The following is a 115,006-nucleotide window of genomic DNA, read 5'->3' as shown; positions in this document are numbered from 1 at the left end:
CCTGCGCGGTGCGGGCTTCACCCGGGTCCGGCTGGGCCGCGAGTACGGAGGCATCGGGGCGAGCCTGCCCCAGTTCGCCGATCTGCTGGTGGACCTGGCCGCCGCGGACCCCAACCTGCCGCAGGCCCTGCACGGGCACTTCATGTTCACCGAGCAACACGAGAACGAGTCCCAGGGCGCCGTCTCCGAGTGGTGGCTGGCCGAGGTGGCCGCGGGCTCGATCTTCGGCAACGCCCTCGTGGAGCTGCCGCCGTCCACGGGCCGGCGCCCCGTGCAATGGATCGACGCCGATCAGGACACCGTGCAGGCGGCCGCCGCCACCGGCACCACGGAGGTCGCCCGGCTCACCGGGGACAAGTTCTACTCCACCGGGGCGATCTTCGCCGACTACCTGTTGGTCTCCTCCGTGCGGCCCGGACAGGACACAGACCAGGAAGAGGCAGGGCCGATCTTCGCGATCGTCGACGCCCGGGATCCCGGCGTGCAGCGGATCGACGACTGGAACGGCTTCGGTCAACGGCTCACCGCCTCCGGCACCACCACGTTCGACCACGTCCCCGTACGTGCCCAGCGCACCCAGGAGTTCAACGTGCCCACCGGCGTCCTGGCGTACACGGTGCTGTGGATCGTGCTGACAGCCACCCAGGCCGGCATCGGGACCACCGCCGTGGGGGAGATCACCGCCTTCGTGAGGGGTCGGCGTCGGACCTATGACCATGCGACGGCCGAGACACCCGCGGTGGACCCGCTGGTGCACCAGGTCGTCGGCTCCGTCTCCGCCAAGGTCTCCGCCGCCCGGCAGATCGTGCGCGGCGCGGCGGCCGTGGTGGAGGAGTCCTACCGCCAGGTCCGCGGGCACACCGACCTGGAGGACCCCGTGGTCGTCCAGGCCCACACCCGCGCCAACATCGCCCTGTCCGAGGCCTCGCTCGTCGTGTCCGAGCTGATCCTGGACGCCACCAACCAGATCTTCGAGACCGGCGGGGCCTCGGCCACGGACGCCTCGAAGCAGCTGCACCAGCACTGGCTCAACGCCCGCACCGTCGCCAGCCACACCCCGTTGATCTACCGCACCCAGGCCATCGGCGCCTTCCGTCTCAACGGGACCATCCCGCCGTTCCACTCCACCGCCCGCAACTCGACTGCAACCACCCCAGGAGCATGATGACTGCCACCACCCTGACCACCCGGACCACCGACGCCGGCACCTCCCGCGGCACCGGCTGGGGCTCCGCCGCCTACCGGGCCGCCCGGGAACGCCTCGCCCCGGTATTCGCCGAGATCGCGGCCAGCGCCGCCCCACGCGAGGCGGACCGCCTCATCGACCGGGGCGCCGTCCGGGCCCTGGCAGCGGCCGGGTTCACCGCCCTGCGGGTCCCGGTGGAGTACGGGGGAGCCGGGCTCACCTTCGCCGAGCAGGCACCGCTGATCCTTCAGCTGGCCGCGGCGGACTCGAACCTCGTCCAGGCGCTGCGGGCGCACCTGATCAACCAGGAGAACGTGCTGGGTCACCCGGACCCGGCCCTGAAGGAGAGGTGGCTGCGCCGCCTCGGCGAGGGGGCCGTCGTCGGGAATGCCGTCACGGAGATCAACAACGCCGTGGGCCAGGGGACCACCACCCTGGTCCAGGATGGGGACGGGACCTGGCGGCTGAACGGGACCAAGTACTACTCCACGGGCACCCTGTACGCGGACTGGATCATCGTGGCCGCGGTGGACGCCGCGGGCGAGGAGATCGCCGCCACGGTGCCCGTGGACGCGGCGGGGGTGACCCTGCTGGACGACTGGGACGGCTTCGGACAGCAGCTGACCGCCTCCGGCACCACGGTGTTCGAGGACACCCCGGTGGCGGCCGAGGAGGTCTACGCCGGGGGACTGGATGACGGCACCCGCGTGGCCACCGGCCAGGCCAGCTGGCAGTTCCTGCACCTGGCGGCCCTGACCGGCATCGGCGAGGCGATCGTGCGGGACGGGGCGGACTACGTGCGCGGTCGGCGCCGCTCCTTCAGCCACGGTGCCGCCGAGCTGCCGCGCGAGGACGCCCAGGTGCTGCAGGTGGTGGGGGAGCTCTCCGCCGCCGCCTTCGGCGCGCGGGCCGCGTTCGACTCCGTCGTCACCGCCCTCGGCGGCATCCTCGAGCGGGAGGCCGCGCTGACGGCGGGCGCACAGCTGCCGGAGCAGGACGTGGACGAGCTGTACGTCCGCGTCTACCAGGCCCAGCAGGTCATCGCGAAGACCGTGCTGGCCGCCGCCACCCAGCTGTTCGAGGTGGGCGGGGCCTCCGCCCTGAGCCAGACGAAACGGCTGGACCGGCACTGGCGCAATGCCCGGGTGCTGGCCAACCACAACCCGCTGATCTACCGGGCCCGGCTGCTCGGTGACTGGGAGGTCAACGGCACCGGGCCGGAGCGCTCCTACCGTGTGGGCTCCGCCCCCGCCGCGTCCTAGAACCACCCGGATCACCGGATCGCCCGGATCACCGAATCACCAAGACTTCCAGGAGAGACCATGAGCACCCATCACAGCCCCCAGCCCCTGCACTTCAACGCCTTCGTCATGAACACCACCAGCCACATCCACCACGGCCAGTGGCGCCGCCCGGATGCCGGCCAGACCGAGTTCACGGACGTCAACACGTGGATCAACCTGGCCCAGACCCTCGAGGCCGCGAAGTTCGACGCCATGTTCTTCGCGGACGTGGTGGGCCACTACGGGGACGCGGACGCGGATTACTCCGTCTACGTCAACGAAGGACTGCAGATCCCCTCCAACGACCCGACCGTGTTGCTCGGCGCGCTGGCCGTGTCCACCGAGCACATCGGCCTGGCGACCACCTCGAACGTGTTCCAGTCCCACCCGTTCCAGTTCGCCCGGCAGCTGTCCACGCTGGATCACATCTCGGGCGGCCGCATCGCCTGGAACATCGTGACCGGTACCCAGGACAACGGCTCGCGCAACTTCGGCCTGCCCCGGCTGACGGACCACGCCGAGCGCTACGCCTGGGCGGCGGAGTACGTGGATGTCACGTACAAGCTCTGGGAGGGCTCCTGGGACGAGGACGCGGTGGTCAAGGACCGGGACGGCTCCCGGTACTCGGACCCGGCCAAGGTCCACAAGATCAACCACGTGGGCCAGCGCTACTCGGTGGAAGGCCCGCACCTGCCGCCCCCGTCCCCGCAGCGCACCCCGCTGCTGTACCAGGCCGGGTCCTCTGCCTCGGGCCGGGACTTCGCCGCCCGCAACGCGGAGGCGGTGTTCATCATCGCCGCGAATCCGGAGATCGCCCGCCAACAGATCGAGGACACCCGGCGCCGCGCGGTGGAGGCCGGCCGCGCCCCGGAGGACATCAAATTCTTCCAGGGCCTGAGCTTCGTCATCGGTGAGACGGAGGAGGAGGCGCAGCGCAAGCTGGCCGAGTACGAGCAGTACGCCTCCGTGGACGGCTACCTCGCCCATGCCGCGCTGGTGGATCCGGAGGGCCGCGTCTACCCGCCGGAGACCCCGTTGAAGGACCTCGAGACCAACACCCAGCGCGGCTTCTCGGAGTGGGTGTCCAAGGCCATCACGGACCGCGAGCCGGTGGTGGCGGACATCGCCTGGCGCAGCCACCGCAACAACCGCATCGTCGGCACCCCCGAGCAGATCGCCGACCACCTTCAGGAGTGGCAGGCGGCCGGTGTGGACGGCATCAACGTCATCAACTGGGTCATCCCGGGTTCCTTCGAGGAGTTCGCGGACCAGGTCCTGCCGGTGCTGCGTGAGCGCGGCCTGGCCCAGACCGAATACACCCTGGGCACCCTGCGTCAGAAGCTCTTCGGCCGGGACCGGCTGCCTCACACCCACCCGGCGGCCCAGTACCGCGGGGCCTTCGCCGACCTCGAGGAATCCGTCCCCGCCGGGGTCTGAACCCACCCCACCCGGGCACAGGGTGACCCAGCCGCCTCGCAACAGCGGGGGTGAGGTCACGCTGTGCCCGGGGTGAAAGGAACCACCATGAGCACCCCACCCTCCCCGAGCGCGCCCGAAGACAGGGCACGACGCCGGCCCGGCACCGTGGTCTCCGGCCTCGCCCTGGCCGCGGCGTCGGCACTGGCCCTGACCGCCTGCTCGGGCACCCCCGCAGCAGAACCCGCCGCCCTGACCGGCGCAGCCGGGTCCTCCGCCGGTCCCGTCCGGGGCGGGGTGATCGAGTACGGCCACCTGCAGGAGCCCAACTGCATCTTCGGTGGGTGGATCCAGGAGAACTTCACGGCCCGCCAGGTGCTGGACAACCTGGTCTCCGCCACGGAGGACGGCTCGGTGGTTCCCTGGATCGCGACCGGCTGGGAGGTCTCGGCGGACCAGAAGGTCTGGACGCTGGAGCTGCGGGACGACGTCACGTTCACGGACGGCACGCCCCTGGACGCGGAAGCCGTGGCCTACAACTTCGACTACTGGTTGGACGGCGGCAACGGCACGGCGGCGGCTCACCTGGGCGGGTTCTACGACCACTCCGAGGCGGTGGACGGGCAGACCGTCCGGATCCACCTCTCCGCCCCGTTCGCCCCGTTCCTCTCGACCCTCTCCCAGTCCTACTTCGGCCTGCAGTCACCCACAGCCCTTCAGACCCGGACAGCCGAGGAGAACTGCACCGAACCCATCGGCTCCGGTCCCTTCACGGTCAAGGACTGGCGGCGCGGGGAGTACATCGAGTTCCAGCGCAACGAGGACTACGACTGGGCGCCTCAGAACGCACGGCACCAGGGCCCGGCCCACGTGGCCGGCGTCCGGTGGAACATCGTCCCGGACAACACCTCGCGCTACGGCTCGCTGCTCTCCGGTGAGATGGATGCGATCGGGGAGGTGCCCGCCGTGAACATCGCCCAGGCCCGGCAGGAGTTCGACTTCACGCAGTACATCACCCCGGGCCGCCCCGTGGTGGTGAACCTGAACACCCAGCAGGGCATCTTCACGGACCAGGCGGTCCGCCAGGCGCTGAGCCTCGCCACGGACCGCCAGGCCAACGTGGAGTCGGCGTTCCTGGGCACGGTCCCGTTCGAGCCCAGCGGCTACCTGTCCCAATCGACCCCTGACTATGACGAGGACGCCGCCACCGAGTACCCCTTCGACCTGGACCGGGCCAACGCCCTGCTGGACGAGGCCGGGTGGACGGGCCGGGACGCGGACGGCACGCGCACCCGGGACGGCCAGCGGCTGACCGCGAAGGTGGTCTACGGGCTGAACAGCATCATCACCCCGGACGGCAACACCGTGATCCAGAACCTCCAGGAGCAGGCCCGGTCCGCCGGCTTCGACCTCGTGCTGCGCCCGGGCACACCCTCCGAGTTCTTCGGGGGCGCCTTCTCCACGCCGGACAGCTATGACGCCCAGGTCGGCTACTGGACGAGCCCGCACGCCGGGATCCTGAACATCAACTTCCGGCCCTCCACCGACGAATCCCCCAACGGGGCCAACACGACCTTCCTCAACGACCCGCAGGTGTTCGAGACCATCCAGTCCGCCCTGCAGGTGCCGACCCCCGAGCTGGTCACCGAGCGGTTCTCGGCGGCGCAGTACCGGCTCAGCGAGCTGGCCCCGGCGATCGGGCTCTACGCCCAGACCAACACCCTGGCGGTGTCCGGGGACGTCACCGGGATCTGGCTCGAACCCGCCCAGGGTGGACCGGTCTTCCACGACGCCGCCTTCACCTCGGAGGCCGCCCGGGACGCCTCGGAGGGCTTCCCCACCTTCCCCACAGAGAACGAGGAGTGAACCGTGCTGCAACGAACGCTCAAGACCATCCTCGGAGCCGTGATCGTGGTGTGGGCCGCCGCCACCATCACGTTCCTCATCCAGACCCTGCTGCCCGGGGACCGCGCCACGCTCCTGCTGAACCAGCAGACCGGCCAGGTCCAGGAGCGCACGCCGGAGGAGCTGGCGCCGATCAACGCGATGTTCGGCTTCGAGGACCCCCTGGCGATCCAGTACCTGGACTTCCTCGGCGGGCTGCTGCGCGGGGACCTGGGGATCTCCTACACCCTGTACCAGCCGGTGACCACGGTGATCGGGGACCAGATCGCCCCCACCGTCATCCTGACCTTCACGGCCCTGGCCGTCGCCTGGGCCCTGGCCCTGGTGCTGCTGGTGCTCACGGCCCGGCGCACGCCCTGGGTCTCCCGGCTCTTCTCGGGTCTGGAGGCCGCCGCGGCCGCCCTGCCGCAGTACTGGCTGGGCATCATCCTGCTGGTGGTCTTCGCCCTGTGGCTCGGGATCTTCCCCGTAGTCTCCGGCAGCGGGCCGGCCGGACTGGTCCTGCCCGCGCTGACCCTGGGCATCCCGCTGGCCGGCTTCCTGGCCCAGGTGATGCGTACCGAGTTCGAGCGGGCCCTGGACGAACCCTTCGTCCTCACCGCCCGGGCCCGGGGCCTCTCCGATTCCGGGGTGCGGATCCGCCACGTGCTGCGCCACTCGCTGCTACCGGGTCTGTCCCTGACGGGCTGGGCCGTGGGCGCCCAGTTCTCCGCCGCCGTGATCGCCGAGAACGTCTTCGCCCGCCCCGGCCTCGGCCGGGTCCTCGTCACCGCCGTCAACGGCCGGGACCTGCCGGTGGTCTGCGGGGTGGTGATGCTCGTGGCCGTGATCTACGTGATCACCAACCTCGTGGTGGACACCGCCTACACCCTCGTCGACCCCCGCCTGAAGGAGCCAGCATGAGCACGTCAACGGCCCCCACCCACGACGCCGGCCGCGTCGCCTTCCCCCGGGCCGTGCCCCTCCCGGAGACCGGCACCTTTCCGGAGGACCCGGCCGGGCCGCCGTCGGGCCCCACCCGCCGTGCCGCAGCGTTGCGCGGCGTTCCCGTCACGGTCTGGCTCGCGGGGGTGTTCGCGGTCCTGCTGCTCATCGCGTCCCTCGCCCCCTCCCTGCTGGCCACCGCCGACCCGCGGACCATCAACCTGGACGCGCCCCTGGCCCCGCCGAGCCCTCAGCACTGGTTCGGCACGGACCAGTCCGGCCGGGACCTGTACTCGCGGATCGTGCACGGCACCGGTCAGTCCCTGCTGATCGGCCTCGGGGCCACCGGCGTCGGGGTGGGGCTGGCCGTGGTGTTCGGCTCCTGGGCGGCCCTCGGGGGGCGCTGGGCGGACGCCGTGATCGGCCGGGCGATCGAGGTGCTCTTCGCCTTCCCGATCCTGCTGCTGGCCATGGTGTTCATCGCCGTCTACGGGCCGTCCGTGCCGACGCTGGTGTTCGCCGTCGGGCTGGGGATCGCCCCCGGCTATGCCCGCATGGTCCGGGCCCAGGTGATGTCCGTGCACCGTTCCGGCTACGTGCAGGCGGCCCGTGCCCTGGGCCAGCACCCGGGGCGGATCCTCACCCGGCACGTGCTGCCCAACGCCCTGAGGCCGCTGCTGGCGGTGCTGGCCCTGGGCATCGGGCAGTCGATCGTCTGGGCCTCCGGGCTGGCCTTTCTCGGCTTCGGCGTGGCCCCGCCCGCCCCGGAATGGGGCGCGCTGCTGGAGGCGGGCCGTCCCTACATCACCGCCGCTTGGTGGTTGGAGATCATCCCGGGGCTCGCCGTGCTGGCCACCGCCCTGACCGCCACCTCGCTGGGAAAGTACGTGGAGTCCACCCTTGAAGGAGACCGCTGATGAACACCCTGACCACCACTCTCGACACTGTTGCCCCTGCTGCCCCTGTCGACCCTGCAGCCCCTGCCGCCACGGCGCCCGTCACGCCGGCCCCGGCCTCCGGTCCCCAGCCACTGGCCCGGCTGGAACACCTCGACGTCTGGTTCTCCGACGCCCACGGTCGGCGCAGCCAGGTGGTGCACGACGTCTCGCTGGACATCCACCCGGGCGAGTGCGTGGCCGTGATCGGCGAGTCCGGCTCCGGAAAATCAGTCACGGCCCGCACCCTGATCGGCCTCACCGGGCCGAACTCCCACGTTCAGGCCACCACCGCCACCGTCTTCGGCCGTGACGTCGGCTCGCTGCGGGACCGCGAGTGGAGCCGGATCCGCGGCACGCAGATCGGCTTCATCCTCCAGGACGCCCTCGTCTCCCTCGACCCGCTGCGTCCGGTGGGCGCCGAGATCGGCGAGTCCCTGCGGGTGCACGGCGTGCGGGACCGCGCTGAGAGGACCGCACGGGTGGAGCGGCTGCTGGCGGAGGTCGGCGTCCCGGAGCCGGGGCTGGTGGCCGGCCAGCGGCCCGACCAGCTCTCCGGCGGGCTGCGACAGCGCGCCCTGATCGCCTCGGCCATCGCCAACCACCCGCCGCTCGTGGTCGCCGACGAGCCCACCACCGCCTTGGACGTCACCGTGCAGGCCCAGGTGCTGGACCTGCTGGCCCAGCGCAAGGCGGACGGCACCGCGATCCTGCTGATCAGCCACGACTTCTCCGTGGTGGGCCGCCTGGCCGACCGCGTGCTCGTGATGCAGGGCGGCCGGATCGTGGAATCGGGCACCGTTGCAGCCGTGCTGCAGGACCCGCAGCACCCCTACACCCGCCAGCTCTTGGATGCCGTGCCGTCGGGGCACACCCGGGGCGAATACCTGACCGAGGACGGCCGGGCCCGGGCGGCGGCGCGGGCTGCAGACACCCCGGGCACGACGTCGACCGGGACGTCCCAGCGGCAGGTTCCGGCCGTCGTCGGGCCTCGGGTCCACCGGCCCGCGGTGCTCTCCGCGCGCGGGCTGACGAAGTCCTACCGGGGGCCGGACGGCCGGGACCGCGCGGTGGTGCGGGAGGTGTCCTTCGACGTGTACGCGGGCCGGACGCTGGGGATCGTGGGGGAGTCCGGTTCGGGCAAGTCGACCACGGCGTCGATGGCGCTGGGTCTCATCGCCCCGGACGCCGGCACCGTACTGCTGGACGGGGCGCCGTGGAGCGCGCTGTCCGTGGCCGGGCGGCGGGACCGGCGGCGCGAGGTCACCGTGGTCTACCAGGACCCGCTGAGCTCCTTCGACCCGCGCTGGACCGGCGAGCGGATCCTCACGGACGCCCTGGACGGCGGTGCCGGCACCGTGCCGGGGCTGTTCGCCTCGGCGCGGGCGTGGCGGGCCCACCGGGCGGAACAGACCGAGCGGGCCGCGGGGCTGGCGCGGGTGGTCGGGCTGGCGCCGGAGCATCTGGCCAAACATCCGTTGCGCCTGTCCGGCGGGCAGCGGCAGCGGCTCTCGATCGCCCGGGCGCTGGCGCCCGAGCCGAAGGTGGTGGTGCTGGACGAGGCCGTCTCGGCCCTGGACGTCTCGGTGCAGGCCCAGGTGCTGGATCTGCTGGCGGAACTGCAGGAGACCCTGGGGACCACCTACCTGTTCATCTCCCACGACCTCGGCGTCATCCACCACCTCAGCCACGAGATCCTGGTGATGAAGGACGGGGCGGCCGTGGAGTACGGGGACGCCGATCGCGTCTTCGAGGCCCCGGAGCACGAGTACACGAAGACCCTGCTGGCCTCCCTGTCCTCCCTCCACGCCCACTCCACCCCGACAGGCGCACAGTGAGCTCACCCCCGGGCGCACAGTGACCTCACCCCCACCGTGGTGACGTGGTCTGGTCACGTCGCGCCCGGGCACGGAAAATCTGCCCACCCTCATCCTGCCGGGCCACAAGGATTATCCCGGTGGCCGGGCAGGATGACTGTGGCTGCAGCTGGGGTTGTGACGGCGCCGGAAACGCCGCGGGGACTCAGTCGATCCGGGCGGAGACGTTCCAGATGTCGATGGAGGACACCTCACCCGACTTCTTGCCGGTGATCTCATCGATCCGGGCCAGTTCCTCGTCGCTGAACGGGGCGGACCCCAAGGCGCCGAGGTTCTCGTCCAGCTGGGCCGTCGAGGAGGCCCCCATCAGCACGGACGTCACACCGCCCGGCCGCAGCAACCAGGAGACGGCCAGCTGCGCCAGGGTCTGGCCGCGGTCGCCGGCCACCTCGTTCAGGGCCCGGGCCTTGGCCAGATTCTCGTCCGTGAGATGACCGGACAGGGAGGTGCGGCCGCCGGAGGGGGAGGCGCCGTCGTCGTACAGGTACTTGTCCGTCAGCAGGCCCTGGGCCAGCGGGGTGAAGGCGATCGACCCCATCCCCTGCTCGTTCAGGGTCTGCAACAGGCCGTCCTCCACCCAGCGGTTCAGCATCGAGTATGCGGGCTGGTGGATGGTCAGCGGGGTGCCCAGCTCGCGGGCGATCTGCTGGGCTTGGACGGTGCGCTCGGGGGAGTAGGAGGACAGCCCCACATGGAGGGCCTTGCCCTGCTGGACGAGGGTGTGCAGGGCGCCGATGGTCTCCTCGAGCGGGGTGTCCGCGTCCGCCCGGTGGGAGTAGAAGATGTCCACATAGTCCAGGCCCATCCGCTGCAGGGACGCCTCGGCGGAGGCCAGGATGTACTTGCGTGAGCCGAGGTTGCCGTACGGCCCGGGCCACATGTTCCAGCCGGCCTTCGAGGAGATGATCAGCTCGTCCCGGTAGCGGCCCAGGTCCTTGACCAGGACGCGGCCGAAGTTCTCCTCGGCGGAGCCGGCGGGCGGGCCGTAGTTGTTGGCCAGGTCGAAGTGGGTGATGCCGTGGTCGAAGGCATGCCGCAGGATCTCCCGCTGCGTGTCGAAGGGGCGGTTGTCCCCGAAGTTCCACCACATCCCCAAGCTGATGGGCGGCAGGGCGAGCCCGGTGGAGCCCACCCGGCGGTAGACGGTGGACTCGTAGCGGTCTGCCGCCGCCGCATAGGGGGCGTGGTGTTCGGGCGTGGGGGCGGGGTGGATCTCGCCGGTGGTCATGCTGCTCCTCGGTGGTCGGGCCTCTACCGTGGAGTACTTTACGCGCTGGTGGCGGGCCGTGGCAGGCGGTGACAGGCGGCAGCCGGCGGTGACAGGCTGGCGCTGCAACCGGGAACAGGCCCAGACACCACGGACAAGGTGGAACTGCGTCTCACTTGACCTGCGATTCAGTTCCACGGCATAGTGGTGTGCGTCACCCCGTGATGCCATCACCTCCGTCACCCACCGGCCCCCGTGGCCGCGACAAGGAGCCAGGAATGACCACCTCGACCGAGAGCCATGAGCTGACAGCCGCCTCGGAGCCCCTGTCTCCACTGGGGTTCCTGGGCCGCTCAGCTGCGGTGTTCCCCGAACGTGAGGCCGTGGTCTACGGCAGCCGCCGGTCCACCTACCGCGAGTTCGCCCAGGAGGTCCAGCAGCTGGCCAAGGCGCTCACCGCGCGCATCACCCCGGGACAGACCGTCACCGTGATCGCCCCGAACATCCCGGAGACGCTGATGGCGCACTTCGCGGTGCCGCTCGCCGGCGGCAAGCTCAGTGCCCTCAACCCGCGCCTGACCTCACGCGAGGTGGAGTACATCCTGGGCCATTCGGAGGCGGCCGTGGTGTTCGCCGACGGGGATGTGGCCGATTCCGTGCGGGGTATTGCCGCCGGGCTGGAGAACCCGCCGCTGGTGGTGGAGATCGTGGACGCTGAAGCCGGCCACACGGGCCCTGCCACCGCCGGGGACCTCACGTATCAGGACTTCCTGGCCCAGGCGCCGGCGGGCCCCGACCTGCCGTGGCGGGTCGAGGACGAGGAGACGCCCATCACCCTGAACTACACCTCCGGGACCACGGGGCCGCCCAAGGGTGTCATCTACACGCACCGCGGCGCCTACCTCGCCGCCCAGGGTCAGGTGTTCCACAACGGGTATACCGGCTCCACCCGGTACCTGTGGACGCTGCCGATGTTCCACTGCAACGGCTGGTGCATGCCCTGGGCCGTGACCTCGGCGGCCGGCACCCACGTGTGCCTGCGGGCCGTGCGGCAGGACGCGTTGTGGGAGGCCATGGACACCGAGGGCATCACGCACCTGTCGGGCGCCCCGATCGTCTGCTCCATGCTCGTGGAGGCCGAACGCGCGCACGAGCTGGACCGGGAGGTGCGGATGACCACGGCCGGGGCCGCCCCGCCGCCCTCGGTCATCGAAGGCCTCGAATCCCTGAACATCACCCCGGTGCACGTTTACGGGCTGACCGAGTGCTACGGGCCGTTCACCATCTGCGAGCCGCAGGAGGCCTGGAAGGAACTCTCCCGCAGCGAACGGGCCCGGCTGATGGCCCGGCAGGGCGTGGCGATGGTCCACGCGGCCGGCGTGGAGATCATGGACCCGGAGCTGAACATCCTGCCGGCTGACGGGGAGTCGATGGGGGAGGTGGTGCTGCGGGGCAACGGTGTCATGGCCGAGTACTACAAGAACCCCGAGGCCACCGAGGAGGCCTTCCGCGGCGGTTGGTACCACACCGGGGATCTGGGGGTGAAGCACCCGGACGGCTACATCCAGTTGCGTGACCGCCTCAAGGACATCATCATCTCCGGCGGCGAGAACATCTCCTCGATCGAGGTCGAGGGTGTGCTGCACGGCCATCCCCAGGTCGCCGACGCCGCCGTGGTCGGTATCCAGGACGACAAGTGGGGCGAGCGGCCCATCGCCTATGTGGTCGTTGAAACCGGTGCCGACGCATCCGGCCGGGTGACCGCCGAGGAGTTGCGCGCGCTGTGCAAGGAGAACCTGGCCGGGTTCAAGGTGCCCGATCGGATCGAGTTCGTGGAGGAACTGCCCCGCACCGCCACCGGCAAGATCCGCAAGAACGCCCTGCGGACCCTGCACGAGAAGAACAGCTGACGTCAGGGCCTCGGGGCGTAGTAGCGGCCCAGCACCTCGTCCTTGAGCTCGTAGAACGTCCCGTCCTGGATGGACGCGCGGATCCGGTCCACCAGGCGCACGGTGAACCGCTCGTTGTGGATGGAGATCAGGGTGTGCGCCACCATCTCCTTGGCCTTGATGAGGTGGTGGATGTACGCCCGCGTGTAGTGCGCGCAGGTGTAGCAGTCGCAGCCGTCCTCCAGGGCGCCGAAGTCGCGCTTGTACCGGGCCCCGGGCAGGTTGAACCGCCCGTCCGCGGTGTAGAAGGCACCCGTGCGGGCCACCCGGGTGGGGGAGACACAGTCGAAGGTGTCCGCGCCGTTCTCCACCGAGGTGAACAGGTCGTCCGGCTCGGAGATGCCCAGCAGGTGCCGCGGTCTGTCCTCGGGCAGCACGTCGGCGCACCAGCCGACGATCGTGCCCAGGTTCTCCTTCTCCAGCGCCCCGCCGATCCCATAGCCGTCGAATCCGTGCTCCACCACGGCACCGGGCACGACGCCGGCCGGGTCGCCTGCCGCGGTACCTGACCCGCCGCCGTCGGGCATCTGAAAGGCAGTGCGCATGGCCGCCAGATCCCCGCAGGCCTTGCGCCGCAGGTCCTCGAACTGGGCGCCCTGGATGACACCGAACAGGGCCTGGTAGGGCTTGCCCGCGCGCTCGGCGGTCAGGCGCGCGTGCTCATCCAGGCAGCGCTGGGCCCAGCGGCGGGTGCGCTCGAGGGCCTCCTCCTGGTAGCCGCGGGAGTTGTGCAGGGTGGTCAGCTCGTCGAAGGCGAACATGATGTCCGCGCCGAGCTGGTGCTGGATGCCCACGGAGACCTCGGGCGTGAAGCGGTGCCGGTCCCCGTTGAGGTGGGACTTGAACCAGACCCCGTCCTCGTCCACATTGGCCAGGCGCTCCTTGCCGGGGGCCACCGCGTCATCGGCGCCCTGGCCGGAGGGGGCCTTGGGCCCGTTCATGTCGATGACCTTCTTGAAGCCCGAGCCCAGGCTCATCACCTGGAAGCCACCCGAGTCCGTGAACGTGGGCCCCGGCCAGTTCATGAACCGGCCCAGCCCGCCCGCCTCGTCCAGCAGATCCGCCCCCGGCTGCAGGTACAGGTGGTAGGCGTTGGCCAGAAGCGCCTGGGCGCCGAGTTCCGCCATCGCCTCCGGCAGCACCGCCTTGACGGAGGCCTGCGTGGCCACCGGGATGAACGCCGGGGTCTGGATGGTCCCGTGCGGGGTGGTGATGGTCCCGGTGCGCCCGTGGCGCGGCGTCCCGTCCGGTCCGGTCAGGCGGTGTCCGACGGCGAAGGAGAAGTCCCGCGGGGACGCGGCGGTGGGTGCCGTGGTGGCGGCATCCCTAGAGGCTCGTTGGATAGGCGGCGCTGAGGATTGGTCTTGGGTCATGGTCGCTTTCGTTGAGTCCGCCGGGTATCTCGGTAAACGGTTGGTGCCGAGTGAGGGAGCTCGCTGAGCCTCCGAGCAGTCACAAAGAACTCGTTGATGAAGCGCTCGATCTGATGCGGCGCTTCGATGTCATACCACGCAAGAATGTGGTCGCGATCCCTCCGAGCCGAGGGAGTGAGGCGAACGTCGTACGTCACGCGACGCGACGGCGAGAGCGAACCTGTCGCTCATCTTCATCCAAGGTGACGTTCTCGCCCGGCGCCGTATCAGCTTCCGCGATTCGTTGATCGATGACTGCGGCAACGTCCGGATGTACATAGCCGTCATCCAGGGAATCGTCGATGGCTGCTCGCAACTCGCGGCGGGCGGAATCGTCCAGTCGGAGTACCTGGGCCATGAGCGTGCGATCAACCATGTCCCTATGATACGCGGGCGTCCACCGTCGACCTCACCGTCCAGGATGAGCGTTGTGTCCTTGTTGACCCACGTCAGCTCGAGCCATGCCACTCTTTCGTGTTCATCACAGTTGGTGGTCTGTTTGGTCACGACTAGCCGGAACCAAGCCGTGACCACCACACTTTCAATGGTAAGTAACAACAGGGACATATTTATTCAGCGGAGACAGAGGGGGAGGATGGCGGTGGGCAGCGGCGTTTCAGGGGACCAACGGAGGACCCGGCTCGCGGACCTCAACCCCATCCCCGCGCTCTTCACCATGGCGCCGGCCCACCGGGACCACGAGGTGGCCATCCGCTGCGGCATCACGGTGCTGGTGCCGCTGCTGACCCTGCTGTTGATCGGCCGGATCGACCTGGCGATCTTCGCCTCCTTCGGTGCCTTCACGGCGATCTACGGCCGCAACCTCCAGCACGGCCCGCGGCTTCAGATGCAGGCGCGGGCCGGTGCCCTGATGTTCGTGGTGCTGCTGCTGGCCACCCTGGCCGGTCGCAACGGCATGTCCGAATCGGAGAACCCCTGGGCGCTGGTGGGGCTGACCACGGCGGTGGCCGGGGCCTGTGCCGTGGTGGCCGCCTACTGGAACCTGCGCCCCTCCGGATCCCTGTTCCACATCTTCGCCTTCGCGGCCGTCTCGTCCGTGCCCTATCAGCCACCCCTGGGCGAGGCGTTGCTGACGGCGGCGTCGGTCATCGCCTTCGCGCTGCTGGTCGGGATCTCCTCCAGGGTGCTGCCCCGGAACCGGCACCGGATCCGGCGGCCGGCGGGTGAGGCCCTGACCGGACCCCGTCACCGTCTGGTCTGGTCCGAGGCCGCCTGGTACGTGGTGGCGGCCGGGGTGTCCGGCTCGCTGGCCACCGCCCTGGGACCCGTGCTGGGGATCGAGCACAACTACTGGGCGATGGTGGCCGCCGTGGTGCCGCTCGTGGGCCACTCCACCCGCTACCGCGTGAACCGTGGCCTGCAGCGCATCATCGGCACCTTCATCGGCCTGCTCGTGCTGGCCGCGGTGCTGTGGGCGCACCCGCCGCTGTGGTTGATCGTGCTGATCATCGCCGTGCTGCAGTGCACCGCGGAGCTGTTCATCGCCCGGCAGTACGTGCTGGCACAGATCGCCGTCACCCCGCTGGCCCTGCTGTCCACCGTGCTGGCGATGAGTGCCTCCACCGCGCAGGTCGACACCTCAGGACTGGTCTATGACCGGTTCATCGAGACGGTGATCGGCGCGGTCGTCGGCATGGCCTGCGTCGCCACCCCCTGGGCCTGGCGCCGCTGGGTGTTGCATTCGGCCACCCCGGCCCGTGCCCGCATCCAGCGCCCCTGACCTCATCACCAGGGACGGGGCTCAGTCGTTCCCGCCGGCCTCCGCGATCCGGTCCGCCAGGGCGCGCAGGTCCGCCACCTCGCGGCGTACGCGGCGGTCCAGTTCCTCCTCGCCGAAGGTCTCCGAGCCACCTCGGGCCCGCAGGTACATCAGCGTGGCCAGCCGCGCCTCGCGCCACTGACGTTCGCCGGCCAGGTCTGCGGCGGTCTCGGCCCGCAGCACCTCCCGGTCGTAGAGGTTCGGCTCGTTCAGCTGACGCTGCCGGATCTCGGCGGTCCGCTGGGCGCGGATCGGGTCCGTCTCGGCCTCGTCCGGTTCGGTCAGCCGGGCCGCGGCGGCCCGGCCCTCGACCTCCTCGCCACGGTAGAAGTGGATGGTGGCGGCCAGGGCCAGCGCGGACTCGATCGACTTCCACCGCCCCATGGCCCCGTCATAGGGCAACTGGGTCAGCAGGGTGGTCAGCGTCAGGGCACCGTCAGAATCATCCAGGTCGATGAACAGGTGGTGCGCCAGCGTGTCGATGTCCTCGAGCTGGGAGCCGGAGCGCAGGTTGATCCCACGGGAGAGCTTCGAGGCCACCGCCAGCACATGCTGGTTGTCCGGGTGCAACTGGGCCACCTGGACCACCGTGGCCTCCGGCGAGCCCTCCTCCGCGGGGTACAGGTCCGTCCTGACATCCAGCGCCGGCGCGGGCCGCCGGGTCCGCACGCGGATGGTGGACCCGAAGGCGATCCGCACCTCGCGGCCGTCCGCCAGCGTGGCCACCACGAGGGCGGGGGTGCCGAAGTCGTCGCGGGAGGTGCGCACCTGCGTCACCGGGGACGAGGGATCCCCCTGGCGCTTCAGGAAGCGGTCGCCCGCCCCGACCTGCTGGGCCTTGACCGAGCGCAGGTAGTCTCCTCCGGCGTCGTGCTGTCCGATGTTCTGGGGAGTCGGGGTGGTCATGGTCAGCGCCCCCAGCCCACGTGCGCCAGGGCCTGGCGGACCAGGTTCCCGCGTCCGCCGATGAACTCGGACTGGACCTCCTCGCTGAGCGCCTCATCGGGCGTCAGCCAGGACAGCTCCAGCGCGTCCCCACGGGGCTCGCACTCACCGGTGACCGGCACGAGGTACGCCAGGGCCACGGCGTGCTGGCGGTCATCCGTCAGGCCCGTCTCGGAAGGGCTCGGGAAGTACTCGGCCACGGTGAACGGGATGACCGAGGGCGGCAGCTGCGGCAGCGCGAGCGGGCCCAGGTCCTTCTCCAGATGGCGCATCAGGGCGGCACGGACGGTCTCGCGGTACATCACCCGGCCGGAGACCAGGGTGCGGCGCAGGTAGCCCTCGGCGTCCGCCATGTACAGCAGGCCGATCTCCGAGACGTACCCCAGAGCGTCCAGGCGCACCGGCAGGGCCTCCACATAGACCATGGGCAGGCGGCGGCGGGCCTCGTAGAGATCCTCTTCCGACAGCCACCCGGGATTCGGATCAGGTGTACGTACGCTCATGGCTTCAGTTCTACCCGAGTCGGCCCCGTCGGTCACGCCGACGGCCCGTACAGCGGCCAGACCGTGCGGTCTTCAGCCGCGGGCGTAGCGCCGCCGGAAGTTCGCCAGCACCTTCCGCGGCTCGCTGACCGTGGCGGTGCGGACCCGCGCGAAGAGTTCCTCAGCCTCGGCCGGGTCGTAGTAGCCGTGGTCCGCGTAGATCTCCAGCCGGTACAGCAGCCCGTCCACATCGAGCTCGGGGTGGAACTGGGTGGCGTACTGGTGGGCGCCGATCCGGAACATCTGCACCGGGCACGCCTCGCCCGCCACCAGCACCACGGCGTCCTCCGGCAGGGTGCGGATGGCCTCCTTGTGCCCCACAAAGGCCGTGAACCAGGGCGCGACGCCGGCCAGCAGCGGGTCCTGCCGGCCCGCCTCGGTCACGTGCAGGGTGACGGCCCCCGCCGGCTCCCCGTAGGTCGAGTCCACCCGGGCGCCCTGGTGCAGCCCCAAGGTACCGATCCCGTAGCAGGCACCGAGGAAGGGCACATCCCGGGCCATCACCACGTCCAGCAGTCGCCCCAGCTCGGCCTCCACGGCCAGCTGCAGCCCGGACTTGGACTCCTCAGGGTCGGAGGAGTTGAACGGGCTGCCGCCCACGATCACCCCGGAGTGTCCGGCCAGGACCGCCGCCCAGTCCGGCGCCGGCCCGCCGGCCGCGAGGGCCCGGTCCAGCCGCAGGGTGGTCAGTTCCCCGGGAGCGAAGCCGCCGAGCTCGGTGGTGGAGCGGAGCTCGTCGGCGGCGACGGGGTCGTCCGCGCGGGTCTGGATCAGCAGGAAGGGCAGCACCCGGTCAGATTAGCCCGCTGGACCCCCTCAGCTCGTCCGACGGCGCACCCGGTAGCGCAGGTGAAGCACCCGGTTGCCCTGGATCACCACGTCCGGGTCCTCCATCAGGTGCTGGGCGTGAACCGACCCGAAGTAACGCTTGCCGGAGCCGAACACGACCGGCACGACGTCCATGCGCACCTCGTCGACCAGGCCCGCGGCCAGCACCTGACCACCGACGTCTCCGGCGGCGACCTCGACGACGCGGTCACCCGCGAGGCCCTGTGCCGTGGTCACGGCTGCCTCGACACCGTCGACGAAGTGGAAGGGCGCCTCGGGGTCCCAACCCTCGGGCGGCGGCCGGTGCGTCACGACGACCACGTGGTCGACCCCGCTCGGCGGCACCCCGTCCCAGCCGTCCGTCAGGTCGAAGACGTGGCGGCCGACGATGGTCACCCCGATCTGGTCCCAGTACGCTCGGGTGTAGTCGTAGGACGACCGCGACACCATCAGCTCGCCGCTCTCGTCCAAGGGGACGTCACCGCTGGTCAACCAGGCGAAGAGCGGTCCGGGTTGGTCCTTCTCGTCCGCGACGAAGCCGTCCACCGAGACCGAGCCGTACATGATCACCGTGCCCACGGGGGCCTCCCTTGTGTTGGGAGGCACCATGGTAGTCCTCTGGGGACGGGCCCGGACTGATCAGCGTGCGGCGCCGGCGCCCACGGGCTCGGCGGGGGCCTGCTGGCGCACGGGCGTGGAGGTCCGGCCCCAGGAGCCACGGTGGTAGGCCGGGGCCGTGAGCTCCCGGTACCGCTCGTCCCCGAGCGACTCGGCGGCCTCCACGGGCCAGTTCGGGTGCACGAGGGCAGCCCGGCCGATGTCGACCGCATCCGCCCGGCCCTCGGTGAGCACGGACTCGGCCAGCTCGGGGTCGGTGATGGCGCCGACGGCCGAGACGAACAGCCGGCGCGCGCCGGCGTCGTGCCCGGTGTCCTCCTGCATCCCCTGGCCGGGGTCCAGGACGAGGTCCGCGGTCCCGGCGCGCACCGCTGCGGCCAGTGGGACCTGGTAGGCCGGACCCGCAGGCCCCTGGTAGGTGTCCCCGATGCCGCCGGAGGACACGTCCACCCAGTCCAGGCCGAGCCCGGACAGTTCACGCACGAGGTGCACGGTGTCCTGCTCGCTCCAGCTGCCCTCGAGCCAGTCCGAGCCGGAGACGCGGATGCCCAGGACCTTCTCGGCGGGCCAGACGGCCCGCACGGCCTCGATGACGCGGCGGACGAACCGCGTGCGGTTCTCGAACGACCCGCCCCACTCATCGGTCCGCTGGTTGGTGACGGGGGAGAGGAACTGGTGGATGAGGTAGCCGTGGGCGCCGTGGATCTGGACGGCGTCGAAGCCGGCCTCGTCCGCCCGGCGGGCCGCCTCGGCGAAGGCCGTGATGGTGTCCTCGATCTCGGCGGCGCTCAGCTGGCGGGTGGGGCCCACGGCGCTGACGGCCGGCACGCCCGAGGGGGACAGGGTCTCCCAGCCGCCGGCCTCGAACGGGATGCCGGCGGCGGGGTAGCCGGGATGGCCGGGCCAGGTCGAGGCCTTGGAGCCGGCATGGGCGAGCTGGATGGCCGGGACGGCGCCCCGGGAGCGGATGAAGGCGGCGATGGGGGCCCACGCATCACGCTGGGTGTCATTCCACAGGCCCGTGTCCTGGTCCGAGATGCGGCCCTCCGGGACCACGGCGCTGGCCTCGGCCACCACCATCCCGAAACCGCCGGCGGCGCGCGCCCCCAGGTGGGTCAGATGCCAGGGGCCGGGCACGCCGTCCTTGGCGGTCACCACGTACTGGCACATCGGGGGAAGGATGACGCGGTTGCGCAGGGTGGTGTCGGATACGGTCACGGGGTCGAAGAGAACACTCATGTCCGGCACAACCCCGCAGCCGCCCCGGCCTATTCCTGAACGGGCTCCCTAGAATGGGCCGATGCCCTCCTTCCGTGTCCGCCTGCCCATCGGTGACCTGCTGCCCGGCCACGCCCCCGAGGAGGTCATGGACACCGCGGAGGCCGTGCTCGGCTCCATCTACCGGGTGGAGGCCAAGGACCTGGAGGTGGTCGCGCGGATACCACGCATCGTGCTGCGCTTCACCGTGCCCGAGTCCTCCTGGGATGCGGAGCGTGCTGCGGCCGTCACGGCCGCCGGACAGATGCGCGACGCCGTCCGGCAGGTCGCGCAGACCGGTCGCCTCGATGTGCTGCGCCGGGTCCGCGGACGCTGGGTGCCGGAGGTCTGACGCCTGCAGCCGGCCGTCGGCAGCTGGCAGGCGGCAGGCGGCAGGCGGCAGCCCGGACGTTACGCGGCCAGGGCCGTGACGAAGCCGGTGACGTCGGCCGCGAACCGGGAGGGGTCCTCCATCCGGGGTACATGACCCACCCCCGGGTAGACGCGCAGCTCGGCCTGCGGGATGGCTGAGGTGAGCGCCTCCTGTTCCAGCAGGCCCACCCGCCGGTCGGCATCGCCCCAGAGCAGCAGGGTCGGCGCCTGGATCCGGTCCAGTTCTCCGGCGGCGTCATACTCCACGAGCCCGCCGAACGTCCCCTGCCACACCCGGGCCGGGACCTTCAGGAGTTGCTCCACGTGGATCTCGAGCACGGCGGGATCCAGGGTGCGGGGGGCCGTGCCGGACAAGAAGGTGCGGATGAAACCGGGGCTGATGGGGTCGCTCAGGTTGGAGACGGCCGTGGCCACGAAGCCCTCCATCTCCGGGTTGCGGTACAGGCTCAGCGGGGAGGCCTCGAGGACGAGCCCGGCCACCCGTTCGGGACTCTCGGCCGCGACCCGGCGGACCACCAGGCAGGAGGCCGAGTGTCCCGCCAGGACCACCCGCTGCAGTCCGAGCGCCGTGAGGAACGGGACCACATCTGAGGCGTAGTCCGGGACGGTGTACCCGGTCTCCGGCTTGTCCGAGTCACCATGGCCCCGGGTCGAGACGGCCACGGCGTGGACCGAGGGCGGGAAGTGGTCCAGGACGTCGGCGTAGGAACGCCACGAATCCGTGGGCCCGGGGAAGAACACGACCGTCGGGCCGGAGGGGTCACCCTGTGTCGCGTAGGCGAGGTGGAGGCCGGGACGGACCTCGACCCTGGCCTGCTGGCGCTTCATGAGACCACGGTAGGCCGCGGCCGGGCGCCGGCCTAGAACTCGTCGACCTCGTGGCCCAGCGCCGCCCGGTGCTCGGCATGGTTGATCCGGTAGCGCCGGTTCTCGGTGGCCAGCAGCACCATGAACAGCCCCATGGCGGCCACGATGGCCACCCACACGGACGTCATGGACCCCACCAGGCGCGGGGCCAGGATGGCGGCGAGTCCCCAGGACAGGCCGAGGGCGATGCCGATGCGGCCTCGTTCGGTCATCGCCAGGAAGGCCGCGCCCCAGACCACCACCACCAGGGTCAGGACCGCCCAGACCGGACCGGGGATCCAGAGCAGGTTGATGCCCAGGGACTGCAGCCAGATCGAGGCGTTGGTGGCGGCGAAGATCAGCGCCCAGCCGGTGAACAGCCCGATCGTCCCGTCCGTGATGGCCCGTTCCACGCCGTTACGGGCGGTGTAGAGGTTCAGCTGGTGGATGCTGTCCACGAGCAGATAGCCCAGGGCCAGCCAGACGAACAGCTCCACGCCGAGCAGCACCCCCGTCCGGGCGATGACGAACCACGCCACGGCGGCCACCATGGCGGCCGCCACGCGCCAGCCGGTGGCTCGTTGCCGGTCCGCGGCGGCCTGGGAGGGTCGCCACTGGTGCACCGTGTAGATGCCTAAGGCCACCCAGAGCAGGGGCCAGGCGAACTGGTGCCAGGGTGCCATGGACAGCATGGAGAATCCGCCCCGGTAGCGGCCCTCATGCAGTTCCTGCAGCCAGGGCCCGGTGCCATCCTCGCCCAGGAAGCCGAGTCCGTAGACCCCACCGATCAGGAACACCACGTAGGCCGCGGTCACGGCCAGCCGGCGGAGCAGGTCCGTGGCCACCGGGGCCGGGTCCGGCTCCAGGGAGGGCAGGTTGTAGGGCGGGATGTAACCGGTCGGGGCCGGCTCCCATCCCCGGTCCAGGGCGGCCACGGTCGGACGGGAGCGCCGGACCGTGGCGGCCTCGATGGCCTGGGCCTTCTCCACGATGCGGTCCCGGTGACGCCACTCCGGCAGGGAGGCCCGGGCGCGGTCCAGCAACTCGGTGTCCGTGAGGTTCTCCCCGCGCTCCTCGAGCAGGGCGCGGCGGTCTGCGGGCGGGACCCAGTCGGTGCCGTCCGATTCCCGGGCCGCCGTCTGCAGGGCCCAGGTCTCGCGCTCACGCTGGCGGGCCAGCCACTCCTCGTACTCCTGGCGTTCCATCTCCAGGCGCAGGGCCTCTTCCTCGGCGCGCTGGATTTCGAGCAACCGCTCGTGCTCCTGCCGGGCCTCTTCCTCCGCCTGGCGCCGGGCCTCAAGCTCGGCCTCCTCGATGGCACGCCGCTCGGCCTCGATCCGGTCGCGCTCGGCGCGCCGCTCGGCCTCCACCCGGTCCCGCTCGGCCTGCTCGGCGGCCCGCTGCCGTTCGAGCTCGGCCAGCCGTTCGGCCTCGATCCGGTCCCGTTCGGCCTGTTCCTCGGCGAGGCGCTGCTCCTCGGCCTTGCGCTCCCGTTCGGCCTCGCGGTGCGCCTTCTGCCGTTCGTAGGCGGCCTTCACGGTGGCCGGGGAGTCGTAGATGGACTGGGACACCCGGTCCCAGTCCGGTTCGCCCAGACCGTCGAGCCAGTCGTTGAAGGATTCCAGCGGGCCCTGGGTCTCGTGGGTGTTCGCGTGGCGCAGGCGCTGTGCGGCCGGGGGCTGTGCCGCACCCTCTGCCTGCTCAACACGCTCAGGCCGCTCAACACGCTCGGCCTGCTCAACACGCTCAGTCTGCTCAACACGCTCAGGCTGCGCAGCACTCTCAGCCCGCTCCGGCTGTGCGGTGGTCCGGTTCTTCTCCGCGGCGGCCTTCATGCGCTCCAGCGCGGCAGAGGAGGACGAGGATGTGTCGTCGAGCACTGTTCACCCCTCCCTGGAACGTCGTCGGATGGCGATGACCGCCGCCATGATCAACCCTGCAAGGGTACCCAATCCCATGCCCACCAAGGCGCTCGCCCAGAACGGCAGGCCTGTCGCGCCGCCGGTGAACCACCCCAGCCCCACCATGTACACGGACCACACGGCAGAACCCGTTCCTGACAGGGCCAGGAAGGGACGCCAACGGATTCCCGCGATCCCCGCCGCCGCCATGGACGCCGTCCGGCCACCCGACACGAAGCGCAACACGAACAGGGAGGCATACCCGGGGGCGGGACCGGCCTTGTCCAGCAACGTCAGGATCCCCCGGTGGATCCGCTGCCCCCAGGAGGCGCGGTCGAGCAGGCCGGTCAGGCGGTACCGGAACAGGGCGTAGAGCCCCGCGTCCCCGGCCCAGCATCCCAGCCAGGTGGCCAGCAGGGAGGGGACCAGGCCCACGGTGCCCAGTTGGGCCAGGGCGCCTGAGCCGATGACGAGCAGCTCGCTGGGCACCGGCGGGATGGGCGCGTCCAGTGCCACCAGCAGTGCGGTCAGCGGGTGGAACCACCAACCCAGGGACTCCACCCAGAGCACATCGAGCCCCGCATCCGCGCCCATCCCGCTCACGCACCGGCCTCCGGCCTCTCGCGCAGCTGGAGCCGGGAGGAGAACCGCCGCTCGGTCCCCGTGAGCGGGTCCGTGAAGCCGATCGTGTGGGCCAGCAGCTGCAGCGGGCGCTCGTAGTCGTCCGGGGCCACGTCCTGCAGTATCGGATAGAACGGGTCGTTGAGGATGCCCAGCCCCAACGCGGCCAGGTGCACGCGCAGCTGATGGGTGCGTCCCGTGCGCGGGAACAGGCGGAGGTGCCCGACGCCGGCCCCGGCCCAGGTGCCCGCGGAGACTCCCGTGCCGATCAGCTCGATGCGGGTCTCCGCGTTGGCCCCGGTGGTGGGACGGTTCGTCTTGCGGCCGGGACGGGCCGGCGCGCCGGGGGAGCGGCCCGACTCCTGGGTCCCGTAGTCCAGCAGACGGGCGGTGAGCACGCCCTTCACCTTGTCCATCCGGTTGCGGTAGGTGAGGGGGAACCGGCCGGCCGTGCCGGCCAGGGCAGAGACGGCCTCGTAGACCTTCCACACCTGCCGCCGCTCGAAGAGCACCTGGTAGGGGCCGCGGGTGTCCGGATTCGTGGAGAACAACAGGACGCCGGCGGTCGCGCGGTCGAGGCGGTGGATGGGGACGAGGTGGTCCAGCCCGAGCTGGTTGCGCAGCCGGACCAGGGCCGACTCCTGGACGAAGCGGCCGCCGGGGGTGGTGGGCAGGAAGTGTGGCTTGTCCACCGCGACGAGGTGCTCGTCCTGATGCAGCACCGTGACCTCGAAGGGGATCGGGTCCTCGTGCGGGAGGGATCGGTAGTACCAGACGAAGTCGTGCGCGGTCAGCGGGGTGGACTCGGTGACCACCGTGCCGTCGGCGGCGCGTACCTCGCCGGTGCGGAACCGCGCCACGATGCCGTCCGGGTCCACGTGCCCCCAGCGGTGCAGCACGTAGTCGAGGACCGTGTCCCAGCCGGAAGCCGGCACCGCGAGGCGGGTCGCGTTGACGCCGTCGCGGACGGGCAGGGGCGGGAGCTGGGGCACGGGACCAGTGTTCCAGACCGCGTGAGGGGTGAAGGCTACTGTCATCGCACCCCTACTAGTGCGTATTGTGTCTTGGGTCACTATGCTGCGATTCTTGGGGGTGGAAGTTTGTGAATTATTTGTGACGAATTCACCTTTCCATGAATGACCCTTCGGTAACCAGCTGTCTGCCCACGTCACGAGCCAGAACCCCGCGATGTCGCGGAAGTGGCGGTTCGTCACATATCGGAATTCCCGCCGGGGCACCCTAGGCTCAGCCGTATCCGGACCGATGCACAGGAGCCCACACATGTCTCAGCCCGCCATGCTGAATAGCCACGGACGATTGATCTTCCCTTCTAATTTCATTCCCGAATTGGATCTTTCCGCGCTGGACAGCCTGGACGACCTGGAGGCGGTGATCCGGCGCGATTTCGAGGACAAGTCGCCCAGCGGCACGGACATCCTGGCCCGCATCGAGCAGGGCTCCTATGCCACCAAGGCGGAGCTGCTGCGGGACATGGCCATGAACCTGTTCTGGACCAACCGGTATGCCATCACCATGTATGACAAGGTGCTGGTGCGCTGGAGCGACGTGCCGCGCCAGCGGGAGGACCACTACCTGCCGTTGCTCACGCCCTGGGAGGACGGGGACCGCAAGGTGGCTGCCGTGCGGGAGGCCTTCCCGGCCCTACCGGCACAGTGGGATGCCGCCGTGGAGGACAGCATCTACGATCAGGTCTTCGACGTCTTCGCCCACCGCAAGTTCCACGCCACGGAGCTCTCGGCGATCAAGCCGACCGTGGCCGAGATGATTCAGGACCCGGCCAACCTGATGGTCCGGGTCACCGGCTACGACCCGAACTACCCGGTCTACAGCGAAGAGGACATCTTCGACGCCCACGAGGAGGTCGCGGAGCTCGAGAGCCTGCGGCGCTGGGGCATGGTGTTGCACAACCAGTACCCCTGGGACCGCACGAAGACCGAGCTGGTCCGGGTGGATGAGCTGCGCGATGACGACTTCGTGGTGGTCTTCCGCCCCCGCGACCGCGAGGTGCAGCGCTTCCTCCGCCGGGTCGCCACCGGCCGTGCCCGTCCGGTGGCCCCCTCGGTGCCGCCCGCCGAGTCCGCCCAGCCCTCCCGCCCCTACCGACCCCTCGACGTCCGGGCCATGGCGGTCCAGCCGAGGATCCTGTCCCTGTCCGTGGAGCCCGGGGAGATGGTCTGCAGCAACGACGACCTGGTGCGGAACACCGCGTACAACTGGTCGCCCATGAGCGCCGCCTCGATCGTGCAGAAGACCGGGATCGAACAGCGTCTGTACAGCATGTCCCGGATCGAGGACCTGGCCCTGAAGGCCGCCCGCTCGGCCCTGGACCATGCCGGGGTGGGGCCGGCCGACGTCGGCGCCGTGATCGTGGCCACCTGCACGAACGACCGGCTGATGCCCTCGATCGCCACGTACCTCTCCGGTGAGCTGGGCATCTACCAGTCGCATGCCTCCTTCGACCTGATCGCGGCGTGCGCCGGGATGCCCTATGCCATGGCTGAGGCGACCCGTCTGCTCCAGGAGGTGGAGCGGCCGGTGCTGGTGGTCTGCGTGGAGAAGTTCTCGGACAAGATCGGCAACGTCCGGCCCTCGCGGATGATCTTCGGTGACGGCGCGGCCGCGATCCTGGTCGGCCCCACGGAGGCCGGCGGCACCACGGACATCGAATACCTGGACACCTACGCCAGCGGTCCCGCGAGCCAGGTCAACTCGATCATCTGGCCGAACCCGGAGTTCGACAACAACCTCACCGTGTACGGGCCGGAGGTCAAGGACCTGGCCGGCCGCTACCTGGCCCAGATGCTGGATGACCTCAAGAACCTGCCGGATCCGGACGGGGAGGCGGCCACCCTGTTGGACAGCATCGAGCTGATCGTGCCGCACCAGGCCAACAAGACGATGGTCACCGACCTGGCCCTCAAGGCCGGCCTGACCCCGGAGCAGCTGTACTTCAACATCGACAGGGTCGGCAACACGTCCTCGGCCAGCATCCCCCTGGCGATCTACGATGCGGTCCAGGACGGCCTCATCACCCGCCCGACGCGCGTCTTCGCCCCCGGTTTCGGGGCCGGTGCGGTGGCCGGTTATGCCGTGATGCGGATCGATCCGGCCGTGATGGCCCCTCGGGTGGACAGCGCTGCCGCCACCCACGCGGATCATCCGGAGGCCCCGGCGGAGCCCTCGGCCGCCACCACGGTGGACAACATGGCCGCGGCCTTCGCCTGAGCCGGCGCCCCGCCCCCACCTCACCAGACTTCACAGCCCGACCCAGAGTACGGAGACAGACCTGATGTTCGAACGGATTGCAGTGGTCAACCGCGGCGAGGCCGCTGTGCGCCTCATCCGCGCGGTGCGCGAGATGAACGCCGAACACCGCTACGGCATACGCACGATCGCCCTCCACACCGAGGCCGAGCGGCGGGCGATGTTCGTCCGGCAGGCGGACGAGGCCATCGCCCTGCGCAGTGACGGCACCGGATCCCCCTACCTGAACTACACCGAGCTCGAGCGCGTGCTGCGGCTCTCCCGTGCGGACGCCGTGTGGGTGGGCTGGGGCTTCGTGGCGGAGGATCCCACCTTCGCCGAACTGGTGGCCTCCCTGGGGATCACCCTGATCGGCCCCTCCGCCGAGTCGATGCGCCGGCTCGGTGACAAGGTCACCGCGAAGCTGCTCGCCGAGGACGTCGGCGTGCCGGTGGCCGCGTGGAGCCGCGGGCCGGTGGAATCACTGGCGGATGCGCGGCGGCACGCGCAGAACATCGGCTACCCGCTGATCATCAAGGCCCGCAGCGGCGGCGGGGGCCGCGGCATCCGCAAGGTCTACTCCGAGGACGAGCTCGAGTCGGCGTTCGAGCGCACCCAGGGCGAGGCACAGCGTGCCTTCGGAGACCCCATCGTGTTCATGGAGCGTCTGGTCACCGAGGCCCGGCACGTGGAGGTCCAGGTCATCGCGGACAACCACGGCAATGTCTGGGCTCCCGGCGTCCGCGACTGCTCCATCCAGCGGCGCAACCAGAAGGTCATCGAGGAATCGTCCTCACCGCTGCTGACCGAGGAGCAGTCGCAGCACCTGCGCGAGGTATCCGGCAGCCTCGTGCTCGCGGCCGGATACCGGGGCGCCGGCACGGTGGAGTACCTCTACCAGCCCGATCAGCAGCTCTTCACCTTCCTGGAGGTCAACACCCGCCTGCAGGTCGAGCACCCGATCACCGAGGCCACCACCGGCCTGGACCTGGTCAAGCTGCAGATCCTCGTGGCGGCCGGCGAGCCGCTGACCGGCGATTCCCCGGCGGAGTTCGGCCATGCCATCGAGGCGCGTCTCAACGCCGAGGACGCGGACAACGAGTTCGCCGCCGCCCCGGGGACCGTGCGGCTCCTGGACCTGCCTCTGGGCCCCGGGATCCGGGTGGACACCGGCATCGGCCAGGGAGACGTCATCCCGCCGGACTTCGACTCGATGGTCGCCAAGATCATCGCCTGGGGGCCCACCCGGTCCGTGGCCCTGGCCCGGCTGCGCACCGCCTTGCGTGAGACCACAGTGGTGATCGAGGGCGGTACCACCACCAAGTCCTTCCTGCTGGACCTGCTGGACCGCGAGGAGCTCGTGACGGCCTCGGCGGACACCGGCTGGCTGGACCGCGCCGGTGCCGGCACCGTCAAGGTGACCAGTGTCCAGGCGGATGTGGCCCTGCTGACGGCCGCCGTGGAGGTCTATGAGGACGAGGAGTCCCTGGAACGGACGCGCTTCCTCGCCGCCGCCTACGGTGGCCGGCCGCGGGCCGACGAGACCGTGGGGCGTCGGGTCGAGCTGTCCTACCAGTCCAACCCCTACTCCTTCACCGTCAGCAAGGTCGGCCCGCACCGCTACCGGGTGGGCACGGCACAGGACGGCGCGGGCGGCCGGGTGGTCGCCCAGGTGGACATCGAGCGCCTGGCCGAGTACGAGCGTCGCGTGGTGACCGGCAAGGGCACCTTCCAGGTGGTCTCCGTCGCCGGGGCCGGCGGGCACCTGATCGAGGTGGACGGCATCTCCCACCGCATCAGCCGCGACGAGGCCGGACTGGTGCGCGCCCCCTCTCCGGCCGTGGTGATGGCCGTGCCGGTCAGGGTGGGGGACGAGGTCCAGGCCGGGGACATCCTCGTGGTGCTGGAGTCCATGAAGATGGAGACCGCGGTGCGGGCCACCGCGGCCGGTCAGGTCCGGGAGGTCCTGGCCACCGTCAACACCCAGGTCGATGCCGGCGCCTCCCTGGTGCGGGTGGAGGCGGCCGACGAACAGGCCGCCGACTCCTCGGCACCGTTGGTCACCTTCGGCGAGGACGTCTCGGTCGCCCCGGCCGACCAGCACGCCGGCGCCCGGTCCCTGCTGGACACGTTCCGCGCCATGATCACCGGGTTCGATGTCTCGGTCCAGCGCGCCCGGGCCCTGCTGTCCTCCTATGAGGAGGCCTGTGCCCGCAGCGAGGAGGGCCAGGGCGGAGAATCCCTCGTGGATGCGGAGCTGGCGGTCCTGACCACGTTCGCCGACCTGTGCGAGCTGGCCCGCAACCGGCCGGCCCTGGGCGAAGACGAGATCGAGACCAGGGTGCACAGCCCCCGGGAGTACTTCCACCGGTACCTGCACTCCCTGGACCCGGAGCGTGAAGGCCTGCCCCAGGCCTTCCAGGACCGGCTGGCCAATGCGCTGCGGCACTACGACGTGGACGGGCTGGAACACACGGAGGAGCTGGAGCAGGCCGTCTTCCGGATCTTCCTGGCCCAGCAGCGGATCGAGAACCAGCTGCCGGTCGTCTCCGGGCTGCTGAGCCGCTGGACCGAGGACCGGGAGCCGTCCGCTCCCACCCCGGAAGGTTTCGAGGAGGTCCTGGACCGGCTCGTGGTGGCCACCCAGTCGCGCTACCCGGTGATCGGGGATGTGGCCCGGAGCCTGCGCTACCGGTTCTTCGACGAGCCCCGCATCTCGGCCGCCCGCGAGAAGGTCTATGACCGGGCCCGCGGCTCCGTGGCCTACCTGGCCGCCACCCCGGACGCCGCGGACCGCGCGGCGCGCCTCGACGAGCTGGTGGCCGGTCCGGAACCCCTGCTGGATCCGCTGGCAGACGCCATCAACGGCGACGGCACGGGGGCCCGCGAGTTCCTCGAGGTGGTCTCCCGCCGTTACTACAAGATCCGCGACCTGCAGCAGGTGGAGTCCTTCACCGCGGGGACCCGGCCGGTGGTCACCGGGACCTTCGAGTTGCGCGGTGACCAGCTGGACCTGATCTCCTCGGTGGGGTCCGTCGAGTCCCTGGCCACGGTCCTGGCGGACCTGCAGACGGTGGCCGAGGGCAAGTCCGGGCAGATCGTCCTGGACCTGTACCTGTCCTGGCCCGGGCGCCCGGCGGATCCGGAGGCGATGTCCGAGCAGCTGCGGCTGGCGCTCGAGCAGGCCTCGTGGTTGCTGGGTGTCCGCCGGGTCACCATCACGATGTGCGGGGAGACGGTGGACTCGCACCACCGCTTCACCTTCCGGCCGGCCGATGGCGGGCTGGCGGAGGAGCTGGTGGTGCGGGACATGCACCCGCTGACCGGTCAGCGCGTGGAGCTGTGGCGTCTGAAGAACTTCCACGGCACCCGGCTGCCCGCCGAGATCGACACCTACCTGCTGCACCTGGTGGCGAAGGACAACCCCGCCGACGAGCGGCTGGTGGCCCTGGCCGAGATCCGGGACCTCACCCCGGAATACGACGAGGACGGCAACGTCCTCGGCCTGCCGATGGCCGAGCGCACCGTGGCCGCCTGCCTGAACGGCATCCGCCGGGCCCAGTCCCAGCGCGGCAGCCGCAAGCGCCTCACCGCGAACCGCGTGGTGCTCTATGCCTGGCCGGTGTTCGAGCTGGACGTGCAGGACGTCAAGGACGTGGTGGCCCAGAACCTGAGCTCCCTGGCGATGGGCCTCGGGCTGGAGGAGATCACGCTGATCGTCCGGGTGCGCTCCGCCGCCCAGGCCGAGCCGCGCGAGGTGGCCCTGCGGTACGTGTTCGAGGCCGGCGGTGGCATCACCACGCAGCTGACGGAGCCCATCACGGATCCGCTCGAGCCGATGGACGACTACGAGCAGAAGGTCCGCAAGGCCCGCTCCCGCGGCACCGTCTACCCGTACGAGATGGTCCCGGTGCTCACGGGGAAGAAGGGCACCTTCACCGAGCACGACCTCGATGGTGAGGGCCGCCTGGTCCCGGTGGACCGGCCCTATGGCCAGAACACGGCGGGGATCATCGCCGGGGTGGTGACCACCCCCACCCCGCTGTACCCGGAGGGGATGACCCGCGTGGTGCTGTTCGGGGATCCGACCCGGGCCCTGGGCTCGCTGGCCGAGCCGGAGTGCGCCCGCGTGGTGGCGGCCATCGACCTGGCCGAACAGATGAGCGTCCCGGTGGAGTGGTTCGCCCTCTCCGCCGGTGCGGAGATCTCCATGGAGCGCGGCACGGAGAACATGGACTGGGTCTCCCGGGCCCTGCGCCGGATCGTCACCTTCACCCAGGGCGGCGGTGAGATCAACATCGTGGTCGCCGGGATCAACGTGGGCGCCCAGCCGTACTGGAACGCCGAGGCCACCATGCTGATGCACACCAAGGGCATCCTGGTGATGACCCCGGACAGCGCCATGGTGCTCACCGGAAAGCACTCGCTGGACTACGCCGGCGGTGTCTCGGCGGAGGACAACTTCGGGATCGGCGGTTATGACCGGGTGATGGGCCCCAACGGCCAGGCCCAGTACTGGGCACCGAACCTGGCGGCGGCCGTGGACGTGCTGTTCGCGCACTACGACCATGCCTACCTGGCCCCGGGGGAGCGCTTCCCACGCCAGGCGCCGACCTCCGATCCGGTGGAGCGGGACGTGCGCAGCTTCCCGCACACCCACCCGTCCAGCGACTTCACCACGGTGGGGGACATCTTCTCCGCCGAGGCGAACCCGGACCGGAAGAAGCCCTATGACATCCGCACGGTGATGCGCGCCGTGGTGGACCAGGACCACCGGGTTCTGGAGCGCTGGGCGGACATGGCCGACGCCGACACCTCCGTGGTCTTCGACGCCCACCTGGGCGGATTCCCGGTGAGCCTGATCGGCATCGAGTCCCGCGCGGTCCCCCGCACGGGGCAGTACCCGACGGACGGCCCGGACCAGTGGACCGCCGGCACGCTGTTCCCGCGCTCGTCCAAGAAGACGGCCCGGGCCATCAACGCGGCCAGCGGCAACCGTCCGCTGGTGGTGCTGGCCAACCTCTCCGGCTTCGACGGCTCGCCGGAGTCCATGCGTCAGTGGCAGCTGGAGTTCGGTGCCGAGATCGGCAGGGCCGTGGTCAACTTCGACGGCCCGATCGTCTTCTGCGTGATCACCCGGTACCACGGTGGTGCCTTCGTGGTGTTCTCGGGCCAGCTGAACGAGAACATGGAGGTCGCCGCGATCGAGGGCGCCTACGCCTCGGTGCTGGGCGGGGCCTCGGCCGCAGCGGTGGTCTTCACCCGGGACGTCAACCGGCGCACGGAGGCCGATCTCCGGATCAGTGAGCTGGAGGCGGCCATCGCCGAGGCCTCGGATGCGGATCGGAACCGCCTGCGCGTCCAGCTGGGCGAGCTGCGCTCCACCGTGCGCTCGGAGAAGCTCACCGAGGTGGGCCAGGAGTTCGACGGCATCCACAACATCGAGCGCGCCCGTGAGGTCGGCTCGGTGGACGTCATCGTGCCGGCCGAGCGGATCCGCCCCTACCTGGTGGATGCCGTGGAACGGGGCGTGGAGCGGGTCACCGGGCAGCTCTCCGGAGAACTGACCGGGCAGGTGGCCGGCCGGTAGCGGCCGGTTGCGGGACCTGACGCCGGCCGGCGTCAGGTTCCGGTGGTCTCATCCGGGCTCTGTGGTCCGCGGTCCGCCGGCACCAGGACGGTGATGTTGCCGGGGCCGGGCCTCGTCCGGCCGGACGGTCCGTCCGGGACGTGCGCGCCGACGTCGGCGATCACGGACTCCAGCACGGCCCCGGACGGGACCACACAGTCCCCGAGGAGGATGGATCGCGACACCCGCGCCCCCGCCTCGATGACCACCCCGGGTCCCACGACGCTGTGCTCGACCTCGCCCAGGATGCGGCAGCCGGGGGCCACGAAGGAGGCCGAGACGGAGGCCCGGGTGTCGATCCAGGCCGGCGGGGCGGGCTCCGGGTTGGAGACCAGGGGCCAGCCGGGCCGGCCCAGGTCCAGGCCGGTGCCGTCCAACAGCTCCATGTGGGCCTTGAAGTAGGCGTCCGTGGTGCCGATGTCACGCCAGTAGCCGTCCAGGCGGTAGGACTCCGTCCGCCGGTGCTCCACGAAGTGCGGGACGATCGTCTCGCCGTAGTCGCCCAGCGAGTCGCCCTCCGGGTCGTCCGACTCCGCCGTGAGGTGCCGCGTCACCTCGGCCAGGGCGGACAGGTCATAGATGAAGATCTCCGAGGCCACGAGGTTCCCCTGCGGGTGCTCCGGCTTGTAGTCATAGCCGGTGACCACGCCCTGCCCGGCCACCTGGACCACGCCGAACCGGGAGGGGTCCTCGTCCGTCTCGGTGGTCACCACGGTCAGTTCCGCCGGCCCGGACCGGTGCTGCTCGAGGGCCGGCCGCAGGTCGAACTGGTAGAGCTGGTCCGCGCTGAGCACCACCACCGTCTCCGCGCCGAAGGACTCCAGCAGCGGGATCTGCTGGAACAGGGCATGGCCGTTGCCGGCGGCGAACCCCTCCTCAGCGCGCCCCTCGGCGGGGGGCAGCAGACGCAGTCCGTGGCGGGTGCCGTCCAGGTCCCAGGGACGGCCCCCGGCCAGGTGCTGGTTGAGGGTGAACGGCCGGTACTGCTCCACGATCCAGACGTCGCGGAGCCCGGAGTTGGCCAGGTTGGACAGCACCACGTCGATCAGCCGGTACTGGCCGGCCACCGGGACGGCGGGCTTGGACCGGGCATCGGTCAACGGGGACAGGCGGCCGCCCCGGCCGCCGGCCAGCACCAGAGCCACCGTGGAGTGGGCCCGGTCCTGGGGAAAGGGATCTGCCATCTCAACGTCCTCTCGCAGGTGGTCCCACGGCGGTCAGTGCTGGCAGTGCCTGCACCAGTACAGGATACGGTCCGAGCCGCCCGCCTCGCCCAGGTCCTCCACGGTCACCGGACCGCCACAGCGCAGGCAGCCCTCCCGCCGCCGGCCGTAGACCCAGTGCCTCGGCTCCCGGCTCCGGCCCGCGCCGCGCCGCGCGGGCGGCACCGAGCTGAGGACCCGGACCCCGTAGGGGGCCTCGGGATCCCGGGTCACACCGGTGGTGCGCCGCGGGGCCGGTAGGCCAGGCTCCGCCGCCACCGTGTTGACGGCCATCAGGTCCCGGGCCAGGACGATCAGCCCGGGCAGGTCCGGCACGGAGGATACGGGCCGGTGCGGGTCCAGTCCAGCCAGCAACAGGACCTCGCAGCGATAGATGTTCCCGATCCCGGAGACCAGCCGCTGGTCCAGCAGGGCCACGCCGAGGGGCCGTGCGGGCTCGGACTGCAGCCGCCGTACGGCCTCGTCCCGGAGCACCGGTGCCCGGTCCGGATCCACCCAGACCGGGTCCAGGAGGTCGGGTCCGAGGTAGTGCAGGCGCCGGGCTGCCTCCGAGGTGGGCAACACCTCCAGCAATCCCAGTTGGAACCCGACGACCTGGTGCCTGTGCGTGTCCAGCACGCAGCGCGCCTGCCATGCGGGATGACGCCAGCGTGGCCGGAGCCGCTGGCCGGCGGCATCCACGAGGGGATAGGCCTCCCACCGGCCCTCCATCTTCAGATGGGACAGCACCGTCAGGCCCCCGGCGTCGGTGCCGGCGCCGGTGCCTCCGGGCCCCTCGGTTCCGCAGAGTTCCATCAGCAGGTACTTCGCCCGTGGCCGGACCGCCCGTACCGTCCGGCCGGACAGGTCGAGGGTGGCCAGCTGGGGCACCCTGAAATCGGTGCGCACCAGGTCCCGCCCCTCCAGCACGGGGCGCAGGCGGTCGGCCAGCCGAACCAGCGAGTCACCCTCGGGCATGGATCCCGTTCCGGGGCCGGCGGGACGGCCGGGGCCGACGGGGTCGACACGGTCCTAGAGAGCCTGGGCTCTGCCGGAGGTGGCGCGCCAGTCGGTTCAGGCGCAGTTGAGCTGCCATGTGAGGCCCCACCGGTCGGCCACCCAGGCGAAACGGCGGGAGAAACCGTAGCCGTCGGCCGGCATCATGGCATGACCACCCTGCGCGGACAGCGCGTCGGCCAGGGCATCGACCGCATCCAGCTCGGACTGCGAGTCCGGGCCGCCGGAGGGCAGCTCCACGAAGATGCTGATCGAAGGGGTGAAGGTGAAATCGTGCCCCGGCGGGGAGTCGAAGACGCGGAACGGCGTGCCGGCCACGGTGAACTCCCCGGCGGCCACGGTGCCGACCAGGTCGGGGTGGTCCGTGGTCTCGGGGGACTCGGTGGTCCTGCGCTCCAGGTAGGTCACCTCGGTTCCGGGGAGATAGGGCGCCAGGGTCTGCACGTAGTAGGCCACGGCATCACCGGCCTGGCCCTCGAACATCAGGAACGGGGTGGCCCTCGGGGTGGTGGGTGACGCGGGGGTGCGGGCCTGTGGTGTTTCGCTCATGACCTAAACCTAAGCCCGGAGGGCGAGGAATAGAATCCCGCCTCCAGCAGGGCGGCGGCCAGGGGCGTGCCCGTCAGGGGCAGCCCGTTGACCTTCTCCAGAGACATCTTCTCCACCCGTGCCGTCTGCAGCGCCCAGCCCAGTGCGGAGGCCAGGGGCGCCAGCGCGGACTGCTGTTCACTGAACAGCAGCAGGGTCCGGCCGCCGCGCTCCACGTAGAGCGCCAGCTCACCGGCCACGAGGACCACCACGGCGCCCGCCTTCCGGCCGGGCCGTTGCCCCGTCGGCCGCACGCCGTCGGCCCCGGCGGGGATTTCCGGCCACGGCAGGGCGGCCCCGTAGGGGTTGGCCGGATCGGTGGCGGCCAGCGCCACGGCCGGCGGAGGCGGGGCGGACGCCGGTGCCTGCCACGAGGAGGCGGCGGTGGAATCCGAGGTGCGCGAGCTGTCCGTCAGGTCCTGCCGGGCGAATCCCCGCAGCCGGTCCACGGTGGCACCGGTGGAGAACTGGGCGGCGCCGAGGTGTTCGATGTAGTAGCCGCGGCGCACCTGGCCGGCCTCCTCCATCCGGGACAGCAGCCGGTACTGGGTGGCGAAGCCGCCGGGGATCTCCTCGGCCATCACGGAGCCGCGGGTGATCACGCCGTAGCGGTCCAGCAGGTACTCGGCCGTGGCATGGGCCCGGACGGTCGGGTCGTGGATCGGTGCGGGCACCAGGGACCAGCGTCCTGCGGCCCGGGCCGCATCGGCCGGTCCGAGGTCACCCATCAGGCCGGCGGCGGTCGCGCCGTCGACCTGTCCCGAGCCGGCCCCGATCCCGCCGGTGGCCTCCTCGAGCCGCCGCAACCGGGAGAGCCGGGCCCCGCGGCCCGGCCGGGCCGGACGCGCCCGGGGCGAGCGGGACCGGGCCTTGTGCGCGGTGCGACCCTGGCCCAGTAGTCCGCGCACCGGGGCGAAGGTGTCATTGCCCACGCGTCCGGCCCAGACCAGGTCCCACAGGGCGTTCAGCAGCTCGGCGGTGGAGAGCCGGACCGCGCGGGACGGGGGCGGGTCCTCGGAGGCCGGGGCGCCGCCGTCGTGCCCCTGGATCACGGCCCGCGCGCGTTCGGTGAGCTGGCCGAAGAACCAGGCCCCGCCCCCGCCGAGCACCTCCAACAGGGCCCGGTGCGCCGGACCGGGCTCGAAGCCCTCGGCCCGGGTCAGGGAGAGATCGGCGGTCTCGGCGCTGTGGAAGGCGATCCAGCCGTCGTTGCCGCTGGCCGCCGCCGTGCCGGAGAACAGGAACTCGCCGCTGGCCAGCAGCTCATCCAGCAGGGCCGGGGCGTAGTCGCGGACGCGGGAGGGCAACACGTGGGACTCCCAGGCGCTGGCCGGCACGGGCACCCCGGAGAGTTGGTCCAGGACCGCGGCCACGCCGTCCACTCCCTGCAGGGTGGCCGGCGAGCCGCCGCCGGGGGCCGGGGACAGGTGCTGCCAGTCGGCGAGGAACCGGGCGTAGCCGGCCTGCTCCACGGGCTCGACCTCGGCCCGCAGGGCGGCCAGGGAGCGGCGGCGGATGCGCCGCAGGACCTCGACCTCGCACCATTCCGTCTCCAGCGGCCCGCCGGTGCCGTGCGCTGCGCCCCCGGGCCGGAACTGTCCCTCGCTCACCCGGTGCTCTGCGGCGAGCCGCTGCAACACCTGATGGACGACGGCGGCGCCCAGTCCCAGCGCGGCCCCGGCCTCGTGGGCGGTGAAGGGGCCGTGGGTGCGGGCGTAGCGGGAGACGAGGTCCCCGAGGGGGTCCGCGACCGGCTCGATGAAGGCGACCGGGATGCCCATGGGCAGGGCCACCCCGAGGGCGTCCCGCAACCGTGCGGCATCCTCGACGGCGGCGTAGCGGGTGGCACCGGCCAGGCGGACCTTCAGGGCGCGGTTCGCCGCGACGAGCTGATCCAGCAGCGCGGTGGCCTCATCGTCTGACTCGAACCGGGCCGCGGCCTCCTCCGCGGTCAGGGGGCCGAGCAGTCGCAGGAGGTCGGCCAGTCCCTCGGCACCTTTGACCCGCCGATCCGGGGAGAGTCGTTGCAGGTCCGCTTCCACGGTGGCCATCACGTCCGGGTCCAGCAGATCCCGCAGCTCGGCGCGGCCGAGCAGCTCGTTGAGCAGGCCGGGGTCCAGGGAGAGGGCGGCGGCGCGGCGCTCGGCGAGCGGGGAGTCGCCCTCGTAGATGAACTGGGCCACGTAGCCGAACAGCAGCGACTGCGCGAAGGGGGAGGGGGAGCGCGTGGTGGTCTGGACCAGTCGCAGCGACTTGGCCTCGATCCGGGTGGCGATGTCCTTCAGGGCGGGCAGGTCGTAGACGTCCTGCAGGCATTCGCGGACGGTCTCGAGGATGATCGGGAACTGCGGGTACTTCCGGGCGACTTCCAGCAGCTGGGCCGAACGCTGGCGTTGTTGCCACAGCGGGGTGCGCTGGCCCGGGTCCCGGCGGGGCAGCAACAGGGCGCGGGCGGCGTTCTCCCGGAACCGGGCGGCGAACAGGGCCGAGCCGCCCACCTCGGCGGTGACGATCTCCTCGAGTTCCTCGGCCGTGAACAGGAACAGCTCCGCCCCGGGCGGCTCGTCCTCCATCATCGGCACGCGGAGCACGATCCCGTCATCGGCGGCCATGGCCGAGCCGTCCATCCCGTACCTCGCGTGCAGCCGCGCCCCCACGGCCAGCGCCCACGGGGCGTGCACCGGCATCCCGTAGGGGGAGTGCAGCACCACGCGCCAGTCCCCGAGTTCGTCGTGGAAGCGCTCCACCACGAGGGTCTTCTCGGTGGGCAGCTGGCCGGTGGCCTCCTGCTGCTCGGACAGGTACGCGGTCAGGTTGTCCCGGGCCCACTCATCCAGCCCGGCGGCCGCCAGCCGGTCATCATGCTCGGATGCCGCCGCGACCTCGCGCCGGAAGGCCCCGACGGCCTCGCCCAGCTCGACGGGGCGGCCCTGGGCGTCACCCCGCCAGAACGGCAACCGGCCGGGCTGACCGAAGGCGGGGACCACGAGCACGCGGTCGTGGGTGATGTCCTGGATCTGCCAACTGGTGGCCCCCAGGACGATGACGTCCCCCACGCGGGACTCGTAGACCATCTCCTCGTCCAGCTCACCCACCCGGCGCCCGCCCGTGCGGGCGGTGCCGGCCTTCTCATCCTCCGTGCCGGCCAGGAAGACGCCGAAGAGTCCCCGGTCCGGGATGGTGCCGCCGGAGGTGACGGCGAGCCACTGTGAGCCCGTGCGGCCGGTGAGGGTGCCGGCCTCGCGGTCCCAGACCACGCGCGGGCGCAGCTCGGCGAACTCGTCCGAGGGGTAGCGGCCGGAGAGCAGGTCCAGCACCGACTGGTAGGCGGAATGGGGCAGGGTGGCGAACGGGGCGCTGCGCCGGAGCCGGTCGAACCAGGCCTCCACGTCTAGATCCTCCAGGGCGCAGGCCGCCACCGTCTGCTGGGCCAGGATGTCCAGGGGGTTGGCCGGGACGGACAGCCGCTCGATCCGCCCGGCGAGCATCCGTTCCACCACCACGGCGGTGTCCACGAGGTCGCCGCGGTGCTTGGGGAAGAACCAGCCCGTGGAGGTCTCCCCGACCTGGTGACCGGCGCGGCCCACGCGTTGCAGGCCCGAGGCGACCGAGGGCGGGGACTCGACCTGGACCACCAGGTCCACCGCGCCCATGTCGATCCCGAGCTCCAGCGAGCTGGTGGCCACCACGCACCGCAGCGTGCCGGACTTCAGGGCATCCTCGATCAGCGCCCGCTGCTCCTTGGACACCGAGCCGTGGTGGGCGCGGGCGAACTCGGCGTCGCCGCCCTGGGAGGCGTGGCCGGCGGACTGCCCCGCCCCACCCATCAGCTGCGCGGGGGCGTGGCGCGGGGTGGAGCCGTCCTGACCCGGGGGGCCGGGGGAGCCGGCCGGCTGGGAGCCGCCCTCGGGCTGGGAGGAGGCGCCGTCGTCGGGCAGCTGCTGCCGTTCCTCCCAGATCTCGTTGAGGCGCCCGGTCAAGCGCTCGGCTAGGCGGCGGGAATTGGCGAAGACGATGGTGGAGCGGTTCGCGGCGACCAGGTCCACGATCCGCTCCTCCACATGCGGCCAGATCGAGGCGTTGGCCTGCAGGCCGGACCCCGGTCCGAGGTCGTGGGCGGCCGGGGCGGAGGGCAGCTCCGTCATGTCCGGCACCGGGACCGTGACGTGCACGTCCCAGGACTTGGTGGAGGCCGGGGCCACCACCCGCACGGGCTGGATGCCTCCGAGGAACCGTGCCACCTCCTCGCGGGGCTCGACCGTGGCGGAGAGCCCGATGCGCTGGGCGGGCCGGGCCAGCAGGGCGTCCAGGCGTTCGAGGGAGACCGCCAGGTGCGCGCCGCGCTTGGTGCCGGCCACCGCGTGCACCTCGTCCACGATCACCGTCTGAACGCCCGCGAGCGTCGCCCGGGCCTGGGAGGTCAGCATGAGGTAGAGCGATTCGGGGGTGGTGATCAGGATGTCCGGCGGGTGGCTGGCCAACTGCCGGCGCTCGCGGGCGGGGGTGTCCCCGGACCGGACCCCCACGCGCACCTCCGGCGGTTCCCCACCGAGCCGCCGGGCCGTCTGCGTGATGCCGATCAGCGGCGTGCGCAGGTTGCGCTCCACGTCCACGCCCAGCGCCTTGAGGGGGGAGATGTACAGGACGCGGGTCAGGTTCTTCGGCTTCTTCCCGGCGGGGGAGGTGCCCGACGCCGGCCGCTCGCCTCCCGCGGGGGTGTCACCGGCCGTCGGATCCGCAGCCGCCGGGGTGCGGAGGAACCCGTCCAGCGCCCACAGGAACGCGGACAGCGTCTTGCCCGAGCCGGTGGGTGCCACTACGAGCGCGTGCTGGCCCGTGGAGATGGCATCCCAGGCGCCGATCTGGGCGGTGGTCGGCGCGGCGAAGGCCCCCGCGAACCACTCGCGGGTCGCGGGGGTGAAGCGGGACAGGACGGCATCCGTGGAGGGGTGCCTCTCGGGGCCCGGCGCGGCGTCGTCTGTGGGGTTCGGGGCCATTGCGGCCATGCTACGCCGGGATGCAGCGCCGACCGGTCAGCCGTGGTCCGCGTAGTCGCGGTGGGTCCGGTATCGGGTGAGCGTCAGGGTGCAGGCGAGCATCACGAGGGCCGCGACGACCACGTACAGGGCAACGGACCAGCTCGACCCGGTCTGTGCGAGCAGTGACGTGGCGATGAGCGGGAGGCTCGGTCAGGACGAAGCAGCCGGTCATGCGGAAGGTGGCGATCTCCTCGTCCCAGAACGTCAGTTGCTGGTCGCTGCCGCCGGTGGCCACCACCGTGGGAACATCCCGGCCTGGCCGCCGAAGAGGATGGTGATGGAGCTGTCCACCCGGGAGAACTACAGGTTCCGGAACCCGATGAACTGGGTCCGCACCGCCTCACCGGCGTCCGGATCTCGGCGGGGTCCACCAGGTTCAGTGCGGCTAGCCGATCACGCAGGAACAATGGGGTCTCCCCGCGTTCAGCAGCCCGCCAGCACCGGTTCGGCCTCTTCTCGGAGGAAGGTCCGGAGTCGGGTCAATACCGCCTTCTCCGCCTCGGAGAGTAGATCCGCATAGCCGAAGTAGTCGGCGGTGCCCAGGAACCCGGTGGTCATGCCTGCCCGTCGTGTTCTGATCCGCTCCGTGCGGTGTTCGGACTCTGGCGTGGCGCGCTCTGGGCGGCGAGGGCCTTGAGCGAGCGCATGTTGAGCTTGCCCGAGGGGCCCCGGTCCAGGGTGTCGCGCACGATGAGGGAGCGTGGCTTCTTGTATCCGGCCAACCGTGATCCGACGTGGTGGATCAGGTCCTGCTCGGTGACCGAGCTGCCGGGACCGACCGCGACCACGGCGGTGACACGTTCTCCCCAGACGGGATCCGGGGCTCCGAAGACCACCGCGTCCACCACGCCGGGGTAGTCCATCAGGACTTCTTCGACCTCGCCTGGGAAGACCTTCTCGCCTCCCGTGTTCACCACGGAGCTCCCGCGGCCGAGCAGTTCGATATAGCCGTGCTCCTGGACTCGGACGTAGTCGCCGGGGGAGCAGTGTCGGACCCCGTTGATCACGGGGTAGGTCTCCGCGGACTTCTCCGGGTCGTTCAGGTAGCCCTTAGGCAGGGCACCGCGGTAGGCCAGCACCCCGACGGCCCCGGGCTCGTCCTGGACCTCCCGCTGCCCTGTGTCCAGCACCACGGCGTCCTCCGTCAGCTGGAAGCGGGCCGGCAACTCGTCGGCGGCAGACGTGGTGGCCGTGGCGTAGGGTCCGCCCTCTGTGGAGGCCAGGATGTCCACGATCGTGACCCGACCCAAGGCGTGGATGCGGCGTTTGGTGTCGTCGCTGAACCGCATGCCGGAACTGATGACCGAGGTCAGAGCCGAGGCCGCACCGCCTGCTTGGTTCTCGAGAGCATCCAGCAAGGGGATCACGACGGCATCGCCGGCCACGATGAGCCGTGTCACCTCCTCAGCCACGATGAGCCGGGCCGTTGCTGCCGGGGCCAGGCTGGAGCTGGGGTTGATGACCACCGTTCCGCCCACGGCCAAGGTGTTCATGGCGCTGAACAGGGCGGTGGCATGGATGAAGGGGGCCAAGGGCAGCGTTCGAACCCTCGGGAGGCTCTCGTCCACGGCCACGGCCACGGCCACGGCCGCCTCCAGGTCCGTCGGCGGTTCCAGGCCCATCGGACTGTAGATCGAGGACTGCTGGATGTGCAGCAGGTCCCCGATGCCCCACACGACCGCCTTGGGAGTACCCGTGGTGCCGCCGGTGAAGATGTACAGCTCGGCATCACGGCTTGGATCGGGGAGATACTCCGAGTGGACGTCCCTGTCGCCGGGCATGGCCAGATCCTCGAACCGGTAGCGGACCACGGTGGAGTCACCCGCAAGGTCCACACCGGAACCGACCTCGACCAGCAGCTTCAAGGTCGCCGCAGCACTGCCTTCCAGGAGGCCGACGGCATCCTCGACTGCCGGGCGGTACGCCGAGCCATAAGCCAGCACCGCCGGCCCGCAGACCTTGAGCAGTTCAGCCAGCTCGGCACCCTGGTAGCGGAAATTCACGGACACCGGAATCGCCTCGAGCTTGAGGCAGGCATAGAACAGCACGAGATACTCGGCGGTGTTGTGGAGGAAGAATGCCACGCGATTGCCAGGACCCACCCCCTGGGTGGTGAGCCGGTCCGCGAGCGTGGAGGCGAGGTGTTCTAGGTCGCCGTAGGTGTAGTCCCCGTGCTCGGACCGAATCGCCGCCAGGTGGGGTGCACGCTCGGCAATGCGGTTCCAGAGGACTGCATAGTTCTCGTACATTCCACGACTCCTGTGTTGCGTTGGCCCTGGCGCCGTCCGTGACGCGCACCACATTGAGTTTCAGGCATCCTGAAATGATAGTCAAGGGCCATCGGTGCCTTGATGGTCGAGCGCAGTTGGTCGAGGCCGCAGTCCATCCCATGAGTTTCCATGGTGCCTGCCTCATCGTCGTGACGTGGTCATCACTATGTTTCAGGCTGCCTGATATACTGTGCTCCGTGTTAGGTTGATGCCCCTTCAGGCGGTTGCCGTCCTGGCGAGCACGGGAGAACGATGGACGTTTCGCAGGAGCATGAGGACCGGCCGTCTGCGACGGCGCGCCCGGAGCCGGTGGAAGGCTGGTTCATCTACACCATCAAGCAGCTGGAATTGGGGCTGCGCGCTCCACTGGAGCAGGCCACCCAGCAGGGGTCCGGACTGTCCACGGCCCAATACACCGCGCTGTCCGTGCTGGACCGCTGGCCCGGCATCACCTCCTCCGAGTTGGCCCGCCGGTCCTTCGTCAGGGCGCAGTCCATGGCCGAGACGATGACCCCGCTGATCGAGGCCGGCCATGTGCGCCGAGAACGGGATCCGGAGAATGCGCGGCGGTTCCCCCTCTGCCTCACGTCGAAGGGCCGGGGGGTTCTAGAATCCGCTCGCGGACCGGTGTCCGAACTCGAGTCGAAACTCCTGGCCACGATTCCGCCCACAGAGCGCAGCCAGTTCGCCGCCTTCCTCCGCTCCTGCCGATCCGCGCTGCCCGACCTGCCGCGCTGATCCGAACGTCCGCCCTGATCACACGTGGTGGTAGGGCCGACCGCCGGCGATCTCCTGGGCGCGGTAGAGCTGCTCGGCGAGGATGAGGCGGACGAGCTGGTGCGGGAAGACCAGTTTCGAGAGTGACCACACGAAGTCGGCGCGGTCGTGCAGGGTCTCATCCACGCCGTAGGCCCCGCCGATCACCACGGTGACCGTCTGCCCGGCGTCGAAGCGGGCCTGCAGGTGCCGCGCGAGTCCGGGGGAGTCCACGTTCTGGCCCCGCTCGTCCAGCAGCACCACGTGATCACGCTCGCCGATCTTGGCGAGGAGGCGGGCGGACTCCTCCTGGCGGGAGGCAGCTGCCTCGCGGGCGGAGTGGGGGAGGAGCTGCCAGGTGAGGTCGAAGGGCTTCTTCAGGCGTTGGGCGTAGCGGTCGATCCCCTCGGATACCCAGGACTCATGCTTCTTGCCGATGGCCAGGACCTTGACGCTCATGGGACCATCCTGTCAGGACACTGACACGAGAGTGAGCTGAGCACCATGACGGAGCAACGACCGCCCTTCCCGCCCTTTACCGAGGACACCGCCCAGCAGAAGGTCCAAGGTGCCGAGGATGCCTGGAACAGCAGAGACCCGCAGCGGGTCGCGCTGGCGTACACGGTGGATTCGGAGTGGCGCAACCGGGACCAGTTCGTGCAGGGACGGGAGGAGATCGTCGGATTCCTCACCGCCAAATGGGAGCGCGAGCTGGACTATGCCCTGCGTAAGAGCCTGTGGAGCTACTCCGGGAACCGGATCGCGGTCCGGTTCCAGTATGAGTCCCGGGACCGAGGCGGCCAATGGTGGCGCAGCTACGGCAACGAACTGTGGGAGTTCGACGAGAACGGGCTGATGAGCCGCCGCGAGGCCAGCATCAACGACCTGGCGATCGACGCCGGTGACCGGCGGATCCTCGGGCCCCGGCCCAAGGACGAGCGAGGCCTGGACCTCCCGCTGCGCTAGGCATTGCGGCGCATCCGGCTCACCAGGCCGAGGACGGCGCGCCGATGGCCGTGAACTCCCCGGGCTCCCCGCGCAGCGCCCGCAGCACGGTGCGGTGGAACCAGTCCAGGGCCGCGGCGTGCTGGGCGGTGGTGCGCCTCAGCAGGGAGACCTCTGCCCCGGCCAGCTCGAAGGGCAGCTCCCGCAGGGTCAGCGGCCAGGTAGCGGCCCAGCCGGTGGCGATCGACGCCGGCACCGTGGCGATCAGGTCATCCCGGGTGGCCAGCAGCGGCGGCAGGGAGGCGAAGTGGTTGACGGTGGCGGCCGGGCAGATCGAGGCGCCCAGGCGTCGTAGGGCCGCCTCCAGGGTGGGCCGGCCGGAATCCCCGGACACCACCGCATGGTGGGCGTCGAGGTATCCGGACAGGCCGACGTCGGTCCCGGCCAGTGGGTGTCCGCGGCCCATCAGGGCCACGTATCCCTCGGACTTGAGCACGTCGTACTCGAAGCTGCCGGTCAGCGGCAGTGAGGTGACGGCCAGATCGACGGTCCCGCGCGCGAGCCAGTCGGGTAGTCGGTCCAGGTCCAGGGGCACGACGTCGACGCTCACCCCGGGTGCCTCGGCGCGGGTTGCGGAGAACAGGGCGGGAAAATAGCCGATCTCACCCAGCTCGGACATGGCCACCCGGAACCGGTGGTCCGAGGTCCGCGGGTCGAAGGTGTGCACGGTGTCCAGGGCCCGGTCGATCGCCACGAGGGAGTCCCGGAACCCCGGGTAGACGGAGCGGGCCAGGGGCGTGGGCTCCATGGTGCGTCCGGTCCGTGCGAACAGCGGATCGGCCAGTACCCGGCGCAACTTGGCCAGGGCCTGGCTGACCGCCGGCTGGGTCACGTGGAGCCGCGTGGCGGCGTGGGTCAGGTTCCGGGCCTCGTAGACGGCCACGAAGGTCCGCACCAGATTGAGGTCCATGGGCTCTCCCGTCGGCGTACTCGGAATGATCGACATCAGCAATTCTTATGATCGATGGCTCCAACTATACGTAGGCTGGGTATGAACCAGATCGCAGACCGTCTTCAGGAGCGTCCCCATGACCGACCAGCCCGAATCCCTCTCCGCCGCCATCGACCGTGCGGGGTCGGCCGTGCAGTACCTGCGCAACGCCCCCTCGCGTCCTACCGTGTTCCCCGTCCAGCCGGAGTACACGAACTGGCGTTCGGAGCAGCAGTCCTGGCGGAACTCGGTGGCCCTGTTGGACCAGTCCCACCACATGACGGACCTTTTCATCACCGGTCCGGACGCGTTGAGGCTGCTCTCCGACGTGGGCGTCAACAGCTTCGCGAAGTTCGCCCCCGACAAGGCCAAGCAGTTCATCGCCGTCAACCACGAGGGCTACCTCATCGGCGACGCCATCCTGTTCTACCTCGAGGAAGACTCCTTCGACCTGGTCGGCTGGCACATGGTGCTGGACTGGGTGCAGTACCACGGGGAGGCCGGCGGCTATGACGTCACCTTCGAACGGGACGCCAGCTCCGCCGTCCGCGAGGGTGACCCGAAGCAGTACCGCTTCGAGGTCCAGGGCCCGCGTGCCCTGGAACTGATGGAGAAGGCCACGGGGGCGCCGGTCCCGGATACGCGATTCTTCGGCATGGCCACCTTTGAGATCGACGGCCTGCAGGTGCGCTCGCTGCGCCACGGCATGGCCGGGCAGCCCGGCTTCGAACTGTTCGGTCCGTGGGCCGAGGGCGAGCGCATCCGGGCCGCACTGCTGGCCGCCGGAGACGGACTGGACCTGGTGCAGGTCGGATCCAAGGCCTACTCGTCCTCCAACCTCGAGTCGGCGTGGGTCCCTTCGCCCTTCCCTGCCATCTTCAGCGGTGAGGGCACCGAGGCCTACCGAGAGTGGTTGCCGGCCGCCCGCGCCGGTTCCCTGGCCGGAAGCCTGACCGCGGCCGTCGTCGAGGATTACTACCTCACGCCCTATGACCTCGGCTATGGCCGCACCGTCAACTTCGACCACGAGTTCATCGGGAAGGCTGCCCTGGAGAGAATTGCGGCGGAGCCGCAGCGGCAGAAGGTCACGCTCGTCTGGAAGCCGGAGGACGTGGCGGCCGCCATTCAGACGCAGTTCGAGCCCGGGGTGCCCGCCAAGTACATCGACTTTCCCAAGGCCCGCTACGGCCAGTACCAGGTGGACCGCGTGCTGGTGGACGGCCGGGATGTCGGCATCTCGCACGACGTCGGCTACCTCACCAACGAGCAGGCCTTCGTCTCGCTGGCGAGCGTGGACGCCGACGTCGCAGGGCCGGGCACGGAGGTCGTCGTGGTGTGGGGCGAGGAGACCCCCTCGGCCAAGCCCTCCGTGGAGAACCACCGTCAGGTGCAGATCCGCGCCACCGTGGAGCCGGCGCCCTACTCGTCCTTCGCCCGGGAGAACTACCGCAAGAACTGACCCCCACAACTTTGCGGGCAGAAGTAGACGGTACGGCGCGTACCCTCTACTTCTGCCCTCAACACGTCAGGGGGGGTCAGGCGTGGGTCTCGGCCATCGTCAGCGCGTGCTCCGCGGCGACCCAGCCGAGCATGGCGCACTTCACGCGGGCCACGTACCGGGAGACGCCGCCCAGGGCCACCGCATCGCCGAGGAGGTCCTCGTCGGGGGCGATCTTGCCGCGGGACTGCATGGCGGTGCGGAAAGCATCGATCCGCACCCGCAGGTCCCCGACCGTCAGGCCCTCGGCCAGTTCCACGAGCAGGGAGGCGGAAGCCTGGGAGATGGCGCAACCGTGGCCTTCCCAGCGGATCCTCTCGACCACCCGGTCTGCCAGTAACGCCGCGGCCTCCGTGTCCGCGTCGGCCAGATGCACCTCGAGGGTGATCTCGTCCCCGCAGGTGGGGTTGAGTTGGTGGGACTGACCGGCGGCATCGCCCAGCAGGCCCACGCCGTACGGGTTCTTCGAGTAGTCGAGGATGACCTGCTGGTACAGGTTCTGCAGATCGGACGAGCTCATACCGTGACTCCGAAGAACGCGGCCGTCTGCGCCACCCCGGCCAGGAACCGGTCGACGTCCTCGGTGGTGTTGTACAGGTAGGTGCTGGCCCGGGTGGAGGCCGTGACCCCGAGGCGGCGGTGCAACGGCTGGGCGCAATGGTGACCCACGCGTACGGCGATGCCCTGATCATCCAGGAACTGGCCGACGTCGTGCGCATGCACCCCGGGCAGGTCGAAGCTGGCCGCACCCACGCGCGGGCCGGAGGCCTGGCCGCCCAGGATCCGCACCCCGGGAATCCGGCCGAGCCCGTCCAGCAGGCGCCGGCCGAGTTCGTCCTCGTGGGCCGCGATCCGGTCCATGCCGATGCCCTGCAGGTACTTCACGGCCTCCGCCAGGGCGATCGCCTGGGAGACGCGCTGGGTGCCGGCCTCGAAACGCTGGGGCGGCGGCAGGTACTCGGCGGCCTCCATGGTGACGGTGGTGATCATCGAGCCGCCGGTGAGGAACGGGGGCATCGCCGCCAGCAGCTCGCTGCGGCCGTAGAGCACGCCGATGCCGGTGGGTGCGAGCATCTTGTGACCGGAGAACGCGGCGAAATCCACGTCCAGGGCCTTCACGTCCACGGGCAGGTGCGGCACGGACTGGCAGGCGTCCAGCACCACGAGGGCGCCGACGGCACGGGCCAGGGACACCAGCTCCTCCACCGGGTTGACCAGGCCCAGCACGTTCGAGACATGGGTGAAAGCGAGCAGCCGGGTGCGGTCCGTGATCACCGAGCCGGCCGCGTCCAGATCGAGGGATCCGTCCTCGGCCATCGGGATGAACCGCAGGGTGGCCCCGGTGCGGGAGACCAACTCCTGCCAGGGGATCAGGTTGGCGTGGTGCTCCATCTCGGTCACCACGATCTCGTCGCCCGGGTCCAGGCGGAAGCGCTCGGCCTCCGCCCCGCCGCGGCCCACGGTCGCGTTCGAGAAGGCGTAGGCCACCAGGTTCAAGGCCTCGGTGGCGTTGGAGGTCCAGACGATCTCGTCCTCCTGGGCCCCCACGAAGTCCGCCACGGTGGCCCGGGCGTCCTCGAACAGCAGGGTGGCCTCCGCCGCCAGGGTGTGGGCGCCGCGGTGGACGGCGGCGTTGAGATGCTCGTAGTAGTTGCGCTCCGCCTCCAGCACGGAGACGGGCTTCTGCGAGGTGGCCCCCGAATCGAGGTACGCCAGCGGGCGGCCGTTCACCTCGGCGGAGAGCAGGGGGAAATCCTGACGCCACCGGTTCACTTCGGCCGTGGTGGGGGCAAGGGAGGGGGCGGACGACGCCGGCCCGGTCGCCTCGGTCTGTGTGGTCTCGGACGCTTCGGTCATCTGCACTGCCTTTCTGGCTTTCGGGAGCGGTCTGCCGCATGCACCACTACCTTGAGCACTGCGGACGGCCCGTTTGTTCCGCTCCGGCCGCCCCGAGGCGATCAGGCCCCCGCAGACTGGTGAAGTCACGGTACGGGGCCCGGCCTATTCTGTTCAGTTCCGAACCGTAGTGTCCATGACCCCGGTGAACGGGGCCGGCGAGGTTTGACCGATGATGTTCCGCGCCGTGCTGGTCTGTACGCCGGATACCGAGTCGCGAGAAGCTACCGCCATGCGGAAACTGATCTTTGCCATGAACGTAAGCGTGGACGGCTACATCGCGGCGCCCGGCGACGACCTCGGCTGGAGCGTGCCGAGTGAGGAGCTGTTCCAGTGGTGGTCGGACCGGGTGCGGGCGACGGGCCTGGCGCTATATGGGCGCAGGCTGTGGGAGACGATGAGATCCCACTGGCCCACCGCCGAGCGGCAGCCTGGCGCCACACCGGCGCAGATAGAGTTCGCTCACCGCTGGCGGGACATGCCGAAGGTGGTGTTCTCCTCGACGACCAGCGCGGTCCAGGGCAACGCCCGCCTGGTCTCCGGCGACGCCGTCACGGAGATGGTCCGGCTCAAAGCCGAGGATGGCGGGCACTTGGACGTCGGCGGTGCCACCCTCGCCGCGGCGGCCACGCGGGCGGGGCTGATCGACGAGTACGTGCTCGTCACCCACCCGGTCCTGGTGGGCGGCGGCACGCCGTTCTTCACGGCCCTGGACCACTGGGTGAACCTGGACCTGGCGGAGACCCGGACGTTTCCTGGCGGCGTTGTCCTGACCAGGTACCAGACCAGGCACTGAATGCCCGACCTCGGATCGGCACGAGCACGGGCCACACAAAGATCTCCCGGTGGTGAGGGACTCCCCACGGAAGCCACTGGACGCGGACGGTCAGATGGCCCTCCAGAAGACCGGCCAGTTGCCTGACCGTCAGCGTTCAACCATGCAGGACGCTAGAGGTGACCTGACCTATGACCTCGCCGTATTCCGTCTCGCCGATCGGCTCAAAGCCCATGTGGCGGAAGAATGCCTCGGGGCCGGGTTCGCCGGCTTCGTACATGACGTTGACGTGGTCGAAGCCGCGCTGGTGTGCTTCCTCCAACAACCGCTCCACAGCGAAGCGGCCGATCCCACGACCCTGGTCGCCGGCATCGACATTGATGCGCCACAACACGGAGCGGAAGTGCTCGCGGGGAGCTTCGGGGTCGAAGTTCGCGCTCAGGAAGCCGACGACCTCGTCGTCGTCGAGGACGACCCGCTGCCATGATGTCCGCGGATTCACCACCGTGGCCGCGATGCCGTAGCTCACCGGAGAGAGGAAGTCCTCCTGCCCCGGCTTCAGTGACATGTTGTTGACCGCGTCGATTGTCGCGGGGGAAAGTTCGACCAGGCGGAGCTCACTCATAGTGCCGGACCGCCTCTTGACGCACATGGCCTTGTGATCTCCTCTCGGACTCGAATGTGAGCCACTCAATGTTGCTTCGGGCCAAGACTGGTCACCTCTGAGGGCCGAAGATCATCTCCTCGGCGTGTCGAACGGCCTTGGTGAAGGCTTGGTTCCGCAGCGTCACCCGTTCCCGATCAATTCCACTCTTGGGCTCGACATACTGTGTCGGACCGGGATGCATGATCCAGATATCTCCGTGCGGCGGCAGGTAGAACACGCCAAAGGACCTTTGCTCGGAGTCGTCCGCCCACATCGGCACCACCGCCACCGCCGCGCCGGTATCGACGTTGATCCACTGTGAACGAGGCATCGGTTGTTCCAGCACCTCGGGATCGAGGAACGGGGCGGTGTCCTTACCCCAGCGCTCCTCGAACCGTTCGTAGAACGCGGGCAACAACGAGTGGTTGTACGGACGCCATGAACTCATGCTGACCTCCTCGGTGACAACGGTTGCGAAAGTGGCACCCGCGCTCCGGGGATCCGGAGCACGGGTGCCTCGAGCGGGATCGGCGCAATGGTTTCCGGGGACCGGTTCGGATGTCCCTAGACGCCCGACTCCACGAGCTGCTTCTGGTCTCCGGTCGCCTCGACGTGGATGCGCCGCGGCTTGGCTTGTTCCGCCACAGGGATCCGAATGGTCAACACCCCGGCTTCATAGCCGGCTTTGATCGCAGTGGTGTCGAGCTGTTCACCCAGGATGACCTGCCGGCTGAAGATGCCCCGCGGCTGCTCGGAGGCGAGCATCTCGGCGCTCTCAGGAGCCCGCGGCCTCCGCTCGGCCCGGACGGTCAGTGCGTTGCCCTCGATCCCGAGGTCGATGGAGTCCGCCTCGATTCCGGGTAGGTCGAACGCGATGACGAATTGGTCGTCCTCCCGCCAGGCCTCCAAGGGCATGGCCGCCGGCCGGGAACGGGTGCCCAGCACCTGGTCGGCGAGACGGTCAAGGTCGCGGAAAGGATCGGTACGCATCAGCATGATTGCTCACTCCCAACAGATGGTCGCTTTGATCTCCTTGCACCAGCCTTGAGGATCTCGACTGGCTGGTACATATTTATATAACTCACGAAGTCACGGTATGCAAGAGTAGATCGCACATGGCCGGAGGAGCAGGAGGGCGAGGGAATGGCGGCAAACGAGGACAGGCAAGGCGTCTACAGCATCTCGGTGACGGCTCGCATGGTGGGGATGGAGCAGCACAGCCTGCGTCAGTACGAAAGCCGCGGACTGCTCGAGCCCGAGCGGACCGCCGGCGGTACCCGCCTCTACAGCGCCAGAGACATCGCCGTACTCCGCCGCATCAGAGAACTGCTGACCGAGGGCCTGAACCTGGCAGGAATCCGCTTGGTCCTGGCCCTTGAGCAACGCAACCGGCAGTTGAGGCGGCAGGTTGCGGTCCTCAAAGACCACGCATAACTGGTGACCGCTGCCATGACGGAGGCCGCCTCCTGGGCGCGGTACCACGAGAAGGCCCCTACTCCCGCGTGATTCCGGGGGAGTAGGGGCCTTCTCAACTGGCGGTGACGGTGGGATTTGAACCCACGGTAGGTCTCCCTACACAACATTTCGAGTGTTGCACCTTCGGCCGCTCGGACACGTCACCAGACTGGACTACTGTACCGGAGCCGTCGAACGCACCCCAAACCCGGTCCTGGCCCGTACTTCTCAGCCCCGGTGTGCCCGGAAGAACTCGGTCAGCAGCCCGGCGCAGTCGGCCTCGCGCACCCCGCCGAACACCTCGACCCAGTGGTTCAACCGGGGCTCCCGCACCACGTCGAACACGGATCCGCAGGCCCCCGCCTTGGGATCCCAGGCGCCGAAGACCAGCCGCGGGATCCGGGCCAGCACCAGGGCGCCGGCACACATGGCACAGGGCTCCAGGGTCACCACCAGGGTGCAGTCGGCCAGGCGCCAGCCGTCCGCCTCCCCGGTCTCCCGGCGCGTGGCCGCCGCCTGCCGCAAGGCCAGCACCTCGGCATGGGCCGTCGGATCGCCGGTGGCCTCCCGCTCGTTGCGTCCGGCCCCCAGGACCGTCCCGTCCGGGCCCACGACGACGGCCCCGATCGGCACGTCGTCCGTCTCACGTGCCGCGCGGGCCTGGTCCAGGGCCAGACCCATCCAGGTCAGCCGGGAATCCTGCTCGGGGGTCATGGTCGCCGAGCCTAGCGGGTGGCGGGAGTGGGATCGGCGTCGGCGGAAGGAGTCGCAGCGTCGTCGCGCGGGACGGCGAGGAAGCAGGCCGCGGACAGCAGGGCAGAACCGAGCACGAAGGCCGCCATCGGCAGCGGATCGTGGTCCCCGCCCAGGCCCACGAGCGGTGCGACGGCGGCACCCAGCAGGAATTGGAAGGCGCCCATGAACGCGGAGGCGGTCCCGGCCGACGTCGGGACGGCCCGCATGGCCAGTGCCGTGCCGTTGCCCAGGACCAGGCCCATGGAGGAGGTCAGCAGGAACATGGAGACCAGCGTCGGAACGGCGGGGGTGCCCAGCAGGACGGAGGCGAACAGGCCACCCGCGGCGACGAGCATCACGGCCACGCCCACCGCGAGGACCCGGCGGACGGGGAACCGTCCCACCAGGCGGATGTTGAGAGCCCCGGCGGCCATGATGCCCACCGAGTTCACACCGAACACGATCGAGTACTCCAAGGAGCTCAGGCCCACCACGTTCTGCAACACGAAGGGGGAGGCGGAGATATAGGAGAACAGGGCGCCGAAGCCGAGGGCGAAGACCAGGGTCGCGGAGACGTAGCCGCGGTGGCGCAGCACGGTTCCGGCGTGGCCCATCAGGGTCCGCAGTCCGCCGCCGTGCCGGCGGGTGGGCGGTAGCGTCTCGCGGACCGAGGTGGCCACCCCGATCGCCATGACGGCCACGAGCGCGGTGATCACCCAGAACACCCCGCGCCAGTCCGTGACCTGCAGGATCAGCCCGCCGCCGAGCGGGGCGAGCACCGGCATGATGCCGCCGATCACCATCATCAGGCTCATCAGCTGCGCGGTGGCCGGGCCCCGCGTGGTGTCCGTGATGATGGCGCGGGAGAGCACCACACCGGCGGCTCCGGTGAAGCCCTGGAGGAACCGGGCGACGACCAGGACGGTGACGTTGGGCGCCAGCGCGCAGGCGATACCAGCCAGCAGGCACGCCACGGTGCCGAGCAGCAGGGGGCCGCGCCGGCCGGTGGAATCGGACAGCGGGCCGATCACGAGCTGGCCGGCCGCGAGGCCCAGCATGAAGGAGGTCAGCGTGAGCTGCACGCCCGAGGCCGTGGTGCCCAGATCCCCGGCGACGTCCGGGAAGGCGGGCAGGTACATGTCCGTGGCCAGTGGGGAGATGGCGGAGAGCAGGGCCAGGAGGCCGATCAGCAGTGCGGTGGGCGGCTGGCTTCCGGGGACGGCCACGGGCGGGGTGTTGATGGCGGGGCGATGCTCGGACATGCGACTCCTTCAAGGCAGGCCGGACCGGGGGTGACGGCCCATTCTCCCAGTTGCCGGGGCTGCCGGCCGGTAGGGTTGCCCCCATGCGCGTACAGCTCGTTGAACACCCACTCGTCAGCCACAAATTGACGGTGCTCCGCAAGAAGGAGACGCCCTCGATGATCTTCCGCCAGCTGACGGAGGAGCTGGTCATGCTGCTGGCCTACGAGGCCACCCGGGACGTGATGGTCGAGCCGGTGCAGATCCAGACCCCGGTGGCCCCCATGACCGGTGTGGCGCTGGCCAAACCGACCCCCCTCGTGGTCCCCATCCTGCGGGCCGGGCTGGGCATGCTGGAGGGCATGGTCCGGATGGCGCCGAGCGCCGAGGTCGGCTTCCTGGGCATGGCCCGCAACGAGGAGACCCTGGACATCGTCACCTATGCGGAGCGGTTGCCCGCCGACCTGACGGACCGCCACGTGTTCCTCCTGGACCCCATGCTGGCCACCGGGGGCACCCTGGTGGAGGCCGTGCGGTTCATGTACGCCCGCAACGCCCGCCGCGTCACCTGCATCTGCTTGCTCGGCGCCCCGGAGGGCATCGCCCGCCTGGAGGAGGAGTTGGCGGACGTGCAGGTGGACATCTACCTGGCGGCCATCGATGAGCGTCTGGACGAGAACTCCTACATCGTGCCGGGTCTCGGCGATGCCGGCGACCGGCTGTACGGCCTGGCGGACTAAGACCGGACGGACCGCCACTGAGTGCCGTTGTCATAAAAGTACGGTGGGGTCGAGTTGGCAGTAACGTGCCCCAAAATGCCGGAATGGATGCTTCAGACCCCCTTTGCTGCGTGATTTTCGTCACTAAACGCAGTCTTTGTCTCGCATGGTGAGACGCGCGTCCCATTGTTACTTGCGAGGAACGAATGTGACGGCCGATTGTTGTCATATGAACTACCGCGACTCGGCTGTTCCCACGGGGACGGCGACCGGCCGGCGATGGTGCCGACGGTCCAGCCGAGCCCGATCCCGCCCGGGACGTCTGTAGCGGGCATGGCCGCGATCCGGCCAGACCCGCCACCTTCGCTTCCGGACCGGCACTGACGCAAGGATTCATCACTATGACAATCAGCCCCCAGGGATACGTCCACATCTCGGTCCGCAACGCCCAGCGCCGCGCGGCACGGGTCCGCAGTTACCGCGAGCAGGGCGGTACCTATGGGAGGCCGGCTGAGCGGCAGCTCCACCCGGTCCAGAACGAGTCGGTGGAGGACACAGAGTCGATGCAGCTCGGCCCGCAGACCGCACCCACGCCGGTCCTGGCTCCCACCGGGGTCCCCGGCCCGCAGGCGGTGTCCACGGACACCGAGGCCCGCGGCTTCGTGATCTACGTGGGCATGGATGAGTCCTCAGCCTCCGCTGCCGGAACGTCCCTGACACGGCTGGCCAACGAGCTGCGCCACTACGTGGAGTCCCTGGTGCCCGGTGCCCAGTCGGCCGCAGCCGTGGCCATCGCCCCGGCCGGCGCCCCCGGCTCCGACCTCGAGGTGGTCCGCCAGGTCCTGGGCGATCCGACCATCCAGCAGGGCACCCGCCCCGACCTGCTGCAGGCACCCGCACCCGTCTCGACCCGTCAGCCCGGCGTCCTGATCGATCTGGCGCGCCGCGAGGTCCAGCTGGACGGCGAGGGGTTGAACCTCACCTACAAGGAGTTCGAGCTGCTGAACTACCTCGTGGAGAACGGCGGCCGCACGGTGGGCCGCGACGAGCTGCTGGAATCCCTGTGGAAGAACTCCGACGAGGTGCCCAACGAGCGCACCATCGACGTCCACATCCGCCGGCTGCGCTCCAAGCTGGGCCGTCTCTCCGGCACCGTCCGGACCGTGCGCGGCCAGGGCTACCGCTTCTACGAGCACCCCGAGGTCGTGGTCTGGGCAGCACCTGAGTACAGTATCTGACGCCAGCTGGCCCTCCATCGGCCCCACGGTCCCTACGCGCGTGGGGCTGCGGGGTGGCCGTTCCGGTCTCAGGGGGAGGTGGTGGACTACCCCCTTCGGGGGGTACTGCCTTCTTTGACCTTGCCTCGATACTTGTGAATCACATCACATCGATGTTGTTCCAGATGATTCGAGGAGAGACCCCGTGGACTACAAGACAATTGAGTCAGACCCGCCTTTGGCGGATCGACAAACCTCCCGGCGCGCCGACGTGACTCCGATGGTCTCGCCGTCCGTGGCCGAGGAGGGCGGGGCCAAGAAGACGTCGATGGGCAGGGTGGCGTTCGCGACGACCATCGGCACGACGATCGAGTACTACGACTTCTTCATCTACGGCACGGCGGCAGCGCTGGTCTTCCCGGCGCTGTTCTTCCCCGCATTGGGGCCGGTGGCCGGTACGGTTGCCTCCTTTGCCACCTTCGCCGTGGCGTTCCTCGCCCGACCGGTCGGGGCCGTCATCTTCGGCCACTACGGCGACCGCATCGGACGCAAGCGCGCCCTGATCGTCACGCTGCTCATCATGGGGGTTGCAACAGTTCTGATCGGACTGCTGCCTGCTCCTGGCGCGCTCGGGGAGTTCGCCGTGGTCGCCCCCATCCTGCTGGTGACCTTGCGGTTCGTGCAGGGGTTCGCCGTCGGTGGTGAATGGGCCGGTGCCGCCCTGATGGCGGCCGAATACGCGCCCCCGAAACTCCGGGGCTTCTACAGCTCCCTGCCGATGCTCGGCCCGGCGCTGGCTTTCGGGTTGGCCAGCGCCACCTTCCTCGTCACCAACATCACGCTGGGCGACTCCTCGGATGCCTTCATGGAGATCGGCTGGCGGGTCCCGTTCATCCTCAGCGCGGCGCTGGTCGCCGTCGGGCTGTGGATCCGGGTGAGCATCGAGGAGACTCCGGTGTTCCAGGCGGAGCAGGAGGCTGCGCGGGGTCGGGCCGCACGCGGCGAATCCGCTCCGCGTCCCCTGCCCGTGCTGGAAGCGATCCGTCATCAATGGCGGGAAATGGTGCTCGGCGGGGTGGCTTTCACCTCGCTGTTCGCCTTCTTCTACATCGGCACCTCCTTCCTGACCAGCTACGGTTCGAGCGCCATGGAGCTTCCGCGCAATGAGGTCCTGTTGGCTGGGGTCTTCGCCTCCGTGTTCTTCGCCGGCGCCACGGTGCTCTCCGGGAGACTCTCGGACCGTATCGGGCGGAAGAAGGCGCTCCTGATGGCCGGGGGCATCGCGGTTCCCTGGTCACTCGTCCTCTTCCCGATCCTCGACGCCGGGGCTTCCGCCGGCGGCGGCATGGTCGTATTCACCGCCGGCGTGGCCGTCACCCTCATGATCGTCGGATTCATGTTCGGCCCGGCGGGCTCCTTCCTGCCAGAGCTGTTCCACACCCGCTACCGGTACACCGGGGCCGGCATGGCCTACAGCCTGGCCGGGATCCTCGGTGGGGCCCTGCCGCCCCTCGCGGCGGTCGGGCTGGCCGGGATGTTCGGGGGTGGCGCCGTTGGCATCATGCTCGCCGCCATCGCGGTTCTGAGCCTCGTCATGACTTTCCTTCTGAGGGAGACCAGAGGCACCGATCTCAGCGGCGACAGTGGCAGGTGACCGGGCGGTACCCCGTCAGACCCTTGAGGCGACCGGCGGGGCGCGGCTACATTGGTGAAAATCTGCGATCCGATGGATGCGGAGGCTTGGAGGCCACGGTGATGACCGGCAATCCTGCGGAGATGTTCCGTCCCAGCGACAGGGATCTCATTAAGTCGGCCCTCCGCGATCTCGGTACGCAGTCTGCAGGGGAGGTGTTGTTCGGCGGGATGGTCGGCAGAACCCATCTGAACATCTCGGAGATGTTCGGCAGTCGGACCCGGAGCATCGTGGGTGTCCAGGTCCCCCTGGGTTCGGGACTCGGCGGGTGGGCCATGCGGCAGGAGCGGCCGGTGGGCGTCTCGGACTATTTCGCCGCTGCGGAGATCACCCACGAGTTCGACCAAGTCGTCCGTGTTGAAGGCCTATGGTCCATGCTGGCCATCCCTGTGGTGGTTGATGGAACCCCCCGTGCGGTCATCTACGCGGCCACGAGGGACCGAGTGCAGTTCGGCGACCGCATGGCCCGGACTTCCATGCTCAAGGCCCAGCAGGTCGCGGAGGAGCTCAAGATCCGCGATGAGGTGGACCGCAGACTGGGGATCCTCCGGGTGGCGGCGGCGTCTCCCGAGGATGATGTACGGGACCTCCAGGACGCCGTGCGAGTGGCCCACGCGGAGCTCATCGCCCTGGCGCATGCCCATCCAGGCAGTGAGATCGCAGAGTCCGTCCGTGCGGTGGCGGCCTCGCTGGTCGAGAGACCGCCGATCGGGGAAAGTGCGCCTCGCCTCTCGCCGCGGGAGCTCGACGTGCTCTCACAGGTGGCGCTGGGCTGCAGTTATCCGGAGGTGGCCCAGCGCCTGTCCCTGAAACCGGGCACGGTGAAGAGTTACATGCGCACCGTACTCACCAAGCTTGATTGCACCAATCGAGTTGAGGCCGTGGTGACGGCGCGCCGGTGGCGCCTGCTGCCCTGACCGAGGTCGACCTCTTGACACCATCCCGTGGGTATGACTACGCTCGCTGAGTGAATGAACATTCATTCACTCTGAACTCGAATTCATCACGAGGAGAACGCCATGGCAACGACCATCGACTCCGCGCCGGCCAAGGCACCGGCCGAGGCCGCCCGCGCCGCCCGGTCGGATGCCCGGACCCGTCAGCTGCTTGCCGCGGCGGCGCGCCTGATGGAACGCAGTGGCTCGCATAGCGTTTCCATGCAGTCCGTCGCCGCTGAGGCAGGGGTCTCCGTCGGTCTGATCTACCGCTATTTCGCGAGCAAGGAAGAGTTGGTCCAGGCGGTCATCGTCGGGGTGCTGGATGACATGTCCCGGAGCCTCGACGAGGCCGTGGGCATGGACGGGGACCCGGTCCGCCGGGTCGCCTCGGCCTTCGCGGCCTACTGCTCGGTCATCAGGGACAACCTCCAGGCCGTCCTGCTGACCTACCGAGAATCGAACACCTTGGGTAAGGAGGGGCGCCGGATGATCAAGGAGCTGGAGATCCAGACCGCACAACCCCTGCGTGAGTCCGTGCAGGACGCCAAGGATCGAGGACTGCTCCGTGACCTCGACGTCCAGCTCTACTCCTACGACCTGCTCATGGTGGCGCATTCCTGGGCACTGAAGAACTGGTACTTCGCCCCGCTCATGAGCTTCGAGGGCTTCGTCCGGAACCAGACCGCGCACCTTTTGTCCGCTGCCCTCCACCCGGACAGGCGCCAGGACTATTCCGACCTGCTCGGCGACCTGGCGTAATCTGCCGCACCCGATACCGAAAACCGCTTGATCCAGAGAGGACCATCATGACCACCACCATTGCCCAGTCCCACACCGAAGCCGGCTTCGAAGACATCCTGTACGTGCGCCGCAACGCAGCCGCCGTCATCACCATCAACCGTCCCGAGCGCTACAACTCCTTCCGGGCCCAGACCGTCGAGGAACTGATCAAGGCCTTCAAGCTGGCCTGGGCGGATCGTGGCGTGCAGGCCGTCATCCTCACCGGCACCGGTGAGAAGGCTTTCTGCACCGGCGGGGACGTCAAGCAGCGGGCGGAGACGGGCGACTACGGTCCCTCCGAGTCCGGGATGTTCGAGATCGGTCTGCTCCACAAGACGGTCCGGGACATCCCCAAGCCCGTCATCGCCGCCGTGAACGGGCTGGCCATCGGGGGAGGGCACGTGCTGCATGTGCTCTGCGATCTCACCATCGCTGCGTCCACCGCCCGGTTCGGTCAGGCCGGGCCGAAGGTCGGCTCCTTCGACGCTGGCTTCGGCTCCGCCTACCTCGCCCGTGTGGTCGGTGAGAAGCGGGCCCGCGAGATCTGGTACCTGTGTCATCAATACGACGCCGAGACCGCAGAGCGCTGGGGCCTCGTCAACCGTGTGGTCGCGCCGGAGGCACTCATGGATGCCGCCCTCGAGTGGGCGGACGAGATCGCCGCGAAGTCACCCACGGCCATCCGCTTCCTCAAGCAGTCCTTCAATGCCGATACCGAGAGCCAGGCCGGTCTGTCCGCTATGGCGATGTCTGCGCTCGACCTCTATGCGGTGTCTGACGAGGGCATGGAGGGCGCCCGGGCCTTCGCCGAGAAGCGGGCGCCCGACTTTGCCTCCAAAGTCGCCTACCACTGACCTGCACCATCATGTGCCGGCACCACCACTCACCACAAGGGAGCACCCATGGACTTCGACATCGATGACCGAATGCAGGGATTCATTGACGCAGCTGCTGCCGTGTCCGAGGAGCTCGCGCCCGGCTACCAGCAGCGGGAGAAGGACCTGGTCATCGACCCCGAGCTCCGCAAACACATGGGGGCACAGGGGCTCATCGCCCCGGAGATCCCTGAGGAGCTCGGGGGCCGGGGTGAGCGCGCCCTGACAGCCGGCATGATCACCGAGCAGATCTCCCGCGGAGACATCAACGTGGGTTACGTCCAGGTCGTCGGCTCCTTGGTGGGCCAGATCCTGGCCCGCAACGCTCATCCTGAGGTGGCCAAGACCTGGGTGCCGAGGATCACCAGCGGTGAGGACATCGTGGCCATCGGCCTGTCCGAGCCCACGGGAGGATCCGACGCTGGCAACCCGGACATGACCGCGGTGCGCCGGGACGGCGGCTGGGTGCTGAACGGCACCAAGTCCATGTCCTTCGCCCTGCATGCCGGCGCCACCGTGGTGTTCGCCCGCACCGAGGAGGGCCGCCGCGGACGCGGCATCAGCGCCTTCCTGGTGGAACTGGACCGGGACGGGGTCGAACGCCAGGGTACCCCGGACATGGGCACCAAGTGCGTGGGCCGCGGGTTCGTGGAGTTCACCGACACCTGGATCCCGGAGCAGAACCTGCTCGGGGCCGCCGGCAAGGGCTTCACCGAGGTCATGCAGGGCTTCGACTTCTCCCGCGCCCTGATCGGACTTCAGGTGATCGGCGCCGCTCAGGTCACCCTGGATGAGACCTGGGAGTACACGAGCCAGCGGATGGCCTTCGACCAGCCCGTCAGCTCCTTCCAAGGGGTGGCGTTCCCGCTGGCCGAGGCTGACACCCTGCTGACGGCCGCACGCGTGCTCTGCCAGAAGACCCTCTGGCTCAAGGACGCTGGCCGGGCTCACACCAAGGAAGCTGCCATGTGCAAGTGGTGGGCGCCCAAGACGGCCTACGACGTCATCAACCAGTGCCTGCTCAGCCACGGCCAGTTCGGCTACCTGACCACATTCCCGATCGAGCAGCGATTGCGCGACGTCCTGGGTCTGCAGATCGGCGACGGCACCGCGCAGATCATGAAGCTGATCATCTCCCGGAACAATGTCGCCCGCGAGTTCGCACCTTAACCGGGCCGACGGACGGGCCATGCGCCTGCCCCCTTCCATCGATCCACCACGAGACATCCACCAGCATTTCCCGCGGCCCCAGGAGGACCAACATGACTGAGACCACCGAAACCAATTCAGCACCCGCCACCAACGACCAGAACCTCACCGGACGCATCTGCATCGTCACCGGTGCCGCCAGCGGCATCGGCAAGGGCATCGCCATCCGGCTGGCGGCCGAAGGCGCCGTCGTGGTGGTGGCCGATCTCAACGTGGAGGCAGCCGAGTCCACCGCGGCCGACCTCGGTGGCGGCGCGATCGGAGTCTCTGTGGACGTCTCCAACCGGGAGGCGGTGGACGCCATGACCTCGACGGTCATGGACCGCTTCGGCCGGATCGACGTGCTCGTCAACAACGCCGGGTGGGACAAGGTCGGCCCCTTCCTGGAGTCCGAGGTGGAGATCTGGGACCGGGTGATCGGGATCAACCTCTACGGCACGCTGCACTGCTGCCAGTCGGTGGTCCGGGTCATGAAGGACCAGGGTCACGGCACCGTGGTGAACATCGGCTCAGACGCAGCCCGCGTGGGGTCCTCCGGCGAGGCCGTCTACTCCGCCTGCAAGGGTGGCGTGGTCGCCTTCACCAAGACCCTGGCCCGCGAGACCGCACGGTATGGGATCACCGCCAACGCAGTCTGCCCCGGGCCGGCCGACACCCCGCTCTTCGCCGCCATCGCCGAGGAGAACCCCAAGCTGCGCACCGCACTGGAGAAGTCCATCCCGCTGCGCCGGCTCGCCCAGCCCGAGGACCTGGCCAACGCCGTGGCGTTCATGGCCTCTCCCGCCTCCTCTTACATCACCGGCCAGACGCTGTCCGTCTCCGGTGGACTCACCATGCTCTGAGGCCTGGCCCACCGCCCGGCCCGTCGCCCTACGCGAGGACCAACACCATGCCGAATACCTTTGAGATGCTCCTCACCGACGAGGAGACCGAACGCTTCACCGCCTCCGGCCATTGGCGCAACCGACTGCTCATCGACTACCTGGACGATGCTGTGGCGGCCCACCCGGACCAGACCGCCATGATCGACATGGCCGGGTCCCACACCTATGCCGAGCTGGCCGAGGACGTGTCGGACACCGCCCACGCCCTGATCGAGGCCGGGGTGAAGCCCACCGACGTGGTCTCCATCCAGCTGCCGAACTGGCACGAATGGATCGTCATCCATCTGGCCTCCATGCGCGTCGGTGCCGTCACCAACCCGCTCATCCCGATCTACAGGGACCGCGAGATCGGCTTCATGGCGGCCACCGCGAAGGCCTCGGTACTGTTCATCACGGAGGAATTCCGCAAGTTCGACTACACCGCCATGGTGGACCGCCTGCGCCCCGAGCTGCCGGACCTGCGGGAGACCATCGTGGTGCGTGGCGCCGTCGACCGCGAGGGCTTCACCTCGTGGGACGACTTCCGCGCCTCCGGGCGCCGCCGGCGCGAAGAGGACCCGGCGGACCTGGCCGCCCTCAAGCCGGAACCGAACGACCTGGCGCTGATCATGTTCACCTCCGGTACCACGGGAAAGCCCAAGGGCGTCATGCACACCCACAACTCCGTGCTGTCCGGCGGTCTGCCCTGGCCGGACCGGTTGGGTCTGGACCACACCTCCGTGATCCACATGGCCTCGACCTTCGGGCATCTCACCGGGTACCTCTACGGCGTCGAGCTGCCTCTCATGCTCGGCGGGACGGGCGTGTACCAGGACGTCTGGAGTCCTGAGCGATTCGTGGAGCTGGTGGAAGAGCATGGCATCAACCACACCTCAGCGGCCACGCCGTTCCTGCACGACCTGCTCGGCGCCAAGAACCTGGCCGAGCATGACGTGAGTTCGCTGCGGCACTTCTGCTGTATGGGCGCCCCGATCCCGCGGAGCTTCGTCACCCAGGCCCGGGAGCTGCTGCCGGAGATGAGCGTCTTCGGCGGCTGGGGCCAGACCGAGTGCTGCCTCGTCACCATGGGACATCCCTCCGATCCCGAGGAGAAGATCATCTCCACGGACGGGCGAGCCCTGGACGGCATGGAGGTGCGCATCGTCGATTTCATGGGGGGAGAGGCTCCGGCGGGGGAGGAGGGCAAGCTGCAGGTCCGCGGCCCGTTCCTGTTCCGTGGCTACCTCGGCCAGCTGGACCAGGCCCGCGAGGAGTTCGATGGCGACTGGTTCGATACCGGTGACCTTGCCACGAAGGACGAGGACGGGTATATCCGCCTGGCCGGCCGCACCAAGGACGTCATCATCCGCGGCGGGGAGAACATCCCGGTGGCCTACGTGGAGAACGTGCTCTACGAGCACCCGGACGTCGAGGTCGCCGCCGTCGTCGCCATCCCCCACGAGCGTCTGCAGGAGACCGCCGCCGCCGTGGCCATCCTCCGTGCCGGCGCCGCGGAGCTGACCCTGGACGGGCTCAAGGTGTACCTGGAGTCCAAGGGGGTGGCGAAGCCGTACTGGCCGGAATCGCTCACCATCGTGGACGACATGCCCCGGACCCCGTCCGGCAAGATCCAGAAGTTCCTCATCCGCAAGCAGCTCATCGAGCACCTGAGTCAGGGAGACCAGCAGTCATGACCACCACCACGAACACCAGCACGACGCCGGCTCCGGCACCGTCCGCAGACCTCTCCGGCTCCTTCTTGGGTCCGATGGACCTGACCGGGCTGGACGGATTGTTCTCCGCCGAGGAGAAGGACCTGGCGCTGAAGGTCCGGTCCCTCGTGGACGAGGTGATCCGCCCGAACATCGCCGACTGGTATGACCAGGCGGTCTTCCCCACCGAGATCATCCCCGAACTGGGCAAGCTCGGGGTGCTGGGCATGCATCTGGAGGGCTACGGCTGCGCCGGCCGCTCAGCCGTGGAGTACGGGCTGGCCGCCCAGGAGCTGGAGGCCGGGGACTCCGGGCTGCGGACCTTCGTCTCGGTGCAGGGCTCGCTGGCGATGTCCGCGATCCACAAGCACGGATCCGAGGCACAGAAGAACGAGTGGCTGCCGCGGATGGCCTCCGGTGAGGCGGTGGGCTGCTTCGGGCTGACCGAACCCACCGCGGGCTCCGACCCGGCTGCGATGATGACCAACGCGAAGCAGGACGCCAACGGGGACTGGGTCCTCAACGGCTCCAAGCGGTGGATCGGACTGGCGAACCTGGCCGACGTGGCCATCATCTGGGCCCAGACCGGGGAACACGGCGAGGGCCGCGGAGTCCGCGGCTTCGTGGTCCCCACGAACACCCCCGGCTTCAAGGCCGAGGTGATCTCCCAGAAACTGTCCATGCGGGCCTCCGTGCAGTGCGAGATCCACCTCGAGGACGTCCGCTTGCCCGCCGAGGCCATCCTGCCAGCGGATTCGGCGATCGGGCTCAAAGGCCCGTTCCAGTGCCTGAACGAGGCCCGCTACGGGATCATCTGGGGCGTCATGGGCGCGGCCCGCGACTCCTTCAACGCCGTGCTGGACTACTCCGCGACCCGGATGCAGTTCGGAACCCCGCTGGCCGGGTTCCAACTGACCCAGGCCAAGCTCGCGGACATGGCCGTGGCCATCAACAAGGGCTACCTGCTGGCCCACCAGACCGGCCGCATCAAGGACGGCGTCCTGCCCGGCTCGGTCACCCCGGCGATGATCTCCACCGGCAAGCTGGACAACTGCCGGGTCGCGATCGGCATCGCCCGGGACGCCCGGGAGATGCTCGGCGGCAACGGCATCACCCTGGACTACTCACCGCTGCGCCACGCCAACAACCTGGAATCAGTGCGCACCTACGAGGGCACCGATGAGGTCCACCAACTCACCATCGGCCGCCACCTCACCGGCATCGGCGCCTTCACCCGGACGGAGGCCTGATCTCGATGACGGAGCAGACCGGGCAGCAGACCCAGCCCGAGGAATTCGAGACGATCCTCGCCCAGGTGGGGGACGGCGTCGGGACCATCACCATCAACCGTCCGGACAAGCGCAACGCGCTGTCCAAGACGGTACTGGCCGAGATCTCGCGGATCCTGGACGTTTGGGAGGAGAACGAGGCCGTGCGCGCCGTCATCTTCACGGGCGCCGGTGAAAAGGCCTTCGTGGCCGGTGCGGACATCTCCCAGCTGGCGAACTACGACCTGACCTATGGGCTGGCCGCCCATATGCAGCGTCTCTATGACCGGATCCAGGACTACCCCAAGCCCACCCTGGCGGCCCTCAACGGGGTCGCCATGGGCGGCGGGCTGGAGCTGGCCATGAGCTGTGACATCCGGATCGCCGCGGAGAACGCGAAGATGGGGCTGCCGGAGACCACACTGGGGGTGCTGCCCGGTGCCGGCGGCACCCAGCGTCTGTCCCGGCTGGTGGGCACCGGCCGGGCCGTCGAGATGATCCTGACCAGCAGGATCCTCATCGCCGAGCAGGCCGAACGCTACGGCCTGGTCACCGCGGTGGTACCGGGTGCCGAGCTGATGGCCACAGCCGCCGAGACGATCGCGGCCATCCTCACCAAGGGGCCCCTCGCGATCCGGCTGGCCAAGCTGGTCATCGCCCAGGGGGCCGAGACGGACCAGAAGACGGGCCTGTTACTGGAGCGGTTGGCCCAGACCCTGCTGTACACCACAGAGGACAAGGCTGAAGGCGCCGACGCCTTCCTGGGCAAGCGAACCCCGGAGTTCCGGGGCCGCTGAGTTGCACCGGCGGGCAACGGCAGGCAACTGCAGAAAGCGAAGGACAACATGACGGAACATCCGGCGGGGCAGACCCCGCAGATCCGGAACATCGTGGTGATCGGCTCGGGGGCGATGGGTCGACAGATCGGCATGGTGGCCGCCGTGGCCGGATTCAGCACCACGGTCCAGGACGTCAGCGAGGATGCGGTGCGAAACGCCGAGCAGGACATGCGCACCTGGTTGGACGGTCGCGTGGCCAAAGGCCGCATGGACCAGCCTGCGGCGGACGCGGCGTGGGCGAACCTCGAGTTCACCACCGGACTCGAGCAGGCCGCAGCCACCGCCGACCTGGTGGTCGAGGCCGCCACGGAGAGGCTGGACGTCAAGCGGTCCATCTTCACCCGGCTGGACGGGCTCACCCCGGAACACACGATCCTGGCCACGAACTCCTCGACCTACGGGTCATCGGCGGTGGCCGACGCCACGAACCGGCCGGACCGCGTGTGCAACATGCACTTCTTCAACCCCGCGCTCGTGATGAAGTGCGTGGAGGTGGTCCGCCACGGGCAGACCTCGGACGCCACGGTGGATGCCGTGATGGCGGTGGCCCAGGCCATGGGCAAGGAACCGGTCCTGCTGAACAAGGAGATCCCCGGCTTCGTGGCGAACCGGCTGATGGGGGCCATCCGCGCCGAAGCCCTCGAGTTGCTGGACGGCGGGGTGGCCTCCCTCGAAGACATCGACACCGCGGCGAAGACCGCCCTGGGACACCCCATGGGCCCCTTCGAGCTGATGGACCTCGTGGGGCTGGACGTCACCTACCTCATCCGCCAGGCCCACTATGACGAGACCGGCGACGAGGCGGAGAAGCCGCAACGGCTGCTGGAGGAGAAGTACCGAGCCGGCGAGTTCGGCCGCAAGACCGGAAAGGGTTGGTACAGCTATGACTGAGGCGACTGAGGAGATTGGCCTGCCGGTTCCCCCGGCCGCGGGTTCCGGAGGCTGGGGCCAGGACACCCAGGACTACCTCGGCGCCCTGGCGGCGGGGCTCACCCGGCCGCGAGACACGGACTACCTGCGGTTGGAGGATGGCCTGCCCGACGACGCCCGGCGAGTCCGCGCTGCGGTGCGGGCCTTCGTGGACGGGCACCTGCTGCCCGTGATCAACGGGTACTGGGAACGGGCGGAGTTCCCCTACGAGTTGGTGGACCCGCTGGCCGCCACCGGTGTGGTCGGCGGGGCGATCACCGGATACGGGGCCGCTGGGCTCTCCCGGTTGGCCGCCGGGCTGGCCACCGCCGAGCTCTCGCGCGGTGACGGGTCAATGAACACCTTTTTGGGCGTCCAGGCCAACCTGTCCATGGGCACCATCAACATGCTCGGCTCCGAGGAGCAGAGGCAGCGCTGGCTGCCCGACATGTCCCGCCTGCAGAAGATCGGGGCCTTCGCCCTGACCGAGCCGCGGCACGGATCGGACTCGGTCCACCTGGACACCACCGCCCGGCGGGATGGCGACCACTGGGTGATCAACGGTGCCAAGCGCTGGATCGGCAACGGGTCCATGGCCCACCTGGTCATCATCTTCGCCCGCGACGAGTCCGATGGGCAGGTCAAGGCTTTCGTCATGGAACGCGATGACCCACGCGATCCAGGGAACCGGCCCGAGGGATTCAACTATCAGACCATCACCGGCAAAGTCGGCAAGCGCGCCATTCTGCAGGCGGACCTCGAGTTCGAGGATCTGCGTATCCCGGACGACAACCGCCTCCCCGGGGCCAACAGCTTCAAAGACGTCTCCCGGGTGCTCTCCACCACGCGCGGCGGGGCTTCTTGGGAGGCTCTAGGCCACGCGACCGCCTGTTTTGAGGCGGCCGCCGCCTACGCCGAGTCCCGTGAACAGTTCGGCCGGCCGATCGGTGCGAACCAGCTGGTGCAGAACTCCCTGGCCCGCATGTTGGCAGACCTGACAGACATCCAGCTGATCTGCCACCGGATGGCCCAGCTCCAGGAGGCCGGGACGTGGACCGGCACCATGGCCTCGATTGCCAAGATGCAGACCGCCGAGAAAGCCCGTTGGATCGCGCGAGAGGCCCGGGACATCCTGGCCGGTAACGGCCTGCTCCTGGACTTCCACGTGGCCCGTCATCTGACGGATATGGAGGTCGTGCACACCTACGAGGGAACGGGCGGCATCCAGTCGTTGCTGATCGGCCGGAAGATCACCTCGATCAACGCTATGTGACCCGATCCGAAAGGAACTCCACCATGGACCACGCGTCCGCTGAACAGACTGCACCCCGGACAGGAACGGAACTGGAGGGCCGCCGGATCCTCGTTGTCGGGGTGGGCGGCATCGGCGCAGCCGTCGTGCGGCGGCTGGTCGGGCGCGGCGCCACCGTGTTCGGGACCTACCATTCGCGTTCCGGTCCGGCCGAGGAGCTGGGTGCCTCCCTGCCGGAGGGGCGCTGGGCGGGCGCGGCGGGGCTGGACGCCACCGATCCGGCGGCGGTGGCCGCCGTCGCCGGTCCGGGCGGCGCCGCTGAGCGGGCCATGGGCGGGATGGACACCCTCGTGGTGACCACCGGGCACCGCCACGGACTCGGGTTCTTCGCGGCCTCGGATCCGCAGCAGACCGCGGAGGTAGTGGCCACCGAGCTGCTGGGGCCCATGAACCTCGTTCGGGCTGTGCTTCCGGCCCTGCAGGAGTCCGGCTTCGGTCGGATCGTGATCGTGGGATCGGACAGCGGAAAGGCGGGAACGCTCGGGGACGCCGCCTCTTCCGCAGCTCGCGCGGGGGTGGCCGGCTTCGTGCGGGCCATGGCTCGCGAGACGGCTCGGAAGGACATCACGGTCAACGTGGTCAGTCCCGGCCCGACCGGCACCGAGATGCTCGCCGGCATGTTGGCGGATGACGGACTGGCCGGGAAGGTCATGAAGGGAACCGTCAAGGCCATCCCGAAGGGACGCACGGGAGAGCCCGAGGAGATCGCCGAGGCGGTCGCCTATCTGGTAGGACCCTATGCAGGGTTTACCACCGGCCAGGTGCTCTCGGTCTCCGGTGGCCTGACCATGTGACCGGCCCCCGGCCCTCAGCCCCGCGCCCGCCGCCCCGGCAGGGGCCGTGAAGCCGACGTACGCTGGGACCATGATTGCCGACGTCGTACGCCCCGAACGTCCCGATACCACCGGGGAGAAGACGCTGATCATCCTGCGTCACGCCAAATCGGACTGGCCCCTCGGGGTGACGGATCATGACCGTCCGCTGGGCGGGCGCGGCACCCGGGAGGCGCCGGAGGCCGGGAAATGGCTCGTCCGGCAGAACCTGTACCCCGAGATGATCCTGTGCTCGGACGCCGTGCGGACCCGCCAGACCTGCACCTGGGTGTGCAGCGAGCTGGGGGAGAAGGCGCCGACCCCCTATCTGGACTCGCGGCTCTATGAGGCCGACGCCGCCCGCGCCCTGGCCGTGATCAACGAGACCGAGGAGCAGGTGCGCACGTTGATGGTGATCGGGCACATGCCGTGGGTCCAGGACCTCGGGATGCGGCTCGCCTCCGTGGAATCGGACGAGGAGGCGGTGGTGACGATGGCCGAGCGTTACCCGACCCTGGGCCTGCAGGTCTTCCGGATCCCGGGCGCGTGGGCCACCCTGGACGGCCGCGACGCGCGGATGACGCACTTCACGGTGCCCCGGCCCTAGCTGCACTGGCCTGACCCCACTGGCTAACCCCGCGGAACCCCTGCGGTTCAGACCTTCGAGTCCTGGCGGGGCACGAGCACCCGGCGGATGATCAAGAGGACGGCCGAGGACCAGGTGGAGGGCGAAGACCACCACCGCGTTGGCCAGGACGAGGACGACCATGCCCGCGAGGTAGGCGCCCACGGACTGCGTGATCTCCTCCGTGAGGTCCTCGACCCCCGGTCGGTTCCGTGCGGGTGCCAGGCGGTAGAGGGCCTGCTTCATGGACTGCATCGAGGCCAGGAAGTACAGGGCGAGCACGAGGATGATCAGCGCCCCGGAGACTCCGTTGGCGATCCCCAGGACGGCCTGCAGGGCTCCGCCGCCGATCATGGCCAGGCTGTTGAGATCGGTGAGGAAGCCCTCGACCTGGGTGGTGAGCGTGCCCAGGCCCTCGCCGAAGGCGGACTCCAGCCGGGCGAAGAACTCGGAGGTCATGAAGTCGTCCACCATGCCGGGGATGCCCTGGATGAAGTTGGCGACCTGCTGCACCACGGTGGGCACGATCAGCCAGAGTACCCCCGCGATGACGAGCAGGAAGGCCAGCACGGTGATGCTGATGCCCCAGGCGCGCGCGAGGCCGCGCCTCTCGATGGCGCGGACGGCCGGATCGAGGGCGAGCGCGAGGAACAGGGCCAGCACGATATACACGAGGACCGTGGTCAGACTGGTCCGGGCCGCGCCGAGCAGGAGCGCGGCCAGGCCGCCGAGGGTGAGGACGAAGCCGAAGGGGTGGCCTACCGCATTCAGCGCCACCCTCAGCTTCGAGCGTGTGCTGCCGTGGTCGTGCGCCGCGGCCGGGGAGGGGGGCGCTGCGTCGGCGGGCTCGGCGGGCTCGTTGGGCTCGTCGGGCTCGTCGAGCGAGCGAGGGTCTTCGGTGGTCATGGTCCCCATTGTCAGTCACGCGCCGGTTCCTGTCTTGCGCGCCGCCACAGTGATCCTGCCGCACCGCAGTGATGATGACCGTGGTTCGGCACGATCGCTGTGGGGGGTGGGGTTCCCGACGGCGGGCCCCGGGGGCCCGCGAAGAGGGCACCCTCGCGGGCAGTATAGGAGGCCAGACCAGAGGAGTGTGAAGTGATGACAGATCATCAGCAGGAGGTCCCGGGAGCGATCCCGGATGTGTCCCTGGCAGCTGCCAGCCGGTTCGTGACCGGATCCGGATTCGTGATGGAGGAGGTCACGGCCACCTCCGTCACCGGTCACGCCGAGTTCGGTCCGGACCAGCACACACCGTGGGGCGTGGTCCACGGCGGTGTCTACACCACCATCGTGGAGAGCGCCGGCAGCGTGGGCGCCAGCCGGGCCGTGCTGGAGAGGGGCCAGTTCGCGGTGGGCGTGCACAACGCCACCGATTTCCTGCGACCGGCCAGTAGCGGCCGGGCCCTGGTCCGGGCCACCGCCCTGCATCAGGGCCGCACCCAGCAACTGTGGGAGGTGGTCATCACGGCGGCGGAGAGCGGTAAGGACCTGGCCCGGGGCCAGCTGCGACTGCAGAACGTGCCGCTGCCGGCAACGGGGGAGGGCCGGTGAGCGCCGCTCCGCGGCAGGCCCGTCAGACGGTGGTCCACTGGGAGGACACTGCTGAGGCCATGGCGGCGCTGCCGGAACTGGCGGGTCTCGAGTTCCTGCGCCGCATGGCCTCGGGCGAGCTGCCGGGACCACCGATCTCCGGCCACGTCAGGATGGACCTGGTGGAGGTGGAGGAGGGCACGGTGGTCTTCCGCTGCGAGCCGGATGAATCCCACTACAACCCCATCGGCGCCGTGCATGGCGGACTGATGTGCACCGTCCTGGACTCTGCGCTGGGCTGTGCGGCCCACTCCACCCTGCCGGCCGGCATGGGATACACCTACATCGACCTCACCGTGAACTACCTGCGCCCTGTCCGGGCGGACAGCGGCCCGCTGAGGTGCACGGGAACCGTGGTCAAGCCCGGGCGGCGGGTGATCTTCGCTGAGGCCGAGATGGTGGACGCCGTGGGCCGGGCCGTGGCCACCGCAACCGGCTCCCTGCTGGTGTTTCCGATCGGGCCTGACGCGGCTTGACCGAGCTTGACCGAGCTTGATCGAAAAAGGCCCCACCCCGCCGACTGGCGGGGTGGGGCCCTTCTCGATCGGGTAGACCGGAGGTGACTCTCGGATCAGTCCTGCGGCAGCTGATCGTAGCCGGAGAGCACCTTGGCCACCTCGGCGCGGATGATCGGCCGGTCCGGGCGGAAGTCGCCGTTGCTGTAACCGACCACCAGCTCCTGGGCCGCGAGCCAGGAGATGGCCTTCTGGTGGGTGCTGCCCGCGGGTACATCCGGGAAGGTGGGCTCGGTGCCCTCAGCAGGCTCCGGTGCCGCCACGCGGTAGAGGAACGAGGCGAACTCGCCGCGCGTCACCTCGTGGCCCGGCTTGAAGGTGCCATCCGCATAACCCCGGGTGATCTCCTTGGCCTGCGCCCAGGAGATGGCATCGTAGAACGAATGACCTTCCGGCACGTCCGGGAACGTGGCGCCGTCCTCGACAACCTCCTCACCCGAGTACCGGTACAGGAACGCCAGCGACTCGCCGCGGGTGATGTTCCGGTGGGTCCCGAAGCTGCCGTCCACGTAACCCGTGGAGACCCCGGTCAGCTGCATCCAGCGCACCGGCTGGTAGTACCAGGTCTCCTGATCGGTGTTGTCGGTGAAGTCCGCCGGCACCTCGGCCGGTGACTGACACTCGAAGCTCGCGGCATCCTCCGGGTCGCCCTCGGTGTAGACGGCCACCTCGGGGTAGGCACAGAGCGGGCGGCTGCGGTCCTTGGACCAGTCCGCGGGCAGGGCGGTGCTGGTGGGGTTGACCCAGGCCTTCAGACTGCCCGGCTGCTCGCCGTCCTCCACCCAGTTCACGAGGGCGGCCAGCGAGTCATGCTGATCGGTGGCCGGCCCGCCGGAGACGTGGTCCATGCCCGGCACCTCGTAGAACTGCACGAAGTCCGAGGCGTCTCCGCCGTGGGCCTCCTCCAGCTCCCGGTACCAGGTGGCGGTGTCCTCCATGGAGAACACCCCGTCCGAGGCGCCGTGGATGACCATCATCTTGCCGCCGGTGGCCTTCAGGTCCTGGTACTCCAGGTCCGGAGGGGTCATGAAGTCCATGCCGCTCTCGGTGTAGATGCCAGAGGTGGCGTAGATGGACGCGTTCGCCTCATCGATGTCCAGGTCCATGACGAAGTCACGGAGCGCGTTCATCGGCGGGGCGTAGGGCGGGGCCGAGAAGACGTACCCCACCGCCGTGGAGTCCAGCTGGATCGGTGCGAAGAACTTCCAGAAGCCCCAGCCGCCGTTGACGATCCCCGGATCGTAGGCGAAGGAGCTGTAGATCTCCTCGCCGTCAGAGGTGGTGGCGCCGGCGAAGACCTTCGTGACCACGCCCTTCTGGTCCTCGCTCAGGCAGGTGCCGTCCCGATCGGCCTCGCAGGTCGGCACGTGCTCGGCCACGGAGAAGACCTCCTGGCAGTCTGCACTGGCCTGCACCATGCCGTCCTCGAGGCCGTCCAGATCGTCACACTGCTCGAGGATGGCGTTGGCCAGCACCACGCGCTCGTCCTGGGTCAGGGCCGTGTTCAGGTCCTCGCTGGTGGCCACCGAGTCCCACTGCTGGGCGCCCCAGAGCTGGGCGGTGGCGGCCTGTGGCAGGTTGAATCCGGGCGCCAGGGCCAGGAACCCGTCGTAGTCCTCCGTGTACCGGGAGGCTCCGATCATGGTGTGCCGACCGCCGTTGGACCCGCCGGTCATGTACGAGTAATCGGGTGCCACGCCGTAGCGTTCCTCCACCAGGGCCTTGGCCATGGGGGTCAGGGTGCCCACGGCCTGGTAGCCGTAGTCCAGACGGGCCTGGGGGTCCATCCCGAAGCTCGGGTTCTGGGCCCCGGTGTGGCCGGCGTCGGAGCTGATCACGGCCATGCCCATCTGTAGGCCGCTCTCACCACCGCCGACCCCGCCGGTCGCGGGGACCACGCTGCCGTCCATGCCGCCGTTGGCCTGGTACAGGTACTGCCCGCTCCACTCGGAGGGTAGGCGCATCTCGAAGCCGATGGCATAGGTCTTGTCGTCGACCTCGGACACGCGCTCGTTCATCTTGCCCTTGACGAGGCAGTGCTCGCCGATGGGGGCTCCCCGATTGGACAGGGTCCCGGCCGTGACCACCTCGGCCGAGGTGATCTCGGTGGACTCGAAGTCGAAGGCGGTCAGGTCCGCGCAGGCCGTGGGGGTGGGGGCCGGAGCGGCTGCCGGTTGCCCGGAGGCCAAGGCCGGCGCGGCGCCCGTGAGCGCCAGGGCCAGGGCGGCGACGCCGGCCAGGAGGCCGGTGCGGCCGCGGCGCCTGCCGCGCGGTGTGGGTTCGCTGCTCATCTCAACACCTCCCCTGGGAGTGGAATCTGAGCCCCCGGAGTCTGGCGGGGCGTGCGGGAACAAGACGGTGTTTCACGGTGATGTCCTTTCACAGGAGGGACCGCCTCTGCGCCAGGAGCTGCGATGGCGTGATGTGTGTCACATCGAGGCGATGTCGTCATGCTAGGACAATCCGTTGTGGGCCACAACGGTCGGAGACTTCAATGGAGTGAGCGGACCCGGGCATAAAAAAACCCGGACCGAAGTCCGGGTGTGTGGCCTGCTGGCCTGTGGTGCGCCCTAAGGGATTCGAACCCCTGACCTCCTGTTCCGTAGACAGGCGCTCTATCCAGCTGAGCTAAGGGCGCATCGGCCGCGATCGGCCTTGAAAGACTATACCGGCCCACCCGGTGTTCACCAAATCTTCCTTGGTCCGGGCTGTCCCAGCCCTCCCTGGGAGGTGCGGCGCGCGTAGGAGGTGCGTGGCCGGCGTCGTGCCTTGGGGATCCGGCGGGTGGACGTCAGGTGGCGTCACCGGGAAATCCATGGAGGGTCCGTGGGTAGAATGGCGAGCGGAGACGGTGTACGCACAATGGGGTGCCGGCCGGCCACGGCCGCATTCCCCTGTGCCTGACCGGAATGCACCCGCAACCCAATGGAGGGAACCCTCATGGCCAACAACTCCTCACTCGCGTTCGCAGATCGCGCCGTGGCGGAAGCGCCGACCAGCTACGGCAAGCTGCTTGATTGGGTGAAGGAGGTTGCCGAGCTCACGGAGCCGGACTCCGTGTATTGGGTGGACGGATCCCAGGAAGAGTACGACCGCCTCGCCGGGCAGCTCGTGCAGGCCGGAACCTTCGTCAAGCTCGACGATGACAAGTTCCCGAACTCCTATGCCGCCTTCTCCGACCCGGCCGATGTGGCCCGGGTGGAGGACCGCACGTTCATCTGCTCCGAGCAGGAGGAGGACGCCGGCTTCACCAACAACTGGATGGACCCGGCCGAGATGAAGGGCATCCTGAAGGACACCTTCAAGGGCTCCATGCACGGGCGCACCATGTACGTGATCCCCTTCGTCATGGGCCACCTCGATGCCGACGACCCGAAGTTCGGCGTCGAGATCACGGACTCCGCCTACGTGGTGAACTCCATGCGCATCATGGCCCGCATCGGCACCGATGTGTTGCAGAAGATGGAGGAGACCCAGGCGTTCTTCGTCCCGGCCCTGCACTCCGTGGGCGCCCCGCTGGAGGAGGGGGACGCCGATGTGGCCTGGCCGTGCAACGAGACCAAGTGGATCGTGCACTTCCCCGAGGAGCGCTCGATCTGGTCCTACGGCTCCGGCTACGGCGGCAACGCCCTGCTGGGCAAGAAGTGCTACGCCCTGCGCATCGCCTCGGTGATGGCCCGGGACGAGGGCTGGCTGGCCGAGCACATGCTGATCCTGAAGCTGACCAACCCCCAGGGCAAGTCCTACACGATCTCGGGCGCCTTCCCCTCGGCCTGCGGCAAGACCAACCTCGCGTTGATCGATCCGACCATCGAGGGCTGGAAGGCCGAGACCCTCGGTGATGACATCACCTGGATCCGTCCCGGCAAGGACGGCGAGTTCCGGGTGGTCAACCCCGAGTCCGGCTACTTCGGTGTGGCCCCCGGCACCGGGTGGTCCACCAACCCGAACGCCATGAAGGCCATCACCCAGGGCAACTCGATCTTCACCAACGTGGCCCTGACGGATGACGGCGGCGTGTGGTGGGAGGGCATGACGGACGAGGTCCCGGCGCACCTGACCGACTGGCGGGGCAACGACTGGACCCCCGAGTCCGGCACCAAGGCGGCCCACCCGAACTCCCGCTTCTGCACCCCGATCGATCAGACCGAGATGCTGGCCGACGAGTACCACGAGCCCAACGGGGTCAAGCTGGACGCCATCCTGTTCGGCGGCCGCCGCAAGACCACCATCCCGCTGGTGACCGAGTCCTTCGACTGGGAGGACGGCATCTTCAAGGGCGCCACCCTGTCCTCGGAGACCACGGCCGCCGCCGCGGGTGCCGTGGGCGTGGTCCGCCGCGACCCGATGGCCATGCTGCCCTTCATCGGCTATGACGCGGGCGACTACCTGGAGCACTGGGTCAAGGTCTCCGGCGAGGTCGATCCGGCCAAGCTGCCGCGGATCTACCTCGTCAACTGGTTCCGCCGCAACCGGGACGGCGGCTTCGCCTGGCCCGGTTTCGGGGAGAACTCCCGCGTGTTGAAGTGGGTCGTGGAGCGCCTCGAGGGCACCGCCGATGCCACCGAGACCCCGATCGGCCACGTCCCCACCCCGGAGGCACTGGACCTGACCGGGCTGGACCTCTCGGACGCGGACCTCGAGGACGCCCTGCGGGTGGACCCCGAGGAGTGGAAGGACGAGGTGGCCTCCATCGAGGAGTGGTTCGCCCGCTTCGGCGACTCCCTGCCCGCCTCGATCGCCAGCCAGCTGGACGGGCTGAAGCGGCGCGTCAACGGCTGACCCCTGCCTCAACACGGCCGCCCGGTACCTCGCTGGTACCGGGCGGTTGCGTTTAACGGCCTGGGGCCGGCGTCGGGAAGGGGGATTCTCGACGCCGGCCCCAGGGCTCGGCGAGACGGTGCGGCTTCGGTGCCCGGTGGCATGAGGGCCGGGGACTGAAGCGGCTCAGGCGGCTCAGGCGACTCAGGCGGCGAGCCAGAGGTCCGGGCCGAAGACCTCGTAGTGGATGTCCGTGGCGGGGATGCCGGCGGCGATGGCCTGGGAACGGACGGCCTTCATGAAGGGCAGCGGCCCGCAGAGGTAGAGCTTGGCGTTGGCCGGCAGCTCGACGTGGCGGAGGTCCATGAAGCCCTCGCGCGCTGCCAGCTCCGCGGCGGCACCGGCGGTGTCCTCGAGCCACAGGGTGAGATCCGCGTTCGGCAGGGCGGCGAGGGACTCGCGCATCTGCTCCTTCAGGGCCCAGTCCTGCTCGGTGCGCTCGGCGTGCAGCACGAGGACCTGGCGGTCCGAGGCCTCCTGGGCCAGGGTCTGCAGCGCCGAGGCGCTCGGGGTGCAGCCGATCCCGGCGGTGGCCAGCACGATCGGGCCGCCGGTGGTGTCCAGCGTGATGTCCCCGTACGGGTTGGACAGCTCGATCACGTCACCCACGGCGATGTGCGCGTGCAGGTGCGGGGAGACCTCGCCGCCCTCATCCAGCTTGGTGGTGAACACGCGCGAGGTGGTGGAGGTCGCGTCCTCGGACAGGGAGTACTGGCGGCACTGGCGCAGCCCATCCTGCAGTGTCACGCGCACGGAGACGAACTGACCCGGGCGGCCCGCGGTGGCGGGGGTGTCGTCGGCGGGTTCGAAGCGGAAGGTGATGCTGCCGCGGCCGGCGGCCTCCTTGGCCACCAGGCGCCACGGGGTCCAGATCTGGTCATTGGCCTGCTGGGCGTAGAGGCCCTTCTCGATCTTGATCAAGGCGTCCGCCATGAGCCAGTAGACCTCGGTCCAGGCGGCGGCGACCTCGGCGGTCACTGCCTCGCCCAGGATCTCCACGATCGCCGCGAAGAGGTGCTCGTAGACGATCTGGTACTGCTCCTCGACGATGCCGAGGGAGGTGTGCTTGTGGGCGATCCGGGACAGGACCTGCTCCGGGAGGGTGTTCGGGTGGTCGATCAGGTGCTGGGCGAAGTGGACGATGGCCCCGGCCAGGGCCTTCTGCTGGGTGGCGTTGCTCTGATTGGCGCGGCTGAAGAGTCCATCGAGCAGCTCTGGGCGGGCCTCGAACATCCGGGCGTAGAACCTGGGGGTGATCTGCTCATCCATGTGTGCTGCCACCACGGGGAGGGTGGCTTCTATGACGGGGCGGGCGGTGTCCGAGAGCATGGAGTGACTCCTTCGTCAGCGATACTTGCATTCGGTATGCAAGATTCATGATCTCAGTTCTACACCGTGTAGAAGTCGAGCGCAAATCGAGGCGCCGCGGGCGCGTTGGACGAGGTGACAGGCCCCGTCAGCGGGTGGGGAGGGTGGGCATCGGCAACCGGACCAGGGAGTCGGTGCCGGTGAGGTCTGCCACGGTGGTGCCGTCCAGCTCCGCGTAGAACGCCTCCCGGGCCCGGGCCAGGGAGCGGCGCAACCGGCAACCCTCCAACAGGGGGCAGGCGTGTCCGTTCGGGGAGTCCTGTCCGGTGCAGTCCACGATGTCGGTCTGCGTGTCGAGGTCACGCAGCAGTGCGCCGATCGACAGGGCCATTCCCACCGGCGTGATCCGCGCGCCACCGTTGCGGCCCCGCGTCACGTCCAGCGCCCCGCGCCGCTTCAGCTCCAGGATGGCCTTGCTCACGTGGTTGTACGGCGTGCCGACCGCATCGGCGATGTCCCGGCCCGTCATCTGACGGTCGGGGCGGGCACCCAGGAGCATGAGGGTGCGCAGGCAGACGTCGCCGAACGCGTTGAGTTTCACGTGGCCATTATCCCAGACGACTCGATCTCCCGCCCCAGTCCGGTCCTGCACAGGGCGCTGTGCCGGTCTCCGGATCCACCGTGTGGCACACCGGGCGCAGGGATGTCCGTGGGGGCTGGAATACTGGCGCCATGATGCAGAACGACACCGACCCCGGCACAGACCACGAGCCCGGCACCGGCACCGACAGTGGCCGCGCCGCCTTGCGGGCGGAGGCCCGGGAGATCCTGAGCCGGCTGGTGGGCCGGGAGGACGCGGACTTCCATCCCGGCCAGTTCGAGGCGATCGAGGCGCTGGTGGCCGACCGGCGCCGGGCGCTGGTGGTGCAGCGCACCGGCTGGGGCAAGTCCGCCGTGTACTTCGTGGCGTCGCTGCTCCTGCGGACCCGGGGGGCTGGTCCCACGCTCATCGTCTCGCCGCTGCTGGCCCTGATGCGGGATCAGGTGGCGGCTGCCGCCCGGGCGGGGGTACGGGCGGAGGCCATCAACTCGGCGAATCCCACCGACTGGGACCGGATCCGTGAGCGGTTGGCGGAGGATTCGGTGGACGTTCTGCTGGTGTCCCCGGAGCGGCTCAACAACCCGCAGTTCCGGGACGTGCAGCTGCCGGACCTGATTCGCCGGACCGGCCTGTTGGTGGTGGACGAGGCGCACTGCATCTCGGACTGGGGGCACGACTTCCGGCCTGATTACCGGCGCATCCGGGACCTGATCGCGCAATTGCCCGGGGACGGGAACCGGTCCGTCCCGGTGCTGGCCACCACGGCCACGGCCAATGAGCGGGTGGTCCAGGATGTGGCCGAACAGCTCGGGGTGGACGGCGCCGGGGACGTCTTCGTCCTCCGCGGCCCGCTGGCCCGGTCCTCGCTCCGGCTGGGGGTGCTGCGCATGCCGAGCCCCGCCAGCCGGCTGGCCTGGCTGCTGACCCACCTGGACGCCCTGCCCGGGTCCGGGATCGTCTATACGCTGACCGTCTCGGCCGCCGAGGACACGGCGAGGGCGCTGCGGGAGGCCGGCCACGAGGTGGCGTCCTACACGGGGCGGACGGACCCGGAACAGCGGGCCGAGCTGGAGCAGGCGCTGAAGGAGAACAGGGTCAAGGCCCTGATCGCCACCTCCGCGCTCGGCATGGGGTTCGACAAACCGGACCTGGGCTTTGTGGTGCATTTCGGGGCGCCCAGCTCCCCGGTGGCCTACTACCAGCAGGTCGGCCGCGCGGGGCGTGCCACGGACCATGCCGATGTGCTGCTGCTGCCCGGCCCCGAGGACCGCGACATCTGGCGGTACTTCGCCACCACGTCCATGCCGGACGAACACCGGGCCCGCGCCGTGCTGGGTGAACTGGAGGCGGCGGGTAAGCCCCTGTCCGTACCGGCCCTGGAGACCCGGGTGGACCTGAAACGGACCCCCTTGGAGCTGCTGCTCAAGGTCTTGGCCGTGGACGGTGCCGTGGAGCGCACCCAAGGCGGGTGGAGGCGCACCAGCGAGCCGTGGACCTATGACGGGGAGCGCTACGGGCGGGTGGCACAGGCCCGTTTGGACGAGGAGAAGCTCATGCTGGACTACGAGCACACATCCGGGTGCCGGATGGAGTTCCTGTCCCGGGTGCTGGACGATCCGGACGCGGCACCCTGCGGCCGGTGTGACAACTGCGCCGGTCCCTGGTTCCCCACCTCGATCGACGAATCAGCCCAGGGCAACGCCTCGAAGGCACTCGGCCGGGTCGGCGTGGAGATCGAGCCGCGGCGCAGCTGGCCCAGCGGCATGGACCGGCTCGGGGTCCCGCTCAAGGGACGGATCCCGGAGGAGTCCCAGGTGCTGGAGGGCCGCGCCGTGGCACGGCTGACGGACCTGGGCTGGGGAGGGCGGTTGCGGACCCTGTTCGCGGACACCGAGTCCGGGCCCCAGGACGCCCCCATCGACCGGGACCTGCTGCAGGGTGCCGTGCAGGTCCTGGCGTCCTGGGAGTGGGCGGAACGGCCCATCGCCGTGGTGTCCGTGCCATCCCGGTCCCGGCCCCAGCTGGTGGGGTCCTTCGCGGAAGGCATCGCGCGGATCGGGCAGTTGCCGTATCTGGGGTCCCTGGAGCTGGTGGACGGCGGTCCTCGCGGGGAATCCGGCGGCAACAGCGCGTTCCGGCTGGCCGCGGTGTGGCAGATGTTCACCGTGCCGGAGGGACTGGCCGCCCAGCTGGCTGCCGCTCGCGAGGCCGGCCGGCACGGGCCGGTGCTGCTGTTGGATGACCGGACGGAGAGCCGGTGGACCCTCACGGAGGCCGGCCGCGTGCTGCGTCAGGCCGGTGCCAGCGGTGTCCTGCCCTTCGTGCTGGCGCTCAACGGTTAGCGCGGCCCGCTGGCGGCCAAGAGGAGGGGCGGACGATAGCGTGGTCCCATGGATCTCGATACCCTGCTCAATGTCCTGCTGGTCATGGTCTTCGTGCTCATCGGCGGCGTCTTCGCCGGGACGGAGATGGCCATCGTCAACCTGCGGCAGTCGCAGGTCCAGGCCATCGCGGACAGCGGGCCGCGCGGTGCCAAGACCGCCGCACTGGTCCGGGACCCGAACCTCTTCCTCTCCGCCGTGCAGATCGGCGTCACCGTGGCCGGCTTCTTCTCCTCGGCCTACGGCGCCTCCACCATCGCCCCGGACCTCGCCCCCGTCCTGATGGGGTGGGGGATCGGCGAGCAGGCGGCGGGCACCCTGGCCCTGGTGGGTATGACCCTGGTGATCGCCTATCTGTCCCTGGTCTTCGGTGAGCTGGTGCCGAAGCGCCTGGCCATGCAGAACGCCGTGGGATTCACGAAGATCCTCGCCCCGCCGCTGGGTGGCTTCGCCGTACTCATGCGGCCGGTCATCTGGCTGCTCTCGGTCTCCACAAACGGGGTGGTGCGCCTGCTCGGCGGAGACCCGAAGGCCCACCAGGAGGCGGTCTCGGCGGAGGAGATCCGCTCCATGGTCACCACCTCGGAATCCTTGGAGGACACGGATCGGCGCGTGCTGCAGTCCGTCTTCGATGCCGCCGAGCGCACCGTGGTGGAGGTCATGCGGCCGAGGCCGGAGGTGAACTTCCTGGAGGGCGAGGCCACCGTGGACGAGGCCCTGGTCGCGTTGGCCACGATGCCGAACTCCCGCTACCCCGTGACGGGGAAGGACACGGACGACGTGCTGGGCTTCATCCACCTCCGGGACCTGCTCACGGTGGAGGACCGGTCGGTCGCGGTGTCCTCGATGGCGCGGGAGATCACGGTGCTGCCCGGCACGGTGGACGTGCTCCAGGCCGTGAGCCGCATGCGGTCCAGTGGCAACCAGATCGCCCTGGTGATCGACGAGTACGGCGGGACCGACGGCATCGTCACCCTCGAAGACCTGTTGGAGGAACTCGTCGGGGACATCTACGACGAATTCGATGACGGTCTGGTCCAGGAGGGCACCGCCCTGCGGGAGGGGGAGGAGACGGAGGTGGACGGCGGGCTGATCCTGCAGGAACTGGCCCAACAGACGGGTATCGAGCTGCCGGACGACGGCTCCTATGAGACCATCGGCGGCTTCATCATGGCCGAGTTGGGGCGGGTTCCCGATGAAGGGGACCGGGTCGAGACCGGGGACGCCTCCCTGGAGGTCCTGGGCATGGAGGGCCACCGGGTGGGCCGGGTCCGGATCACCCGCACCCCAGCACCACGAGCGGACCCCTCCTGATCACTGTGGGGGGCAGAGATCACTGGTGATCTCTGCCCCCACAACGCTCGGCGGGGTCAGGAGTCCTGGCGGACGAGGTCCAGGACGGTGTCGCGGAGGGTGGCCATGGTGTCGGGGTCGTGGGCCTCGCCGTTGTAGCGCAGGAAGGGTTCGGTGTTGGAGGGGCGCAGGTTGAACCACCAGGTCCCGTCGGTGGCGGCGACGGTGGTGCCGTCCATGCGATCCACGCTCACCTGGGTACCGGCCAGGTCGTCCAGCCCGGCTAGCTCGTTGCCGGGTGTGCCGGTTGTGATGGTGTCGTCGCCGGAGGCGGTGGGGTCGGCGGCGAGGGTCGGGGCGAAGACCTCCAGGACCCGGTCCACCGCGGCGGACTTGTCCGTCACCTCGGAGTTGATCTCCCCGGAGGCGGTGTACGGGTCGTATTCGGCGGCCAGATCGGACAGGGGCCCGTCCTGGGTGCCCAGGGCGGCCAGGACGTGCATGGCGGCGAGCATGCCGGTGTCGGCGTTGAAGAAGTCACGGAAGTAGTAGTGCGCGGAGTGCTCCCCGCCGAACACCGCACCCTCGGAGGCCATGAGGGCCTTGATGAAGGAATGGCCCACCCGGGTCTTCACGGCCCGGCCGCCGGCGGCGGCCACCAGCTCGGGTACCGCCCGGGAGGTGATCAGGTTGTGGATGATGACCGGCTGGGCCTCGGGGGCCTGCACGGTGCCGTTGACGGTGTCTCCGGCCTGGGCGCGGGCGATCTCCCGGCGGGCGACCAGCCCGGTCACGGCCGAGGGCGAGACCGGCTCACCCTTCTCGTCGATGACGAAGCACCGGTCGGCGTCGCCGTCGAAGGCCAAGCCGATGTCCGCCCCGTGGGCCACCACCGCGGCCTGCAGGTCGCGCAGGTTCTCCGGTTCCAGGGGATTGGCCGGGTGGTTGGGGAAAGTGCCGTCCAGCTCGAAGTACAAAGGCTCGATCTGCAGCGGCAGGCCCGCCAGCACGGTATCGCCCAGCACCGCCGGGGTGGTCATGCCGGCCATGCCGTTGCCGGCATCCACCACCACCTTCAACGGGCGGATCCCGGACAGGTCCACCAGGGAGCGTAGGTAGGCTGCGTAGCCGGCCAACACGTCGAGCTCGCTCACGGTCCCGGTCTGGTCCGCCGACGGGACCTCACCGGTGTCCAGGTAGCCCTGGGCCACGTCCCGGATCTGGAAGAGTCCGGTGTCCGAGGAGACCGGGACGGCCCCGGCCTGGGCCATCTTCATGCCGTTGTAGGCGGCCGGGTTGTGGGAGGCGGTGAACACCACCCCGGCGGCCTGCTCCACCCCGCAGGCGTAGTAGAGCATGTCCGTAGAGACCAGGCCCAGCATCACCACATCCGCCCCCCGGGCGGTCGCCCCCTCGGCGAAGGCCTGAGAGAAGTCGGGGGAGGAGGGGCGCATGTCCCCGCCCACCAGGACCCGGGACCCGGCCAGGCCCAGCACGTCCACGAACGCCGCGCCCACAGCCCGCACGGACGCCTCGGTGATGGATTCCCCGACGATGCCGCGCACGTCGTAGGCCTTGAAGGACTGACTGAGATCAACTGGGGTGGTCACGGTCCACCATCCTAGGACAGCCTCCCCAGCACGCGGCGTCGGACTCTCTCCACCCATGGCTAGAGTCGAGGCCGTGAACACAGGAACCGGGGGACCGTGGGCGGGGCATGTGCCCGGCACACCCGGATACCGCCGCCTGTTGCTGGGACTGTTCCTGGCCGGCGTCGCGACCTTCGCCCAGCTGTACTCACCCCAGGGGCTGCTGCCGCTGATCAGCGGTGACCTCGGCCTCCCCGCCTCGGATGCCGCCCTGATGATCTCGCTCGCGACCCTCGGACTGGCACTCGGCGTGATCCCGTGGTCCTACGCGGGCGACCGCCTCGGCCGCAAACGCGCCATGGGGTGGGCCATCCTGGCGGCCTGCCTCTTCTCCCTGGCGGCGGTGGTGATGCCGGGGTTCGGCGGCGTCCTCGCCTTCCGCCTGCTCGAGGGCTTCGCCCTGGGCGGTGTCCCGGCCCTGGCACTGGCCTACCTCAACGAGGAGGTCAACGCGGCCTCTGCCGCCCTCGCCGCCGGCACCTACATCTCCGGCACCACCCTCGGCGGGCTGGCGGGCCGGCTCCTGGCCGCGCCCGTGGGGGAGGTGTTCGGGTGGCGGGCCGGGCTGCTGACCGTGACCGTGATCGCCGTGGCCTGCGCCGTGGCCTTCCTGCTGCTGGCCCCGGACGCCCGGGGGTTCACGCCGCATCGGACCACCCTGCGTGGGGCCGTGCGGGCGCTCGCAGGCAATCTCCGGTCGCCGTCCCTGCTGGTCATCTACGCCCAGGGGTTCCTGCTCATGGGCGGGTTCGTGGCCATGTACAACTACCTCGGATTCCACCTCGCGGGGGAGCCGTTCAACCTGCCCCTCTCGGTGGTGTCCCTGGTGTTCGTGGCCTATCTGGCCGGCACCTGGACCTCACCGCTGGCGGGCCGGCTGGCCGGACGGTACGGACGGAGACCGGTGCTGCTGGTCTCCACGGCCACCATGACCGCGGGCGTGCTGCTGACCCTGGTCCCGTCCCTCTGGGTGGTGCTGCCGGCCGTGATCGTCTTCACGGGCGGATTCTTCGCAGCCCATGCCGTGGCCTCAGGGTGGGCGGGGGCTGCCGCCGTGGCGGGCCGGGCGCAGTCCGCCTCGCTCTACAACTTCGGCTACTACGCGGGGTCCAGCCTGTTCGGCTGGCTCGGTGGTGTGTTCCTGGCCGGGGCGGGATGGCCGGGGACCGTGCTCATGACGGTGGCCCTCTCCGTCCTGGCCCTGGGCCTGGCCTGGTTCATCCGCAGCCCGCACGCCGGCAGATGATCCTCCACACCCCTCTCGTCAAACTCCCATGGACTTCTGTCCGCCCACGTCAGACGAGTTGTACAGGACCAAAAACTGTTTGATGAGAACGCTCTCATCCGGGGCTCATGGACGGCTCATGGGCCGTTGGTTCCATAGTTCCTGAGGCCGGCGGAACACCCCGAACGGTCACCGGAGCACAGTGAACAGTGAGAGGCCCGCCATGAGCATCGAGACCACCAACCCGAGCAGCGTCCTGACGATCATCGACACCGCTGACACGACCTACCAGCGCGTGGAGCTGCCGGCCCGCATCCAAGCCGCCTACACCACCCGGTTCGTGGGAGCGGCGTTGGAGGCCGACCGTTCGGTCTTCCACCTGGCCGCCGGTCCCACCGTCACGCCGAAGGCGGGCGACGTGGTGGTGGCCCGCGTGTCCGAGATCCTCAACCACAAGCGGATCGAGACGCCGGAGTCGCGCAAGGCCATCCTCTTCCCGGACCACATCGTGATGCTGGCCTACGGCCACCGCTACGCCGCGGACCAGTTCCTGGCCCACGTCCCGGACTCCCTGCAGCCCTGCCACCTGGTCGCCGCGGGCGGTGTGGCCGGCACTGTCACCGAGCAGCACGCCGCCATCGACGAGCCCACCCAGATCGAACCCCTCGGCCTGCTGGCGGATGCGCACGGCATCGTCAACCTCTCCCGCTTCGCCCCCTACGCCCTGAACCCGGTCCCGGCGATCGGCTCCTCGGAGCAGGAGCTGGCCGCCGCCCTGCCGGGCCGCCCCACCGTGATCGCCGTGCTGGGCACGTCCATGAACTCGGGCAAGTCCACCGCCATGGCCACCCTGGTCAACGGCCTCACCAACGCCGGCCTGACGGTCTCGGCCGGCAAGTCCACCGGTACCGGTGCCGGCAACGACCCGATGATCTACGTGGACGGCGGCGCCGCCAAGGTGCTGGACTTCACCGACTTCGGCTACCCGACCACCTTCAGGCTGGACTTCGAACAGGTCCGGGCCCTGACCGTGAACCTCGTGGACGCCATGGCGGAGACGGACACGGATGTGGTGGTCGTGGAGATCGCGGACGGTGTCTACCAGGGTGAGACGGCCCGGCTGCTGCGCGATCCGCTCTTCCAGTCCGTGGTGGACCGTGTGGTCTTCGCCGCCGGCGACGCCCTGGGCGCCGTGGCCGGGGTCCGCGAGCTGCAGGACGCCGGGCTGGACGTGGCCGCGGTCTCGGGCGTGCTGACCTCCTCCCCGCTGGCGACCGCCGAGGCCCACCAGGTCCTGGCCCGCGCCGGGGTCCCGGTCATCGACACCTACGAGCTGACCGACGCCGCCGTGTCCTCGGCCCTGCTGCCCCGCTCCTGACCGGCTGACCACGAGGTCTCACCCATGACCAACCACCCCACTCTGGAGGACATCCTGAATCCGGACCGCCTCACAGCGCAGCGGTATGACCACGGCGGGCACGACGACGGCCGGGCCGGCTCCCAGCGCCGGTTCCGGCTCTCGGCGGAGCCGCACACCGGAGACGACGTCTCTGGCGCTCCCGGGGACGAGACCCTGGGCGCCGCCATCGACGCGGACGCCGTCATCGACGCAGAGGATGAGGGCACCACCGAGGCCTCCGGCGCCGACGAGAGGATGCCGACCGTCTGGTCCGGCCGCCGTCGCTATCTGCTGGTGATCCTCTTCCTGCTGGGCGTCTTCCAGGCCGTCATGGCGCTGGTCATGTCCTTCTCCGTGGATGCGCTGTTGGGGATGCCGGCCCAGGTCAACGCGGCGCTGAACGCCGGGACCGCCCCGGACGGTACCGCCCTGGACCCGGCGGCCATCGCCCAGGCCGGCACGTATGTCCCGTGGCTGCAGCTGTCCATCCTGATGCTCGCCGTGCTCTCCATCTTCGGAGCCCGCTGGGGAGAGCGGGTGGTGGGGGAGGACCTCGGCCAGGACTACGTCTACGAACTGCGGCGCAAGCTGATCGGCACCACCCTGGCCGGTTCGGGCAACGCCTCGCTCGGGGTGACCATCACCCGCGCCTCCAATGACCTGACCGCCGTACGCAACTGGGTCTCCCAGGGGATCGTCCCGCTGATGACCTCGCTGCCTCTGATCATCGTGGTGCTCGGGGTTCTGGCCGTCTCCAACTGGCAGGTGGGCCTGGCCGTGGGGGTCCCGATCGTGCTGCTGGGCCTGACCGTGCCACCCCTGGCCAAGGCGACCTTCGTGCGCGCGAGGTACCTGCGCCGGCGTCGTGGCCGGATGTCCGCCCGCATCGCGGACACCGTGCGTGCCGGGGAGTCCATCCAGGCGGCCGGCGGGGTCAACCGCGAGCTCAACGCCCTGGACCGGGACTCGGGCAAGGTGGTCCACGCCGCCGTGGCCCGCGCCCGCATCACCGGCCTGGTCCGGGCCTCCGCCATCACCGCGGCCTCACTGGCCACCGCCGCCGTGGTGGTGCTGGGCACCCTCGGGCTGATCGACACCGCCGGGGTGGCCTCCGCCATGACGCTGGTGGGCGTCATGTCCACCCCGCTGGGGGACCTGGGCCGCGTGGTGGAGTACCGGCAGAACTACAAGGCGGCCCGCCGCATCCAGGCCCCCCTGCTGGCACAGGCCGAGGTGCTGAGGCAGGCGGAGAAGGACCGCGAGGAGAACTGGAAGGACGTGGAGCGGGACCGCTCCAGCACCGGACGCAACGGCCTGCGGATCCGCCGGATGGTGGTGCAGGGCCAGCGCGTGCCCATGCTCCAGGCCGGCGCGGGGGACGTCATCCAGATCCAGTCACATGACCCGGGCCGGATCCAGCCCGTCCTGCTGAACCTGCTGGCCGGACAGAACACCGGTGCCGAGCCGGGCCAGCCCACGCCCGCACTGGACATGGTGGTGGACGGCTACGACTACACCCAGGCTCCGGGGCGCCAACGGCGCAAGCTGCTCGGCCACGCCTCGGTGCGCGTGCCGTTGGAGCGCGGCACCGTGTCCCGCGCCATCGCCTACCGCAACCCCAAGGCCACGGACGAACAGACCCGCGAGGCCTTCGCCCGGGTGGGGCTGGACCGCGTGCTGCGCCAGTTCCCGCGGGGCGGGCAGACCCGGATCAAGAACGGCGGCGAGCCGCTGACCGGCTCCCAGGTGGCGCGGTTGAAGCTGGGCCGCGCACTGCTGGAGAACCCGCCGTTGCTGGTCCTGGACGGGATCGACTCGGATCTGGACGCGGAGGGGATCCGGCTGCTGCGCGCCGAGCTGCAGGACTATCCGGGCGTAGTGTTGTTCACCTCGCAGAACCCGTCACGGGTGGCCCCGGGTCACCGGGTCTGGACGGTCGACGCACCCTGAGGTTGTCGTCCTAGACTGGAGATCATGGAATACCTCATTCCGCTGTTGATCGTCGTGCTCGTGGCCGTGCTGGTCGGTGTCGGCGCGTGGCTGCACTCGCGCCGCTCGTCTGCCTCCGGTGGCCAGACCTCCGGCCGTACGGCCGCGCCGCGCCGCGGGTCACTGGCCGGCCGCGTGAGCGCGGACAGCGCCCGGGCCGCCTCGACCCGCCTGGACCAGGACACCCACCGCGAGGTCTACCGCCTGATCGCGGCCGGCCGCACCGCCGAGGCGATCACCGCCTACCGCCGGACCACCGGGGCCGGCACCTTCGAGGCCATGATGGACGTCCAGGCGCTCGCCACCTACCCGCAGATCTGGGCCAAACCCTCCACCGGCACCTCCCTCCACCCCGAGGGCACGACGCCGGCCACCTCCTCCTCCCCGGATGGTCCCGGCCCGGCGGAGGCCGGGGATCAGACCCCCGGGAGCCGCGTCCCGCCGGCTGACATCGCGGACGCGACCCAGCTGGTGATTCCCGAGGACTGGTTGGGTGACCGCCTGCCCGCGGACCGTCCCTTCGAACTCGAGGTGGTGCGGGACGAGACCACGGTCCGAGTATCCTCTGACGACCTGCCGCCGTTCCTGCGCGATCAGCTGACCGCCCTGGTGCGGGACGGTCGCGTGGAGGACGCCGCCCTGGAGCTCTCGGCCCACACGGTGCTCACGGCGGAGGAAGCCCTGCAGTTCCTGCACATCCTTGAGCGGGAACAGGGCCAGGACGACTGACCGGCCCATGGAGCCACAGTGTTCCCGCCAGGTCACAGTGTTCCTGCCGGGTCACAGCGATCATCATGGTGGCTCGGCACGATGGGTGTGGTGGCCCGGGTGTGGTGGCCCCGGGAGGGCCAGCCCGCAAGGTGGCACACTGATCATGAACGTAAATTGAACGTGAACGCAAGAAGCCCGGGAACTCGAGGTTCCCGGGCTTCTCACTTCTGCGGAGACGGGGGGATTTGAACCCCCGGTCCAGCTTTCACCGGACCCTTCATTAGCAGTGAAGTCCATTCGGCCGCTCTGGCACGTCTCCACTGTCGCCATCAGTGAGATGGTAACCCTGACATGCTAGCCGCCGCAGGGCCTTGAGTTCAAAGCGAGACTCCGGAGTGACTACCGCGCGTCCCCCACGGCCTTCCACAGGAACTCCAGGGACCGTGCGTGCAGCGCCGCCGCCTGCCGGTTGTCCGAGGCTCCGGCATGCCCGCCGTCGAGGTCCTCGTGGAACCACACGTTGGGCACGCCCAGGTCCAGCATGCGGGCGGCCATCTTGCGGGCCTGCTCGGGTCCCACGCGGTCGTCGGAGGTGGCCGTCCATACCAGGAGGTCGGGATACCCGGTACCCGGCCCGCCGCCGTCGCGGCCTTGAACCGCACCAGCCACGGGGCGGTCCAGCAGCAGGTGGTAGGGCGAGAAGGTGCGGATGAACTCCCACTCGGCCGGCACATCCGGGTCACCGTATTCGGCGATCCAGCTGTGCCCGGCGGACAGCACGGTGTACCGGCGCATGTCCAGCAGGGGCACCCCGCAGCTCAGGGCGCCGAACAGCTCGGGGTACAGGGTGGCCATGGCGCCCATCAACAGCCCGCCGTTGGACCGGCCCGTCGCCGCCAGATGCGCGCGGTCGGCCACGCCCCGGTTCTTCAGGTCCCGGGCGATGGCGGCGAAGTCCTCGTAGGCGCGGTGCCGGTTCTGCTTCAGGGCGGCCCGGTGCCAGTCGGGGCCGTACTCGCCGCCGCCGCGGATATTGGCGATGACATGGATACCCTGCCGACCCTCGGGGTTGCGGCGGGTCAGCCAGCCACGCCCGTAGACCCCCGAGTAGCCCGGTAGCTTCGAGGCGAGGAAGCCCCCGTAACCGTCCATCAGCACCGGGTTGGCGCCGTCCAACTCGAGTTCCGCGGGACCGATCTGGAAGTACGGGACCCGCGTGCCGTCGTCGGACACGGCGAAGTGCTGGCGCACCTGGAGTCCGGTCGCGTCGAAGCGCTCCGGTCCGGTCCGCACGGTGACCAGCTCGGGCACGACGCCGGCCGGCACCGTCTCGGTGCCAGCCGCACCGAGGTGCGTCGGCAGGGTGGCGCGCAGCAGCGTCGGCGGGGTCAGCGCACCGGTGGCAGTGATCCACAGGTCGTCGCCGCAGTCCGGGTCCTCGTCATCCACCGCGGCCACGCCCAGGGTCAGGAACGGGTCGGCGGGATTGGGATTCTCCAGCAGGATGCGCCGGGTCGCGTCCAGGGCGACCCGGGAGGACGGCACCCCGGACTCCGGTGCGGCCAGAGAGCCCTGCGGCAGCGCGTACAGGGCCGAGGCCACGTCCTGCAAGACGGTCAGCACCAGATGGGAGGCGGTCCAGGCCCATGCGGACAGGGTGGTACCCCGCGTGGGCAGGAAGGCCGGCCGTGGTTCCTCGGAACCGTCCAGGAAGCCGTCCACGGTGCAGACCAGCAGCGAGCCGGCCGGATGGGCCGCCCCGGGCAACTCCCATTCGGACTTCAGGAAGACGGTCAGCCACTGCCGGTGCACGTCCACCTCGGCGTCGAGCGGCACGTCCAGCCGCCGCCAGCCGGTGCGGTCGCAGTCGGCGCCAGACCGGTTCCCGTCAGCCCCGGACCCTCCGTCCGGGTCACGCAGCCACGTGGTGGACTGGTAGAAGTCGATCGCGTCGATCGCCACCGTTCGTTCCCATCCCGGGGTGGAGTCGTGGCCGCCGAAGGCTGCCACGTGCTCCCGGTCCACCGCGAACACGGTCTCTGCGGCCTCCAGCGGCCCGCCCCGGTCCAGGACCCGCAGGTTCCGCGTGTAGGAGGAGCGGGTGGCATCGCCGGCCTCGGGATCTGCGTCCGTCACCGTGCCCACCAGCAGCTGGTCGCGGCTGATCCAGGAGGCCTGCGTCTTGGCCACCGGCAGCTCGAAGCCCTCGGGCGCGGTCACAAAGGACCGGGTGCCCAGGTCGAACTCCCGCACGGCCACGGCGTCCCCGCCGTCAGGGGAGAGGCTCAGCAGGGCGCGGTCCCAGTCCGGGCGCAGCAACCGTGCGCCGGCGAACACCCAGTCCGTGTCCTCCGCCGCGGCGAGGGCGTCCACGTCCAGTAGGACCTCCCACGCCGGTTCGCCGGACAGGTAGGCCTCCCACCGGGTGCGGCGCCACAGTCCGCGCGGGTGCTCGCCGTCCCGCCAGAAGTTGTAGTACCAGCCGCCCCGCTTGCTCACGTGGGGGATGCGGTCCGGGGCGTCCAGGATGGCGGTGAGGTCCTGCTGCAGGTCCGCGAACCGGTCCGAGTCCAGCAACGACTCCGTCCGGGCGTTCTGCTGACGCACCCAGTCCAGGGGTTTCTGACCGTGGATGTCCTCGAGCCAGAGGAAGTCGTCGGTGGGCTGGGAATCAGGACTCGGCTGCATCCTCCTATGCAACCACAGGGCCCTCACGGTGACCGTAGGCTGGAACGGCTTGCAGTGAACCGGCAGTACTACGCCACTACTCCGTCAGCACATCGTCAGCACACCGTCAGCACACCGAGAACACGCCCCGCCGAGAGGACCCGCGCATGACCTCCCTAGTGCCCGAGCCAGTGCCCGAGAGACGGTTCACCGTGGCCGTGGTGGGGGCCGGCCCGCGGGGGACCTCGTTCCTGGAACGACTCCTGGCCGCCGTCGAGGAATCCGCCGCAGGATCTGCCGCGGCGCCTGCCTCTGCATCGGCAGAGGAGTCCGGGCACCCGGCACCGTTGCTGGACCTCGTGGTGATCGATCCCTTTGAGCCGGGTCCGGGCCACGTCTGGCGGGCCGGGCAGTCGGAGCTGTTCCTGATGAACACGCCGGCCTTCTTCCCCACGGTGGCGGCCGCGGGCACCCCGGGGCTGAACCCCTCCTCAGCCGCCCTGACCTTCGACCAGTGGCGGATGGCCCACCCGGACCGGGCCCGCGTGCTGGACCGCACGGACTATCCGCCGCGGGCCGTGTACGGCCGGTACCTGGCCGAGATGTTCCGGGAGGTGACGTCCGCACTCAACGGGCGGGCCGGCGTCGGGAGCGTGATCTGGCGGCAGGACGAGGTGGTGCACCTGGCACCGGCGCCCGGCACCCACGAGGCCGCCGGAGGGGCGCGTCTGACCCTCGGTGACGGAAGCACGGTGGAGGCGGACGCCGTGGTGTTGTGCGTGGGGCACGTGCCGGCTCGGCTGACGGCCGAGCAGCGGCGGTTGGAGGAGGCGGCGGGGCAGCTGGGCCTGCACTACCGCGGACCGAACATCCCCTGTGACCTGGATTGGGAGGCCATCCCGGCCGGCGAGGACGTGCTGGTGCGGGGGATGGGGCTGAACTTCTTCGACGGGCTGGCCCAACTGACGCTGGGCCGGGGTGGGACGTACGCGGACACGGGGGCGGGCCCGGGGCGCGCCCTGGACTATCGCCCCTCGGGTGCCGAGCCGGTGCTCCATCCGGCCTCGCGCCGGGGCGTGTGCTACCTGCCCAAGGCGGAGCTGGACGCCTTCGTCCCGCACGCGGTGTCCCTGAAGTACCTCGTGCCCGAGGTCGTCGAGGCGCTGCAGGACGCGCACGGCCCGCTGGACTTCGCGGTCCACCTGTGGCCGCTCATCCACCGGGACGTGGTGCGGGCGTACTACAACGCGCTGGTGCGGCTCCGCCCGGACGTGCTGGGTGGGGCCGGGCCGGCCACCGAGTTCCTGGCCGGCCTGGTGGGACTGCTGGAGCAGGCCGGCCGCGGGGAGCCCGTCACGAGCCAACAGGCCCAGTCCCTGCTGCATCAGTACGCCCCCGGGATGCCGTTCCTGGACATCCGGGCCCTGGCCCGGCCGTTCGAGGGGCAGGTCTTTGCCACGGGGGAGGACTACCAGCGCGCGGTGATCGGCTTCCTCGAGGGGATCTGCGCCGAGGCCGCCGCGGGGGAGGATTCCCCGCTCATGGTCGCGATCGGGACCTTGCACGCCGCGCGGCTGCAGGTGAAGCAATGGGTGGCGGAGCAGCGGATCACGGATGCCTCACGACGCCGGGACGTGTCAGGCTGGTTCGAGTCCCTCGTGGAGGGGACCGCCTCCGGTCCGCCGCTGGAGCGCGTGGAGCAGCTGCTGGCCGCGGCCCGGGCGGGCCTGGTCCGGTTCGTGGGCCCGGACCCCCAATTCGAGCCCGACGCCGGCCGGTCCCGGTTCGCGGTGTCCTCACCGCAGGTGGGTGGTGCCGAGGAAGCACAGGACGTGCACCGCGGAACCTGGATGGTGGAGGCGATGATGCCGCCGAACCGGGTGCTGGTCTCCGAATCCCCCCTGGTGTCAGCCCTGCTGGCCGAGGGGGTTGCGGTGCCCTACACGGTGGAGGACGAGGAGGGCGATCCCGTGCCGGGGCGCGGCTTCGACGTGACGGAGCGTCCCCACCGCCTCCGGGACGTCACCGGGGCGGTGCACGAGCGGATCTTCGTGCTGGGACTGCAGCTGGCCTCGGTCCAGTGGGGCACCGCCATCGCCGCGGAGGCCGGCCGTGACCCGGACGGGCGGGCCCGCACCCTCGGGGACGCGGAGGCGGCCGCCCGGGCTGTCTGGGCGCTCGCCCGCCCCTGACCCGACCCAGAGAGCACAGAGACTCACCCCAGAAAGCACAGAGTGACCCCGCCCCCATCGTGGTGACGGGGTGGGGTCACTCAGGGCCCGGGTGACAGGAGGGGTTTAGTCCTGCGTGGTGAGGTCGTATTGGTACATGACCTTGGCGACCTCCCCGCGGTTGATGGGGGTGAACGGGCGGTAGTCCCCGTCGGTGTAGCCGTTGACCAGTCCCTCGGAGGCGGCCCAGGCGATCGCCTCGTAGTGGGTGCTGGAGGTCGGCACGTCTTCGAACGCCGACTCTTTCGGGGCCGTGAAGTCCTCTGGGCCCGCCGCCCGGTAGAGGAACGTCACGAACTCCGAGCGGGTCACGTCCCGGCCCGGGCGGAAGGTGCCGTCCGTGTAACCGGTCGTGACCTCGTGGGCGTCGTCGGCGGCCCAGGCGATCGGGGTGAAGTGCGGGGCACCGACCGGCACGTCCGGGAAGATCGCCACCGCCGGGTCCGCGGTGTAGTCCGGGGCCAGGTACCGCTGCAGGAAGGCCACCGACTCACCGCGGGTGATCTCCCGGCCCTTGCGGTAGGTCCCGTCGGCGTACCCGTTGGTCACGCCCTCGGTCTGCATCCACCGTACCGGGGCGTAGTACACGGACCCCGGCTGGTTGTCCGAGAAGTCCTTCACCGGCTCGGGATCAGTGGGATCGGTCGGCTCCCCGGCGTCCAGCTGGATGCCGACGAGGATCGGGTTGTGGTCCGAGGAACGCCACTGGTCGGCGGTGTAGAGCTGCTCCGGGGTGTAGTTGTACCGCGAGTACTCCAGTGCCACAGACTCGTTGGCGTTGATCATCCAGAGGTCCGTTCCGGTGACGGTCTCATCGGCGTCAGCGGACGCGAAGATCCCGTCCAGGGAGCCGACCCCGGCGTCGAAGGTGTAGGAGTACTCGCCCTCGGACTTGGCGCCCTGGCTGATGTAGCCGGCCGCCTCGAGGACTCCGATCGGGTCCTCCTTCTCGTAGGCGTTGAAGTCACCCATGAGGAACACCCGGTCGGTGCCCTCGGAGGCCTTCTGGTCCTCGGCGAAGTCCACGAGGGCCTCGGCCTGGGCCACGCGGTCCGCGTTGGAGCTGCCCTGGCCGTCGCCCGAGTCCTCATTGCCGGCACCGGAGCCGGAGCCCTTGGACTTGAAGTGGTTGGTGATGGCCACGAACTCGGTGCCCTCGATCCCGCCGTCCTCGCCGAGGGCGCGGAAGGTCTGGGCCAGCGGCTCGCGGGCGTTGGAGAAGGCCGCGGAATCGGTCAGGATGCTGGACTCGCCCACGGTCTCCACGGCGGCCGGCTGGTAGATGAAGGCGTTGCGGATGACGTCCTCATCAGCGGGGATCTCCGCCGGTGACCCGGCGTAGGCCCACTTCTCGGCACCGGCGGCGGCATTCAGGGCCTCCACCAGTGCCGCGAGGGACTCGTCACGGTCGTTGCCGAACGCGGCGCCGTTCTCGATCTCCTCGAGGGCCACCACGGAGGCGTCCAGGCCGTTGATGGCGGCGACGATCTTCTCCTGCTGGCGCAGGAAGTTCTCCTCGTTGTAGGCGCCGCGGGGATCGCAGAAGTCGGTCGCGATCGGATTGCCCTCGTGGTCCTCGAAGGCGTCGCAGTCCTCGAACTCATCGCCCAGGGTGGTGAAGTAGTTCAGCACGTTGAAGGAGGCCAGCTGCACGTTGCCGCCCACGTCGTCCGGGGTAGCCTCCGCGGCGCGGGTGTTCTCGAAGGTGGCGGGCTGGACCTCGTCCGCGTTCTCGTGGGTGAGATGCCGGGTCGGCTGGAAGTTCCAGGCGTCGAAGCGGTAGTCCAGGATGACCGGGTCGGCGAAGGTCACGGCGGAACCCACCCGCACCGGGTCGTCGACGTCCAGGTACGGCAGCTTGTTCTGGTTGCCCGGGGCGCGCATGAAGTTGGTGGAGGCTCCGTCGTCAAGCACGATCAGTTGCTCGGCGTTCTCCGCCATCACGGCCTGTGCGGCGGTTCCGGGATCGGCCACCGAGGTGGGGTTGTCCAGCGGGGAGGTGCCCGGGGCCAGCCCCAGGGAGCCATAGGCGTTCACGTCATAGTTGTCCGTGATCGTCCACTCCATCCCGGAGGGGTCGATCAGCATGCCCTCGTGGGCCTCCTTGGACTCCTCATCGGCGGGGAACTCCAGCGCCGTGGGTTTGACCGCCTCAGCGGACTCATCCAGCTGCTCCACGTTGCCGGCGCGGACCGTCAGCTGGGTGCCCGTGAAGTGCTCACCCACCTCGCCGATGACCTGGACGTGGTCGCCCAGGGCCACCTCACCCACGGTGTCGGCGGAGTAGATGAAGATCGCGTCCGAGGCACCCGGGGTGGCGTCCTCGTCGCCGCCGGAACCGGCGGTCTGGAGGTAGTAGCCGTTGAAGCCGCCGGTCGAGTAGACCGCCGTGACCACGCCCCGGGTCATGAGGTTCTGGCCGACCATCTCGGAAGCGGCCCCGGTGCCCTGGATCTCGGCGATCGGGGTGATCTCGGTGGGGACCTCGGGCTCGGGTTCCGGCTCCGGCGTGCTGCCGGTCTCGCCGGCCGCATTGGTGGGCGTGACCGTCTCGGTGGCCGTGAAGTCGGCCGAGTTGTCATCCGTGTCCACGCCGTCCGTGCGGGTCATCGACTTCGGGTCGTTGTTGGCCGAGGGGCCGGTCGCGGCGGCGGTCTCGAAGGTGTTCGAGGTGCCGTAACCCAGCAGATCAACGACGCCGGCCACCTCGGCTTCCGCGGTCACGGAACCGACCGGGAGGGAGACCTTCTCGGTCTGGTTGGCCAGGACCAGGGTCCCGTTGGTGCCGGAGAAGGACACGCTGGTGTCGAGGCCGGCGTCGGCGGCGGGCAGGGCCTCGCCGTTCGGCTCGGCGCCGTTGGCGTTGCCCTGGACCAGGTAGTAGCCGCCGGCCTTGATGGTGCCGGAGAGCTCGATGACCCCGCTCGGGGCGGCCTCGCCGGTGGCGGAGCGGTACTGGATGGACCAGCCGTCCAGGGAGATGTCCGCGGCCGTCGGGTTGTAGAGCTCCACGAACTTGTGGGTGAACGCGGCGTTGGCGGAGCCGCCGTTGGTATAGGCCTCACTGATGACGACGGTGTCGTCAGCGGGGGCGGCGGTGGCAGCCTGGGCCGGGACCACGAGGCTGGCGGACAGCAGCGCCATCGAGGCGCCCACTGCGGTCAAACGTGAAGCGAACTTCATGGTGACTTCTTTCGGTGAGTGTTGCTGCGGTGGAGGTGATGAACAGGTTCAGCGGGGTGCACAATGACCCCGCCCCGTCACGTCGGTGGGGGGCGGGGTCACGGTGCGCTCAGATGGTGCTGATCAGTTCGCGGTGGTCAGGTCGTACTGGTACATGACCTTGGCGACCTCACCACGGTTGATGGGGTCGTAGGGCTTGTAGAGCCCGTCGGTGTACCCGTTGACCAGGCCTTCGGAGGCGGCCCAGGCGATGGCCTCGTAATAGGTGTTCTCCACCACGTCCTCGAAGGGGGAGTCCTCGGGGGCCGTGTAGTCCTCGGGGTCCACGGCCCGGTAGAGGAAGGTGACGAACTCCGCGCGGGTGACGTCCTGGGTGGGGCGGAAGGTGCCGTCCCCGTAGCCGGTGGTGACCTGGTTGGCCTCATCGGCGGCCCAGGTGATGGGGGTGAAGTGGGTGCTGGTCACCGGCACGTCCGGGAAGGCCGGCTCGGTGGAATCGGTGGTGTATCCGGGGGCCAGGTAGCGCTGCAGGAAGGCCACGGACTCACCGCGGGAGATGTCGGAGCCCTTGCGGTAGGTGCCGTCGGCGTAACCGTTGGTCACGCCCTCGGTCTGCATCCACCGCACCGGGGCGTAGTAGACCGAACCGGGCTGGTTGTCCGAGAAGTCCTCGGGGACGTCCGTGCCGATCGTGAGGGCCGAGCGGACCTCGGTGGTGGACTCGTACTGGTCGTCATAGGAGACGGTCATGACGAGTTCACCGGCGCCGGTGACCTCGGGGGCCTGCAGGGTGGACAGGTCGGCGGTCTCGCCGTCGGCCGCCACCTCCACGGTGCCGACCTCCACGGACTCACCCTCGGTGGGCTGGAACTCGACTGCCACCGAGGTGGCGTCGCCGGCTCCGTCGGAGTCGATCTCCAGGTTGCCGAGCGTCAGCGACAGGTCCTCGCCGGGCGCGGCGGTGCCGGTGGCGTTCTGGACCTCCACTGCCTTCTTGGCGAAGTCCGGGCGGATGTCGCCGGAGGCGGCGGTCTCGGCCTGCACGTATTCCTGGAAGGCCTGGTTGTCCATGATGCCCAGGTTCACTTGGTTCTCCTGGCCGATGGCGAATCCCTCGTAACCGTCCGGGGCCGAGTTCTCGGTGCCCACCCACGAGGTGTCGGCGAGGAAGGACAGGGTGCCGATGGTGTACATCTCCTCCGGGTCCACGGGTTCACCGGAGATCCAGATGCCGATGACCTTGTCATCCTGCTCGCGGGACTCGTCATAGGTCCAGGTCAGTTCCTCGGACCAACCGAGGTTGTTGATCTTCGCGCCGTCCTGCCAGTTCTCCTCGAGCACCTGCTTGATGGAGGATCCCGGGAGGTCAAAGTAGGCCAGCGTGTTGCCGAAGGGGGCGAGATCCATGATGTCGCCCAAGCTCACCTTGCCGACCAGGCCGGCCGGCTTGTCAGCAAAGACCGGGGAGGCGACCGTCTGGTCGTACAGCAGCTCGGAACGCAGGCCGCCCGAGTTGGTGACGCCGAGGTCAACCTCGGGGTTGGACAGGGAGATGCGGTCCTTGAGGGCATTGGCGGCCCAGTTGCCCAGGGTGGTCTCCTGGCGGCGGGTGCCGCCGGCGCGCCAGGCGCCGGTCTCCTCGATGCGGGTTTGGTAGTCGGTGGTGATGGAGGAGTCGATGTCCCCGATCACCGTGTTCTTTAGTTCCTCGAACTCGGCGACGGCGGCCTGTTCGAGCGTGTAGACCTCGGCGGTGACATCGGACTCGCCGGCGGCCTCGGCCGGATCCTGGGTGGAGCGCTCGATCAGCTCGCCGGTGTAGCCGAGGACCTCCTTGGTCTCCGGGTCGATCTCGAGCTCCACGGCGGCCAGCTTGTTGCCGGACTGGCCGGCCTGCATGACCGGGCGTTCCTTGCCGCCCTCCGTGGTGGTGTCGTAGTCGTACTCCTGGTGGGTGTGACCGTTGAAGATCACGTCCACGGACTCGTCGGTGCCGTTGACGATGGAGTCGAAGACCGACGAGGCCTCGGTGGCGTCGGCCAGCTCGGTGGCGCCGCCCACCACGGAGCCGTCGTGGTAGGAGGCCACGATGACGTCCGCGGTGCCGGCGGCCTCGATCTCCTGGGCCACGCCGTTGACGGCCTCCACGAGGTCGATGACCTCGTTGCCCTGCAGGCCGGAGCCCGTGGTGGTGGCGTAGAGGTTATTCGGGACCGCGCCGATCACGGCCACGTTGACTCCGTCGACCTCGAAGATCTGGTGATCGGTGAGGACCGGCTCCTTGGTCTCCGGGTCCACGAAGTTCGCGGCCAGGAAGTCGAAGTCGGCGAGGTCCATGACGCGGCCGGTGAGGTCGTCCAGGCCCTTGTCGAACTCGTGGTTGCCGGCGGCGGAGACGTCCAGGCCGAGGGCGTTCATGATCTCGAGGGTGGGCTTGTCCTGCTGGGCGTTGGAGACCGACTGGGAGGCGCCGATCAGGTCACCGGCGGAGGTGAGGAGCGTGGAGCCCTCGCCGTGGGTGCCCTCGAACGCGGTGCGGTAGTCCTCCACCGTGTCGGCGAACTGCGTGCCGGTGTACTTGTCCGACAGCGCGCCGTGGAAGTCGTTGAAGCTGAGCAGTGAGATCTTCTCGGTGCCTTCGGCAGCCGGTGCGGCGGCTGCCTTCACCGCGTCCTCGGAGGACACGGAAACGCCGGCCTCCGTGGAGACCGGCGCGGGCGATTCGGTGGTGGCGGCGGATGCAGGCAGTGCGACGGCGGGAGCGGCTACGAGCCCCGCGGTCAGAACACCGGCCAGCAAGGACTTCCTTGACTGCAACGGCATGAGTTTTCCCTCTGATATTCCCCTGGACGGTACGGACCCGCCGGTGATGGGGATGACCGGCGGGGTCGGCGTGCCCTCCCGAATGATGGGTGGCAGCGTGGTCATCGCATCACCGCCGGGTGAAATCCCGGTGACGGTGGGAGGAACGGTACAGGTCAGAATCTGTGAAGACTAGGTTTCACGTGCAGGGATCCCTCGGCCCGCCATGCGGCACCGTTCACCCGAACCGCGCGGAGAAGCTGTTCTGGAACCGTAGTTCTGGGTCGTATCGGCGCTTGGTCGCGGAGAACTCCTCGAGCCGCGGATATGCCTGCGCCACCTGTTCCCTCGTGTAGTGCTGCTGGTATGGCAGGTAGAACGTTCCGCCAAAATCCAGGGAGGACTCGACCAGAGCACGCGTCAGCGACGCCATGTCCGCGCTACCCTTGTCGCTGACCTCCTGGCTGAGGTAGAGCACCACTGAGAACCGCTCCCCCTGCGCGTAGTCCAGGATGATGTCCTCGCGGTGGACCGAACGGATCGAGGCGCTGAGCAACTGGGCGTCGTGACTACCGAGCTGGGTACGCAGCTCGTCGAGGAAGGGGACGATCTGGTCGGGTGGCAGGAAGTACTCGTGCAGGACGTCGGTGTACTGCGGGAGCCTGTTCTGCAGGAAGTCCAGGCTCTCGTACATCGTCTGGTTGCGCCCGACCATGCACGCCTCCGCCTCACGCAGGGCCTCGTTGCGAGATTGCATACATCCGCGCACTCGCGGCAGCAGCTCGCGCTGCGCCGTCCATTTCAGGCGCTGCCCGAGATCACCGGTTCGGGCCAGGTTGAAGATCAGCCGACTCGCCCGGTCCGAGGCCCGCTCCTTCAGCGGCGGGACCGGTTCGGCGGTGTCGACCCGCTCGTAGGTGTAGACGATCGCCTCCTGCAGCAGGCTGTCCGGGGAAGTCGACAGGTGCGTGTAGGTCAACCGCACCGCGTCGTCGGCCGCCACCTGCGAGGCGAAGACCTGCGGGAAGTCGCGATGCTGGATGACGGTGCTGCGCAGTCGGTACATCTCGCTGTCGACCAGGTCGAACTCCACGTCGAGCACCACACCGAAGAGTCCGTAGCCGCCCACGACGGCCTGGAACAGCTCGGGCTCCTGGTCCGGGCTGACCCGGTGCACGGTGCCGTCGGCGAGCATCACCCGCAGTGAGCGGATCGTGGACGACAGGCTCCCCACGCGGAAGTCCAGTCCGTGCGCGTTCACCGACACCGTGCCCCCGACGCTGAGCACGTCGACGCTGGGCATGGTGGAGACCGACAGCCCGACCGGGTGCACCGCCTCCAGCACTTGGTGCCACGTCGCGCCAGCCTGCACCGTGACCGTCCTCGCGTGCTCGTTCACAGTGATCGCGTCGAGTTCACGCATGTCCACGACCAACCCACCAGGGTATGACGCCTGCCCGCCCATCGCATGCTGCGTGCCCCCGACGGCGACGGCCAGGTCGTTCTCCTCGGCGAACGCGAGCGCGGTACGCACCTCGTCCTCGTCGACCGGGCGGACGATGCCGTAGACCGGGGTCCGGGTCAGACAGCTGGCGTCGGACACCGTGCCGCCGTGCTGGGCGAGACCGCCGGGGTAGGCCATAGCGTCTGCCTGCGCGGTCGCGCGCGGAGCGGCCTGGGCAGGCGGGGGTGGCGCCGGGCTGACGACGCAGTCCTTCGCGGCGACCGGATACCCGGACCACAACTCGAACTGCGGGCCGCCCACGACCAGGACGAGCATCAAGGCCAACACGACGAGGGAGAGGCGCACCCACCTCCTGCGCGGCGAACGGTGCTCCGGCGGTCGACGGCTGCCGCTGCGCTCGTGCCCCACCGGCGATCCCATGGCTCATTGAACCCCAGCCTCCCAGGAGAGGCCAGATCCGGGGGCCCTCGGAGAAGCAGAAGCGGCCCCACCTAGTGGGGCCGCTTCCCTTGATTCACGCGGATGGTAAGAGATTCGAACTCTTGGTACGGGGTTACCGCACACTGGTTTTCAAGACCAGCTCCTTAGGCCGCTCGGACAACCATCCAGAAGGGACCATTCTACGGTGCCCCGAGCAGACTACCGGGCACCCTGCATCACGAGATCATCGGGATCATCGGGATCAGGCCAGGAGCAGCGTCGCCAGGGTGGCCACCACCATGGAGTTGAAGCCGAAGCTCACGAGCACATGGTTGCGCAGCAGGGTCCGCACCCGGCGTCCGGACAGCCGCGCATCACCCACCCCGATCATCACGGAGACGAAGATCGCCAGGGAGAGGTAGTCACCCCAGACCGGCTCCGGCGTCTCCGCGAATTCGATCCCGCCGTCCTGAGCGCTGGCCCGGGCGTAGGCCAGCGTCTGGGACAGCACCAGCAGCACCCAGGAGGCGGCCACCGCCAGCACCGCCATGACCCGCAGGGCAAGCACGGCCCGGGCCTCGGGCACCAGCATCACGGCCACAACCATGATCAGGGCCAGTGCAGCCAACTGGGCGGTCCAGGACAGGGTGGAACCCATCCGCCACAAGTTCAGAGAGCGCCCAGAGTCGCCGCGGGAGACCGTCCTGAGGTCCTCGTGCAGGCGTTCGGAGCGGACACGTCGGTACCGGTGCAGGGTCAGCAGGGCGTAGGAGAGGCAGTAGAGCAGCCAGAAGGTCATCCAGAAAACCAAAGTCGTCACGGTGGTGTTCAGGGCCCCGCCGCCACTCTCCACCTGCTCCCACAGGAACAGGGCCGGAAAGGTGATGGCGATGGCCAGCGGGAAGGCGGGGACGAAGGCCATCCAGAGGCGGCCGTCGTCGCTGTCCAGGCAGCGCTGCCACCAGGAGCGCTGGACACCCGGTGGGCGTGCCGTTTTCCGGGATCTCATGGGCGGTAGCCTAGTAGCCACTTGCGAATCGCCGCCGGTCGGCCGTCAGAACCGGCCGCCAGAACAGGGGAAGATCATGTCCGAGGAGCGCCTCCATCCCAGCATGCACGTGGTGACCTACGCGGGATCCGGTGGACGCGAGGTCGTCACCATGGCGCAGCGGCCCATCCCCAGCCCCGGCCCGGGGGAGGTGCTGATCAAGGTGACCGCTGCCGGGATCAACCGCGCCGATGTGTTGCAGCGTGCCGGGAACTATCCGGTCCCCGCCGGCGCCTCGGACCTGCCCGGGCTGGAGGTCTCCGGCACCATCGAGGAGGCCGGGGCCGGCGTCGGGACCTGGGATTTCGGCACCCCGGTCTGTGCTCTGCTGACCGGGGGAGGCTATGCGGAGTACGTGGCGGTCCCCGCGGGCCAGGTGGTGCCGGTGCCCGACGGCGTCTCCCTCACCGATGCGGCCGGCCTCCCGGAGGTCGCGGCCACCTGTTGGTCCAACCTCGTGATGGAGGCGGGTGTGAAGGCGGGGGACTGGGTCCTCGTGCACGGCGGGACGGGTGGGATCGGCTCGTTCGCGCTGCAGCTGCTGAAGGCCCTGGGGGTACGGCCCCTCGCCACCGCGGGCAGCGCGGAAAAGGTGGCCCGGAGCCTTGAACTGGGGGCGGAGGCCGCCATCAACCACCGCGAGGAGGACTTCGTGGAGCGGGTGAAGGAGATCACCGGCGGCCACGGCGCGGACGTGATCCTGGACGTGATGGGCGCGAAGTACCTCGAGCGCAACGTCAAGGCCTTGGCTCGCGGTGGACGGCTGGTGGTGATCGGCCTGCAGGGCGGTACCTCCGGGACCCTGCCACTCAGTGCAGTGATGGGCAAGAACGCCGTGGTGACGGGCACCCTGTTGCGGCCCCGTCCGGTGCAGGAGAAGACCGAGATCATGCGCCAGGTGGCCGAGCACGTCTGGCCGCTGGTGAGCACCGGCGACATCCGCGCAACCACCGATTCCACGTTCCCGCTGGAACAGGCCGCACGGGCCCAGGACCGGTTCGAAGAGCCGAACCGGACGGGCAAGGTGCTGCTGATGGCCGGGGACGGGCAGTGATCGACGGCCCGTTCGCCAGACGGCGGCAGGCCAAGAAGGACGAGAAGGAGCTGGGTACCGAGCTCTGGCGGCGCAGCCATGACTGGTTCGTGCGCTCACTGGACCGGTACTGGCATGTGGTGCGGGAGGCGGAGTCCGCGGGTTCCGTGCCGCAAGAGGAACTCAACGGTCTGGTCAACGCCGGCAACGTGCTGACGGACCTCGTGCCCCGGGTGCGTCGCCTGTGCGTTGAGGCCCACCAGCGTCACCCGGAGACCGGACTGCAGATTCCGGGGGCCTACAGTGACGTGCACCGCATCCTGTCCCGGGCCGCGAACGACCTGGCCACCACCGCCCAAGCTGCCGCGATGTTCCGGCTGGGCCAGTCATCGCTGCACTCCGTCGGACGACGGGCCGAGAAGGTGGTGACTGCCGTGCAGGAGGCTGAGGAGGCTGCCGCGAGGAGACCCGAGACCGGCACATAGGTGCCGAAGACTGCAGCACTCCACGCCTCATCTGATTCACCACCTCGCGCTGATCCGGGATTGAATATCTGCCGTCCCTACATCGTCTCCGTCTGACGGCGGCTGAGGCAGCCGAACTCGGTCGCCTCGGGGAACGTGTCCCGGCAGGTCAGCTCGCCCCACGAAGCCGTACCGGCCATCCTCCATGTGCCGGAGGTCGCCGGCTACCTGGATTCGGGGCTGTTGGGGGGGTCCTCCGGGGCGGGGTCTGCATGGATCCATCAACGCCATACGATGTCTTCGTGGACATCAACGCGTTCGGTGACTGGATCTGGGCCAGCATGCTAGGTCTCGCTACCATCGCCCCATTGGGTACCTTTGTGGCCGTTTTGGTTGCTGGCATCGCCATCTGGCAGAAGTCTCGCGCCGACCGGCGGAGTGCATGGTGGGAAAGGCTCAGGTGGGCCACAGACACCGCTCTGAAGGACGACGAGCAGTCCAGAAGGGTCGGGACTGCTGCAGTATTGGCGGTGCAGAGGTTCAAGCTGGTGACCCCAGAAGACCAACCTCTTCTCGGGGCCATCGGGGACGAAGTGCTCACCGAAGAGCTTTCGGAGGTGGCCGAGGGGTTTGAAGTCATCGGCAGACTCGGCAACGACCATGCCGTGGACCGCAAGGGCCCGATAGGGGACAATGTTGACAACCTTGGAGGTGCAGACGATGCCAGAGAAAGTTGAGCCGCAGCGCGAGACAAGCCGGTCGCTCGGTGCCCACGAGCTCGTGAAGATGAAGCATGGCCGGGGCCTCCCGAAGGGCGTGAAGCTCCTGCCGGACGGGAGATACTCTGTGGATCTGAACTCTCGCGGCATCGTGGTCGCGACAAAGTCGCTCACTAAGGCGTTAACCCTCCGGGACGCGGACGACATCGTGACGACTGCCCGTAGCTACGAGGTGTCCTGATCGTCGTCCGAAACGGACGATGAGGTTAGGCCCACCGGGCGACACCTGCGTCTCAACGTATCCATACTCGGGTGGGGCCTATGCCGTCCCGGTGCAGCAGGCTCCATGTGTGTGGACCTGATGCTGAATAAGGATGGGCCTGCAGGGTTTCGCGGGTTGTAGGGGCAGTCAACGGGTCGTCGGACACAAAAATCCCCGCCTGACCGGCTGAACGCCTAGTCAAAAGGGAATTGTAGAGCCCCATGCCGGATTCGAACCGGAGACCTGCTCTTTACGAGCATGGGCCTGTCCGATGAACCCGGCAGGCCCGGAAACCGTCGCTGTCGAAAGCTGACATCGTCAGGGCCCGGCGCATGAAGGATGAAGACATCCTGACCATGCCAGAAATCGCAGGAGCGCTGAAGGTCAGCGAATCGACGGTCCGCCGGGCCCTGCGGTCGGACGCTGCGAAGTGGAAATCTGCGTCAGCTGCGTGCTCTGACATACAGGTCAGCATCCCGGCCCCGGATCGACCGATCAGCCCGGGGCCGTTTGGTGTCTAACACCTCGCGAGAACTTCGAATCGTGTCCACAAGTGCCGCCTGACATGCACGAAAGTCTCTTGTGCCCACCTCTGGACCGATGGGATCGTGAAAAAGTTCTTGGGAGCGAACTTGCACGCCGGGGGCACAACAACCTGAGGGGGGAAATGCGTGAGGAACCGTTCGAGGGCGACTATCGCCTCGATTTCGATGTCTGCCCTGTTGCTTGTAGGCGCCTATGCTGGCCCGGCAAATGCGGCACCGGACGATACTGCTGTATCTACAGTCCAGGCGGCGCCCAAGGCCGAGGCGGCACCGCTTGAGGCGCAGCCGGGCTCGCTGTTCTATGAAGTCGATCGTGCTTCGAGCACGGCAAAGAAGGTCGAACTTCTGCAGGAGGCTGGCTTCACCGAGACTTCCGACGTCCTAGACGGCTTGACCTATGAGAGGACCGAAGGCGGAATGACCCTCGGGTACGTGGTGGAGCCCCCGGTGCTCACTGGTGAGGGCAAAGAGGCAGGCACCACAGGTCGGGTCGGGTGGGACTCTGCGGGCCCATACGTGGCTGCAACCCTCAACGAGTGGAAGCAGTGGCTTTCGGAGGGAACCATTGTGGCGGGCGTCGGATGTGGGTTCATCACCCTTGCGTTCGGCGCCGCTGCCTGCGGTGTGGCCGCAGGTGTAATCGGCAGCAGGATCAACAACCTTGACACGGGAACCATCGGAAACACGTGCTTCGCCTATCGTGGGCAGTACAGTGCGGTTCTCCCATATCCGGGAGCATGCTGAATGGTGGAGGTGGACATGAAGAAGCAGGCAATCGTCCGCTGGGGGCCAGCTCTGGCTGTAGTGCTGATCGGAGTGATCGGGATCCTCAGTGGTGCAGACGCAGTTTTCCTGGGATTACTCACCGTTGTCCTCGCGACCTTGCTGGTCTCCTTGGCCTACGCCCGGCGGTGGACCATGTTCGCGTGGCTACCTCTGGTCGGCTTCGCCGTGCTGACCACTGGTCACGTCATCGGCGACGAGCAAGTGTCGTTCGCAGGGGCTCTCATGACACTTTTTTTGTCTTTGGGGCATGTTCTCTTGGAGCAGCGCCGAGAGAAGCACTCACGGCTAGTACACAGTTGAGCTGAATCTGACTGAAAGTCGGACACGCCACGGCCCCGGATCGTTCACTCGGTCCGGGGCCATGGTGTGTCGCGCCAGGTCTTGAACACCAAAACACGCCAAGCCTGAACCGACATTGAACATCCGCACCCACGTGGTCGATCCTGCTGCGGTCCCCGAACTCAGACCCGTGGGTGCTGGGCGCTCTCAGGCCAGATGTTGCGTAGTGCGGAACGGTATGCCTTGACCGTACCGGTGCTCCAACGCCTGGACTGTCCCGCCGGAAGACGATGACTTGGGTCCTCGGCCGCCATGATCCGCAGTTTCATCCACGCCCGCAGCCATGGCCCCAGCAAAGCCATGTCCCCGCCGCTTCGCTCGACGGCCTGATCGAGCTCTTCGTCCAGCGACTGAACGGCCAGTGCCCGTTCCATGCCGCGCTAACGCCTAACGCCTCAGGGTCGCCATGCTGACGCGCAGGCGCGCGGCGACTTCGGGCCTTCCCAAGTTTGGGCCGAGCTTGGAGGGTACGTACTTCCTCTTCGCGGTCATGCGGCCACATGTGTGCGGACTTGACTCCCGATTTGGCCGCGGGCGGGTGTGCCAGATCCCTAGCTGGGGACGGGTGTGGGGGCAAGCGGGCATGAAAAAAACCTCCCTGTCGGCAAAACGCCTAGTCAGGGAGGTTCCTGGAGCCTCCTGCCGGATTCGAACCGGCGACCTGCTCTTTACGAGGGAGCTGCTCTGGCCAGCTGAGCTAAGGAGGCAATCGCGGCTTCCCCTGGAATACCAGTGGGTGCCACGGATGTCCATGTTAGCGGGCCGGTGCCCCGAGCGGCAAAACACCGCCTGAGCGGCCCCCGGCGTCTCAACGTTCACAACCCACAGATGCAGTTCACTTCGCGGCCAACCACCGGCAAGGTCCACGCGGTGCAGTGGTCTGAACATGACACGAGGTTGGGCAGCCGCCCAGCCGCCACTACCGGGAGGACCGCCATGTTGCCTGCCACCGCCCACTCCGGACGGGACCTGCGTTCGCGGCACCCCCTGGCGCTGGCCGTGCTGGACATGTCCGGCACCACGGTGGATGAGGGAGGACTGCAGGACGAGGCCTTCAGCACCGCGATCCTGCAGGAGGGGATCGAGCCCGGCGGCTCCCGCTATGACGCCATGGTCGGCTACTTCCGCGAGGCCCGGGGCACGGCCCGGCACGAGATCTTCCGCTCGATCTTCGCCGAGGACCTGGTCACCGCCCGCCGCGCCAACAGCTGCTTCGAGACCACGTATGACACCCTGCTGGCCGATCGCGGTGTCCGGCCGGTGGAGGGGGCCGCCGAGGCCGTGGAGGCTCTGCGGGAGGCCGGGATGAAGATCGTGCTGACCACCGGCTTCGCTCGCCACACGCAGAACATGATCCTGGAGTCCCTGGGCTGGATGGGTGTCTCGGACCTGAGCCTGTGCCCCTCGGACGCGGGCCGCGGCGTGCCCTACCCGGACATGATCCTCACCGCACTGCTCGCCCTGGACCTGGAGGACGTCCGCTCGGTCCTGGCCGTTGGGGACACTTCAGGGGACATCCGTGCCGGCCAGCGCGCCGGCGCCGGACTCACCGTCGGGGTACTCACCGGCTACCACGATCAGGAGACGTTGCGCGGGGCCGGCGCGTCCGCCGTCGTGCCCTCCATCCGGGACGTCCCCGCCCTGGTGACGGGCTGATCGGCTCAACGCCTCAGCTGCACTCCAAGCCGTCCTCCGGGACGGTCCCGTCCACCAGGTAGCCGTCCACGGCCTGGCCGATGCAGTCCCCGGCGCGGCCGTAGGCGGTGTGCCCCTGGCCGTCCCAGGAGACCAGCACGCCGGACTCGAGCTGACCGGCCAGGGCCGGCGCCCACGCGTACGGGGTGGCCGGGTCCCCCTGGGTGCCGATCACCACGATGGGCGCGGCGCCCGGGGCGCTGACGGGCGCCGGCTCGTCCACCGGCTCCTCGGGCCACTCGGCGCAATTGGCCCCGGCGTAGGCCAGGAACCGTCCGATCGTGGGGGAGGCCTCGTCCAGCTGCTGCGCCTGGGCCCGCAAGGTCTCGGTGTCCGAGGGCGCTGAGGAATCCAGGCAGTTGATGGCCGTGAAGGCGTCGTTGATGTTGGAGGAGTAGATGCCGTCCTCATCCCGGCCCGCGTTCAGGTCCGCGAGGTAGAGCATCACGTCCGGGTTGCCGTCCATGGCACCGGCGACGGCCTGGGTCAGCAGCGGCCAGTTCTCGTCCGCGTACAGCGGGGTGATCAGCCCGGCCACGAAGGTGGCGGCCGGCACCTGACGGCCGTCGGTCGAGGTCAGCGGGGAGTCCTCCACCTGCGTCAGCAGGTCGCGGACCTGCTGCACGCCCTCCTCCGGTGTGCCGGTCAAGGGGCAGTCCTGGCCGGCCAGGCAGAACTCGGCCCAGGAGGTGATCGCCCGCTCGAAGGCCTCCGCCTGGCCCCGCGCCACCTCGAACTCGTCCAGGGAGGGGTCCATGGCCCCGTCCAGCACCATGCGCCCCACGTTCTGCGGGAACTGCTCGGCATAGGAGGCACCCAGCGCCGTGCCGTAGGAGAAGCCCAGGTAGTTCAGCGCCCCGTCCCCGAGCACGCCGCGCATCAGGTCCATGTCCCGGGCGGCGGAATCGGTGTCCACGTGGCCGAGGACCTCCCCGGTGTTCTCGTCACAGGCCTGCGCGTACTCGCGGGCCGAGGCACGGACCTCCTCCAGCCCGGCGTCGGTGGACGGGTCGATGTGCTCCTCGCGGGCCGCGTCCATCTCGTCATCGCTCAGGCAGGTGACCGGCGCGGAACGGGACACCCCGCGGGGATCGAAGCCGACCACCGAGTAGTGCTCCTGTACCGCCTCCGAGACCACGAAGTCCAACGAGTCCACCACCATGTCCACGCCCGAGGCGCCGGGGCCTCCGGGGTTCAGCAGCAGGTGTTCGGCGCCGTCCGGGGCATCCCCGGCGCGGACCAGGGCCAGCTCGATGCGCTCGCCGTCCGGTTCCGCGTAGTCCACGGGGGCCTCGACGGTGGCGCAGTCGAAATCCCCGGAGTCCTGTTCGCAGGACTGCCACTGAAGCTCCTGCGCGTAGTAGTCCTCCAGCCCCGCCGGGACCTCAGCCGCGCTGTCCGCGCCAGAAGCAGAGGCACCAGCGCCCGACGCCGGCCCAGGGCCTTCCGCGGCCGGGTCGCCTCCGGGCGTGCAGCCGGTGAGCAGCAGCGCCGTGGCGAAGACCACGGCGGCCAGGGAGCGCACGCCGGACCAGCGAACCCGCCCCCGCGCTTTCAGTCGACTTGGGGTGGGTATCAGCGGCGTCAACCCACGCGAAGTCGACTGAAAGTGGGAGGGGTCGGGCGGGAGCCGGTGGTCTGGCACGCGTGGGTCCTTTCGGAGGGCAGGCTGGGGAGGGGCGGGAGGATGGCGGTCAGGCCCACTCGCCCGGGCGGCGGTCCAGGATGCGGTCCGGCAGGAAGCTCATGGTCATGGCCTCCAGGGCCAGCAGGGCCGGGACGTTGCCGGCCAGCCGGCGCCGGGCCGTGGCCACCGCGTCGATCCGGGCCACGGTGCGCTCGGGTGGTGCGGCGCGGGCGTAGGAGGCCAGGTCATCCCGCAGGTGCTCGTTGACGAGGTCGGCCCCGGTGCCCAGCTGCAAGGCCAACACGTCCCGGAACAGGCCGGTCAGATCGATCATGGCCCGGTCCAGGGTGTCATGTACGCTGCGCTTGTTCCGGGCGGTCTGGCCGTCCTCGAGCCGCTTGACGTGGTGGCGCAGCTTCGCCGGGACCTTCTCGTCCTCGGCCAGGCCCAGGGCGCGCAGCAGGGCCGCCCTCTCCTCGGCGTTGCGGACCTCCGCGGAGGCCTTCGCCTCCGTCTGGGTGACCTCCACGAGCTCCTTGGCCAGGGCCACCGCGTCCGAGGTGGCGTGGATCCGCAGGGGCAGGTGGACCACCGACTCGCGGCGCTGCCGGGCCCCCTCGTCCTGGGCCAGCCGCCGGGCCATGCCCACGTGGGACTGCGAGGCCCGCGCCGCGAACAGCGCCAGCTCCGGGTCCAGTCCGTCCCGGCCCACCAGCAGGTCCGCCACGGACTGCACGGAGGGGATGCGCAACCCCACGGGGCGGCAGCGGGACCGGATGGTCACCAGGACGTCTGCGGGGGAGGGGGCGCACAGCATCCACACGGTCCGGGCCGGCGGCTCCTCGATCGCCTTGAGCAGCACGTTGGTGGCGCGCTCCGTCATCCGGTCCGCGTCCTCGATGATGAAGATCCGCCAGCGGCCGGAGGAGGGCCGGTCCTGGGCGAGCGAGATCAGCTCGCGGATCTCATCAATCTTGTAGCTGACGTTCTCGGTGGCCATGACCTTCACGTCCGCGTGCGTGCCCGCCTTCACGGTCAGGCAGGCGTGGCACTGTCCGCAACCGCGGGCCGCGGGATCCTCCCGCTCGCACTGCAGCGCCTGGGCGAAGGCCCGCGCCGCGTTCGATCGGCCGGACCCCGGAGGACCGGTGAACAGCCACGCATGGGTGGGGTTGTCCGCCGCGGCGGCACGGGACAATTGCGCGACGGCGGCCTCCTGGCCCGCGAGGTCCGCCCACGCGGGTGCCGCGCTGGGTAGGCCGGACAGGGCGTCGGGCGCGGTGCTGGGGGCGCTGTCCGGTGCGGTGCTCATCGGCGCGCCTCCCCGCCCGCGTCGTCCGGTCCACCGAACCGTCCACCGAGCTGTCCGCCGAGCTGTCCACCGAACAGGTGAGCGACCCGGCCCCAGACCGCGGAGGCCAGCTCGGGAACGGCCTGGCCGGCGTCGAGCACGAGGTAGCGCTCCGGGTGGGCTGCGGCCCGCTCGGTGAAGGCGGCCCGGATGCTCCGGTGGAAGGCCTCCGGCTCGGACTCCATCCGGTCCGGCCCGGTGCCGCCGGGGCTCTGGGCGCGAGCGGCACGGCGCGCGGCGGCCGTGGTGGTGTCCACGTCCAGCAGCACGGTCAGGTCCGGGTGCAGTCCGTCGGTGGCCCACTCGTTGAGCCCGGCCACCGTGTCCGGGCCCAGGGCGCGGCCGGCCCCCTGGTAGGCCACGGAGGAGTCCACGTAGCGGTCCGTGACCACGGTGCGGCCGGACCGCAGGGCGGGGTCGATCAGCTGGCGGACGTGGGCCGAGCGGGAGGCGGCGAAGATCAGGGCCTCCGTCACCGCGTCGATCGGGGCATGGGCCGGGTCCAGGACGAGGGAGCGCAGCCGCTCGCCCACCTCCGTGCCGCCGGGCTCCCGGGTCAGCAGGACATCCTGTCCTTCCGCGCGGAGCCGGTCGGCGAGCAGCCGGGCCTGGGTCGACTTGCCGGATCCGTCCCCGCCCTCGAAGGCGATGAAGACGCCGCGCGCTGCGGTGCCCTCGTCGGCAGCTCCGTCACCGGAGGGACGGGCGCGTTCGGCGGGGGCGGCAGAGGGCTCGGTCACCGGTCCAGCCTAACGGCCGCCGCCGTCACGTGGCGCCCTGTCCACAGGCCGCCCCGGGTGCCGGACGTACGATGAAAGGCATGCATCCGGAAACCCTCGTGGTCAGCGCCGCCCGCCCCGCCCGCCAGGTTGATGCCCCGGTCAACGAACCGGTGCACTTCACCTCCACCTTCGTCGGCTGGGAGCCGGACTCGGCCGGGAAACGCCGCCTCTACGGCCGCATGTCCAACCCCACCTGGGACGGACCGGAGCAGTTGTTGGCGGCCCTGGAAGGTGTGCAGGACCCGGTGGCGCAGCCGGCCCTGCTGTTCTCCTCCGGGATGGCCGCCATCACCGCGGCCCTGCACCTGGCACCCAACGGCGGCCGCGTGGTGGTCCCCCAGCACGCCTACCAGGGTGGGATCTCGCTGCTGGACTCCCTGCAGCAGGCCGGCCGGCTGGCCGTGGACCGGGTGGACATCACGGACACCGCAGCGGTGACGGCTGCCGTGTCCGGCACCGGCGCCGGCAGCGTGTCCGGCGCCGGCTCCTCAGCCGAACCGGCCAGCATCCTCTGGCTCGAATCGCCCACCAACCCCATGCTGGAGGTGGCGGACCTGGCCGCGCTCACGGAGGCGGCCCACTCCGTGGGGGCCCTCGTGGTGGTGGACAACACCTTCGCCACGCCCCTGGTGCAGCGCCCGCTCGAGGTGGGCGCCGACGTCGTGGTCCACTCGGTGACCAAGTACCTGGCCGGGCACTCGGACGTGGTGATGGGCGCGGCCGTGACCGCGGACGCCGGACTGCACCGCCGGCTGCACACGCACCGAACGCTGCACGGTGCCATCGCCGGCCCCATGGAGGCGTTCCTGGCCCTGCGCGGCATGCGCACCCTGGCCCTGCGCCTGGAACGGGCCCAGGCCAACGCGGCCGAACTGGCCCGCCGGCTGGAGGCCGCCCGCCTCGAGGGGGCCCTGCCGCTGGCCGCCGTGACCTACCCGGGGCTGCCGGGCCACCCGCAGCACGAGCTGGCGGCCACCCAGATGCACGGCGGCTTCGGCGCCGTGTTGACCATCGAGGTGGCCGGTGAGGACGAGACCGCCTCCGCCGCGGCCGCCGACGCAGTGGTCCAACAGGTGCGGCACTGGCTGCCCGGGACGTCGCTGGGCGGGGTGGAGTCGTTGATCGAGCGACGCCGCCGCTTCGAGGGTGAACCGGCCACCGTCCCGGCGGGGCTGCTGCGGCTCAGCGTGGGGATCGAACACGTGGACGACCTCTGGGATGATCTGGCCTCCGGCCTGAGGGGCTGAGCGGGAGACGGGCTGCGCGCCGCACCCCACGTGCGGTAGCCCACGGCGGTAGGCTGGCCCCATGCAGATCTGGCTTCTGGTCACCACCGTTGAGAACTGGCTCTACATCGCCCTGTCCCTGGTGGCCGTCGTGCTCGCCGTCTGGGCCTTCGGCGACTGCCTGACCCGCGGCAAGGCGCAGTTCGAGCGGGCGGGGCAGAAGTCCAAGACGTTCTGGTTGCTCCTCACCGGGGTCGCCGCGTTCGTGGGCCTGGTGTCCATGGCCGGGTCCATCGGTCAGCTGGGGGCCGGGTTCGGCCTGTTCCAGATCGCCGCCCTGTGCGTGTCCGCCGTGTACCTGGCCGGACCGCGCGGCGAGCTGAAGCTGTTCGGCGCCGGCGGCTCGCGCCCCTACGGCTACTGAGAGGCGTGCGGCGGGACCTGACCGGTTTCGTCTCACACCGGTGCAGACCGGGCCGTCCCGTTAGGATGTGGCCATGGCTGACACCCCCTACAAGCTCGTCCTGCTGCGGCACGGCCAGAGCGACTGGAATGAGAAGAACCTGTTCACCGGTTGGGTGGACGTCCCGCTGACGGCCAAAGGCCGCGAGGAGGCCGCCCGGAGCGGTGAGCTGCTCGCCGCCGAAGGGCTGGAGCCGGACGTGCTGTACACCTCCGTGCTCAAGCGGGCCATCACCACCGCCAACCTGGCCCTCGAGGCCGCGGACCGGCAGTGGATCCCCGTCAAGCGGGACTGGCGCCTGAACGAGCGCCACTACGGCGCCCTGCAGGGCAAGGACAAGGCCCAGATCCGGGACGAGTTCGGCGAGGAGCAGTTCATGACCTGGCGCCGCTCCTATGACACCCCGCCGCCCGCCCTGGACGACTCCTCCGAGTTCTCACAGTCCGGCGAGCAGCGCTATGCCGGGCTGGGGGAGGAGCTGCCGCGCACCGAGTGCCTCAAGGATGTGGTGGCGCGGCTGATGCCCTACTGGGAGGCCGAGATCGTGCCGGACCTGAAGGCCGGCAAGACCGTGCTGGTGGCCGCCCACGGCAACTCGCTGCGTGCCCTGGTCAAGCACCTGGACGGCATCTCGGATGAGGACATCGCCGGGCTGAACATCCCCACCGGCATCCCGCTGTACTACGAGCTGGATGAGAACCTCAAGCCCGTGGCCGCCGGCCGCTACCTGGACCCGGAGGCCGCCGCCGCCGGTGCCGCCGCCGTGGCCAACCAGGGCGCCAAGTAGCCCACCCACCCCCGCTTTGAGGGCAGAGATGACTGGTCATCTCTGCCCTCAAAGCGCTCCCGAACCAGGGAACGACGTCGGGG

Annotated in this window: 91 protein-coding genes, 5 tRNA genes and 1 pseudogene (1 of these 97 cut by a window edge); 52 read left to right on the top strand and 45 right to left on the bottom strand. The window is 69.6% G+C overall.

Annotation, left to right across the window (positions count from 1 at the left end; translation table 11 throughout):
• The 7 genes from ACSU1G_RS04805 to ACSU1G_RS04775 all read left to right on the top strand — a co-directional run.
• Positions 1-1,165: the 3' portion of an acyl-CoA dehydrogenase family protein gene (locus tag ACSU1G_RS04805; RefSeq protein WP_439278781.1), read on the top strand. The gene continues 245 nt to the left of window position 1, outside the view; 1,165 of the gene's 1,410 nt are visible here — the last part of the coding sequence; its start codon lies off the left edge, out of view; the stop codon is at positions 1,163-1,165.
• The gene (locus ACSU1G_RS04800) at positions 1,165-2,448 is read left to right on the top strand and encodes an acyl-CoA dehydrogenase family protein (RefSeq protein ID WP_439278780.1); all 1,284 of its coding nucleotides are present in this window, start codon (positions 1,165-1,167) and stop codon (positions 2,446-2,448) included. The genes ACSU1G_RS04805 and ACSU1G_RS04800 overlap by 1 nt, the downstream gene beginning before the upstream one ends.
• A gap of 60 nt (positions 2,449-2,508) precedes the next feature.
• Positions 2,509-3,906, top strand: coding sequence for an LLM class flavin-dependent oxidoreductase (locus ACSU1G_RS04795; RefSeq protein WP_439278779.1), 1,398 nt, complete (start codon positions 2,509-2,511; stop codon positions 3,904-3,906).
• Between the two features lie 87 nt (positions 3,907-3,993).
• Positions 3,994-5,751, top strand: coding sequence for an ABC transporter substrate-binding protein (locus ACSU1G_RS04790; protein ID WP_439278778.1), 1,758 nt, complete (start codon positions 3,994-3,996; stop codon positions 5,749-5,751).
• Positions 5,752-5,754: 3 nt separating this feature from the next.
• Positions 5,755-6,693 carry an ABC transporter permease gene (locus tag ACSU1G_RS04785; RefSeq protein WP_439278777.1) on the top strand — a complete coding sequence of 313 codons (939 nt, stop codon included), beginning with the start codon at positions 5,755-5,757 and terminating at the stop codon, positions 6,691-6,693.
• A complete protein-coding gene (locus tag ACSU1G_RS04780) occupies positions 6,690-7,631 on the top strand; it encodes an ABC transporter permease (protein WP_439278776.1) in 942 nt (313 codons plus the stop codon). Before ACSU1G_RS04785 ends, ACSU1G_RS04780 begins: the two co-directional genes overlap by 4 nt.
• Positions 7,631-9,487 (top strand): dipeptide ABC transporter ATP-binding protein, encoded by a 1,857-nt coding sequence (locus ACSU1G_RS04775; RefSeq protein ID WP_439278775.1) that lies wholly within the window; start codon positions 7,631-7,633, stop codon positions 9,485-9,487. Before ACSU1G_RS04780 ends, ACSU1G_RS04775 begins: the two co-directional genes overlap by 1 nt.
• Positions 9,488-9,671: 184 nt before the next feature.
• Here the strand turns inward: ACSU1G_RS04775 and ACSU1G_RS04770 are convergent, their stop codons facing one another.
• A complete protein-coding gene (locus ACSU1G_RS04770; protein ID WP_439278774.1) occupies positions 9,672-10,754 on the bottom strand; it encodes an aldo/keto reductase in 1,083 nt (360 codons plus the stop codon).
• A gap of 257 nt (positions 10,755-11,011) precedes the next feature.
• On the opposite strand from ACSU1G_RS04770, the gene ACSU1G_RS04765 reads away from it, so the two are divergent.
• Positions 11,012-12,643: an AMP-binding protein gene (locus tag ACSU1G_RS04765; RefSeq protein WP_439278773.1), complete on the top strand. Its 1,632-nt coding sequence runs from the start codon at positions 11,012-11,014 to the stop codon at positions 12,641-12,643.
• Positions 12,644-12,645: 2 nt separating this feature from the next.
• On the opposite strand, the gene ACSU1G_RS04760 is transcribed toward ACSU1G_RS04765, so the two are convergent.
• The gene (locus ACSU1G_RS04760; protein WP_439278772.1) at positions 12,646-14,055 is read right to left on the bottom strand and encodes a tRNA guanosine(34) transglycosylase Tgt; all 1,410 of its coding nucleotides are present in this window, start codon (positions 14,053-14,055) and stop codon (positions 12,646-12,648) included.
• A 193-nt stretch (positions 14,056-14,248) separates the two neighbouring features.
• Positions 14,249-14,470, bottom strand: coding sequence for a hypothetical protein (locus tag ACSU1G_RS04755; RefSeq protein WP_439278771.1), 222 nt, complete (start codon positions 14,468-14,470; stop codon positions 14,249-14,251).
• 225 nt (positions 14,471-14,695) lie between these two features.
• On the opposite strand from ACSU1G_RS04755, the gene ACSU1G_RS04750 reads away from it, so the two are divergent.
• The gene (locus ACSU1G_RS04750) at positions 14,696-15,835 is read left to right on the top strand and encodes an FUSC family protein (RefSeq protein WP_439278770.1); all 1,140 of its coding nucleotides are present in this window, start codon (positions 14,696-14,698) and stop codon (positions 15,833-15,835) included.
• Positions 15,836-15,856: 21 nt separating this feature from the next.
• Here the strand turns inward: ACSU1G_RS04750 and ACSU1G_RS04745 are convergent, their stop codons facing one another.
• From ACSU1G_RS04745 to ACSU1G_RS04725, 5 genes are all read right to left on the bottom strand, one after another.
• Positions 15,857-16,780 carry a DUF6707 family protein gene (locus ACSU1G_RS04745; protein ID WP_439278769.1) on the bottom strand — a complete coding sequence of 308 codons (924 nt, stop codon included), beginning with the start codon at positions 16,778-16,780 and terminating at the stop codon, positions 15,857-15,859.
• 2 nt (positions 16,781-16,782) lie between these two features.
• Positions 16,783-17,322, bottom strand: a complete 540-nt coding sequence (locus tag ACSU1G_RS04740) for an NUDIX hydrolase family protein (RefSeq protein ID WP_439278768.1) — start codon at positions 17,320-17,322, stop codon at positions 16,783-16,785.
• Between the two features lie 72 nt (positions 17,323-17,394).
• On the bottom strand, positions 17,395-18,150 hold the full coding sequence (locus ACSU1G_RS04735) for a glutamine amidotransferase (protein WP_439278767.1): 756 nt from the start codon (positions 18,148-18,150) through the stop codon (positions 17,395-17,397).
• A gap of 27 nt (positions 18,151-18,177) precedes the next feature.
• The gene (locus ACSU1G_RS04730; protein WP_439278766.1) at positions 18,178-18,768 is read right to left on the bottom strand and encodes a dihydrofolate reductase family protein; all 591 of its coding nucleotides are present in this window, start codon (positions 18,766-18,768) and stop codon (positions 18,178-18,180) included.
• Between the two features lie 60 nt (positions 18,769-18,828).
• Positions 18,829-20,046 (bottom strand): NADH:flavin oxidoreductase/NADH oxidase, encoded by a 1,218-nt coding sequence (locus ACSU1G_RS04725; RefSeq protein ID WP_439278765.1) that lies wholly within the window; start codon positions 20,044-20,046, stop codon positions 18,829-18,831.
• Positions 20,047-20,107: 61 nt separating this feature from the next.
• Here ACSU1G_RS04725 and ACSU1G_RS04720 point away from each other — a divergent pair, with 61 nt between their 5' ends.
• Positions 20,108-20,416 carry a hypothetical protein gene (locus ACSU1G_RS04720; protein WP_439278764.1) on the top strand — a complete coding sequence of 103 codons (309 nt, stop codon included), beginning with the start codon at positions 20,108-20,110 and terminating at the stop codon, positions 20,414-20,416.
• A 59-nt stretch (positions 20,417-20,475) separates the two neighbouring features.
• Here the strand turns inward: ACSU1G_RS04720 and ACSU1G_RS04715 are convergent, their stop codons facing one another.
• Genes ACSU1G_RS04715 through ACSU1G_RS04700 form a run of 4 tightly spaced genes read right to left on the bottom strand, consistent with a single transcriptional unit; the run spans position 20,476 to position 24,862 of the window.
• The gene (locus tag ACSU1G_RS04715) at positions 20,476-21,285 is read right to left on the bottom strand and encodes an alpha/beta fold hydrolase (protein ID WP_439278763.1); all 810 of its coding nucleotides are present in this window, start codon (positions 21,283-21,285) and stop codon (positions 20,476-20,478) included.
• 32 nt (positions 21,286-21,317) lie between these two features.
• Positions 21,318-23,183 carry a hypothetical protein gene (locus ACSU1G_RS04710; RefSeq protein WP_439278762.1) on the bottom strand — a complete coding sequence of 622 codons (1,866 nt, stop codon included), beginning with the start codon at positions 23,181-23,183 and terminating at the stop codon, positions 21,318-21,320.
• Positions 23,184-23,186: 3 nt separating this feature from the next.
• Positions 23,187-23,798 (bottom strand): DedA family protein, encoded by a 612-nt coding sequence (locus ACSU1G_RS04705; protein WP_439279396.1) that lies wholly within the window; start codon positions 23,796-23,798, stop codon positions 23,187-23,189.
• Positions 23,799-23,803: 5 nt separating this feature from the next.
• The gene (locus tag ACSU1G_RS04700; RefSeq protein ID WP_439278761.1) at positions 23,804-24,862 is read right to left on the bottom strand and encodes a pseudouridine synthase; all 1,059 of its coding nucleotides are present in this window, start codon (positions 24,860-24,862) and stop codon (positions 23,804-23,806) included.
• Between the two features lie 244 nt (positions 24,863-25,106).
• On the opposite strand from ACSU1G_RS04700, the gene ACSU1G_RS04695 reads away from it, so the two are divergent.
• Together ACSU1G_RS04695 and ACSU1G_RS04690 are read left to right on the top strand one after the other, a co-directional pair.
• Positions 25,107-27,071, top strand: coding sequence for a 3-oxoacyl-ACP synthase III family protein (locus tag ACSU1G_RS04695; RefSeq protein WP_439278760.1), 1,965 nt, complete (start codon positions 25,107-25,109; stop codon positions 27,069-27,071).
• Between the two features lie 64 nt (positions 27,072-27,135).
• Complete coding sequence (locus ACSU1G_RS04690) at positions 27,136-32,679, top strand: carboxyl transferase domain-containing protein (RefSeq protein WP_439278759.1); 5,544 nt, start codon at positions 27,136-27,138, stop codon at positions 32,677-32,679.
• A gap of 32 nt (positions 32,680-32,711) precedes the next feature.
• Here the strand turns inward: ACSU1G_RS04690 and ACSU1G_RS04685 are convergent, their stop codons facing one another.
• The 6 genes from ACSU1G_RS04685 to ACSU1G_RS04660 form a co-directional block, all read right to left on the bottom strand.
• Positions 32,712-33,902: a glucose-1-phosphate adenylyltransferase family protein gene (locus tag ACSU1G_RS04685; RefSeq protein ID WP_439278758.1), complete on the bottom strand. Its 1,191-nt coding sequence runs from the start codon at positions 33,900-33,902 to the stop codon at positions 32,712-32,714.
• 33 nt (positions 33,903-33,935) lie between these two features.
• Positions 33,936-34,898, bottom strand: coding sequence for a DNA-formamidopyrimidine glycosylase family protein (locus ACSU1G_RS04680; RefSeq protein WP_439278757.1), 963 nt, complete (start codon positions 34,896-34,898; stop codon positions 33,936-33,938).
• A gap of 96 nt (positions 34,899-34,994) precedes the next feature.
• Entirely contained in the window at positions 34,995-35,486 is a 492-nt protein-coding gene (locus tag ACSU1G_RS04675; protein WP_439278756.1) for a VOC family protein, read from the bottom strand.
• Positions 35,483-40,522 carry an ATP-dependent helicase gene (locus tag ACSU1G_RS04670; protein WP_439278755.1) on the bottom strand — a complete coding sequence of 1,680 codons (5,040 nt, stop codon included), beginning with the start codon at positions 40,520-40,522 and terminating at the stop codon, positions 35,483-35,485. Before ACSU1G_RS04670 ends, ACSU1G_RS04675 begins: the two co-directional genes overlap by 4 nt.
• 465 nt (positions 40,523-40,987) lie before the next feature.
• On the bottom strand, positions 40,988-41,122 hold the full coding sequence (locus ACSU1G_RS04665) for a hypothetical protein (RefSeq protein ID WP_439278754.1): 135 nt from the start codon (positions 41,120-41,122) through the stop codon (positions 40,988-40,990).
• On the bottom strand, positions 41,119-42,813 hold the full coding sequence (locus ACSU1G_RS04660) for an AMP-binding protein (protein ID WP_439278753.1): 1,695 nt from the start codon (positions 42,811-42,813) through the stop codon (positions 41,119-41,121). Before ACSU1G_RS04660 ends, ACSU1G_RS04665 begins: the two co-directional genes overlap by 4 nt.
• Positions 42,814-43,086: 273 nt before the next feature.
• Here ACSU1G_RS04660 and ACSU1G_RS04655 point away from each other — a divergent pair, with 273 nt between their 5' ends.
• Positions 43,087-43,572, top strand: coding sequence for a MarR family winged helix-turn-helix transcriptional regulator (locus tag ACSU1G_RS04655; RefSeq protein ID WP_439278752.1), 486 nt, complete (start codon positions 43,087-43,089; stop codon positions 43,570-43,572).
• 18 nt (positions 43,573-43,590) lie between these two features.
• On the opposite strand, the gene rlmH is transcribed toward ACSU1G_RS04655, so the two are convergent.
• Complete coding sequence (rlmH, locus tag ACSU1G_RS04650) at positions 43,591-44,049, bottom strand: 23S rRNA (pseudouridine(1915)-N(3))-methyltransferase RlmH (protein WP_439278751.1); 459 nt, start codon at positions 44,047-44,049, stop codon at positions 43,591-43,593.
• Between the two features lie 45 nt (positions 44,050-44,094).
• Between rlmH and ACSU1G_RS04645 the strand changes: the two genes are divergently transcribed.
• Positions 44,095-44,556, top strand: coding sequence for a DUF1348 family protein (locus ACSU1G_RS04645; protein WP_439278750.1), 462 nt, complete (start codon positions 44,095-44,097; stop codon positions 44,554-44,556).
• A gap of 19 nt (positions 44,557-44,575) precedes the next feature.
• Here the strand turns inward: ACSU1G_RS04645 and ACSU1G_RS04640 are convergent, their stop codons facing one another.
• Positions 44,576-45,541: a LysR family transcriptional regulator gene (locus ACSU1G_RS04640; RefSeq protein ID WP_439278749.1), complete on the bottom strand. Its 966-nt coding sequence runs from the start codon at positions 45,539-45,541 to the stop codon at positions 44,576-44,578.
• An 82-nt stretch (positions 45,542-45,623) separates the two neighbouring features.
• Between ACSU1G_RS04640 and ACSU1G_RS04635 the strand changes: the two genes are divergently transcribed.
• Positions 45,624-46,985, top strand: coding sequence for an aminomethyl transferase family protein (locus ACSU1G_RS04635; RefSeq protein WP_439278748.1), 1,362 nt, complete (start codon positions 45,624-45,626; stop codon positions 46,983-46,985).
• 76 nt (positions 46,986-47,061) lie between these two features.
• Here the strand turns inward: ACSU1G_RS04635 and sufU are convergent, their stop codons facing one another.
• On the bottom strand, positions 47,062-47,544 hold the full coding sequence (gene sufU, locus ACSU1G_RS04630) for a Fe-S cluster assembly sulfur transfer protein SufU (RefSeq protein ID WP_439278747.1): 483 nt from the start codon (positions 47,542-47,544) through the stop codon (positions 47,062-47,064).
• Positions 47,541-48,881, bottom strand: coding sequence for an aminotransferase class V-fold PLP-dependent enzyme (locus tag ACSU1G_RS04625; RefSeq protein ID WP_439278746.1), 1,341 nt, complete (start codon positions 48,879-48,881; stop codon positions 47,541-47,543). The genes sufU and ACSU1G_RS04625 overlap by 4 nt, the downstream gene beginning before the upstream one ends.
• A gap of 271 nt (positions 48,882-49,152) precedes the next feature.
• Between ACSU1G_RS04625 and ACSU1G_RS04620 the strand changes: the two genes are divergently transcribed.
• Positions 49,153-49,716 (top strand): dihydrofolate reductase family protein, encoded by a 564-nt coding sequence (locus ACSU1G_RS04620; RefSeq protein ID WP_439279395.1) that lies wholly within the window; start codon positions 49,153-49,155, stop codon positions 49,714-49,716.
• Between the two features lie 136 nt (positions 49,717-49,852).
• Here the strand turns inward: ACSU1G_RS04620 and ACSU1G_RS04615 are convergent, their stop codons facing one another.
• The 3 genes from ACSU1G_RS04615 to ACSU1G_RS04605 all read right to left on the bottom strand — a co-directional run bounded on the left by ACSU1G_RS04615 (position 49,853) and on the right by ACSU1G_RS04605 (position 51,337).
• On the bottom strand, positions 49,853-50,320 hold the full coding sequence (locus ACSU1G_RS04615; protein ID WP_439278745.1) for a GNAT family N-acetyltransferase: 468 nt from the start codon (positions 50,318-50,320) through the stop codon (positions 49,853-49,855).
• A 91-nt stretch (positions 50,321-50,411) separates the two neighbouring features.
• On the bottom strand, positions 50,412-50,789 hold the full coding sequence (locus ACSU1G_RS04610; RefSeq protein WP_439278744.1) for a hypothetical protein: 378 nt from the start codon (positions 50,787-50,789) through the stop codon (positions 50,412-50,414).
• A 116-nt stretch (positions 50,790-50,905) separates the two neighbouring features.
• The gene (locus ACSU1G_RS04605) at positions 50,906-51,337 is read right to left on the bottom strand and encodes an Hsp20/alpha crystallin family protein (RefSeq protein WP_439278743.1); all 432 of its coding nucleotides are present in this window, start codon (positions 51,335-51,337) and stop codon (positions 50,906-50,908) included.
• A 147-nt stretch (positions 51,338-51,484) separates the two neighbouring features.
• Here ACSU1G_RS04605 and ACSU1G_RS04600 point away from each other — a divergent pair, with 147 nt between their 5' ends.
• Entirely contained in the window at positions 51,485-51,775 is a 291-nt protein-coding gene (locus tag ACSU1G_RS04600) for a MerR family transcriptional regulator (RefSeq protein ID WP_439278742.1), read from the top strand.
• A 99-nt stretch (positions 51,776-51,874) separates the two neighbouring features.
• Here ACSU1G_RS04600 and ACSU1G_RS04595 read toward each other — a convergent pair.
• From ACSU1G_RS04595 to ACSU1G_RS04585, 3 genes are all read right to left on the bottom strand, one after another.
• A tRNA-Ser gene (locus ACSU1G_RS04595) sits at positions 51,875-51,962 on the bottom strand.
• 62 nt (positions 51,963-52,024) lie between these two features.
• A complete protein-coding gene (gene tadA, locus ACSU1G_RS04590) occupies positions 52,025-52,510 on the bottom strand; it encodes a tRNA adenosine(34) deaminase TadA (RefSeq protein ID WP_439278741.1) in 486 nt (161 codons plus the stop codon).
• Positions 52,511-52,521: 11 nt separating this feature from the next.
• Entirely contained in the window at positions 52,522-53,793 is a 1,272-nt protein-coding gene (locus ACSU1G_RS04585; protein ID WP_439278740.1) for a multidrug effflux MFS transporter, read from the bottom strand.
• An 83-nt stretch (positions 53,794-53,876) separates the two neighbouring features.
• On the opposite strand from ACSU1G_RS04585, the gene upp reads away from it, so the two are divergent.
• The 15 genes from upp to ACSU1G_RS04510 all read left to right on the top strand — a co-directional run bounded on the left by upp (position 53,877) and on the right by ACSU1G_RS04510 (position 69,525).
• Entirely contained in the window at positions 53,877-54,512 is a 636-nt protein-coding gene (gene upp, locus ACSU1G_RS04580) for a uracil phosphoribosyltransferase (protein WP_439278739.1), read from the top strand.
• A gap of 380 nt (positions 54,513-54,892) precedes the next feature.
• Positions 54,893-55,729, top strand: a complete 837-nt coding sequence (locus tag ACSU1G_RS04575) for a winged helix-turn-helix domain-containing protein (RefSeq protein ID WP_439278738.1) — start codon at positions 54,893-54,895, stop codon at positions 55,727-55,729.
• 184 nt (positions 55,730-55,913) lie between these two features.
• Positions 55,914-57,362, top strand: coding sequence for an MFS transporter (locus ACSU1G_RS04570; protein WP_439278737.1), 1,449 nt, complete (start codon positions 55,914-55,916; stop codon positions 57,360-57,362).
• A 101-nt stretch (positions 57,363-57,463) separates the two neighbouring features.
• The gene (locus ACSU1G_RS04565; RefSeq protein ID WP_439278736.1) at positions 57,464-58,318 is read left to right on the top strand and encodes a LuxR C-terminal-related transcriptional regulator; all 855 of its coding nucleotides are present in this window, start codon (positions 57,464-57,466) and stop codon (positions 58,316-58,318) included.
• A 102-nt stretch (positions 58,319-58,420) separates the two neighbouring features.
• Positions 58,421-59,098, top strand: a complete 678-nt coding sequence (locus tag ACSU1G_RS04560) for a TetR/AcrR family transcriptional regulator (RefSeq protein WP_439278735.1) — start codon at positions 58,421-58,423, stop codon at positions 59,096-59,098.
• Between the two features lie 47 nt (positions 59,099-59,145).
• Positions 59,146-59,973 (top strand): enoyl-CoA hydratase-related protein, encoded by an 828-nt coding sequence (locus ACSU1G_RS04555; protein ID WP_439278734.1) that lies wholly within the window; start codon positions 59,146-59,148, stop codon positions 59,971-59,973.
• Positions 59,974-60,021: 48 nt separating this feature from the next.
• Positions 60,022-61,164 carry an acyl-CoA dehydrogenase family protein gene (locus ACSU1G_RS04550; RefSeq protein ID WP_439278733.1) on the top strand — a complete coding sequence of 381 codons (1,143 nt, stop codon included), beginning with the start codon at positions 60,022-60,024 and terminating at the stop codon, positions 61,162-61,164.
• A 92-nt stretch (positions 61,165-61,256) separates the two neighbouring features.
• Positions 61,257-62,045 carry an SDR family NAD(P)-dependent oxidoreductase gene (locus ACSU1G_RS04545; RefSeq protein WP_439278732.1) on the top strand — a complete coding sequence of 263 codons (789 nt, stop codon included), beginning with the start codon at positions 61,257-61,259 and terminating at the stop codon, positions 62,043-62,045.
• A 47-nt stretch (positions 62,046-62,092) separates the two neighbouring features.
• On the top strand, positions 62,093-63,760 hold the full coding sequence (locus ACSU1G_RS04540) for an AMP-binding protein (protein WP_439278731.1): 1,668 nt from the start codon (positions 62,093-62,095) through the stop codon (positions 63,758-63,760).
• 74 nt (positions 63,761-63,834) lie between these two features.
• Positions 63,835-65,028 (top strand): acyl-CoA dehydrogenase family protein, encoded by a 1,194-nt coding sequence (locus ACSU1G_RS04535; protein WP_439279394.1) that lies wholly within the window; start codon positions 63,835-63,837, stop codon positions 65,026-65,028.
• Positions 65,029-65,033: 5 nt separating this feature from the next.
• Complete coding sequence (locus tag ACSU1G_RS04530) at positions 65,034-65,843, top strand: enoyl-CoA hydratase/isomerase family protein (RefSeq protein WP_439278730.1); 810 nt, start codon at positions 65,034-65,036, stop codon at positions 65,841-65,843.
• A 48-nt stretch (positions 65,844-65,891) separates the two neighbouring features.
• A complete protein-coding gene (locus ACSU1G_RS04525) occupies positions 65,892-66,776 on the top strand; it encodes a 3-hydroxyacyl-CoA dehydrogenase family protein (RefSeq protein ID WP_439278729.1) in 885 nt (294 codons plus the stop codon).
• Complete coding sequence (locus ACSU1G_RS04520) at positions 66,769-68,067, top strand: acyl-CoA dehydrogenase family protein (protein ID WP_439278728.1); 1,299 nt, start codon at positions 66,769-66,771, stop codon at positions 68,065-68,067. Before ACSU1G_RS04525 ends, ACSU1G_RS04520 begins: the two co-directional genes overlap by 8 nt.
• A 23-nt stretch (positions 68,068-68,090) precedes the next feature.
• Positions 68,091-68,900 carry an SDR family NAD(P)-dependent oxidoreductase gene (locus ACSU1G_RS04515; RefSeq protein ID WP_439278727.1) on the top strand — a complete coding sequence of 270 codons (810 nt, stop codon included), beginning with the start codon at positions 68,091-68,093 and terminating at the stop codon, positions 68,898-68,900.
• Positions 68,901-68,970: 70 nt separating this feature from the next.
• Complete coding sequence (locus ACSU1G_RS04510; protein ID WP_439278726.1) at positions 68,971-69,525, top strand: SixA phosphatase family protein; 555 nt, start codon at positions 68,971-68,973, stop codon at positions 69,523-69,525.
• A gap of 156 nt (positions 69,526-69,681) precedes the next feature.
• On the opposite strand, the pseudogene ACSU1G_RS04505 reads toward ACSU1G_RS04510, so the two are convergent.
• Positions 69,682-70,449: pseudogene (locus ACSU1G_RS04505) on the bottom strand (AI-2E family transporter); the annotation flags it as partial.
• A 195-nt stretch (positions 70,450-70,644) separates the two neighbouring features.
• On the opposite strand from ACSU1G_RS04505, the gene ACSU1G_RS04500 reads away from it, so the two are divergent.
• Both ACSU1G_RS04500 and ACSU1G_RS04495 read left to right on the top strand, forming a co-directional pair.
• The gene (locus tag ACSU1G_RS04500; RefSeq protein ID WP_439278725.1) at positions 70,645-71,097 is read left to right on the top strand and encodes a PaaI family thioesterase; all 453 of its coding nucleotides are present in this window, start codon (positions 70,645-70,647) and stop codon (positions 71,095-71,097) included.
• On the top strand, positions 71,094-71,612 hold the full coding sequence (locus ACSU1G_RS04495) for a PaaI family thioesterase (protein WP_439278724.1): 519 nt from the start codon (positions 71,094-71,096) through the stop codon (positions 71,610-71,612). The genes ACSU1G_RS04500 and ACSU1G_RS04495 overlap by 4 nt, the downstream gene beginning before the upstream one ends.
• A 95-nt stretch (positions 71,613-71,707) precedes the next feature.
• Here ACSU1G_RS04495 and ACSU1G_RS04490 read toward each other — a convergent pair whose 3' ends face one another.
• Both ACSU1G_RS04490 and ACSU1G_RS04485 read right to left on the bottom strand, forming a co-directional pair.
• Positions 71,708-73,942 carry a tannase/feruloyl esterase family alpha/beta hydrolase gene (locus ACSU1G_RS04490; RefSeq protein WP_439278723.1) on the bottom strand — a complete coding sequence of 745 codons (2,235 nt, stop codon included), beginning with the start codon at positions 73,940-73,942 and terminating at the stop codon, positions 71,708-71,710.
• A gap of 270 nt (positions 73,943-74,212) precedes the next feature.
• Positions 74,213-74,289 (bottom strand) — tRNA-Arg (locus tag ACSU1G_RS04485).
• A gap of 302 nt (positions 74,290-74,591) precedes the next feature.
• Between ACSU1G_RS04485 and ACSU1G_RS04480 the strand changes: the two genes are divergently transcribed.
• Entirely contained in the window at positions 74,592-76,433 is a 1,842-nt protein-coding gene (locus ACSU1G_RS04480) for a phosphoenolpyruvate carboxykinase (GTP) (RefSeq protein WP_439278722.1), read from the top strand.
• Positions 76,434-76,616: 183 nt separating this feature from the next.
• Here the strand turns inward: ACSU1G_RS04480 and ACSU1G_RS04475 are convergent, their stop codons facing one another.
• Together ACSU1G_RS04475 and ACSU1G_RS04470 are read right to left on the bottom strand one after the other, a co-directional pair.
• A complete protein-coding gene (locus ACSU1G_RS04475; protein WP_439278721.1) occupies positions 76,617-77,801 on the bottom strand; it encodes a globin domain-containing protein in 1,185 nt (394 codons plus the stop codon).
• 127 nt (positions 77,802-77,928) lie between these two features.
• A complete protein-coding gene (locus ACSU1G_RS04470; RefSeq protein ID WP_439278720.1) occupies positions 77,929-78,381 on the bottom strand; it encodes an RrF2 family transcriptional regulator in 453 nt (150 codons plus the stop codon).
• A gap of 134 nt (positions 78,382-78,515) precedes the next feature.
• Here ACSU1G_RS04470 and ACSU1G_RS04465 point away from each other — a divergent pair, with 134 nt between their 5' ends.
• Both ACSU1G_RS04465 and ACSU1G_RS04460 read left to right on the top strand, forming a co-directional pair.
• Positions 78,516-80,723: a RecQ family ATP-dependent DNA helicase gene (locus ACSU1G_RS04465; RefSeq protein WP_439279393.1), complete on the top strand. Its 2,208-nt coding sequence runs from the start codon at positions 78,516-78,518 to the stop codon at positions 80,721-80,723.
• A 48-nt stretch (positions 80,724-80,771) separates the two neighbouring features.
• Positions 80,772-82,076, top strand: coding sequence for a hemolysin family protein (locus ACSU1G_RS04460; protein WP_439278719.1), 1,305 nt, complete (start codon positions 80,772-80,774; stop codon positions 82,074-82,076).
• Positions 82,077-82,132: 56 nt separating this feature from the next.
• On the opposite strand, the gene manB is transcribed toward ACSU1G_RS04460, so the two are convergent.
• The gene (manB, locus tag ACSU1G_RS04455) at positions 82,133-83,722 is read right to left on the bottom strand and encodes a phosphomannomutase/phosphoglucomutase (protein WP_439278718.1); all 1,590 of its coding nucleotides are present in this window, start codon (positions 83,720-83,722) and stop codon (positions 82,133-82,135) included.
• Between the two features lie 16 nt (positions 83,723-83,738).
• On the opposite strand from manB, the gene ACSU1G_RS04450 reads away from it, so the two are divergent.
• The 4 genes from ACSU1G_RS04450 (at position 83,739) to ACSU1G_RS04435 (ending at position 89,046) form a co-directional block, all read left to right on the top strand.
• Positions 83,739-84,950 (top strand): MFS transporter, encoded by a 1,212-nt coding sequence (locus ACSU1G_RS04450; protein WP_439278717.1) that lies wholly within the window; start codon positions 83,739-83,741, stop codon positions 84,948-84,950.
• 202 nt (positions 84,951-85,152) lie between these two features.
• Positions 85,153-86,307 (top strand): DUF1611 domain-containing protein, encoded by a 1,155-nt coding sequence (locus ACSU1G_RS04445; protein WP_439278716.1) that lies wholly within the window; start codon positions 85,153-85,155, stop codon positions 86,305-86,307.
• Positions 86,308-86,331: 24 nt separating this feature from the next.
• On the top strand, positions 86,332-88,278 hold the full coding sequence (locus ACSU1G_RS04440) for an ABC transporter transmembrane domain-containing protein (protein ID WP_439278715.1): 1,947 nt from the start codon (positions 86,332-86,334) through the stop codon (positions 88,276-88,278).
• Between the two features lie 24 nt (positions 88,279-88,302).
• Positions 88,303-89,046 carry a hypothetical protein gene (locus tag ACSU1G_RS04435; protein WP_439278714.1) on the top strand — a complete coding sequence of 248 codons (744 nt, stop codon included), beginning with the start codon at positions 88,303-88,305 and terminating at the stop codon, positions 89,044-89,046.
• A 212-nt stretch (positions 89,047-89,258) separates the two neighbouring features.
• On the opposite strand, the gene ACSU1G_RS04430 is transcribed toward ACSU1G_RS04435, so the two are convergent.
• Together ACSU1G_RS04430 and ACSU1G_RS04425 are read right to left on the bottom strand one after the other, a co-directional pair.
• Positions 89,259-89,347, bottom strand: a tRNA-Ser gene (locus tag ACSU1G_RS04430).
• Positions 89,348-89,427: 80 nt separating this feature from the next.
• Positions 89,428-91,716, bottom strand: a complete 2,289-nt coding sequence (locus ACSU1G_RS04425) for a prolyl oligopeptidase family serine peptidase (protein WP_439278713.1) — start codon at positions 91,714-91,716, stop codon at positions 89,428-89,430.
• A gap of 146 nt (positions 91,717-91,862) precedes the next feature.
• Between ACSU1G_RS04425 and ACSU1G_RS04420 the strand changes: the two genes are divergently transcribed.
• On the top strand, positions 91,863-93,887 hold the full coding sequence (locus tag ACSU1G_RS04420; protein ID WP_439278712.1) for an FAD/NAD(P)-binding protein: 2,025 nt from the start codon (positions 91,863-91,865) through the stop codon (positions 93,885-93,887).
• 105 nt (positions 93,888-93,992) lie between these two features.
• Here the strand turns inward: ACSU1G_RS04420 and ACSU1G_RS04415 are convergent, their stop codons facing one another.
• From ACSU1G_RS04415 to ACSU1G_RS04395, 5 genes are all read right to left on the bottom strand, one after another.
• Complete coding sequence (locus tag ACSU1G_RS04415) at positions 93,993-97,109, bottom strand: ExeM/NucH family extracellular endonuclease (protein ID WP_439278711.1); 3,117 nt, start codon at positions 97,107-97,109, stop codon at positions 93,993-93,995.
• Positions 97,110-97,232: 123 nt separating this feature from the next.
• Entirely contained in the window at positions 97,233-99,932 is a 2,700-nt protein-coding gene (locus tag ACSU1G_RS04410) for a 5'-nucleotidase C-terminal domain-containing protein (protein WP_439278710.1), read from the bottom strand.
• A 217-nt stretch (positions 99,933-100,149) separates the two neighbouring features.
• Complete coding sequence (locus tag ACSU1G_RS04405; protein ID WP_439278709.1) at positions 100,150-101,721, bottom strand: FAD-binding oxidoreductase; 1,572 nt, start codon at positions 101,719-101,721, stop codon at positions 100,150-100,152.
• Positions 101,722-101,895: 174 nt separating this feature from the next.
• Positions 101,896-101,983 (bottom strand) — tRNA-Ser (locus ACSU1G_RS04400).
• A 75-nt stretch (positions 101,984-102,058) separates the two neighbouring features.
• The gene (locus ACSU1G_RS04395) at positions 102,059-102,805 is read right to left on the bottom strand and encodes a DUF1345 domain-containing protein (protein ID WP_439278708.1); all 747 of its coding nucleotides are present in this window, start codon (positions 102,803-102,805) and stop codon (positions 102,059-102,061) included.
• Positions 102,806-102,881: 76 nt separating this feature from the next.
• Here ACSU1G_RS04395 and ACSU1G_RS04390 point away from each other — a divergent pair, with 76 nt between their 5' ends.
• From ACSU1G_RS04390 to ACSU1G_RS04365, 6 genes are all read left to right on the top strand, one after another.
• Positions 102,882-103,898, top strand: coding sequence for an NAD(P)H-quinone oxidoreductase (locus ACSU1G_RS04390; RefSeq protein WP_439278707.1), 1,017 nt, complete (start codon positions 102,882-102,884; stop codon positions 103,896-103,898).
• Positions 103,895-104,362 (top strand): hypothetical protein, encoded by a 468-nt coding sequence (locus ACSU1G_RS04385; protein ID WP_439278706.1) that lies wholly within the window; start codon positions 103,895-103,897, stop codon positions 104,360-104,362. The genes ACSU1G_RS04390 and ACSU1G_RS04385 overlap by 4 nt, the downstream gene beginning before the upstream one ends.
• A 281-nt stretch (positions 104,363-104,643) precedes the next feature.
• A complete protein-coding gene (locus ACSU1G_RS04380) occupies positions 104,644-105,078 on the top strand; it encodes a hypothetical protein (protein WP_439278705.1) in 435 nt (144 codons plus the stop codon).
• Positions 105,062-105,301, top strand: coding sequence for a hypothetical protein (locus ACSU1G_RS04375; RefSeq protein ID WP_439278704.1), 240 nt, complete (start codon positions 105,062-105,064; stop codon positions 105,299-105,301). The genes ACSU1G_RS04380 and ACSU1G_RS04375 overlap by 17 nt, the downstream gene beginning before the upstream one ends.
• A gap of 731 nt (positions 105,302-106,032) precedes the next feature.
• Complete coding sequence (locus ACSU1G_RS04370; protein WP_439278703.1) at positions 106,033-106,611, top strand: hypothetical protein; 579 nt, start codon at positions 106,033-106,035, stop codon at positions 106,609-106,611.
• Between the two features lie 15 nt (positions 106,612-106,626).
• Complete coding sequence (locus tag ACSU1G_RS04365) at positions 106,627-106,953, top strand: hypothetical protein (protein WP_439278702.1); 327 nt, start codon at positions 106,627-106,629, stop codon at positions 106,951-106,953.
• A gap of 669 nt (positions 106,954-107,622) precedes the next feature.
• Here ACSU1G_RS04365 and ACSU1G_RS04360 read toward each other — a convergent pair.
• Positions 107,623-107,699: transfer RNA gene (locus tag ACSU1G_RS04360), tRNA-Thr, on the bottom strand.
• Positions 107,700-107,928: 229 nt separating this feature from the next.
• Between ACSU1G_RS04360 and ACSU1G_RS04355 the strand changes: the two genes are divergently transcribed.
• Positions 107,929-108,648 (top strand): HAD family hydrolase, encoded by a 720-nt coding sequence (locus ACSU1G_RS04355; RefSeq protein ID WP_439278701.1) that lies wholly within the window; start codon positions 107,929-107,931, stop codon positions 108,646-108,648.
• Between the two features lie 13 nt (positions 108,649-108,661).
• Here ACSU1G_RS04355 and ACSU1G_RS04350 read toward each other — a convergent pair whose 3' ends face one another.
• The 3 genes from ACSU1G_RS04350 to tmk all read right to left on the bottom strand — a co-directional run bounded on the left by ACSU1G_RS04350 (position 108,662) and on the right by tmk (position 112,315).
• Positions 108,662-110,212: an alpha/beta hydrolase gene (locus ACSU1G_RS04350; RefSeq protein WP_439278700.1), complete on the bottom strand. Its 1,551-nt coding sequence runs from the start codon at positions 110,210-110,212 to the stop codon at positions 108,662-108,664.
• 169 nt (positions 110,213-110,381) lie between these two features.
• Positions 110,382-111,626, bottom strand: a complete 1,245-nt coding sequence (locus ACSU1G_RS04345; RefSeq protein WP_439278699.1) for a DNA polymerase III subunit delta' — start codon at positions 111,624-111,626, stop codon at positions 110,382-110,384.
• Positions 111,623-112,315 (bottom strand): dTMP kinase, encoded by a 693-nt coding sequence (tmk, locus tag ACSU1G_RS04340; RefSeq protein WP_439279392.1) that lies wholly within the window; start codon positions 112,313-112,315, stop codon positions 111,623-111,625. Before tmk ends, ACSU1G_RS04345 begins: the two co-directional genes overlap by 4 nt.
• A gap of 170 nt (positions 112,316-112,485) precedes the next feature.
• Here tmk and ACSU1G_RS04335 point away from each other — a divergent pair, with 170 nt between their 5' ends.
• From ACSU1G_RS04335 to ACSU1G_RS04325, 3 genes are all read left to right on the top strand, one after another.
• Positions 112,486-113,694 (top strand): trans-sulfuration enzyme family protein, encoded by a 1,209-nt coding sequence (locus ACSU1G_RS04335; protein ID WP_439278698.1) that lies wholly within the window; start codon positions 112,486-112,488, stop codon positions 113,692-113,694.
• 61 nt (positions 113,695-113,755) lie between these two features.
• Positions 113,756-114,097 carry a DUF2516 family protein gene (locus tag ACSU1G_RS04330; protein ID WP_439278697.1) on the top strand — a complete coding sequence of 114 codons (342 nt, stop codon included), beginning with the start codon at positions 113,756-113,758 and terminating at the stop codon, positions 114,095-114,097.
• Positions 114,098-114,170: 73 nt separating this feature from the next.
• Positions 114,171-114,923: a phosphoglyceromutase gene (locus tag ACSU1G_RS04325; protein WP_439278696.1), complete on the top strand. Its 753-nt coding sequence runs from the start codon at positions 114,171-114,173 to the stop codon at positions 114,921-114,923.
• Positions 114,924-115,006 lie beyond the last annotated feature (83 nt).

The sequence above is a fragment of the Microbacterium sp. A93 genome, assembly GCF_051842835.1.
Note: the sequence above shows the minus strand (reverse complement) of the source record. Positions and strands in the feature narration are given on the sequence as shown.

Excerpts from the sequence above, each read along its gene's own strand:
- ACSU1G_RS04800 (WP_439278780.1), top strand. The coding sequence starts at position 1,165 with ATGACTGCCACCACCCTGACCACCCGGACCACCGACGCCGGCACCTCC.
- ACSU1G_RS04795 (WP_439278779.1), top strand. The coding sequence starts at position 2,509 with ATGAGCACCCATCACAGCCCCCAGCCCCTGCACTTCAACGCCTTCGTC.
- ACSU1G_RS04790 (WP_439278778.1), top strand. The coding sequence starts at position 3,994 with ATGAGCACCCCACCCTCCCCGAGCGCGCCCGAAGACAGGGCACGACGC.
- ACSU1G_RS04780 (WP_439278776.1), top strand. The coding sequence starts at position 6,690 with ATGAGCACGTCAACGGCCCCCACCCACGACGCCGGCCGCGTCGCCTTC.
- ACSU1G_RS04775 (WP_439278775.1), top strand. The coding sequence starts at position 7,631 with ATGAACACCCTGACCACCACTCTCGACACTGTTGCCCCTGCTGCCCCT.
- ACSU1G_RS04770 (WP_439278774.1), bottom strand. The coding sequence starts at position 10,754 with ATGACCACCGGCGAGATCCACCCCGCCCCCACGCCCGAACACCACGCC.
- ACSU1G_RS04765 (WP_439278773.1), top strand. The coding sequence starts at position 11,012 with ATGACCACCTCGACCGAGAGCCATGAGCTGACAGCCGCCTCGGAGCCC.
- ACSU1G_RS04760 (WP_439278772.1), bottom strand. The coding sequence starts at position 14,055 with ATGACCCAAGACCAATCCTCAGCGCCGCCTATCCAACGAGCCTCTAGG.
- ACSU1G_RS04755 (WP_439278771.1), bottom strand. The coding sequence starts at position 14,470 with ATGGTTGATCGCACGCTCATGGCCCAGGTACTCCGACTGGACGATTCC.
- ACSU1G_RS04745 (WP_439278769.1), bottom strand. The coding sequence starts at position 16,780 with ATGACCACCCCGACTCCCCAGAACATCGGACAGCACGACGCCGGAGGA.
- ACSU1G_RS04740 (WP_439278768.1), bottom strand. The coding sequence starts at position 17,322 with ATGAGCGTACGTACACCTGATCCGAATCCCGGGTGGCTGTCGGAAGAG.
- ACSU1G_RS04725 (WP_439278765.1), bottom strand. The coding sequence starts at position 20,046 with ATGAGTGTTCTCTTCGACCCCGTGACCGTATCCGACACCACCCTGCGC.
- ACSU1G_RS04720 (WP_439278764.1), top strand. The coding sequence starts at position 20,108 with ATGCCCTCCTTCCGTGTCCGCCTGCCCATCGGTGACCTGCTGCCCGGC.
- ACSU1G_RS04715 (WP_439278763.1), bottom strand. The coding sequence starts at position 21,285 with ATGAAGCGCCAGCAGGCCAGGGTCGAGGTCCGTCCCGGCCTCCACCTC.
- ACSU1G_RS04705 (WP_439279396.1), bottom strand. The coding sequence starts at position 23,798 with ATGGGCGCGGATGCGGGGCTCGATGTGCTCTGGGTGGAGTCCCTGGGT.
- ACSU1G_RS04700 (WP_439278761.1), bottom strand. The coding sequence starts at position 24,862 with ATGACAGTAGCCTTCACCCCTCACGCGGTCTGGAACACTGGTCCCGTG.
- ACSU1G_RS04695 (WP_439278760.1), top strand. The coding sequence starts at position 25,107 with ATGTCTCAGCCCGCCATGCTGAATAGCCACGGACGATTGATCTTCCCT.
- ACSU1G_RS04690 (WP_439278759.1), top strand. The coding sequence starts at position 27,136 with ATGTTCGAACGGATTGCAGTGGTCAACCGCGGCGAGGCCGCTGTGCGC.
- ACSU1G_RS04685 (WP_439278758.1), bottom strand. The coding sequence starts at position 33,902 with ATGGCAGATCCCTTTCCCCAGGACCGGGCCCACTCCACGGTGGCTCTG.
- ACSU1G_RS04680 (WP_439278757.1), bottom strand. The coding sequence starts at position 34,898 with ATGCCCGAGGGTGACTCGCTGGTTCGGCTGGCCGACCGCCTGCGCCCC.
- ACSU1G_RS04675 (WP_439278756.1), bottom strand. The coding sequence starts at position 35,486 with ATGAGCGAAACACCACAGGCCCGCACCCCCGCGTCACCCACCACCCCG.
- ACSU1G_RS04670 (WP_439278755.1), bottom strand. The coding sequence starts at position 40,522 with ATGGCCCCGAACCCCACAGACGACGCCGCGCCGGGCCCCGAGAGGCAC.
- ACSU1G_RS04665 (WP_439278754.1), bottom strand. The coding sequence starts at position 41,122 with ATGACCACCGGGTTCCTGGGCACCGCCGACTACTTCGGCTATGCGGAT.
- ACSU1G_RS04660 (WP_439278753.1), bottom strand. The coding sequence starts at position 42,813 with ATGTACGAGAACTATGCAGTCCTCTGGAACCGCATTGCCGAGCGTGCA.
- ACSU1G_RS04655 (WP_439278752.1), top strand. The coding sequence starts at position 43,087 with ATGGACGTTTCGCAGGAGCATGAGGACCGGCCGTCTGCGACGGCGCGC.
- rlmH (WP_439278751.1), bottom strand. The coding sequence starts at position 44,049 with ATGAGCGTCAAGGTCCTGGCCATCGGCAAGAAGCATGAGTCCTGGGTA.
- ACSU1G_RS04645 (WP_439278750.1), top strand. The coding sequence starts at position 44,095 with ATGACGGAGCAACGACCGCCCTTCCCGCCCTTTACCGAGGACACCGCC.
- ACSU1G_RS04640 (WP_439278749.1), bottom strand. The coding sequence starts at position 45,541 with ATGTCGATCATTCCGAGTACGCCGACGGGAGAGCCCATGGACCTCAAT.
- ACSU1G_RS04635 (WP_439278748.1), top strand. The coding sequence starts at position 45,624 with ATGACCGACCAGCCCGAATCCCTCTCCGCCGCCATCGACCGTGCGGGG.
- sufU (WP_439278747.1), bottom strand. The coding sequence starts at position 47,544 with ATGAGCTCGTCCGATCTGCAGAACCTGTACCAGCAGGTCATCCTCGAC.
- ACSU1G_RS04625 (WP_439278746.1), bottom strand. The coding sequence starts at position 48,881 with ATGACCGAAGCGTCCGAGACCACACAGACCGAGGCGACCGGGCCGGCG.
- ACSU1G_RS04620 (WP_439279395.1), top strand. The coding sequence starts at position 49,153 with ATGCGGAAACTGATCTTTGCCATGAACGTAAGCGTGGACGGCTACATC.
- ACSU1G_RS04615 (WP_439278745.1), bottom strand. The coding sequence starts at position 50,320 with ATGAGTGAGCTCCGCCTGGTCGAACTTTCCCCCGCGACAATCGACGCG.
- ACSU1G_RS04610 (WP_439278744.1), bottom strand. The coding sequence starts at position 50,789 with ATGAGTTCATGGCGTCCGTACAACCACTCGTTGTTGCCCGCGTTCTAC.
- ACSU1G_RS04605 (WP_439278743.1), bottom strand. The coding sequence starts at position 51,337 with ATGCTGATGCGTACCGATCCTTTCCGCGACCTTGACCGTCTCGCCGAC.
- ACSU1G_RS04600 (WP_439278742.1), top strand. The coding sequence starts at position 51,485 with ATGGCGGCAAACGAGGACAGGCAAGGCGTCTACAGCATCTCGGTGACG.
- tadA (WP_439278741.1), bottom strand. The coding sequence starts at position 52,510 with ATGACCCCCGAGCAGGATTCCCGGCTGACCTGGATGGGTCTGGCCCTG.
- ACSU1G_RS04585 (WP_439278740.1), bottom strand. The coding sequence starts at position 53,793 with ATGTCCGAGCATCGCCCCGCCATCAACACCCCGCCCGTGGCCGTCCCC.
- upp (WP_439278739.1), top strand. The coding sequence starts at position 53,877 with ATGCGCGTACAGCTCGTTGAACACCCACTCGTCAGCCACAAATTGACG.
- ACSU1G_RS04575 (WP_439278738.1), top strand. The coding sequence starts at position 54,893 with ATGACAATCAGCCCCCAGGGATACGTCCACATCTCGGTCCGCAACGCC.
- ACSU1G_RS04565 (WP_439278736.1), top strand. The coding sequence starts at position 57,464 with ATGACCGGCAATCCTGCGGAGATGTTCCGTCCCAGCGACAGGGATCTC.
- ACSU1G_RS04560 (WP_439278735.1), top strand. The coding sequence starts at position 58,421 with ATGGCAACGACCATCGACTCCGCGCCGGCCAAGGCACCGGCCGAGGCC.
- ACSU1G_RS04555 (WP_439278734.1), top strand. The coding sequence starts at position 59,146 with ATGACCACCACCATTGCCCAGTCCCACACCGAAGCCGGCTTCGAAGAC.
- ACSU1G_RS04550 (WP_439278733.1), top strand. The coding sequence starts at position 60,022 with ATGGACTTCGACATCGATGACCGAATGCAGGGATTCATTGACGCAGCT.
- ACSU1G_RS04545 (WP_439278732.1), top strand. The coding sequence starts at position 61,257 with ATGACTGAGACCACCGAAACCAATTCAGCACCCGCCACCAACGACCAG.
- ACSU1G_RS04540 (WP_439278731.1), top strand. The coding sequence starts at position 62,093 with ATGCCGAATACCTTTGAGATGCTCCTCACCGACGAGGAGACCGAACGC.
- ACSU1G_RS04535 (WP_439279394.1), top strand. The coding sequence starts at position 63,835 with ATGGACCTGACCGGGCTGGACGGATTGTTCTCCGCCGAGGAGAAGGAC.
- ACSU1G_RS04530 (WP_439278730.1), top strand. The coding sequence starts at position 65,034 with ATGACGGAGCAGACCGGGCAGCAGACCCAGCCCGAGGAATTCGAGACG.
- ACSU1G_RS04525 (WP_439278729.1), top strand. The coding sequence starts at position 65,892 with ATGACGGAACATCCGGCGGGGCAGACCCCGCAGATCCGGAACATCGTG.
- ACSU1G_RS04520 (WP_439278728.1), top strand. The coding sequence starts at position 66,769 with ATGACTGAGGCGACTGAGGAGATTGGCCTGCCGGTTCCCCCGGCCGCG.
- ACSU1G_RS04515 (WP_439278727.1), top strand. The coding sequence starts at position 68,091 with ATGGACCACGCGTCCGCTGAACAGACTGCACCCCGGACAGGAACGGAA.
- ACSU1G_RS04510 (WP_439278726.1), top strand. The coding sequence starts at position 68,971 with ATGATTGCCGACGTCGTACGCCCCGAACGTCCCGATACCACCGGGGAG.
- ACSU1G_RS04500 (WP_439278725.1), top strand. The coding sequence starts at position 70,645 with ATGACAGATCATCAGCAGGAGGTCCCGGGAGCGATCCCGGATGTGTCC.
- ACSU1G_RS04490 (WP_439278723.1), bottom strand. The coding sequence starts at position 73,942 with ATGAGCAGCGAACCCACACCGCGCGGCAGGCGCCGCGGCCGCACCGGC.
- ACSU1G_RS04480 (WP_439278722.1), top strand. The coding sequence starts at position 74,592 with ATGGCCAACAACTCCTCACTCGCGTTCGCAGATCGCGCCGTGGCGGAA.
- ACSU1G_RS04475 (WP_439278721.1), bottom strand. The coding sequence starts at position 77,801 with ATGCTCTCGGACACCGCCCGCCCCGTCATAGAAGCCACCCTCCCCGTG.
- ACSU1G_RS04465 (WP_439279393.1), top strand. The coding sequence starts at position 78,516 with ATGCAGAACGACACCGACCCCGGCACAGACCACGAGCCCGGCACCGGC.
- ACSU1G_RS04460 (WP_439278719.1), top strand. The coding sequence starts at position 80,772 with ATGGATCTCGATACCCTGCTCAATGTCCTGCTGGTCATGGTCTTCGTG.
- manB (WP_439278718.1), bottom strand. The coding sequence starts at position 83,722 with ATGGGTGGAGAGAGTCCGACGCCGCGTGCTGGGGAGGCTGTCCTAGGA.
- ACSU1G_RS04445 (WP_439278716.1), top strand. The coding sequence starts at position 85,153 with ATGAGCATCGAGACCACCAACCCGAGCAGCGTCCTGACGATCATCGAC.
- ACSU1G_RS04440 (WP_439278715.1), top strand. The coding sequence starts at position 86,332 with ATGACCAACCACCCCACTCTGGAGGACATCCTGAATCCGGACCGCCTC.
- ACSU1G_RS04435 (WP_439278714.1), top strand. The coding sequence starts at position 88,303 with ATGGAATACCTCATTCCGCTGTTGATCGTCGTGCTCGTGGCCGTGCTG.
- ACSU1G_RS04425 (WP_439278713.1), bottom strand. The coding sequence starts at position 91,716 with ATGCAGCCGAGTCCTGATTCCCAGCCCACCGACGACTTCCTCTGGCTC.
- ACSU1G_RS04420 (WP_439278712.1), top strand. The coding sequence starts at position 91,863 with ATGACCTCCCTAGTGCCCGAGCCAGTGCCCGAGAGACGGTTCACCGTG.
- ACSU1G_RS04415 (WP_439278711.1), bottom strand. The coding sequence starts at position 97,109 with ATGAAGTTCGCTTCACGTTTGACCGCAGTGGGCGCCTCGATGGCGCTG.
- ACSU1G_RS04410 (WP_439278710.1), bottom strand. The coding sequence starts at position 99,932 with ATGCCGTTGCAGTCAAGGAAGTCCTTGCTGGCCGGTGTTCTGACCGCG.
- ACSU1G_RS04395 (WP_439278708.1), bottom strand. The coding sequence starts at position 102,805 with ATGAGATCCCGGAAAACGGCACGCCCACCGGGTGTCCAGCGCTCCTGG.
- ACSU1G_RS04390 (WP_439278707.1), top strand. The coding sequence starts at position 102,882 with ATGTCCGAGGAGCGCCTCCATCCCAGCATGCACGTGGTGACCTACGCG.
- ACSU1G_RS04375 (WP_439278704.1), top strand. The coding sequence starts at position 105,062 with ATGCCAGAGAAAGTTGAGCCGCAGCGCGAGACAAGCCGGTCGCTCGGT.
- ACSU1G_RS04370 (WP_439278703.1), top strand. The coding sequence starts at position 106,033 with ATGTCTGCCCTGTTGCTTGTAGGCGCCTATGCTGGCCCGGCAAATGCG.
- ACSU1G_RS04365 (WP_439278702.1), top strand. The coding sequence starts at position 106,627 with ATGAAGAAGCAGGCAATCGTCCGCTGGGGGCCAGCTCTGGCTGTAGTG.
- ACSU1G_RS04355 (WP_439278701.1), top strand. The coding sequence starts at position 107,929 with ATGTTGCCTGCCACCGCCCACTCCGGACGGGACCTGCGTTCGCGGCAC.
- ACSU1G_RS04345 (WP_439278699.1), bottom strand. The coding sequence starts at position 111,626 with ATGAGCACCGCACCGGACAGCGCCCCCAGCACCGCGCCCGACGCCCTG.
- ACSU1G_RS04335 (WP_439278698.1), top strand. The coding sequence starts at position 112,486 with ATGCATCCGGAAACCCTCGTGGTCAGCGCCGCCCGCCCCGCCCGCCAG.
- ACSU1G_RS04330 (WP_439278697.1), top strand. The coding sequence starts at position 113,756 with ATGCAGATCTGGCTTCTGGTCACCACCGTTGAGAACTGGCTCTACATC.
- ACSU1G_RS04325 (WP_439278696.1), top strand. The coding sequence starts at position 114,171 with ATGGCTGACACCCCCTACAAGCTCGTCCTGCTGCGGCACGGCCAGAGC.